Annotated in this window: 87 protein-coding genes, 2 tRNA genes and 1 pseudogene (1 of these 90 running past the window's edge); 58 read left to right on the forward strand and 32 right to left on the reverse strand. The window is 70.7% G+C overall.

The window, feature by feature from the left end; genetic code table 11:
• The 6 genes in view from FCN18_RS10580 to vapC are tightly spaced (at most 33 nt apart) and all read left to right on the forward strand, a layout consistent with a single transcriptional unit that may run on beyond the window.
• On the forward strand, positions 1 to 809 hold the 3' portion of the coding sequence (locus FCN18_RS10580) for a uroporphyrinogen decarboxylase/cobalamine-independent methonine synthase family protein (RefSeq protein WP_137094718.1). The gene continues 247 nt to the left of window position 1, outside the view; 809 of the gene's 1,056 nt are visible here — the last part of the coding sequence; its start codon lies off the left edge, out of view; its stop codon occupies positions 807 to 809.
• Positions 810 to 819: 10 nt separating this feature from the next.
• Entirely contained in the window at positions 820 to 1,524 is a 705-nt protein-coding gene (locus tag FCN18_RS10585) for a hypothetical protein (RefSeq protein WP_113644145.1), read from the forward strand.
• 11 nt (positions 1,525 to 1,535) lie between these two features.
• The gene (ligA, locus tag FCN18_RS10590) at positions 1,536 to 3,692 is read left to right on the forward strand and encodes an NAD-dependent DNA ligase LigA (RefSeq protein ID WP_137094720.1); all 2,157 of its coding nucleotides are present in this window, start codon (positions 1,536 to 1,538) and stop codon (positions 3,690 to 3,692) included.
• Entirely contained in the window at positions 3,685 to 4,185 is a 501-nt protein-coding gene (locus FCN18_RS10595) for a GNAT family N-acetyltransferase (RefSeq protein ID WP_137094722.1), read from the forward strand. Before ligA ends, FCN18_RS10595 begins: the two co-directional genes overlap by 8 nt.
• 33 nt (positions 4,186 to 4,218) lie before the next feature.
• Positions 4,219 to 4,440, forward strand: coding sequence for a type II toxin-antitoxin system VapB family antitoxin (locus FCN18_RS10600; protein WP_113644143.1), 222 nt, complete (start codon positions 4,219 to 4,221; stop codon positions 4,438 to 4,440).
• Positions 4,425 to 4,838 carry a type II toxin-antitoxin system VapC family toxin gene (gene vapC / locus FCN18_RS10605; protein ID WP_113644142.1) on the forward strand — a complete coding sequence of 138 codons (414 nt, stop codon included), beginning with the start codon at positions 4,425 to 4,427 and terminating at the stop codon, positions 4,836 to 4,838. Before FCN18_RS10600 ends, vapC begins: the two co-directional genes overlap by 16 nt.
• 10 nt (positions 4,839 to 4,848) lie before the next feature.
• Here the strand turns inward: vapC and FCN18_RS10610 are convergent, their stop codons facing one another.
• Positions 4,849 to 5,502, reverse strand: a complete 654-nt coding sequence (locus tag FCN18_RS10610) for an ACT domain-containing protein (protein WP_112271774.1) — start codon at positions 5,500 to 5,502, stop codon at positions 4,849 to 4,851.
• Positions 5,503 to 5,812: 310 nt separating this feature from the next.
• On the opposite strand from FCN18_RS10610, the gene gatC reads away from it, so the two are divergent.
• The 4 genes from gatC to FCN18_RS10630 are packed head-to-tail and all read left to right on the forward strand — an operon-like array spanning position 5,813 to position 9,672.
• The gene (gene gatC / locus FCN18_RS10615; protein WP_110342118.1) at positions 5,813 to 6,112 is read left to right on the forward strand and encodes an Asp-tRNA(Asn)/Glu-tRNA(Gln) amidotransferase subunit GatC; all 300 of its coding nucleotides are present in this window, start codon (positions 5,813 to 5,815) and stop codon (positions 6,110 to 6,112) included.
• On the forward strand, positions 6,109 to 7,614 hold the full coding sequence (gene gatA / locus FCN18_RS10620; RefSeq protein ID WP_112271776.1) for an Asp-tRNA(Asn)/Glu-tRNA(Gln) amidotransferase subunit GatA: 1,506 nt from the start codon (positions 6,109 to 6,111) through the stop codon (positions 7,612 to 7,614). The genes gatC and gatA overlap by 4 nt, the downstream gene beginning before the upstream one ends.
• A 34-nt stretch (positions 7,615 to 7,648) precedes the next feature.
• A complete protein-coding gene (gene gatB, locus FCN18_RS10625; protein ID WP_137094724.1) occupies positions 7,649 to 9,154 on the forward strand; it encodes an Asp-tRNA(Asn)/Glu-tRNA(Gln) amidotransferase subunit GatB in 1,506 nt (501 codons plus the stop codon).
• A gap of 8 nt (positions 9,155 to 9,162) precedes the next feature.
• Entirely contained in the window at positions 9,163 to 9,672 is a 510-nt protein-coding gene (locus tag FCN18_RS10630; protein ID WP_113644140.1) for a hypothetical protein, read from the forward strand.
• A 131-nt stretch (positions 9,673 to 9,803) separates the two neighbouring features.
• On the opposite strand, the gene FCN18_RS10635 is transcribed toward FCN18_RS10630, so the two are convergent.
• On the reverse strand, positions 9,804 to 10,991 hold the full coding sequence (locus tag FCN18_RS10635) for a PQQ-dependent sugar dehydrogenase (protein WP_112272095.1): 1,188 nt from the start codon (positions 10,989 to 10,991) through the stop codon (positions 9,804 to 9,806).
• A gap of 76 nt (positions 10,992 to 11,067) precedes the next feature.
• Here FCN18_RS10635 and FCN18_RS10640 point away from each other — a divergent pair, with 76 nt between their 5' ends.
• Positions 11,068 to 11,982: a 2-hydroxyacid dehydrogenase gene (locus tag FCN18_RS10640; protein ID WP_170200532.1), complete on the forward strand. Its 915-nt coding sequence runs from the start codon at positions 11,068 to 11,070 to the stop codon at positions 11,980 to 11,982.
• A 323-nt stretch (positions 11,983 to 12,305) separates the two neighbouring features.
• Here the strand turns inward: FCN18_RS10640 and FCN18_RS10645 are convergent, their stop codons facing one another.
• The 4 genes from FCN18_RS10645 to FCN18_RS10660 are packed head-to-tail and all read right to left on the reverse strand — an operon-like array spanning position 12,306 to position 18,104.
• Positions 12,306 to 12,791 (reverse strand): PspA/IM30 family protein, encoded by a 486-nt coding sequence (locus FCN18_RS10645; RefSeq protein WP_112271784.1) that lies wholly within the window; start codon positions 12,789 to 12,791, stop codon positions 12,306 to 12,308.
• 19 nt (positions 12,792 to 12,810) lie between these two features.
• Positions 12,811 to 13,248 carry a hypothetical protein gene (locus FCN18_RS10650; RefSeq protein WP_228713840.1) on the reverse strand — a complete coding sequence of 146 codons (438 nt, stop codon included), beginning with the start codon at positions 13,246 to 13,248 and terminating at the stop codon, positions 12,811 to 12,813.
• 24 nt (positions 13,249 to 13,272) lie between these two features.
• Positions 13,273 to 17,754: a DUF6531 domain-containing protein gene (locus FCN18_RS10655; protein ID WP_137094727.1), complete on the reverse strand. Its 4,482-nt coding sequence runs from the start codon at positions 17,752 to 17,754 to the stop codon at positions 13,273 to 13,275.
• Positions 17,754 to 18,104, reverse strand: coding sequence for a type VII secretion target (locus FCN18_RS10660; RefSeq protein WP_112271788.1), 351 nt, complete (start codon positions 18,102 to 18,104; stop codon positions 17,754 to 17,756). The genes FCN18_RS10655 and FCN18_RS10660 overlap by 1 nt, the downstream gene beginning before the upstream one ends.
• 156 nt (positions 18,105 to 18,260) lie before the next feature.
• Between FCN18_RS10660 and FCN18_RS10665 the strand changes: the two genes are divergently transcribed.
• Positions 18,261 to 18,917, forward strand: a complete 657-nt coding sequence (locus FCN18_RS10665) for a DoxX family protein (RefSeq protein ID WP_112271790.1) — start codon at positions 18,261 to 18,263, stop codon at positions 18,915 to 18,917.
• Between the two features lie 105 nt (positions 18,918 to 19,022).
• Here FCN18_RS10665 and ilvD read toward each other — a convergent pair whose 3' ends face one another.
• The gene (ilvD, locus tag FCN18_RS10670; RefSeq protein ID WP_112271792.1) at positions 19,023 to 20,867 is read right to left on the reverse strand and encodes a dihydroxy-acid dehydratase; all 1,845 of its coding nucleotides are present in this window, start codon (positions 20,865 to 20,867) and stop codon (positions 19,023 to 19,025) included.
• Between the two features lie 50 nt (positions 20,868 to 20,917).
• The gene (locus FCN18_RS10675) at positions 20,918 to 21,433 is read right to left on the reverse strand and encodes a PH domain-containing protein (RefSeq protein WP_137094729.1); all 516 of its coding nucleotides are present in this window, start codon (positions 21,431 to 21,433) and stop codon (positions 20,918 to 20,920) included.
• Positions 21,434 to 21,726: 293 nt separating this feature from the next.
• On the opposite strand from FCN18_RS10675, the gene FCN18_RS10680 reads away from it, so the two are divergent.
• The 9 genes from FCN18_RS10680 (at position 21,727) to FCN18_RS10720 (ending at position 31,792) form a co-directional block, all read left to right on the forward strand.
• Positions 21,727 to 23,586, forward strand: a complete 1,860-nt coding sequence (locus tag FCN18_RS10680; protein ID WP_112271796.1) for an acetolactate synthase large subunit — start codon at positions 21,727 to 21,729, stop codon at positions 23,584 to 23,586.
• A 99-nt stretch (positions 23,587 to 23,685) separates the two neighbouring features.
• Complete coding sequence (gene ilvN, locus FCN18_RS10685) at positions 23,686 to 24,192, forward strand: acetolactate synthase small subunit (protein WP_110342136.1); 507 nt, start codon at positions 23,686 to 23,688, stop codon at positions 24,190 to 24,192.
• A 79-nt stretch (positions 24,193 to 24,271) separates the two neighbouring features.
• Positions 24,272 to 25,285, forward strand: a complete 1,014-nt coding sequence (ilvC, locus tag FCN18_RS10690; protein WP_112271798.1) for a ketol-acid reductoisomerase — start codon at positions 24,272 to 24,274, stop codon at positions 25,283 to 25,285.
• Positions 25,286 to 25,407: 122 nt separating this feature from the next.
• Entirely contained in the window at positions 25,408 to 25,668 is a 261-nt protein-coding gene (locus tag FCN18_RS10695) for a DUF397 domain-containing protein (RefSeq protein WP_112271800.1), read from the forward strand.
• 241 nt (positions 25,669 to 25,909) lie between these two features.
• Entirely contained in the window at positions 25,910 to 27,505 is a 1,596-nt protein-coding gene (serA, locus tag FCN18_RS10700) for a phosphoglycerate dehydrogenase (protein ID WP_112271801.1), read from the forward strand.
• Positions 27,506 to 27,780: 275 nt separating this feature from the next.
• Positions 27,781 to 28,821, forward strand: coding sequence for a 3-isopropylmalate dehydrogenase (locus FCN18_RS10705; protein ID WP_112271803.1), 1,041 nt, complete (start codon positions 27,781 to 27,783; stop codon positions 28,819 to 28,821).
• Positions 28,822 to 28,880: 59 nt separating this feature from the next.
• Positions 28,881 to 29,081, forward strand: coding sequence for a hypothetical protein (locus FCN18_RS10710; protein ID WP_112271805.1), 201 nt, complete (start codon positions 28,881 to 28,883; stop codon positions 29,079 to 29,081).
• 201 nt (positions 29,082 to 29,282) lie between these two features.
• On the forward strand, positions 29,283 to 30,899 hold the full coding sequence (cimA, locus tag FCN18_RS10715) for a citramalate synthase (protein WP_112271807.1): 1,617 nt from the start codon (positions 29,283 to 29,285) through the stop codon (positions 30,897 to 30,899).
• A 122-nt stretch (positions 30,900 to 31,021) separates the two neighbouring features.
• Positions 31,022 to 31,792, forward strand: coding sequence for a fumarylacetoacetate hydrolase family protein (locus FCN18_RS10720; protein ID WP_112271809.1), 771 nt, complete (start codon positions 31,022 to 31,024; stop codon positions 31,790 to 31,792).
• A 28-nt stretch (positions 31,793 to 31,820) separates the two neighbouring features.
• Here the strand turns inward: FCN18_RS10720 and FCN18_RS10725 are convergent, their stop codons facing one another.
• Positions 31,821 to 33,047, reverse strand: coding sequence for an FAD-dependent oxidoreductase (locus FCN18_RS10725; RefSeq protein ID WP_137094732.1), 1,227 nt, complete (start codon positions 33,045 to 33,047; stop codon positions 31,821 to 31,823).
• A gap of 89 nt (positions 33,048 to 33,136) precedes the next feature.
• On the opposite strand from FCN18_RS10725, the gene gltX reads away from it, so the two are divergent.
• The 6 genes and pseudogenes from gltX to FCN18_RS40105 form a co-directional block, all read left to right on the forward strand.
• Entirely contained in the window at positions 33,137 to 34,618 is a 1,482-nt protein-coding gene (gltX, locus tag FCN18_RS10730; RefSeq protein ID WP_112271813.1) for a glutamate--tRNA ligase, read from the forward strand.
• Positions 34,619 to 34,794: 176 nt separating this feature from the next.
• Positions 34,795 to 35,487 carry an HAD family hydrolase gene (locus FCN18_RS10735; protein ID WP_112271815.1) on the forward strand — a complete coding sequence of 231 codons (693 nt, stop codon included), beginning with the start codon at positions 34,795 to 34,797 and terminating at the stop codon, positions 35,485 to 35,487.
• A 93-nt stretch (positions 35,488 to 35,580) separates the two neighbouring features.
• Positions 35,581 to 35,652: transfer RNA gene (locus FCN18_RS10740), tRNA-Gln, on the forward strand.
• Positions 35,653 to 35,714: 62 nt separating this feature from the next.
• Positions 35,715 to 35,787: transfer RNA gene (locus FCN18_RS10745), tRNA-Glu, on the forward strand.
• 373 nt (positions 35,788 to 36,160) lie between these two features.
• The gene (locus FCN18_RS40100) at positions 36,161 to 36,415 is read left to right on the forward strand and encodes a hypothetical protein (RefSeq protein ID WP_228713842.1); all 255 of its coding nucleotides are present in this window, start codon (positions 36,161 to 36,163) and stop codon (positions 36,413 to 36,415) included.
• A pseudogene (locus FCN18_RS40105) lies at positions 36,406 to 36,630 on the forward strand (zinc metalloprotease); the annotation flags it as partial. The gene FCN18_RS40100 and the pseudogene FCN18_RS40105, both read left to right, overlap by 10 nt.
• 17 nt (positions 36,631 to 36,647) lie before the next feature.
• Here the strand turns inward: FCN18_RS40105 and FCN18_RS10755 are convergent.
• Positions 36,648 to 37,367 carry an IclR family transcriptional regulator gene (locus FCN18_RS10755; protein WP_112271816.1) on the reverse strand — a complete coding sequence of 240 codons (720 nt, stop codon included), beginning with the start codon at positions 37,365 to 37,367 and terminating at the stop codon, positions 36,648 to 36,650.
• Between the two features lie 98 nt (positions 37,368 to 37,465).
• Between FCN18_RS10755 and leuC the strand changes: the two genes are divergently transcribed.
• From leuC to FCN18_RS10770, 3 genes are all read left to right on the forward strand, one after another.
• Complete coding sequence (gene leuC / locus FCN18_RS10760; protein ID WP_112271818.1) at positions 37,466 to 38,881, forward strand: 3-isopropylmalate dehydratase large subunit; 1,416 nt, start codon at positions 37,466 to 37,468, stop codon at positions 38,879 to 38,881.
• 25 nt (positions 38,882 to 38,906) lie between these two features.
• Positions 38,907 to 39,509: a 3-isopropylmalate dehydratase small subunit gene (leuD, locus tag FCN18_RS10765; protein ID WP_112271820.1), complete on the forward strand. Its 603-nt coding sequence runs from the start codon at positions 38,907 to 38,909 to the stop codon at positions 39,507 to 39,509.
• Between the two features lie 228 nt (positions 39,510 to 39,737).
• Complete coding sequence (locus FCN18_RS10770) at positions 39,738 to 40,376, forward strand: HU family DNA-binding protein (protein WP_112271822.1); 639 nt, start codon at positions 39,738 to 39,740, stop codon at positions 40,374 to 40,376.
• 176 nt (positions 40,377 to 40,552) lie between these two features.
• On the opposite strand, the gene FCN18_RS10775 is transcribed toward FCN18_RS10770, so the two are convergent.
• The 3 genes from FCN18_RS10775 to cofC form a co-directional block, all read right to left on the reverse strand.
• Complete coding sequence (locus FCN18_RS10775) at positions 40,553 to 41,473, reverse strand: NUDIX hydrolase (protein WP_267285361.1); 921 nt, start codon at positions 41,471 to 41,473, stop codon at positions 40,553 to 40,555.
• 23 nt (positions 41,474 to 41,496) lie between these two features.
• A complete protein-coding gene (locus FCN18_RS10780; RefSeq protein WP_228713846.1) occupies positions 41,497 to 43,716 on the reverse strand; it encodes an RNA degradosome polyphosphate kinase in 2,220 nt (739 codons plus the stop codon).
• 65 nt (positions 43,717 to 43,781) lie between these two features.
• Positions 43,782 to 44,435 carry a 2-phospho-L-lactate guanylyltransferase gene (gene cofC, locus FCN18_RS10785; RefSeq protein WP_228713847.1) on the reverse strand — a complete coding sequence of 218 codons (654 nt, stop codon included), beginning with the start codon at positions 44,433 to 44,435 and terminating at the stop codon, positions 43,782 to 43,784.
• Between the two features lie 79 nt (positions 44,436 to 44,514).
• On the opposite strand from cofC, the gene FCN18_RS10790 reads away from it, so the two are divergent.
• From FCN18_RS10790 to FCN18_RS10800, 3 genes are all read left to right on the forward strand, one after another.
• Positions 44,515 to 45,213: a lysophospholipid acyltransferase family protein gene (locus tag FCN18_RS10790; RefSeq protein ID WP_112271827.1), complete on the forward strand. Its 699-nt coding sequence runs from the start codon at positions 44,515 to 44,517 to the stop codon at positions 45,211 to 45,213.
• Between the two features lies 1 nt (position 45,214).
• A complete protein-coding gene (locus FCN18_RS10795) occupies positions 45,215 to 46,243 on the forward strand; it encodes an NAD(P)H-dependent glycerol-3-phosphate dehydrogenase (protein WP_369973577.1) in 1,029 nt (342 codons plus the stop codon).
• 210 nt (positions 46,244 to 46,453) lie between these two features.
• Positions 46,454 to 46,939 (forward strand): cysteine dioxygenase, encoded by a 486-nt coding sequence (locus FCN18_RS10800; RefSeq protein ID WP_112271829.1) that lies wholly within the window; start codon positions 46,454 to 46,456, stop codon positions 46,937 to 46,939.
• On the opposite strand, the gene FCN18_RS10805 is transcribed toward FCN18_RS10800, so the two are convergent.
• Positions 46,917 to 47,597, reverse strand: a complete 681-nt coding sequence (locus tag FCN18_RS10805; RefSeq protein WP_113642298.1) for a pyridoxamine 5'-phosphate oxidase family protein — start codon at positions 47,595 to 47,597, stop codon at positions 46,917 to 46,919. The two genes, FCN18_RS10800 and FCN18_RS10805, sit on opposite strands and share 23 nt — an antisense overlap.
• 67 nt (positions 47,598 to 47,664) lie before the next feature.
• Between FCN18_RS10805 and pdxR the strand changes: the two genes are divergently transcribed.
• Both pdxR and FCN18_RS10815 read left to right on the forward strand, forming a co-directional pair.
• Positions 47,665 to 49,047 (forward strand): MocR-like pyridoxine biosynthesis transcription factor PdxR, encoded by a 1,383-nt coding sequence (gene pdxR / locus FCN18_RS10810; RefSeq protein WP_199542789.1) that lies wholly within the window; start codon positions 47,665 to 47,667, stop codon positions 49,045 to 49,047.
• An 11-nt stretch (positions 49,048 to 49,058) separates the two neighbouring features.
• Positions 49,059 to 50,156, forward strand: a complete 1,098-nt coding sequence (locus FCN18_RS10815; protein WP_112271835.1) for a D-alanine--D-alanine ligase family protein — start codon at positions 49,059 to 49,061, stop codon at positions 50,154 to 50,156.
• A 92-nt stretch (positions 50,157 to 50,248) separates the two neighbouring features.
• Here FCN18_RS10815 and FCN18_RS10820 read toward each other — a convergent pair whose 3' ends face one another.
• Entirely contained in the window at positions 50,249 to 50,746 is a 498-nt protein-coding gene (locus tag FCN18_RS10820) for a DUF3515 domain-containing protein (RefSeq protein ID WP_137094811.1), read from the reverse strand.
• A 48-nt stretch (positions 50,747 to 50,794) separates the two neighbouring features.
• Positions 50,795 to 51,028, reverse strand: a complete 234-nt coding sequence (locus tag FCN18_RS10825) for an Lrp/AsnC family transcriptional regulator (protein WP_112271839.1) — start codon at positions 51,026 to 51,028, stop codon at positions 50,795 to 50,797.
• Positions 51,029 to 51,147: 119 nt separating this feature from the next.
• Between FCN18_RS10825 and FCN18_RS10830 the strand changes: the two genes are divergently transcribed.
• The 4 genes from FCN18_RS10830 to FCN18_RS10845 all read left to right on the forward strand — a co-directional run bounded on the left by FCN18_RS10830 (position 51,148) and on the right by FCN18_RS10845 (position 53,916).
• Entirely contained in the window at positions 51,148 to 52,134 is a 987-nt protein-coding gene (locus tag FCN18_RS10830) for a thiamine-phosphate kinase (protein ID WP_228713849.1), read from the forward strand.
• A gap of 18 nt (positions 52,135 to 52,152) precedes the next feature.
• Positions 52,153 to 52,632 (forward strand): GNAT family N-acetyltransferase, encoded by a 480-nt coding sequence (locus FCN18_RS10835; protein ID WP_112272102.1) that lies wholly within the window; start codon positions 52,153 to 52,155, stop codon positions 52,630 to 52,632.
• Between the two features lie 8 nt (positions 52,633 to 52,640).
• Positions 52,641 to 53,162: a gamma carbonic anhydrase family protein gene (locus FCN18_RS10840; RefSeq protein WP_112271843.1), complete on the forward strand. Its 522-nt coding sequence runs from the start codon at positions 52,641 to 52,643 to the stop codon at positions 53,160 to 53,162.
• 76 nt (positions 53,163 to 53,238) lie between these two features.
• Complete coding sequence (locus FCN18_RS10845) at positions 53,239 to 53,916, forward strand: uracil-DNA glycosylase (protein ID WP_112271845.1); 678 nt, start codon at positions 53,239 to 53,241, stop codon at positions 53,914 to 53,916.
• 65 nt (positions 53,917 to 53,981) lie between these two features.
• Here the strand turns inward: FCN18_RS10845 and rpmB are convergent, their stop codons facing one another.
• Positions 53,982 to 54,173 carry a 50S ribosomal protein L28 gene (gene rpmB, locus FCN18_RS10850; RefSeq protein WP_112272104.1) on the reverse strand — a complete coding sequence of 64 codons (192 nt, stop codon included), beginning with the start codon at positions 54,171 to 54,173 and terminating at the stop codon, positions 53,982 to 53,984.
• A 147-nt stretch (positions 54,174 to 54,320) separates the two neighbouring features.
• Between rpmB and FCN18_RS10855 the strand changes: the two genes are divergently transcribed.
• The 6 genes from FCN18_RS10855 to FCN18_RS10880 all read left to right on the forward strand — a co-directional run bounded on the left by FCN18_RS10855 (position 54,321) and on the right by FCN18_RS10880 (position 65,164).
• Positions 54,321 to 55,889 carry a DAK2 domain-containing protein gene (locus FCN18_RS10855; protein WP_112271847.1) on the forward strand — a complete coding sequence of 523 codons (1,569 nt, stop codon included), beginning with the start codon at positions 54,321 to 54,323 and terminating at the stop codon, positions 55,887 to 55,889.
• A 4-nt stretch (positions 55,890 to 55,893) separates the two neighbouring features.
• Positions 55,894 to 58,053: an ATP-dependent DNA helicase RecG gene (recG, locus tag FCN18_RS10860; RefSeq protein WP_137094737.1), complete on the forward strand. Its 2,160-nt coding sequence runs from the start codon at positions 55,894 to 55,896 to the stop codon at positions 58,051 to 58,053.
• 157 nt (positions 58,054 to 58,210) lie between these two features.
• The gene (locus FCN18_RS10865) at positions 58,211 to 59,152 is read left to right on the forward strand and encodes a S8 family peptidase (protein WP_137094740.1); all 942 of its coding nucleotides are present in this window, start codon (positions 58,211 to 58,213) and stop codon (positions 59,150 to 59,152) included.
• An 89-nt stretch (positions 59,153 to 59,241) separates the two neighbouring features.
• On the forward strand, positions 59,242 to 62,616 hold the full coding sequence (locus FCN18_RS10870) for a pyruvate carboxylase (RefSeq protein ID WP_137094742.1): 3,375 nt from the start codon (positions 59,242 to 59,244) through the stop codon (positions 62,614 to 62,616).
• A gap of 331 nt (positions 62,617 to 62,947) precedes the next feature.
• Entirely contained in the window at positions 62,948 to 63,772 is an 825-nt protein-coding gene (locus FCN18_RS10875) for an arginase family protein (RefSeq protein WP_137094744.1), read from the forward strand.
• Between the two features lie 162 nt (positions 63,773 to 63,934).
• On the forward strand, positions 63,935 to 65,164 hold the full coding sequence (locus FCN18_RS10880) for a PucR family transcriptional regulator (protein WP_228713865.1): 1,230 nt from the start codon (positions 63,935 to 63,937) through the stop codon (positions 65,162 to 65,164).
• A gap of 71 nt (positions 65,165 to 65,235) precedes the next feature.
• On the opposite strand, the gene FCN18_RS10885 is transcribed toward FCN18_RS10880, so the two are convergent.
• The 10 genes from FCN18_RS10885 to FCN18_RS10930 all read right to left on the reverse strand — a co-directional run bounded on the left by FCN18_RS10885 (position 65,236) and on the right by FCN18_RS10930 (position 74,503).
• Entirely contained in the window at positions 65,236 to 65,733 is a 498-nt protein-coding gene (locus FCN18_RS10885; RefSeq protein ID WP_137094748.1) for a hypothetical protein, read from the reverse strand.
• A complete protein-coding gene (locus FCN18_RS10890) occupies positions 65,730 to 66,239 on the reverse strand; it encodes a hypothetical protein (protein WP_137094751.1) in 510 nt (169 codons plus the stop codon). Before FCN18_RS10890 ends, FCN18_RS10885 begins: the two co-directional genes overlap by 4 nt.
• On the reverse strand, positions 66,224 to 67,417 hold the full coding sequence (locus FCN18_RS10895; protein ID WP_137094753.1) for an MCE family protein: 1,194 nt from the start codon (positions 67,415 to 67,417) through the stop codon (positions 66,224 to 66,226). The genes FCN18_RS10890 and FCN18_RS10895 overlap by 16 nt, the downstream gene beginning before the upstream one ends.
• Positions 67,417 to 68,466, reverse strand: coding sequence for an MCE family protein (locus FCN18_RS10900; RefSeq protein ID WP_228713866.1), 1,050 nt, complete (start codon positions 68,464 to 68,466; stop codon positions 67,417 to 67,419). The genes FCN18_RS10895 and FCN18_RS10900 overlap by 1 nt, the downstream gene beginning before the upstream one ends.
• Before the next feature lie 2 nt (positions 68,467 to 68,468).
• On the reverse strand, positions 68,469 to 69,461 hold the full coding sequence (locus FCN18_RS10905; RefSeq protein WP_137094756.1) for an MCE family protein: 993 nt from the start codon (positions 69,459 to 69,461) through the stop codon (positions 68,469 to 68,471).
• Positions 69,458 to 70,441 (reverse strand): MCE family protein, encoded by a 984-nt coding sequence (locus tag FCN18_RS10910; protein ID WP_137094758.1) that lies wholly within the window; start codon positions 70,439 to 70,441, stop codon positions 69,458 to 69,460. Before FCN18_RS10910 ends, FCN18_RS10905 begins: the two co-directional genes overlap by 4 nt.
• A complete protein-coding gene (locus FCN18_RS10915; RefSeq protein ID WP_137094760.1) occupies positions 70,438 to 71,448 on the reverse strand; it encodes an MCE family protein in 1,011 nt (336 codons plus the stop codon). The genes FCN18_RS10910 and FCN18_RS10915 overlap by 4 nt, the downstream gene beginning before the upstream one ends.
• Positions 71,449 to 71,605: 157 nt before the next feature.
• Positions 71,606 to 72,883 carry an MCE family protein gene (locus tag FCN18_RS10920; RefSeq protein WP_137094762.1) on the reverse strand — a complete coding sequence of 426 codons (1,278 nt, stop codon included), beginning with the start codon at positions 72,881 to 72,883 and terminating at the stop codon, positions 71,606 to 71,608.
• Positions 72,880 to 73,719, reverse strand: a complete 840-nt coding sequence (locus FCN18_RS10925; protein WP_113642313.1) for an MlaE family ABC transporter permease — start codon at positions 73,717 to 73,719, stop codon at positions 72,880 to 72,882. The genes FCN18_RS10920 and FCN18_RS10925 overlap by 4 nt, the downstream gene beginning before the upstream one ends.
• A gap of 7 nt (positions 73,720 to 73,726) precedes the next feature.
• On the reverse strand, positions 73,727 to 74,503 hold the full coding sequence (locus FCN18_RS10930) for an MlaE family ABC transporter permease (RefSeq protein WP_113642314.1): 777 nt from the start codon (positions 74,501 to 74,503) through the stop codon (positions 73,727 to 73,729).
• A gap of 387 nt (positions 74,504 to 74,890) precedes the next feature.
• On the opposite strand from FCN18_RS10930, the gene FCN18_RS10935 reads away from it, so the two are divergent.
• Entirely contained in the window at positions 74,891 to 75,550 is a 660-nt protein-coding gene (locus tag FCN18_RS10935) for a hypothetical protein (RefSeq protein ID WP_228713851.1), read from the forward strand.
• Between the two features lie 130 nt (positions 75,551 to 75,680).
• Complete coding sequence (locus FCN18_RS39045) at positions 75,681 to 75,830, forward strand: hypothetical protein (protein ID WP_158303088.1); 150 nt, start codon at positions 75,681 to 75,683, stop codon at positions 75,828 to 75,830.
• Positions 75,831 to 76,022: 192 nt separating this feature from the next.
• Here FCN18_RS39045 and FCN18_RS10940 read toward each other — a convergent pair whose 3' ends face one another.
• A complete protein-coding gene (locus FCN18_RS10940; RefSeq protein ID WP_137094764.1) occupies positions 76,023 to 77,375 on the reverse strand; it encodes a DUF6801 domain-containing protein in 1,353 nt (450 codons plus the stop codon).
• Between the two features lie 96 nt (positions 77,376 to 77,471).
• Complete coding sequence (locus FCN18_RS10945; RefSeq protein ID WP_137094766.1) at positions 77,472 to 78,071, reverse strand: DUF6801 domain-containing protein; 600 nt, start codon at positions 78,069 to 78,071, stop codon at positions 77,472 to 77,474.
• A gap of 327 nt (positions 78,072 to 78,398) precedes the next feature.
• Between FCN18_RS10945 and FCN18_RS10950 the strand changes: the two genes are divergently transcribed.
• On the forward strand, positions 78,399 to 79,403 hold the full coding sequence (locus tag FCN18_RS10950; protein WP_137094768.1) for an RCC1 domain-containing protein: 1,005 nt from the start codon (positions 78,399 to 78,401) through the stop codon (positions 79,401 to 79,403).
• Here the strand turns inward: FCN18_RS10950 and FCN18_RS10955 are convergent.
• The 3 genes from FCN18_RS10955 to FCN18_RS10965 all read right to left on the reverse strand — a co-directional run bounded on the left by FCN18_RS10955 (position 79,396) and on the right by FCN18_RS10965 (position 83,349).
• The gene (locus FCN18_RS10955; RefSeq protein WP_137094770.1) at positions 79,396 to 80,118 is read right to left on the reverse strand and encodes a SagB family peptide dehydrogenase; all 723 of its coding nucleotides are present in this window, start codon (positions 80,116 to 80,118) and stop codon (positions 79,396 to 79,398) included. The two genes, FCN18_RS10950 and FCN18_RS10955, sit on opposite strands and share 8 nt — an antisense overlap.
• A 74-nt stretch (positions 80,119 to 80,192) precedes the next feature.
• Positions 80,193 to 81,188, reverse strand: a complete 996-nt coding sequence (locus FCN18_RS10960) for an LLM class flavin-dependent oxidoreductase (protein WP_206077864.1) — start codon at positions 81,186 to 81,188, stop codon at positions 80,193 to 80,195.
• Between the two features lie 37 nt (positions 81,189 to 81,225).
• Positions 81,226 to 83,349: a HelD family protein gene (locus FCN18_RS10965; protein WP_137094772.1), complete on the reverse strand. Its 2,124-nt coding sequence runs from the start codon at positions 83,347 to 83,349 to the stop codon at positions 81,226 to 81,228.
• A 119-nt stretch (positions 83,350 to 83,468) separates the two neighbouring features.
• Between FCN18_RS10965 and rsmD the strand changes: the two genes are divergently transcribed.
• From rsmD to FCN18_RS11015, 10 genes are all read left to right on the forward strand, one after another.
• Entirely contained in the window at positions 83,469 to 84,032 is a 564-nt protein-coding gene (rsmD, locus tag FCN18_RS10970) for a 16S rRNA (guanine(966)-N(2))-methyltransferase RsmD (RefSeq protein ID WP_113642321.1), read from the forward strand.
• A gap of 28 nt (positions 84,033 to 84,060) precedes the next feature.
• A complete protein-coding gene (gene coaD / locus FCN18_RS10975; RefSeq protein WP_112271863.1) occupies positions 84,061 to 84,543 on the forward strand; it encodes a pantetheine-phosphate adenylyltransferase in 483 nt (160 codons plus the stop codon).
• 49 nt (positions 84,544 to 84,592) lie between these two features.
• Entirely contained in the window at positions 84,593 to 85,006 is a 414-nt protein-coding gene (locus FCN18_RS10980; protein ID WP_112271865.1) for a ribonuclease domain-containing protein, read from the forward strand.
• A gap of 111 nt (positions 85,007 to 85,117) precedes the next feature.
• Positions 85,118 to 85,843: a flotillin family protein gene (locus tag FCN18_RS10985; protein ID WP_112271867.1), complete on the forward strand. Its 726-nt coding sequence runs from the start codon at positions 85,118 to 85,120 to the stop codon at positions 85,841 to 85,843.
• An 82-nt stretch (positions 85,844 to 85,925) separates the two neighbouring features.
• Positions 85,926 to 86,528 carry a YceD family protein gene (locus FCN18_RS10990; RefSeq protein ID WP_113642322.1) on the forward strand — a complete coding sequence of 201 codons (603 nt, stop codon included), beginning with the start codon at positions 85,926 to 85,928 and terminating at the stop codon, positions 86,526 to 86,528.
• Positions 86,529 to 86,606: 78 nt separating this feature from the next.
• The gene (gene rpmF / locus FCN18_RS10995; RefSeq protein ID WP_110342243.1) at positions 86,607 to 86,789 is read left to right on the forward strand and encodes a 50S ribosomal protein L32; all 183 of its coding nucleotides are present in this window, start codon (positions 86,607 to 86,609) and stop codon (positions 86,787 to 86,789) included.
• Between the two features lie 11 nt (positions 86,790 to 86,800).
• Positions 86,801 to 87,538, forward strand: coding sequence for a ribonuclease III (rnc, locus tag FCN18_RS11000; RefSeq protein ID WP_112271871.1), 738 nt, complete (start codon positions 86,801 to 86,803; stop codon positions 87,536 to 87,538).
• A gap of 117 nt (positions 87,539 to 87,655) precedes the next feature.
• Positions 87,656 to 88,522, forward strand: a complete 867-nt coding sequence (gene mutM, locus FCN18_RS11005) for a bifunctional DNA-formamidopyrimidine glycosylase/DNA-(apurinic or apyrimidinic site) lyase (RefSeq protein WP_112271873.1) — start codon at positions 87,656 to 87,658, stop codon at positions 88,520 to 88,522.
• A gap of 88 nt (positions 88,523 to 88,610) precedes the next feature.
• The gene (locus tag FCN18_RS11010; RefSeq protein WP_112271874.1) at positions 88,611 to 88,934 is read left to right on the forward strand and encodes a PadR family transcriptional regulator; all 324 of its coding nucleotides are present in this window, start codon (positions 88,611 to 88,613) and stop codon (positions 88,932 to 88,934) included.
• Positions 88,931 to 90,052 carry an HAAS signaling domain-containing protein gene (locus FCN18_RS11015; protein ID WP_137094774.1) on the forward strand — a complete coding sequence of 374 codons (1,122 nt, stop codon included), beginning with the start codon at positions 88,931 to 88,933 and terminating at the stop codon, positions 90,050 to 90,052. Before FCN18_RS11010 ends, FCN18_RS11015 begins: the two co-directional genes overlap by 4 nt.
• Positions 90,053 to 90,205 lie beyond the last annotated feature (153 nt).

Below are 90,205 nucleotides of genomic sequence, written 5' to 3' on the forward strand. Positions count from 1 at the left end.
CGGGTGCTCACCATCGGCGCGCGGTGGATCTCCTCCGGTGGGACGTCGACGCGTTCTCCGACGCCGCCGACCGCGCGGGCGCGCGCCCGACGGTGGTGAAGACACAGGTCGCGGGCCCATGGACCCTCGCGGCGGGCGTGGAGCTGGCACGGGGGCACCGGGTGCTCACCGACCACGGCGCCACGCGCGACTTCGCCGAGTCGCTGCTGGAGGGCCTCGCGGGGCATGTCGCCGAGCTGACCCAGCGCACGGGCGCGGGCGTGGTGGTGCAGCTCGACGAGCCGTCGCTGCCGACGGTGCTGGCCGGCGCACTTCCCACCCCATCGGGTTACGGCACCGTGGACGCGGTGCCCGAGCCGGAGGCGCGCGAGCTGCTCGCGACCGTCGTGTCCGGCGTCGAGAAGGTCACCGGCAACCCCGTGATCGTGCATTGCTGCGCGTCGCGCCCGCCCGTTGCGCTGTTGCGCGCGGCTGGGGCCGGTGCGCTCGCCATCGACGCCACGCTGCTCGACGGTGCTCCCGGTTCGCTGCTCGACGAGCTCGGCGAGGCGTGGGACGCGGGCACCGAACTGCTGCTCGGCCTCGTGTCGGCCGAGGCGCCCGCCGTGCCGCCGGGCCTGCGTGACGTCGCGAGCCCCGCGCTGCGGCTGGTCGACCGGCTCGGGTTCAACCGGTCGATACTCGCCGAGCGAGCCCTGCCGACACCGACGTGCGGGCTGGCCAGTGCCCGGGGCGAGTGGGTGCGCCGCGCGCTGTCGCTCACCCGCGATCTCGGCAAAGCGTTCATCGAGCCGCCCGAGGGCTGGTAGGACTGCACAGGTGAGTTGGTTCCGGCGCAAGCGCCGCGATGAGGACGAACCGCCAGATCCGCGCACCCCGTGGCCCGACGAGCCCGTGCCCGCCGATCCGGCGGCCGCCGCGGAGGGGTTCTGGCGGCGCTGGGACGAGCTGCTGCCCGAGATCAGCGCGGCGCTCGGCGAGGGCGAGCCGCACCGGGTGGAGACGCTGCTGCTCGACGCCGTCGCGCGCGTGCACCCCGCACTGCAGTTCTCGCTGGAGCGAGGGCACCGTTCGATCTACGCACTCGTCGTGAGCGGGCAGGAGGATCCCGCCCTGCGGCCCTACACGGACGCGTGGAAGGCCGCCGCTCCGCCGGACGACGCGCTGTGGGAGTACCACGACTCGGTGCCGCCGGTGCCCGACCCCGAGAAGGTGACCGTGAACCTCGGCGAGCACCGCATCGCGCTCGCCGACGTGCGGGTGGTGGCGCAGGTCGACGAAGCCGAGCACGTGGTGGACGTCGCCGTGCACCACCCGGTGATGGCCGAGTTGGCCGAGGCGGCCCGCCGGGCGATGACCTTCCTGCCGCTCGACGCCGCGCTGGGCGAGCGGCTCGCCGCCGAGCGGTTGCGCAGGGTGGAGACCGCCGTCGCCGAGCCCACGGGCACCATCAGCCTCGTGGAACTGCGCGAGCTCGTCGAGGGCCTGCACGGCTCGCACGACAATGTCGGTGGTACCGCATAGGCTTTGCGGCTGTGAGCAGTGAGGACCTTGCGGATCAGGTAGCGGAGGCGCCCGAGGGCACGCAGGCGGCCGAGGACATCGCCGACGTCCCCGCCGACGCGCGCGAGCGGCACACGGCGCTGGCCGAGGAGGTGCGCGGGCACCAGTTCCGCTACTACGTACTCGACTCGCCGACGATCAGCGACGGTGAGTTCGACCGGCTGCTGCGGGAGCTGGAGGAGCTTGAGCAGCGCTTCCCCGGCCTCGCCACGCCCGACTCGCCGACGCAGCGGGTCGGCGGCATGTTCTCCACCGAGTTCACCGCTCACGACCACCTCGAGCGCATGCTCAGCCTCGACAACGCCTTCGACCTCGATGAGCTGCGCGCGTGGGTCGACCGCGTCGAGCGTGAGGTCGGCGGGCAGACGCGGTACCTGTGCGAGCTGAAGATCGACGGCCTCGCCGTGAACCTGCTGTACGAGAAGGGCAGGCTCACGCGCGCGCTCACGCGCGGCGACGGACGCACCGGCGAGGACGTGACGCTCAACGTCCGCACGCTGCAGGACGTACCCGACCGGTTGACCGCGAGTGACGGCTTCGCCGTGCCCGACCTGGTGGAGGTGCGCGGCGAGGTCTACTACCGCGTCGAGGAGTTCGCCGAGCTGAACGCGCGGCTGGTGGAGGCAGGCAAGCCGCCGTTCGCCAACCCCCGCAACGCCGCGGCGGGCTCGCTGCGGCAGAAGGACCCGAAGGTCACGCGCTCGCGCCCGCTGCGGCTGATCTGTCATGGCCTCGGCAAGCGCAACGGGTTCGACCCAGAGCGGCAGTCGGAGGCGTACGAGGCGCTCGCGGCGTGGGGCCTTCCGGTGTCGGGCTACAGCAAGGTGATCGAGACGGCCGAGGGCCTCGTCGAGCACATCGAGTACTGGGGCGAGCACCGGCACGACGCCGAGTACGAGATCGACGGCGTGGTGATCAAGGTCGACCAGGTGTCGCTGCAGCGCAGGCTCGGCGCCACCTCGCGGGCCCCGCGCTGGGCGATCGCGTTCAAGTACCCGCCGGAGGAGGCCACCACCACCCTGCTCGACGTCCGCGTCAACGTCGGGCGCACCGGCCGCGTCACGCCGTACGCCGTGATGGAGCCGGTGAAGGTCGCGGGCTCCACGGTGGCGATGGCGACCCTGCACAACGCGGAGGAGGTCAAGCGCAAAGGCGTGCTCATCGGCGACCGCGTGGTGATCCGCAAGGCGGGCGACGTGATCCCGGAGGTGCTCGGTCCCGTCGTGGACGTGCGCACTGGTTCCGAGCGCGAGTTCGTGATGCCCGCCCACTGTCCCGAGTGCGGCACGCGGCTGGCGTACCAGAAGGAGGGCGATGTCGACATCCGTTGCCCCAACGCGCGGTCATGCCCAGCGCAGCTGCGTGAGCGCCTGTTCCACCTCGCGGGGCGCGGCGCGTTCGACATCGAGGTGCTCGGCTGGGAGGCGGCGGGTGCGCTGCTGCAGGCCGGGGTGGTGGCCGACGAGGGCGACGTCTTCGAGCTGGACGAGGAGAAGCTGCTCCAGGTCGACCTGTTCGTCACCAAGGCGGGTGAACTTTCCGCCAACGGCGCCCGGCTGCTCGCCAACCTCGACTCGGCCAAGGACCGTCCACTGTGGAAGGTGATCGTCGGCCTGTCGATCCGGCACGTCGGCCCCACCGCCGCGCAGGCGCTCGCGCGGGAGTTCGGCTCCATCCAGCGCATCGACGACGCAAGCGAGGAGGAGCTGGCCGACGTCGACGGCGTCGGTCCCACCATCGCCAAGGCGGTCCGCGAGTGGTTCGCCGTGGACTGGCACCGCGAGATCGTCGAGAAGTGGCGCCGCGCGGGCGTGCGGATGGAGGAGGAGCGCGACACCTCGATCCCGCGCAACCTGGAGGGACTCTCGATCGTCGTCACCGGCTCGCTCGAGACGTTCTCCCGCGACGAGGCCAAGGAGGCGATCATGGCCCGCGGCGGGAAGGCTGCGGGCTCGGTCTCGAAGAAGACCGCGTTCGTGGTGGTCGGCGACGCGCCGGGATCGAAGTACGACAAGGCCGTGCAGCTCAAGGTGCCGGTGCTGAACGAGAACGGCTTCCGCGTGCTGCTCGACCAGGGCCCCGACGCGGCGCGCGAGGTCGCCGAGGCGACGGGCGACGGCGATGAGTGAGATCACGGTCCGGCGCGCGCTGCCCGGCGAGCTGGCCGAGCTCGGGGAGCTCACGGTGGCCGCGTACGAGGCGGACGGGCTGCTCGGCCACGACGCTGGCGAGTCCTACGCCGACGAGCTGCGCGACGCCGCCCACCGGGCCGAGCACGCCGAGCTGCTGGCCGCGGTCGACGCCTCTGGCGCGCTGCTGGGCACGGTCACCGTGGCGACCCACGGCTCCCGCTACGCGGAGATCTCGCGCGAGGGCGAGCTGGAGTTCCGGATGCTCGCGGTGGCCGAGCGGGCACGTGGCCGAGGGGTCGGCGAGGCGCTGACCAGAGCCGTGCTCGACCGGGCCCGCGAGCTGGGCGCGTCGCGGGTGGTGCTGTGCAGCCTGGCGGCGATGAGAACCGCGCACCGGCTGTACGAGCGACTCGGCTTCCGCCGCCTGCCGGACCGCGACTGGACGCCGGTGCCGAGCGTGACCCTGCTGGCCTACGCCCTCGAACTCTGAGTCCCATACACCTTCGGTGTGTACACTTTGTGTATGAGCCGGACGAACATAGACATCGACGACGATCTGGTCGCCGAAGTGATGCGCCGGTATGGCTTGGGCACCAAGCGGGAAGCCGTGGACTTCGCTCTGCGCAAAGTGACGCCGACGATCACCCCTGATGACATCGAGTCGTTGCGGGGCATCGGCTGGGAAGGCGACCTCGAGGAGATGCGCCGCGGCACGGATCCGGAGCACAAGTGGCACTCCACCTGATCGATTCCGGTGTGTGGATCGACTGGATGCGTGCTCGGGAAGGCAAGGCGACGGCACGCTTGGCGGAGCTCAAGGAAGCGCCCGCCTACCTTGCGACGACGCAGCCGGTCGCCATGGAGGTCCTGCAGGGCGTTCATTCGGCGGCTGTCGGCCGGGTCGAGCGGGTCTTCGATGGGCTCGTGCGGCTGGACATCGATCCGCAGCTCGACTTCCATCAGGCGGCTCACTTGTACCGAGCCGTCCGCGAGTCGGGTCACACCGTGCGGTCGTCGATCGACACGCTGATCGCCGCCGTCGCTCTGCGTCGCGGCGCCGTTCTTGTGCATCGCGATCGCGATTACGAGCGGATCGCCGCGGTCGCTCCCAAGCTGCGCACGGAACCGCTGCTCGACCTCTGAGCCTCCCGGCTCAGCTGTCGAGCACCACCGCGACGATGCCGGCGAGGTGAGCGAGGCGGGCGACCTCCGCGGCGCGGAACATCGGCCCGCCGGGGCGGCCCACCAGCAGCGCCCGGTCCGGCTTGCCCAGCGGCGTCGCGGCCAGCTCGGTGCCCAGCTCCTGCCAGGTCGGGGGCACCCACGACTCCTCGCCGTCCAGCACGGTCGCGCGCTCGAGCGGCAGCCACGGCATGTCCTTGATCGCCGTCTCCGGGGCGGCGCTGGACGAGGCCAGCGGCTCCACCCCGTCGTCGCTGTGCTGCACGACCACCGACCAGCCCGCCCGGATGATCTTCGGGACGCCCTCCGCGAGCAGGTCGAGGCCCGTGGCCGGCTGCGCGGCGATCTCCTCGACGAGCTCCAGCTCGCGGTGGGTGTCGAGCACCCCGGCGTAGGGGCGCACGGCGTCGACCTCGACGCCCTCGACGCTCTCGGCCGCGGTGATCAGCGCGTCGGGCAGCCTGCCCGAGGGCAGCTCCACCACCAGGTCGTCGATGGCGACGCCGCTGCCGCGCTCGACCACGTCGACGCTGAGGATGTCGGCTCCGGCGAGGCCCAGCGCGGTGGCCACGGCTCCCAGCGTGCCCGGGCTGTCGGGGAGCTGAACCCTGATCAGGAACGACACCCTGAGCCCCTCTCGGTCCTCGTCCGGCCACAGGTGGCACCGGTGCCGGTCCCGGACAGCTTCCTCACCTCATTCAAGCAGCTCACCGCAGCTTTCAGACCTGTCGTCTCCTCGGGCACTCCCTCCTTGCCGTGGAGCGCGTATGCCGGCCGATGATTGTGACAGAACGCGGACGGCGCGCGCAGCCACCGCCGGCGTGGCCACGTGCACAGTGTGCCCGCTGCCGGGCGAACAACCCGGTCGAGCCCGGTCCGCCGCACGCCATAGACTGCCGGGAGGAACACCCGAATCCCCTTCCGGAGTCACCCGCGTGTCGAATATCTCCCGCGACGAGGTCGCGCACCTCGCCAAGCTGGCCAGGCTGGCCGTCACCGAGAAGGAGCTGGACGTCTTCGCAGGCCAGCTCGACCAGATCCTCGACGCGGTGGCCAAGGTCGGTGAGGTCGCGGCGGACGACATCCCGCCGACCTCGCACGCCGTGCCGCTGACCAACGTGTTCCGCGCCGACGAGATCCGGCCGAGCCTCAGCCAGGAGCAGGCGCTCTCCGGCGCGCCCGCGGCCGAAGAGGGCAGGTTCCGGGTACCGCGCATTCTGGGGGAAGAACAGTGACCGACCTGACCAGGCTCACCGCGAGCGAGCTCGCCGCGAAGATCCACAAGCAGGAGATCACCTCGGTCGAGGCGACCAAGGCGCACCTCGACCGCATCGCCGAGGTGGACGGCGCCGTCAACGCGTTCCTGCACGTCGACACCGAGGGCGCGCTCGCCGCCGCCCGCAAGGTCGACGGTGACCTCGCCGAGGGCCGCGAGCCCGTGTCGCCGATCGCGGGCGTGCCGCTCGCGCTCAAGGACGTGCTGACCACCAAGGGCGTGCCCACCACGTGCGGGTCGAAGACGCTCGAGAACTGGCTGCCGCCCTACGACGCCACGGTGACGCGCAGGCTGCGCGAGGCGGGCGTCGTGATCCTCGGCAAGACGAACATGGACGAGTTCGCGATGGGCTCCTCCACCGAGAACTCGGCGTACGGGCCCACCCGCAACCCGTGGGACCGCGAGCGCATCCCCGGCGGCTCCGGCGGCGGCTCCTCGGCCTCGCTGGCCGCGTTCGAGGCGCCGCTGGCGATCGGCACCGACACCGGCGGCTCGATCCGCCAGCCCGCCGCCGTCACCGGCACGGTCGGTGTGAAGCCCACCTACGGTGGTGTCTCGCGCTACGGGCTCGTGGCGTTCTCGTCCTCGCTCGACCAGGCCGGTCCGTGCGCGCGCTCGGTGCTCGACGCGGCGCTGCTGCACGAGGTGATCGCCGGGCACGACCCGATGGACTCGACGTCGATCGACGCGCCCGTGCCGCCCGTCGTCACCGCCGCGAGGGCGGGGCTCAAGGGCGACCTCACTGGCGTGAAGGTCGGCGTGGTCGCGGAGTTCTCCGGCGAGGGCTACCAGCCGGGTGTGCAGCGTTCCTTCGAGGCCGCGGTCGCGCAGCTCAAGGACCTGGGCGCCGAGGTGGTCGAGGTGTCCTGCCCGAACTTCACCTACGCGCTGCCCGCGTACTACCTCATCGCGCCGAGCGAGTGCTCCTCCAACCTGGCGCGGTTCGACGCCATGCGCTACGGCCTGCGCGTGGCCGACGACGGCACGCACAGTGCCGAGGAGGTCATGTCGCTGACCCGCGAGGCCGGGTTCGGCGCTGAGGTAAAGCGTCGCATCATGCTCGGCACCTACGCGCTCTCGTCGGGCTACTACGACGCCTACTACGGCTCGGCGCAGAAGGTGCGCACGCTGATCACGCGTGACTTCTCCGCCGCGTTCGAGAAGGTCGACGTGCTCGTGTCGCCCACCACGCCCACCACGGCGTTCAAGATCGGCGAGCGCGTGGACGACCCGCTGGCGATGTACCTCGCCGACCTGTGCACCATCCCGGCCAACCTGGCCGGAAACGCCGCGATGAGCGTCCCGAGTGGACTGTCCGACGAGGACGGTCTGCCGGTGGGGCTGCAGATCATGGCGCCCGCGCTCGCCGACGACCGGCTCTACCGCGTCGGCGCGGCCTACGAGGTGGCGCGCGGACCGTTGCTGGACCGCATTCCTGAACTGAAGGGGGTCTCGGCGTGACCGCCGACGTACTCGTTACCGCGGAGGCGACGAAATGACCGCCGTTGTCGACCTGATGGACTACGCCGAGGTCGTCGAACGCTACGACCCGGTGCTGGGGCTCGAGGTGCACGTCGAGCTGTCCACGAAGACCAAGATGTTCTGCGGCTGCCCCAACCTGTTCGGCGGAGAGCCCAACACCCACGTCTGCCCGACGTGCCTCGGTCTGCCCGGCGCGCTGCCGGTGGTCAACGGCAGGGCGGTGGAGTCGGCGATCCGCATCGGGCTGGCGCTGAACTGCGAGATCGCGGAGTGGTGCCGGTTCGCCAGGAAGAACTACTTCTATCCCGACATGCCGAAGAACTTCCAGACCTCGCAGTACGACGAGCCGATCGCCTTCAACGGCCACCTCGATGTCGTGCTCGACGACGGCGAGGTGGTGCGCGTGGACATCGAGCGCGCGCACATGGAGGAGGACACCGGCAAGTCGCTGCACGTCGGCGGCGCCACCGGCCGTATCCATGGCGCTGAGCACTCGCTGCTCGACTACAACCGCGCGGGCGTGCCGCTGATCGAGATCGTCACCAAGCCGATCGTGGGCATGGGGGAGCGAGCCCCGGAGGTGGCCCGCGCGTACGTGGCCGCGCTGCGTGACCTGCTGCGGGCCATGGACGTCTCCGACGTCCGCATGGACCAGGGCTCGCTGCGCTGCGACGCGAACGTGTCGCTCATGCCGAAGGGCACGAGCGAGTTCGGCACCCGCACCGAGACGAAGAACGTGAACTCGCTGCGCAGCGTCGAGCGCGCCGTGCGCTACGAGATGACGAGGCAGGCGGCGGTGCTGGCCTCCGGCGGCACGGTGACCCAGGAGACCCGGCACTTCCAGGAGGCCGACGGCAGCACGTCGGCGGGCCGCACCAAGGAGACCGCCGAGGACTACCGGTACTTCCCCGAGCCCGACCTGGTGCCGATCGCGCCGAGCCGCGAGTGGGTCGAGGAGCTGCGCGCGACGATCCCGGAGCTGCCGTGGGAGCGCCGCAAGCGCATCCAGGCCGAGTGGAACCTCACCGACGAGGAGCTGCGCGACCTCGTCAACACCGGGGCCGCCGACCTCGTCGCCGCGACGGTCGACGCCGGTGCCGAGCCGGGCGAGGCCCGCAGCTGGTGGGTGCAGTACCTGACTCAGCAGGCCAACACCCGCGACGTGGAGCTGGCAGATCTGGCGATCACCCCGGTCCACGTGGCCCGCGTGATCGAGCTGGTGAAGTCCGGCGAGCTGACCAACAAGCTCGCCCGCGAGGTCGTGCAGGGTGTGCTGGCCGGTGAGGGCGAGCCGGACGAGGTGGTGGCCAACCGCGGCCTCAAGGTCGTCTCCGACGACTCGGCCCTGCTCACGGCGGTCGACGAAGCGCTGGCGGCGCAGCCGGACGTCGCGGAGAAGATCCGCGGTGGCAAGGTGCAGGCGGCCGGTGCGATCGTCGGCGCCGTCATGAAGGCAACCAAGGGACAGGCGGACGCCAAGCGCGTGCGCGAGCTGATCCTCGAGCGCGTGGGCGCCTGATCGCGTTGTTGTCCCGCGTCACCTGGCGCGAGTGGCTCGGCCTCGGTGCCGGGCTGCTCGCGCTCGTCACGTTGTTCCTGCCGTGGACCGTGCTCAGCGCGGACAACCCCGAGGTGCAGGCTGCGCTGTCGTCGCTGCCGGGCGGCGACGTGTCTCGCTCGGCGTGGAACTCGACGTTCTTCGCCTGGTTCCCGCCGCTGCTGCTCCTGCTCGCCGGGCTCGCCGTCGCGGCGTTCGGCCGGGTGCCCTCGGCGCGTACCGGCGGGCTGCCGCACCTGTGGCTGGTCGCCTCGGCGGTCGCGCTCGTGTCGTTCGTGCTCGGCTGGGTGCTCATCGACTGGCAGTTCGGCGGCGAGGAACGCGCGCTGCTCGCCGAGAGCGGCGTGTCGGTGGACGCCGGGCTCGGCCGCTGGCTGGCCGCGCTCGCGGTGCTCGCCTCGCTGGTGGCGGCGATCCTGGACCTGCGCGAGGCCCGCGCCGAGTCCCGCCGACCCCGGAAACTCCCCCGAACCCGTTAGCCCCCCGACCGCAGTGAAGGCCACCTTCACTGCGCCCACCCGTCTCCCACCACCACCCAACCGGAGGCGCTGCGCGCCGCTGTGTCTGATTCCACGCAGTGAAGGTGGCCTTCACTGCATGTGGGGTGCGCCTAGTCGCGGCCGGAGCCGGAGGCGGGCTGGCGGACCACCAGCACCACGCGGTCGTCGCTGGACACCGGCGTGCCGCCGTCCTTGTTGATCGTGCCCGCCACCGCGACGTCGGGCGTCACGGGGTCGAGCGCCCCGAGCTTGCCGTAGCTGGTCCCGTTGTTTCCGTCCATCGTGACCTGCGGTTTTCCGCCGACCGAACCGTCCTCGGTGAGCGGCAGGTTCTGCACGTTGGCGCCGGTCGAGGTGGCGACTGCGAGCACGTCGGTCCAGTCGGTGCAGCCCGTGACGCCGGGGCGGTCGGGCCATGTCCACGCGGGCACGCTCAGGTCGCTGCCGGGCTGGATGCGGTACAGCGCGTCCTTGTCGGGGCCCTGGTCGGTGACCCACAGCCGGGAGCCGTCGGTGGTCTTGCACATCCCACCGGGGTTGTGCAGTCCGCTCGCCAGCACGGGGGAGTCCGGCCTCGGGTTGTCCTCGGCGGGCAGGCCGGCCGGGGTGATCCGCAGGACCTTGCCCGCGAGGGAGCTGGAATCGGCCGCCGAGGCGGGGTTGCCCGCGTCGCCCGTGGCGACGAGCAGGGAGCCGTTGCCGTCGGTGAGCAATGCGCCGCGGTTGCCGGTCTGGCCCTTCGGGATGCCGGTGAGCACCGGTTTCGGCGGCTGGCCCTCGGCGAAACGGACCACCCGGTTGTCGGTCGGCGTGGTGATGTAGGCGAACACGAGCCCGTCCTCGCCGTAGGTCGGCGACAGCGCGAGCCCGGTCAGCCCGCCGTCGCCGGCGGCGACCACGTCGAGCTTCGCGAACTCGGACTTCTCCGCATCGGCGCCGACGAGGAACACGCGGCCGCTCTTGCGCTCGGCGGCCAGCGCGCCGATGGTGGAGCCGTCCGTGGGCAGCGCAGCGACCGCCGACACGGTGTCCAGGCACGTCGCGATCACGGCCTTGTCGAAGTCCTTGCAGCCGTCCGGGGGCGGAATGGGGGTCTGTGACGTCGGGGGACCGCTGGGTACGGCAGGGGTGCCCGCCTCGGGCAGCTCGGGCTGAGGGCCCGCCTCAGGGGTCAGCTCGGGCGCGGGCTGCCAGTTCTCGCCCGCCGCGCTGTCGTCGAACTCGGCACAGCCGGACAGCAACAACGCGCCGCCGGCCAGCAGGGCCAGCGGCCACGACCTTCTCCGGGGCCGGATCAGCACAGTCCCCGAGACTAGGCGGCCCACCGTGAACCGCGAGTAAGCGGGTCGGGAGCGATGCGCCACGATGGGTCCTGTGACGATCACGGTGCTGGTACCCGACGACGACGGTATGCGGGCCCTCGCGGAGGTCGACGGTGTGCGGCCGGTCCGCTACGACTCCGGCAAGCCGCTGCCACCCGAGGCGGCCGACGCGGAGGTGCTGATTCCCGGGCCCGGCGCGGCCCAGCGCGCGGAGTCGCTGCTTGCCGGGTTGCCGAGACTGCGGTTGATCCAGCTGCTCAGCGCGGGTGCCGAGACCTGGGTGAACGTGCTGCCCGACGGTGTGCTGCTCGCCACCTGCCGGGGCGCCCACAGCGGGGCGACGGCCGAATGGGCGGTGGCGGCGTTGCTGTCGATGTACCGCGAGCTGGACGCGTTCGCCGAGGCGCGCGGCGAGCGCGCGTGGGCACCGAGGAGCACAGACAGCCTGCAGGGCAAGCGGGTGCTCGTGGTCGGTGCCGGCGACGTGGGTGGCGCGTTGCGCCGCAGGCTGGAGCCGTTCGACGCGCGGGTCACGATGGTCGGCCTTTCCGCGAGGGAGGGCGTGCACGGCGTCGATGAGCTGCCGGAACTGCTGCCCGACGCCGATGTGGTGGTGCTACTGGTGCCGCTGACCTCGCGCACACGGGGCATGGTCGACGCGGCGTTCCTCGCTGCGATGCCCGACGGCGCGATACTGGTGAACGCGGCGCGAGGCCAGGTGGTGGACACCCAGGCGCTGCTGGCGGAGCTCAAGGCGGGCAGGCTGCGGGCCGCGCTCGACGTCACCGACCCGGAACCGCTGCCCGGCGACCATCCGCTGTGGACGGTGCCGGGAGTGTTGATCACGCCGCACGTGGCGGGATCGGTGAGCGGCGCGCGACGGCGGTCCTACGCGGTGGCGGTGGCGGAGATCGAGCGCTACGTGCAGGGTGAGTTGCCCGACAACCTCGTGCACGGCGAGTACTGAGCGTCCGCGTCGATCGGCCGCAGTGAAGGCCACCATGCCTGCGCTCACCCGTCTCCCACCACCACCCGAACGGAGGCGCGCCGCGCCGCTGCGTTCGACCCGGCCGCAGTGAAGGCCACCATGCCTGCGCTCACCCGTCTCCCACCACCACCCAAACGGAGGCGCGCCGCGCCGCTGCGTTCGACCCGGCCGCAGTGAAGGCCACCATGCCTGCGCTCACCCGTCTCCCACCACCACCCAAACGGAGGCGCGCCGCGCCGCTGCGTTCGACCCGGCCGCAGTGAAGGTGGCCTTCACTGCGGCCGGCGGCGAGGCTCGTCGGGTCAGTCGCGCTTCATGATCGAGCCGCCGAAGTAGTCGTCGTCCTCCGGATCGCCACCAGGCCGCGACGGGCGAGGCTCTCGCGGCGGGGTGTCGGTGGCGATCGGCGGGCCGCCCGGCTCGATGATGTCGTCGAGCTCGTGGCCCTCCTGGATCATCGTGTACGCCTGGCGCATGCCCTCGACGCCGCCCTCCAGTGCGCTGCGCACCTGCGGGTCGTCGAGGAAGCGCCCAGCCGCGATGTCGTTCCAGGACAGGTCACCGCGGTCGATGCGCTCCTGCAGCTCGCGCAGCTCCCTCGGCGCGTTCTTGCCGCGGGCGTGCTCCTCGATCTGCTCGATGTCCTGTTGCGACAGTCCTGTCTGGGGGACCTGCCGCTCCAGCTGTTTGGCGTCGGCGATGGTCTGGTCGAGACCCACCTCGGCCTCCTCCAGCTTGGCCATGGCCTCGCGGATCTGGGGCGTCTGCCACCAGTCGGGGTTGGTCATCGCGATGTGCCTCTCGTGGTCAACGCGGGAGCTCCACGTTGATGATCCAGTTCTCGTCCTCTTCCTCGAAGAGCCCCACCACGGGGGAGCCGCTCGCCGCGATGCTCACGACGTCGATCGAGCCCGCGCGCTCCAGCAGCCCGGAAAGGAATCCCGGCCGCGAGGGAGGTCGGACCAGTGCCCACGGCAGCTCGAAGGCCCCCGGTCCCGTGATGCACACGTAGCACGACCCGTCCTCGGCGAGCAGGCCGACGGCCTCGGCGTTGTCGCGCCAGGCCTGCTCCGTTCTGCCCACGCTGTCGTCCGCCTCCGCGTCGACGCGGATCTGTGGCCGGACGGCCAGGTTGGCGACCGATCGCGTGGCCGCCTCGGGCGTCGTGCCGTGCACGTCCGCTGCTTCGCCGAGCACCGTGAAGCCCGCTGCCTCGAGTATCTCGGTGCGTTCGCGTTGGTCCATTCGACTCTCCATCATCGCCGTTGATCAGGATGGCGGAGCCACACCGTAGAAGATGTGGTGACTTCCACCGATCTGGCTGTATCGCTCGATCTGGCTGTTCGGCTGGTCGCTCCAACCGAAGTCCACGGCCTCCCGGGTCGGGTCGATCTTGGGTTGCCCGGCGTGGAAATGCGGTCCGGGTGCGTTCGGGTCGCTGGTGTGCTCGGCGATGACCCGCGATCCGTTCTCGGTTTCGAACTGCATGTACCGGCCGTGGGTGCCGAGGTCCTCGGAGTGCCGGTAGTTCTGCTCGCCGTAGCGGTTGTGGTCGTTGCCGACCTCCCAGACGGCGTCGGGCTCGGTGCCGCGCGGGATGCCCGCCCGGTCGTAGGCGGCGTCCAGGGCCTCCTGGCGAGTGTTGTGGTAGGTGTTGCAGGCCGCGAGCCCCCACGGATCGAGCCAGACCGTGGGGTTTCGGACGTACCCGCTCGGGTTGATCGCGGGCGCCAGCCCCAGCGGGTCGTTGCTGACGTAGCGGCCCGTCTCGGGGTCGTAGTGACGCTGGAAGTTGTAGTTCAGCCCGCTTTCGGGGTCGTGGTACTGGCCGGGGAACCGCAAGGGCGTCTCGGCACTGCCCGCGACGCGGGTGAGCGCGTCTCCCCAGACCGAACCGGCCGAGTGCCATGCCAGCGCTCCGTCGGAGCCGACGAGCTCGGTCGGCGTGCCCGCGATGTCGGTGACGATCGAGTAGAAGCGCTCGTCGATCCATTCCTGGGCCGCGGCGCTCGCGCGCGATCTGGCGATCTGGGTGAGTGGCCGGAAGGAGCCCGGAGCCCAGTCCCAGGCGGTCGCCGAGCCGTCGGAGCCGGTCTGTTCCGCGAGCACGGTGCCGTCCCACGTGAAGTCGATCCGTTCGGCGACCGCGCCGTCGGCGTCGAGTCGCTCCTTGGCGACGCGGCGCCCGAGCGGGTCGTACCGGTAGCGCCAGCGCGTGCCGTCCGGGGTCACCACGCCCACGAGCCGATCCTCGGCGTTCCAGGAGTAACGCCAGGTGCCGGGTTTGCGCGAGAGCCGTTTCTTCTGCTGGCTGACCAGGCGGCCCTGTGCGTCGTAGCGGTAGCTGACGTTGCCTGCCTCCTGAACCAGGGTGCCGGTGTGACGACGGGGACCGGAGGTGTCGGCACCCGGCAACGCGGCGTCCACGATGTTGCCGAGCGCGTCGTAGGCGTAGCGCTCACGCCACCTTGCCGCGGCGACACCGGTGATGCGGCCGACAGGATCGAAGTCGAAGCGGCGCGTGCCCGTGAGCCGGTCGTCGACGGCGGTGACCTGACCGTCGGCGCGGTAGTGGAACTTCCGCTCCTGGATGACCCGTGCGGCTCGGCCCCCGGCGGGCGCCGGCGCCGGGGCGACCGCCGAGATGGTCTGCGCCGCAAGCCGGTAACCGGGCTCCCACGACTGGGCGAGCACCGTCGTGTCGTCGACGATGCGCTCGGTCTCCCGCCCCGCGGGGTCGTAGCCGAACGTGATGGTGCGCCCCGCGGTGCGGAGTTCGACGGGCCGGTGGTTCGCGTCGTAGCGCCACGTTGCCACACTGCCGGTGGGGGTGCGGCGCATGGTCCGCCTGCCCGCCGCGTCGTAGCCGTAGCTGATGGTCCTGCCGTTCACGGTCTCGGCCACCACCCGGCCCGCCGGGTCACGTTCGATGACGACGTCGGCGTCGTCGTTCGCCGCCCGGACCAGGCGTCCGGCCGGGTCGAACTCGAAGCGGGACACCGACCCCTCGGCGTCACGCCGCTGGACGTTGCCGAGCACGTCGTAGGTGAAGCGGGTCACCTCGCCAGCGCCGTTGGTGCGGGAGGTCAGCTGGTTCGCGGCGTCGTACTCGTAGGAGAGCGTCCTGCCGTCGAAGTCGGTCTCCTCGACCAGGTTGCCCGCGCCGTCGTACTCGTAGCGCCAGACGAGTCCGCTGGAGGTCGTGACGCTCGTGGTCCGCAGGTTGGCGTCGTAGCCGAACTCCACCCAGGAACCGTCGGGCAGGGTCTGGCGCTTCGGCAGGTCGAAATGCGTGGTCTGGAACCGCGTCGCCTGCCCGAGCGCGTCGACGTACTCGACGTTGTTGCCCTCGCCGTCGTAGCGCCAGCTCTCGATCGCCCCGCCCGCGTCGGTGCGGGCGAGCACCTTGCCCTCGATGCTCCAGTTGAAGCGGTTGCGGCCGCCCACAGGGTCGATCGTTTCGGCGATCCTCCCGAACTGATCGCGGATGTGCTGGAGCGCGGCGCCCATCGGGTCCGTGACGACGAGGGGGAGCCCGGCGGCGTTCGTCCGGACGGTCCGCGTGCCACCCGCCTCGTCGACGGTCCTGATCAGATGGCCCTGTTCGTTGTACGTGTGCTGCCTCGTCGCTCCGTCCGGTCCTGTGACAGCGACGAGGTTGCCCCGCTCGTCGTACTCGTTGCGCCACGTGGCGCCGTCCGGATCGACGACCGTCGTCGGCTGGCCGAGCTCGTTGTACTCGGCGTGCGCCTGGGAGCCGTCGGCCCTCGTGATCGTGGTCAGGTTGCCGTCGGCGTCGTAGGAGTAGGTGGTCGTGCGGCCGAGCGGGTCCGTGCGGGACAGCAGCCGATCGTGGTCGTCCCATTCGGACGTGGTGGTGTGGCCGAGCGGGTTCGTCCGGGCTGTCACGTTGTTCCGCTCGTTCAGCCGGTACGTGGTCGTGTGCCCGAGTGCGTCGGTGAACCTCGTGGTCCGGCTGCCGCGGTCGTAGGCGAAGGTGCCGTTGAGGAAACCTCCGGAGCCTTGGTTGGCGATGCACCGGCCTTCGGAGTCGTAGAGGTAGCGGTACCACTCGCCGTTGCGGTCCGTCCACTGTGTCAGTCGGCCTTCGCCGTCGTAGGCGAAGCGCAACGGCCTGCCGGACGAGTTCACCACGTCCGTCAGCAGGCCCTGCTCGTCGTAGCCGTATCGCATCAGGGGGACGTCGGCGGTGTTCGGGGCGCGCAACCGCAACTCGGTGGCTCGTCCGGACTCCGTCGTCACCGCGATGTGGTAGCCGCCGCTGTGCCGGATGTCCGTGACGCCGCCGGTGTCGTCACGGACGATCTCGATGCGGTTCCCGTTGCGGTCGACCACGGCGGTGAGCGCCAGCGTGGCCGAGCGTGCCGTGGCGAAGTGCAGGACACGACCCGGACCGCGCGGCGTGACCGTGAAGCCGTTCCCGGTCGCTTCGAGCGGCCACTGTGGACCGGTGTGCGGCAGCACCCGCTCGCCGACGGCGGGTCGCGGGTACGTGAGGATCATGCCGTCCTCGGCGACGAACACCACGCCGTCCCGGTCGAACTCGAGGCGCTGGTCGAGCGTGGACGCCCAGTTCGGGCCGAAAGTCCGGCCGGCCCGGTAGGACGAGATGTGGGTGCGCTTGATGATCAGCGGTAGCACGCCGGGCAGCTGGACGTCGGTCTGACCGAGCACGACCTCACCGCTGGCGATGTCGACCGGGTCGTTCTCGCACACCCGGAAGTCCTCGGGCGTCCTCGTCTGCTCGGGGTCGGACGGGCGCGAATCGCTCTGACCGTCCGCGGGCGGACGGTTGCCGGTACCGCTGTCCGTGCCGTTCGTGGTGCCCGTGGTTCCGCTGGTGTCCGTGCCGGAGGTGGCGCTGGAGTCCGTGCGGGCACTCGCGCGTTCGTCGGCGAGGCCGCGGGCGTTGTCCGCCGCGCTCGAGGCCGACGTGCGCGCGTCGGAGACCGCGCTCGACGCCTGCGTGGCGCCGTCCCGCACGGACGACGCGCCTTCCCGGACGTCGGCGATGCCCTGACCGGCCTCGTTGGCGACGTTCAGCAGGTCGTTCACGCTGTTGGCGCTGCCCAGCTTCGACAGCGCCGTGCCGACACCGATGATGCCCTGGATCACCTGCTGGGCGCCCTCGATGATCTGCTGGATCCCCTGGATGAGGTTCATGATCGCGTTGTAGAGCTGGATCCCGTCGTAGACGAGCTTCACCGCGCGGCCCCAACCCACCACCGGGATGGGCAGCATCGCCGCCGCCTCGATGAGCTTGTTCACCAGCTTCTCGATCAGCGACAGGATCTGGTCGCACGCCCGCTTCGAGCCGTCCGCGACCTTCGACAGCGCGATTCCGATCAGCTTCGCCGCCTGCGCGTCCGCCTCGATGCCCAGCGTCCACGTGGTGCCGATCAGGTCGTAGAAGGCGTCCGCCGCCTCACCGGACCACGAGGGCCGAAGCTCCTCCAGACCGCCGTTGAGGTTGTTGCGCACAGCCTGCAGCGCGTCGCGCACGTTGTTCCACTGTGCCGCGCCCTTCGCGATCTGCTCGAAGTCGCCGGTGATCGGCGTGATGATCGACGAGACCAGGTCCTCGCCGACCACCTTCTCCCACACCCAGTTGACCGCCTGCACCTGGAACCCGGCGTCGGCGATGGCGTCCTCGATGCTGGATCCGCCCTCCAGGCCGGGATCCTGCGCGAGCAGCGCGCCGGGGTCCTCCACGTCCGCGTAGCCGGGCATCACGCACCCCCGACCGTCGGCTGGGAGACCGCGTCGAGGTTGCCGCCGAGCCGGTCCATCTCGGAGCGGTTGTCGGCATCCCGCGCGTCGTACTGGTCGGCCGCGGTCTCCAGGTTCTCCCGCACCTCGGTGAGCTTTTCGTTGGCGAACCGCAGGGTCTCCGCGTACAGGCTCACGACTCCGGTGACGACCGGCGCGAGCAGTGCCAGCAGGCCCGTGTAGCCGCTGGTGTCGCCGCCCTTGTCCCTGGCGTGCTGCTCGATCGCCGTGAAGTGCCGGGCCTGCCGGTCCAGCAGGCCCGCGTACCCCCGCAACTCGCCGGTCTCCACCTGATGCCCGCCACCGGACATGTCACACCCCCAGTCGAATTCTGAAACCGCCGCTTCGACGCAACGTAGCGCCGTGTCGTTCCTCGGGCACGAGGAAGTGGCCACTTGGCGGGTTGTTCCGTGAAATTCGCGAACGCTTCACGCGGAATCGGCGACGATGCTCTACTCTGCCCGCGCATGAGTACTCAGGACGACGAGCTCGACCCCCCGACGACGCGGATCAGCGCCGGCCAGTACGACAACAGCGGGTTCTCCGCTGACGGCGGGTACGGGCAGACCACGAGCCTGGCGCCGGAGATCGACGACACCGACGACGCGAGCGAGGACCGCAACCGCTGGCACGGCGGGCTGGACTTCGGCCTGCTCATCCTGCGCCTGTTGCTCGGCGGCACGATGATCGCCCACGGCCTGCAGAAGTTCGGCCTGTTCGACGGTCCGGGAATCGGGGGGTTCGCGGACGCGCTGTCGAACTTCGGGTACACGAGCCAGACGACGCTGCTGTCGTGGCTCACGGCGATCGCCGAGGTCGGCGGTGGTGCCCTGCTGGTGCTGGGCCTGTTCACGCCGCTCGGCGCCGCGGCGATCCTCGGCGTCACCGCGAACATCATCTATGCCAAGTACGTCGCGGGCGGCCGGTTCTTCACCGATGACGGCAGCGGCTTCGAGTACGAGCTGCTGCTGGCCGGTACGGCGTTCGCGCTGCTCTTCACCGGCTCCGGCAGGGCGGCGATCGACGTGCACACCCCGTGGCGGCGCAAGCCGCTGCCGTACGCGCTGCTCGGCCTCCTGCTCGCCGCTGCCGCGTCCGTCGTGGTGATCCTGCTCTTCCGTTAACCCGTTCAGCCCCGTCCCCGCCGGTCCCGAAAGCGAGCAAGGGAGCTTTACTACCGTTTTCCGGTAGCAAAGCTCCCTTGCTCCCGTCTGGGGCGTTACGGTGCGTTACTTGTTCGGGTCGCGGACGGCGCCGGTGTCGGCCGAGGTGGCCATGCGGGCGTAGGCGCGCAGCGCCGCGGTGACCGGGCGCTGCCGCTCCACGGGCTGCCACGGCCGCTCGCTGGCCTCCATCTTCGCCCTGCGCTCGGCGAGCACCGCCTCGTCCACCAGCAGTTCCAGTTTCCGCTCGTGGACGTCGATCAGGATCCGGTCACCGTCCTGGACGAGCCCGATCACGCCGCCCGCCGCGGCCTCCGGCGAGATGTGCCCCACCGAGATGCCGGAGGATCCGCCCGAGAACCGGCCGTCCGTGATCAGCGCGCACACCTTGCCGAGGCCCGCGCCCTTGAGGAACGCCGTCGGGTGCAGCATCTCCTGCATGCCGGGTCCGCCAGCGGGCCCCTCGTAGCGCACCACGAGCACGTCGCCGGGCAGAACGTGCTTGCCGAGGATGGCCGACACGGCCTCCTCCTGGCTCTCCACCACGCGCGCGGGACCCTCGAAGCGCCACAGCTCCTCGTCGATGCCCGCTGACTTGATCACCGCGCCGTTCTCGGCGAGGTTGCCGCGCAGCACGGCGAGCCCGCCGTCGACCGTGTAGGCGTGGGCGATGTCGCGCACGCAGCCCTGCTCCGCGTCGGTGTCCAACGAGGACCACCGGTTCGACGTCGAGAACGCCTCCGTGGTGCGCACTCCGCCCGGAGCGGCGTGGAACAGCTCGACGGCCTCGGCCGAGGGCGACTCCGACCGGATGTCCCACGTGGACAGCCACTGCTTCAGCGAGGGCGAGTGCACGGCGTGCACGTCGGTGTTCAGCAGCCCAGCGCGGTACAGCTCGCCGAGGATGGCCGGGATTCCGCCTGCCCTGTGCACGTCCTCCATGTGGTAGTCGGAGTTCGGCGCCACCTTGGCCAGGCACGGCACCCGCCTGCCGATCGCGTCGATGTCGGCGATCGTGAAGTCGATCTCGCCCTCCTGCGCGGCGGCGAGGATGTGCAGCACCGTGTTGGTGGAGCCGCCCATCGCCATGTCCAGCGCCATGGCGTTCTCGAACGCCTTGCGGTTCGCGATCGAGCGCGGCAGCACGCTCTCGTCGTCCTCGCCGTACCAGCGCTTCGCGATCTCCACCACGGTGCGGCCCGCGTTGGAGAACAGCTCGCGCCGCGCCGCGTGCGTGGCCAGCGTCGAGCCGTTGCCGGGCAGCGAGAGACCGAGCGCCTCGGTCAGGCAGTTCATGGAGTTCGCCGTGAACATGCCGGAGCACGACCCGCAGGTCGGGCACGCGGACCGTTCGACGGCGGCCAGGCCCTCCTCGTCGACGGACGCGTTGGCCGAGGCCGAGATCGCGGTGATCAGGTCGCTCGACGGGTGCGCGACGCCGTCGAGCACCACCGCCTTGCCGGCCTCCATCGGACCGCCCGACACGAACACGGTGGGGATGTTGAGCCGCATCGCGGCGTTGAGCATCCCCGGCGTGATCTTGTCGCAGTTGGAGATGCACACGAGCGCGTCGGCCTGGTGCGCGTTGACCATGTACTCGACCGAGTCGGCGATGATCTCACGCGAGGGCAGTGAGTAGAGCATGCCGCTGTGGCCCATCGCGATGCCGTCGTCGACCGCGATGGTGTGGAACTCGCGCGCGACGCCGCCGGCCTCCTTCACGGCCTCGGCCACGATGTCGCCGAGGTCCTTCAGGTGCACGTGCCCCGGCACGAACTGGGTGTAGGAGTTGGCGATCGCGACGATCGGCTTGCCGAAGTCGCTGTCGGTCATGCCGGTCGCCCGCCAGAGGGAGCGGGCCCCCGCGGCGTTGCGGCCATGAGTCGTGGTACGGGAACGCAGAGCAGGCATGACGCTCAGGTTACGCCCGGCCGATCACCGTCCCACGTGGTGGCGGCGAACTACTGCTTCTCGGCCGGAGCAGGGGCCTCCTCGACCGTCTCCCCGGCCTTCTCCCTGGCCTCGGTCGCGGGCTCCTCTTTCTCCGGTTTCTCCGGCTGGTCCAGCACTCCGGACGGGTCGGCGATCGTGCCCTCGCTGACGAGGGACAGCACCGGGATGTGGCGGGTCCGCACGCTCGGCAGCGCGACCTTGGTGCCGTCGTTCAGCACCGCCTGCACCTTCGACTTCGGCGTGATGGCGAGGCCCTTGAGGTCGCTCCAGGCCAGCTCGCGCGTCTGGAAGAGAGACCGGACGGCGAGCCCCTGCCGGGTCGCGGTGGTGCGGTAGCCGGCGACCAGCACGATGACGGCGATCGGCAGGATGTACAGCGCCTGCAGGCCCGGGGCCGCGAACGCGGCCGGGGTCACACAGAACAACAGGATCGGGATGGTGAGCAGTGCCGTCGGCGGCACCCGGAAGACCGCGCGCCTGCCCTCGGCCTGCGGTGTCTGCTGCTCACGCGGTTCGTCTGCCACCCCTCGATGGTGCACCCAACGGCCTCGCGCGCGGAAAGCGGGGGAGGCCAACTGTAGGAGTGTCCAGTATTCGGAATCACCATCCCGCAGAGTTGACACTGTTGACACGCAGCGATTAACGTCCTCGGCGTGACACCGCAGATCGGTCTCGTACTTCCCAAGCGCGTCGACGCTTAGGAAGCAATTCTGCGTCGACGCGCGACCCTCGTACGGCCATATGGTCGGCGAGGGTTTTTTAGTGCCCGGAACAATAGAAGAGCCCACCAGCACCGAGAACCCACGAGGCAGAACCGATGACAAGCGCGACCTCGCGATCGGAAACGAACGCCGGGCCAACGGCCCCGGCGTCGTCGAGTCAATCAGGAGCACGGCCGAAGCCGGCGCCGCCCGCAGGGACACCCGTCAGGGTGACCGGGGCGCAGTCGCTGGTCAGGTCACTCGAGGCGGTCGGCGTCGAGGTGGTGTTCGGTATTCCGGGCGGCACCATCCTGCCTGCGTACGACCCACTTCTCGACTCCACGAAGGTGCGGCACGTCCTCGTCCGCCACGAGCAGGGCGCGGGCCACGCGGCCACCGGCTACGCACAGGCGACCGGCAAGGTCGGCGTGTGCATGGCGACGTCGGGACCGGGCGCCACGAACCTCGTCACGCCGCTGGCCGACGCCAACATGGACTCCGTGCCCGTCGTGGCCATCACGGGCCAGCAGACGCGTGCGCTGATCGGCACCGACGCCTTCCAGGAAGCCGACATCTGCGGCATCACGATGCCGATCACCAAGCACAACTTCCTCGTCACCGACCCCGTGGACATCCCGAGGGTCATCGCCGAGGCGTTCCACCTGGCGAGCTCCGGACGTCCCGGCCCGGTCCTGGTGGACATCCCGAAGGACGTGCTCCAGGAGGCCACCTCGTTCTCGTGGCCGCCCGAGCTGCACCTGCCCGGGTACCGGCCCACGCTGCGCCCGCACGGCAAGCAGGTGCGCGAGGCGGCCCGGCTGATCACGCAGGCCCGCAGGCCGGTGCTCTACGTGGGCGGCGGCGTGCTCAAGGCGCAGGCCTCCGAGCAGCTGCGCGAGCTGGCCGAGCTGACCGGTATCCCCGTGGTGACCACGCTGATGGCTAGGGGCGCCTTTCCCGACTCGCACCGGCAGCACCTCGGCATGCCGGGCATGCACGGCTCCGTGGCCGCGGTCGCGGCGATGCAGCGAGCCGACCTGCTGGTGGCGCTGGGTGCCCGGTTCGACGACCGCGTGACCGGTCAGCTGTCCTCCTTCGCGCCCGACGCCGCGGTGGTGCACGCCGACATCGACCCGGCGGAGATCTCGAAGAACCGCAAGGCCGACGTGCCGATCGTGGGTGACTGCGCCGAGATCATCGGCGAGCTGATCGCGGCCGTGAAGGCCGAGACCGAGCGCGACGGCAAGGCCGACCTCACGCCGTGGTGGACGCAGGTGGACGCCTGGCGTGACACGTTCCCCGCGGGCTACGAGTGGCCCGCGGACGGCACGCTCTCGCCGCAGTACGTCATCGAGCGCATCGGCGAGATCGTCGGCCCTGACGCGATCTACGCGGCGGGCGTCGGCCAGCACCAGATGTGGGCGGCGCAGTTCATCAAGTACGAGAACCCGAGGACGTGGATCAACTCGGGCGGGCTCGGCACGATGGGCTTCGCGGTGCCCGCCGCGATGGGCGCGCAGTTCGGCGCACCCGGCAAGCAGGTGTGGGCGATCGACGGTGACGGCTGCTTCCAGATGACCAACCAGGAGCTGGCCACGTGCGCCATCGAGGGCGCGCCGATCAAGGTCGCGGTGATCAACAACGGCAACCTCGGCATGGTCCGCCAGTGGCAGAATCTCTTCTACGCCGAGCGCTACTCGAACACCGACCTCGGCACCCACAAGCACCGCATCCCCGATTTCACCCTCCTCGCCGAGGCGCTGGGCTGCGCGGGCCTGCGCTGCGAGACGAAGGAGGAGGTCGACGACGTGATCCGCAGGGCCATGGAGATCAACGACCGGCCCGTGGTGATCGACTTCGTCGTCGGCAAGGATGCCCAGGTGTGGCCGATGGTCGCGGCGGGCACCGGCAACGACGAGATCATGGCCGCACGCGGCATCCGGCCCCTTTTCGACGACGACGAGGTGTCCCAGTGAGCGCTGACGACCGGAGGGAGGAAGCGCTCCGAGCAGCACAGCGTGGTCGTGCCTCATGGGCGTTTTCGCGGACTGAGGAACGAAGGGAGCAAAACGCTCATGAGTAACCACACGCTCAGCGTTCTGGTCGAGAACGTCCCCGGCGTGCTCGCCCGCGTGTCCGGCCTGTTCTCCCGCAGGGGCTTCAACATCGAGTCCCTCGCCGTGGGCCCCACGGAGAATCCCGAGGTGTCCCGGATGACGATCGTGGTCGCCGTCGAAGAGCTACCGCTCGAACAGGTGACCAAGCAGCTCAACAAGCTCGTCAACGTCATCAAGATCGTGGAGCTCGACCCGGCCAGCTCGGTGCAGCGAGAACTACTGCTCGTGAAGGTCAGGGCCGACGCCACGGTGCGTAGTCAGGTCCTGGAGACCGTGCAGCTGTTCCGCGCCAAGGTCGTCGACGTCTCACCGGAGGCGCTCACCATCGAGGCCACCGGGACCAGCGACAAGATCGGTGCGCTCCTGCGCATGCTGGAGCCGTACGGTGTGCGTGAGCTGGTGCAGTCGGGCATGGTCGCGGTCGGCCGCGGCGCCCGGTCCATCACCGCGACCTCCACTCGTTAAGACCAGCCCTCGCCCGACCACCGCTCCGAACGAGGCGCTCCGCGCCACTGTTTTATCCGGAAAGGAAGTACCACCCCTCATGTCAGTCGAAATCTTCTACGACGACGACGCCGACCTCAGCATCATCCAGGGCCGCAAGGTCGCCGTCATCGGTTACGGCAGCCAGGGTCACGCCCACGCCCTGAGCCTGCGTGACTCGGGCGTCGACGTCCGCATCGGTCTGCCCGAGGGGTCGAAGTCGCGGGCCAAGGCCGAGGAGGAGGGCCTGCGCGTCCTCACGCCCGCCGAGGCTTCGAAGGAAGCCGACGTGATCATGATCCTCGCGCCGGACACCAAGCAGCGCACGATCTACGCCGAGGACATCGAGCCGAACCTGAAGGACGGCGACGCGCTGTTCTTCGGCCACGGCTTCAACATCCGCTACGAGCTGATCAAGCCGCCGGCCAATGTGGACGTCGCGATGGTGGCCCCCAAGGGCCCCGGTCACCTCGTGCGCAGGCAGTTCGTCGACGGCAAGGGCGTGCCCTGCCTGATCGCGGTGGAGCAGGACCCGAGCGGCAACGGGCAGGCGCTCGCGCTCTCCTACGCGGCCGCCATCGGTGGTGCGCGGGCCGGCGTCATCAAGACGACGTTCAAGGAGGAGACCGAGACCGACCTGTTCGGGGAGCAGTCGGTGCTCTGCGGTGGCGCCTCCGCGCTCGTGCAGACCGGCTTCGAGGTGCTCACCGAGGCGGGCTACGCGCCGGAGATCGCCTACTTCGAGGTGCTGCACGAGCTGAAGCTCATCGTCGACCTCATGTACGAGGGCGGTATCGCCCGGATGAGGTATTCCATCTCCGACACCGCGGAGTACGGCGACCTCACCCGCGGCCCCCGGGTGATCACTCCGGAGGTCAAGGAGAACATGAAGGCGATTCTCGCCGAGATCCAGGACGGCACCTTCGCCCGCGAGTGGGTCGCCGAGGACGAGGCGAACCGGCCGAACTTCCGCAAGCTGCAGGAAGCCGGCGAGCAGCACCCGATCGAGGAGACCGGCAAGAAGCTGCGCGACCTCATGTCCTGGGTGGACCGGCCGATCACCGAGACCGCCTGACGCGAGGATTTTTCACGGTCCCCAAGGCCGCTTTTGGTCAACACGGGCGACGCGCAGTGGGCGCGCTCAATGCACCGAAGGTGGCCTTGGGGGCTTTCTCGTCTTGGCTTACCGTGGCGGCCATGAGCAAGGATTCCTCGGCCATCGTCGACGACAAGGCCGATCTTCGGGGGGCGCTGGATCTGAGCGACGCCGAATGGCACCGGGTCCAGCCGGAGGGCGACACGGTCGAGTACACCTTCGTGCCGCACACGGACGGTGTCACTTATGTCGCCTTGCGTCAGTCGTCCGACCCCGGCGGCGTCGTTCTCGTCTTCACACCGTCCGAATGGGACGCGTTCCTCGCCGGTGTGCGCGACGGGGAGTTCGACCGGCCCGCGTGAGGCGCGGTGGGTGAACGCCGTTGACCCTCGACGGCCCGGCACCGGACGGTCGCGCTCGGCAGGCCCCGGCACGGGTCGGGACGGGGCGGAAGCGCCGTGAACGCTCCGTTCGCGCCCGCATCTTGCGTTGTGGACGGATGTCCGCCACGTTAACGCCTGGAGCTAAACTGCGGGCGCCCCGGCACAGCGCCGTGCCCCCGAGCGCGTCTGCGACACCGAACCGAGCTACGAAAGGCGCATCGTGACCAATTCCAGCCAGCCCGTCGTTCTCCTCGCCGAGAAGCTCGCACCGTCCGCGGTGAGCGTATTCGGGGACGAGGTCGAGGTCCGGCACGTGGACGGCACCGACCGCCCCGCGCTGCTGGACGCGGTGAAGAACGCCGACGCGCTGCTCGTCCGATCCGCGACCAAGGTCGACGCCGAGGTGCTGGGCGCCTCCAGCAGGCTCAAGGTCGTCGCGCGCGCCGGGGTCGGGCTGGACAACGTCGACGTGCCCGCCGCCACCGAGCGCGGGGTGCTCGTGGTCAACGCGCCCACCTCCAACATCGTCTCCGCCGCCGAGCACGCCGTGGCGCTGCTGCTCGCGGTCGCCCGCCGCGTGCCCGCCGCGGACCAGAGCCTGCGCGGTGGCGAGTGGAAGCGCAGCTCCTACACCGGCATCGAGCTCAACGGCAAGACCATCGGCGTGGTGGGCTTCGGCAAGATCGGCCAGCTCGTCGCGCAGCGGCTCGCCGCGTTCGACACGCGGCTGATCGCCTACGACCCGTACACCTCGCCCGCCCGCGCCGCGCAGCTCGGCGTCGAGCTCGTCTCGCTCGACGAGCTGCTCGCCCGCGCCGACGCGATCTCCATCCACCTGCCCAAGACGCCGGAGACCAAGGGCCTCATCGACGCCGCCGCGCTCGCGAAGACCAAGAAGGGCGTGCTGATCGTCAACGCCGCCCGCGGCGGGCTCGTCGACGAGGAGGCGCTCGCGAACGCGGTCCGCGACGGTCACGTCGGCGGCGCGGGCATCGACGTGTTCGCCAGCGAGCCCACCACCTCCAGCCCGCTGTTCGACCTCCCCAACGTCGTGGTGACCCCGCACCTCGGCGCCTCCACCGCCGAGGCGCAGGACCGCGCGGGCACCGACGTCGCGCGCTCGACGCTGCTCGCCCTGCGTGGTGACTTCGTGCCGGACGCGGTGAACGTCGCGGGCGGAAAGGTCACCGAGGAGGTCCGCCCTTACCTCGGGCTCGCGCAGAAGCTCGGCACGGTGCTCTCGGCGTTCAGCGCGAAGGCGCCCTCCTCGGTCGCGGTGGTCGCCAGCGGTGAGCTGTCGGGCGAGGACGTCAGCGTGCTGCAGCTCGCGGCGCTGCGCGGGGTGTTCTCGGGTGTGGTCGAGAACCAGGTCACCTTCGTCAACGCGCCTCGCCTCGCCGAGGAGCTCGGCGTGCAGGTGAGCGTGACGACCGAGCCGGAGAGCACCAACTACCGCAGCCAGCTCACCGTGCGTGCCGTGCACGCGGACGGCACCGTGCACACGGTGTCGGGCGCGGTCACCGGCAAGGACGAGGTCGAGAAGCTCATCGAGGTCAACGGCAGGCACTTCGACATCCGTGCCGAGGGCAACATGCTGCTGCTCGAGTACCCGGACCGTCCGGGGATCATGGGCCGCGTCGGCACCCTGCTCGGCGAGGCCGGCATCAACATCGAGGCCGCGCAGATCAGCCAGACCACGGACCGCTCCGACGCGGTGATGCTGCTGCGTGTCGACCGCCCGGTGGACGCCCACCTGCTCGACCCGATCGGCGCGAGCGTCGACGCCCGCATGATCCGCGCGATCACCTTCGCCTGAGGCGCCCTCGCGCTCCACAGTGGACGTCGCGCGGTCAAGTGGAGTGCGGGCATGGCGGCGCCGGCCGACTGCGAGGCCGGTCGGCGCCCCCTACGCGCATGATGATCATCTTGGGTAGCACCGTGCCACCATCGGGTGGCACGATGTGCGGCCACTGCGGCGTAAGGGTGGTAGTGCTTCGGGCTTTTGTCGACTGCGGGTAACCTGCCGACGCTGGAGTTCGATGCGAATGGGGCAATCGGGACGCCGGTCGCCCGACTGACGGAGGTGTGTGGATGCGGCTCGCTGTGATCCCCGGTGACGGGATCGGGCCCGAGGTGGTGACCGAGGCACTCAAGGTGCTGGCCGAGGTCGTCCCGAACGCCGAGACGACCAACTACGACCTCGGCGCCACCCGCTGGCACGCGACCGGCGAACTGCTTCCCGAGTCCGTTCTCGGCGAGCTCCGCCAGCACGACGCGATCCTGCTCGGCGCGGTCGGCGACCCGAGCGTCCCCAGCGGCATCCTCGAGCGCGGCCTGCTGCTGCGCCTGCGCTTCGAGCTCGACCACCACGTGAACCTCCGCCCCGCGCGGCTGTACCCGGGCGTGCGTGGGCCGCTGGCCGACCCCGGCGACATCGACATGGTCGTGGTGCGCGAGGGCACCGAGGGCCCGTACGCGGGCAACGGCGGCCTGCTGCGCAAGGACACCGAGCACGAGATCGCCACCGAGGTCAGCGTCAACACGGCGTTCGGCATCCGGCGGGTGGTGGCCGACGCGTTCAAACGGGCCGAGGAGCGGCCCCGCAAGCACCTGACGCTGGTGCACAAGACCAACGTGCTGGAGCACGCCGGTTCGCTGTGGTCGCGCATCGTCGAGGAGGTCTCGCTGGAGCACCCCGACGTGACGGTGGCCTACTCGCACGTCGACGCGGCGACGATCCACCTGGTCACCGACCCGAGCCGGTTCGACGTGATGGTGACCGACAACCTGTTCGGCGACATCATCACCGACCTCGCCGCCGCCGTCACCGGTGGCATCGGCCTCGCCGCGAGCGGCAACCTCGACATCACCAGGCGCAACCCGAGCATGTTCGAGCCGGTGCACGGCAGCGCCCCGGACATCGCGGGGCAGAACCTGGCCGATCCGACCGCCGCCGTGCTGTCGGTGTCGCTGCTGCTCGACCACCTCGGGGAGAAGGAGGCCGCGCGCCGCATCGAGGCGTCGGTGGCCTTCGACCTCGCCACCCGCGACCAGGCGTCGCCGGGCGCCACGCAGGCGATCGGCGACCGCCTCGCCGCGCTCGTCTCCTCCAACACCCGGCAGGCCGGCTGACCTGCCACACGTGTGTGACGCACCTCCCGGGGGAACCCTCCCCCGGGAGGTGTTTTCACATGTGGACATGGTTGCGCACCTTGCTGGCCCGCAGGGAGCCCGCCGAGTCGACCGCGCCCGAGGCGGACGCGGCCACCGACCCCGCCGTGGCCAAGGCCCGGCCCAAGCGGGACACCGGGACGTTCGTCGGCAGGACCCAGGGCGAGGACGAGGGGTACGCGGGGGAGACCGGAGCCGAGCGCAGGCAGGAGGAAGACTGACGACCGGTACGTGAAACCGGTCGCTCACGGGTTGGACATCGCGCGCCGCTGTGGCATGATGCCCGGCATGAACACGTCTCGCGTGATCATTATCGCCAAGCGCGCCGGATAGGGCTTTCGACGAAAGCAGCCGGCGCGCAGACCTCTCGCATCCGCGAGGGGTCTTTTTGTTTGTCAGGAAACAGCTTCGAGGAGAACCCCGTGACTCGCACGGAACCAGCCGGAACCCCGCTGGGCGACCAGTTCCACCTGTACGACACGACCCTGCGCGACGGCGCGCAGCGGGAGGGCGTCACGTACTCGGTGGCGGACAAGATCGCTGTCGCGGGTCTGCTGGACGAGCTGGGTGTGGGGTTCATCGAGGGTGGCTGGCCCGGCGCGATGCCCAAGGACACCGAGTTCTTCGCGCGCGCCGCCGCCGGGGACCTGGTGCTCAAGCACGCCGTGCTCGTGGCGTTCGGCTCCACGCGCAAGGCGGGCGTGCGCGCCGCCGAGGACTCGCAGGTGCGGGCGCTGCTCGACTCGCAGGCTCCGGTGGTGACCCTCGTCGCCAAGTCCGACGTGCGGCACATCGAGCGCGCGCTGCGCGTGGACGTCGCGGAGGCGTGCGCCATGGTCGAGGACACCGTGTCGTTCCTCGTCGGGGAGGGCAGGCGCGTCTTCCTCGACGCCGAGCACTTCTTCGACGGCTACGCGCACGATCCGGACACTGCGCTGCGGGTGCTCGACGCCGCGGGCAGGGCCGGAGCCGACGTGGTGGTGCTGTGCGACACCAACGGAGGGCAGCTTCCGCTCGGGCTCGCCGAGACCGTGCGCGAGGTCGCCGAGCGGACCGGGCTGCGGCTCGGCATCCACTGTCAGGACGACACCTCGTGCGCCGTCGCCAACAGCATCGCCGCTGTGCAGGCGGGCGCCACCCACGTGCAGTGCACCGCGAACGGTTACGGGGAGCGGGCCGGCAACGCCGACCTGTTCGCCGTGACGGGAAACCTGGTGACCAAGCTCGGCATGGACGTGCTCCCCAGCGGGGGCGCGGCCGAGCTGACCCGCGTCTCCCATGCCCTTGCCGAGATCGCGAACATCGCCCCCGACACCCACCAGGCCTACGTCGGGGCGTCGGCCTTCGCCCACAAGGCGGGGCTGCACGCGAGCGCGATCAAAGTGGATCCGTTGTTGTACAACCACATCGATCCCGCTTCGGTCGGCAACGACATGAGGGTCCTGGTCACCGAGATGGCCGGCAAGGCGAGCCTCGAGCTCAAGGGACGTGAGCTCGGGGTGGACCTTGCCGGTCGGCCCGAGGCGCTCGGCAGCGCCGTCGCGAAGGTCAAGACACTGGAGGCGAGCGGCTGGTCGTTCGAGGCCGCGGACGCCTCACTGGAGCTGTTGCTGCGCAGGGAGGTAGCCGGGGCCGAGGGGACGTCGCCGGACGAGCCGCCGTTCACCCTCGAGTCCTACCGCGTCGTGCTCGACCACCGCGCCGACGGCGAGGTGATCGCCGAGGCGACCGTCAAGGTGCACGTCGACGGCGAGCGGGTGATCGCGACGGCCGAGGGCAACGGGCCGGTCAACGCGCTGGACGCCGCGCTGCGCAAGGCGCTCCTGCCGCACCTGTCCTGGTTGGACAAGGTGGAGCTCGCGGACTACAAGGTCCGGATCCTCTCCAACCACGCGGGCACCGATGCCGTCACCCGCGTGCTCATCGAGTCCTCCGACGGCGAGCGCGAATGGACCACCGTGGGCGTGCACGAGAACATCGTGGAGGCCAGCTGGCTGGCGCTGTGCGACGCGCTGCTGCACAAGAGCCTGCGGATTTGAGCAGGGCCCGCCCGTCTCCCACCACCGCCCAAACGGACACGCTCCGCGTGACGGCCTACGCCCGCCCGTCTCCCACCACCGCCCAAACGGACACGCTCCGCGTGACAGCCTACGATTCAAGAGTGCGTCTAGCTCGAGTTGCTCATCCCGAAGGCGTCGCGTTCGTGTCCGTCGAGGGCGACGACACCGACGCTGTGGTCAAGGAGATCGCCGACCACCCGTTCGGCACGCCCAGCTTCACCGGCAGGCAGTGGCCGCTGGCCGACGTCCGGCTGCTGGCCCCCATCCTGCCGTCGAAGGTCATCGCCGTGGGCCGGAACTACGCCGCGCACGCGCAGGAGTTCGGCAACGAGGTCCCCGGTGAGCCGATGATCTTCCTGAAGCCGTCGACGAGCGTGATCGGCCCGAACGCGGCCATCAAGCTGCCGCCCGCGTCGTCGCGTGTGGACTTCGAGGGAGAGCTGGCCGTGGTGATCGGTCAGCCGGTGCGAAACGTGCCCGCCGCGCGGGCGGCGCAGGCCATCCTCGGCTACACGATCGCCAACGACGTGAGCGCGCGGGACCTGCAGAAGTCCGACGGGCAGTGGGGCAGGGCCAAGGGGTTCGACACGTTCTGCCCCCTCGGGCCGTGGATCGAGACCTCGATCGACCCTGCCGACCTCGCCCTCAAGTCCGAGGTGGACGGCGAGATCAAGCAGGACTCGCGCACGTCGGCGCTGGTGCACAAGATCCCGCAGCTGGTGGAGTTCGTGTCGTCGGTGATGACGCTGCTGCCCGGGGACACGATCCTCACCGGCACACCGGAGGGCGTCGGCCCGATCACCGACGGGCAGCAGGTCTCCATCACCATCGAGGGCATCGGCACGCTGACCAACTCGGTACAGAAGGCCTGACGCCCGAGGCGCGTGGCAGAAAGATCCGTCAGACCCGCCTCGCGAACTCCGGCGCGTGTTCCGGCCGGAAGCCGATCCCGATCAGGTAGGCGGGGACGACCGAAGCCCGCGGCACACGCCGGAGCAACTCGACCATCGGCCTCGGCGGGCCCAGCCGCTTTCCGTCGACGAGCGGCTGGGCGACCGTCCGGTGCAGGAGCCGCTGCAGCGCCTGCACCAGAACCGTCGGGACGAGCCTGCGCGCGCGGACCTTCGCCAGCACCGAGGGCGAGACCGTGCCCTTGCGAAGCGGCCCGGCGAGCAGCGTCGCCGCCGCGACCGCGTCCTGCACCGCGAGGTTGATGCCGACGCCGCCGATCGGTGACATCGCGTGCGCGGCGTCGCCGATGCACAGCAGCCCGTCGACGTGCCAGCGGCGCAGCCGGTTGAGGCGCACGTCCAGGTGCTTGACCTGGTCCATCGACTCCAGCTCCCCGAGCCGGTCGGCCATCTGGGGCACCACCTCGGCCACCTCCGCGCGGAAGCTCTCGATTCCGGCCGCGCGCAGCTGGGCGTCGATCCCCTTCCTGCCGAGGTAGGCGATCTGGAAGAAGGTGTCGCGCGGGATCACGATGGCCATGCGGCCGTTGCGCATCCTCGGCGTCAGGGTGCCGCCGGCCTCGCCCGGTTCGCGGCCGAGCCAGAACCACCACGCGTCGATCGGCACCGGGTACTCCTTGGGCGCCAGCCCGGCGTCCCGGCGCGCGACCGACCAGCGTCCGTCGGCGGCGACGGTGAGGTCGGCGTAGAGGGATCCGGTCTCACCGTCCCGGGTCCGGTAACGCACCCCTCGCACGCGCCCGCCCTCGCGGATCAGCGACGTGACCTCGGTGCGCATCCGCAGCCGGAAGGCCGGTTCCTCCTCCGCGGCCTCGGCCAGCAGGTTGAGCACATCCCACTGCGGCGCGATGGCGATGTAGGGATGAGCGGTCCTGAGCCTGCGCAGGTCGCCGACGGTGACCTCGTCGTGCTCGCCGACGGGGAACGCGATCCTCTCCATCCGGTCGTGCGGCAGCTTCGCGAAGCGTTCCCCAAGCCCCAGCTCGTCGAGCAGGCGCAGGGTCGAGGGGTGCACCGTGTCGCCGCGGAAGTCCCGCAGGAAGTCGGCGTGCTTCTCCAGCACGGTGACCTCGACTCCGGCCCGCGCCAGCAGTAGCCCCAGCACCATCCCGGCGGGTCCGCCGCCTGCCACCACGCACGTCGTCCGTTCGTTCATCGCCCTCGCTCCTTTATTCATCGTTCGTTGAATAAACTCACCATGCAGCGAGAAGCCGCGCACGTCAAGGGCGATACGCTGGATGGGCTATGACTGAGAACATCGCCGTCCGCGCCCGCTTCTGCCCGTCGCCGACCGGGACCCCGCACGTCGGGTTGATCCGCACGGCGCTGTTCAACTGGGCCTTCGCCCGCCATCACGGCGGCAAGCTGGTGTTCCGGATCGAGGACACCGACGCCGCGCGCGACTCCGAGGAGTCCTACGAGGCTCTGCTCGACGCGCTGCGCTGGCTCGGCCTCGACTGGGACGAGGGTCCCGAGGTCGGCGGCGAGCACGGCCCCTACCGGCAGAGTGAGCGCGGCGAGATCTACGCCGATGTCGCCAAGCGGCTGCTCGAGGCGGGGGAGCTGTACGAGGCGTTCTCCACCAACGAGGAGGTGGAGGAGCGGCGCAGGGCGGCGGGACAGGACCCCAAGCTCGGCTACGACAACTTCGACCGCGACCTCACCGGGGAGCAGAAGGCCGCCTTCCGCGCCGAGGGCCGCTCGCCGGTGCTGCGGCTGCGGATGCCCGACGAGGACCTGTCGTGGAACGACCTCGTGCGCGGCGAGATCTCGTTCAAGGCCGGCACCGTGCCCGACCCGGTGCTGGTGCGGGCCAACGGTCAGCCGCTCTACACGCTGACCAACCCGGTCGACGACGCGCTCATGCGCATCACGCACGTCCTGCGTGGAGAGGACCTGCTGCCGTCGACGCCCCGCCAGATCGCCCTGTACCAGGCGCTGACGCGGATCGGGGTCGCCGAGTTCACGCCCGAGTTCGGGCACCTGCCCTACGTGATGGGCGAGGGCAACAAGAAACTGTCCAAACGGGACCCCTCCTCGAACCTCTTCAACTACCGGGACCGCGGGTTCATTCGCGAGGGGCTGCTCAACTACCTCGCCCTGCTCGGCTGGTCGATCGCCGACGACCGCGACGTCTTCAGTGTCGAGGAGCTGGTGGAGGCCTTCGAGATCACGAAGGTCAGCGCCAACCCGGCCCGCTTCGACGTGAAGAAGGCCGAGGCCATCAACGGCACGCACGTCCGGGCGCTCGCGCACGAGGACTTCGTGCAGCGCACGGTGCCCTACCTCGTCTCGGCCGGGGTGCTGCCCGCCGAACCCACCGAGGAGCAGCTCGGGAAGCTGCGGACGATCGCACCGCTGGTGCAGGAACGCGTGGTCGTGCTCTCGGAGGCGACCGGTCTGGTGCGGTTCCTGTTCATCGCGGAGGAGGATTTCGCGCCGGAGGAGGCCGCGGCCACGAAGGCGCTCGGCCCCGACTCGGAGCCGGTGCTGCGGGCCTCCATCGAGGCGCTCGAGGCCCTGCCGTCCTGGGAGACCGCGGCCATCGAGCAGGCGCTCAAGGACGCACTCGTGGAGGGACTCGGGCTCAAGCCACGCAAGGCGTTCGCGCCCGTGCGGGTGGCGGTGACGGGACGCACGGTTTCGCCGCCGCTGTACGAGTCGCTGGAACTGCTCGGCCGGGAGCGTTCACTCGGCCGGTTGCGTCGGGCGCTGCCGGGCAACTGAGCGTAGACCACCTGGACCGAAACAGACCCGGTTTTATCACCTCCTCAGCCGAGTCGATAAAGCGGAAAGTGCCCTAGCCTCGGCGGGTGGCTTTTGCGCTTGGCTCCCCGACAGCACCGCAAACCGTTTCCGCTCGCGACGACGCGCCTCCCTGGGAACCACCCGCGCTCCGGCTCGTGTGCCTTGACATCGATGACACGTTGATCGATTTCACGGCCGCCAGCCGAAGATCGCTCGAGGCGCTCATCGGCAGGACCGACGCGTGGGAGCTGTGGGAGCGGGTCACCGACGAGCACGTCGCGAGGGTCGTGTCGGGCGAGCTGGACTACGCCGAGATGCACGCGAGGCGCACGCAGGCGTTCCTGGCCGAGCTGGGCACGTGCGTCGGGCTCGTCGAGGCGGCCGAGCTGGAGGTCGGCCGCAAGGAGTTGCTGCGCGCGTCGTGGCGGCTGTTCGACGATGTCCTGCCGTGCCTGGAGTGGCTCACCGCCGCAGGCGTGCGCATCGCCGCTGTGACCAACGCCTCGGGAGCCCACCAGCGCGAGAAGCTGGCCGGCCTGGGGCTCGCGCGCTTCTTCGACTACGTGGCCATCGCGGGCGAGGTGGGGGTCGCCAAGCCCGATCCGGTGATGTTCCACTCGGTCTGCTTCAAGCTCGGCTGTGACATGTCCGAGACGGTGCATGTCGGCGACAAGCTGCGCACCGACGCCGTGGGCGCCCGTGACGCGGGTCTCGGTGGGGTCTGGCTCAACCGCGGCGAGGCCGTCACGGACGTGCCCTCTGGCGTGCACGTCATCTCGGGCCTCGCCGAGCTCCCTGAACTGCTGGTCTCCGAGTTCGTGCGGGTAGGCGTGCCCGCGCAGCGCTGACAGCCGGGGCCGGTTGAGGCGCCGTTTCCGGCGTGGTCTAGTATTTCTCTCCAGTGGTGCTGAGCCGGAGCGCGCTCGGGCGAGGCACCTCTTTGGGGTATGGTGTAATTGGCAGCACGACTGATTCTGGTTCAGTTAGTCTAGGTTCGAGTCCTGGTACCCCAGCTGCAGAGGGAAAAACCGGTCTGGTAAGTTTCTCTCCAGCAACAAGGAAGCAACACCTCCTAGCCCCCGTCGTCTAGCGGCCTAGGACGCCGGCCTCTCACGCCGGTAGCGTGGGTTCGAATCCCATCGGGGGTACGTAAAAGGCGAAGGCCCCTGTCTGCGGAAAGCGCAGCCAGGGGCCTTTTCCGTTGTGTCTTGTGGGGGTGCAAGCCCCACACCCCGCCCGGAGGGGCTTCGCCCCCGGTGCTTGCCTGCACGAGGCGGGGCACCTGCTCGCCACCAAGGCTTTCGCGATGAAGGTACGACGTTCTTCGTGGGCTTCGGTCCGTAGAGGTTCTCCTTCCGCCGGGGCGAGACCGAACAGGCCTGACGACGACGCTCGACGAGCAGCCCAGTGCGATCTGGCGGTGCGCCGCGTTGGAACGCACCGGGGTGATGGGCAGCGGCATCGCCGTCAACGTGCGCGTCGGCTTCGTGGCTCTCCGCGCCGGCCGTGAGGGTGTCCACCGTGAGCCCGCGACGCACGTACTGTCGGCGAGGCTCCCGCGCCCGCGTGCGGGCCGGGCGGCCTCGCGCCCGCGCGATCGAGGTCGAGCGCGACGGCCAGGTGCTGCCGCTGACCGTGGACGTCGCGCGCGTCGACCGTCCACAAGCACAGGAAGACGGTCCGGTCGAGATCGTCGGCACCGGGCCAGGCCGGGGCCGTCCCCGGTGCCGCGGGCTTCGCACGCGACATGTTCGCGCAGACGTGGCGCGGGCCTGACCTTGTTCCCCGCCGTGTTCGACACGTCGCCGCTGCTGCCGCTGGGTGGCGGGCACATCGCGGTGGTCTGGTACGAGCGGCCGCGCAACCGGATCCGCGCGTTGCGGGGCCGGGCCGACGGGTCGCCCGTGGACTACACCAGACTGTCCACGGTGACACCGGGGCTCGTGCTCACCAGCACCGCCGACATCGTGAACCCCGTGCGCCTCACCTGACCCGGCAACCCCTGGCGCTACAAGCGTTCCTGAATGGCGTCCGCGGCCGCGAGGAGGTCGGCCGCCCAGCGGGCTCCTGGTTTGCGCCCGATGCGCTCGACCGGTCCCGACACCGACACCGCGGCGATGACCGTGCCGGAGGAGTCCCTTACCGGAGCAGAGACGCTGGCCACGCCGGGCTCCCGCTCGGCGACGCTCTGCGCCCAGCCGCGGCGCCGCACCTCCAGCAGCGTCCGCTCGCCGTAGACGGCCTCGGCCAGGATCGTGCGCTGGGTGTGGGAATCGGCCCACGCGGCCAGCACCTTCGCGCCCGAGCCCGCCGTCATCGGAAGGCGCGCGCCGATCGGCACGGTGTCGCGCAGCCCGCTCGGCGGTTCCGCGGTGGAGACGCAGATGCGCTGCACGCCGTCGCGGCGGTACAGCTGCACGCTCTCGCCCGTGATGTCGCGCAGCTTCGGCAGGATCACGCTCGCCGCGTCCAACAAGGGATCCGTGGTGCCACCGGAGAGCTCCGCGAGCGCGGCACCGGGACGCCAGCGGCCGTCGGGGCCACGGCGCAGCAGCCGGTGCACCTCGAGCCCGACGGCGAGCCGGTGCGCGGTGGCGCGCGGCAACCCCGTGCGGGTGCACAGTTCCGCCAGGCCGCACGGTTCCTCGGCCACGGCGTGCAGAACGGCGACGGCCTTGTCCAGGACGCCGATACCGCTCTGCTGGTTGTCAGGGTTATGCTGTCCCACAAGGCGATACTATAATCCCGGAGTTTGGGAAGTCCAGAATCCGGGACGGAGCCGACTCCTCAAGCTCGCACACACGCTCATTCAATGGAGGAGCCCTGATGGCAGAGAAGCGGGGCCGCACGCTGGCAGAGAAGGTCTGGGACGCGCACACGGTGCGGCGCGGCGAAGGCGCGGAGCCTGACCTGCTCTACATCGACCTGCACCTCGTGCACGAGGTCACGAGCCCGCAAGCGTTCGACGGACTGCGGCTGGCGGGACGCCAGGTACGCAGGCCCGACCTCACGATCGCGACCGAGGACCACAACGTCCCGACGGTGGACATCGAGCTCCCCATCGCCGATCCGGTCTCGCGGACACAGGTCGACACTCTTCGCCGCAACTGCAAGGAGTTCGGCGTGCGGCTCCATCCCATGGGGGACGCGGAGCAGGGCATCGTGCACGTCATCGGCCCGCAGCTCGGCCTCACGCAGCCGGGGATGACCGTGGTGTGCGGCGACAGCCACACCTCCACGCACGGCGCCTTCGGCGCGATGGCGTTCGGCATCGGCACGTCCGAGGTCGAGCACGTGCTCGCCACGCAGACCCTCCCGCTGCGTCCGTTCAAGACGATGGCGGTCAATGTCGAGGGAGACCTGCGCCCCGGCGTCACGGCGAAGGACATCATCCTCGCCGTCATCGCCAAGATCGGCACGGGCGGCGGGCAGGGCTACGTGCTGGAGTACCGAGGCAGCGCGATCGAGTCGCTGTCGATGGAAGCCAGGATGACCATCTGCAACATGTCGATCGAGGCGGGCGCCCGCGCGGGCATGATCGCCCCCGACGAGACGACGTTCGCCTACCTGAAGGGCCGCCCGCACGCCCCGAAGGGCGCCGACTGGGACGCCGCGGTGGCCGACTGGCGGGAGCTGCGCACCGACGACGACGCCGTCTTCGACGCCGAGGTTCACCTGAATGCGAACGAGCTGACACCGTTCGTCACCTGGGGCACCAACCCCGGCCAGGGCCTCCCGCTCGGGGAGTCGGTGCCGGACCCGGCCGCCATCGCGGACGAGACCGAGCGGTTCGCCGCGGAGAAGGCCCTGTCCTATATGGATCTTCAACCGGGCACTCCGCTGAGGGAGATCGCGGTGGACACCGTCTTCCTCGGCTCGTGCACGAACGGCCGGATCGAGGACCTGAGGGCCGCCGCGGGGGTCCTGAGGGGCCGCAAGGTGGCCGACAACGTGCGCATGCTCGTGGTGCCCGGCTCGATGCGGGTGCGCAAGGCGGCCGAGGAGGAGGGGCTCGACGAGGTCTTCACGGCCGCGGGCGCCGAGTGGCGGCAGGCCGGCTGCTCGATGTGCCTCGGCATGAACCCGGACCAGCTGAAGCCGGGGGAGCGGAGCGCCTCGACCTCGAACCGCAACTTCGAGGGACGGCAGGGCAAGGGCGGCCGGACCCATCTGGTGTCCCCGCTCGTGGCAGCCGCGACCGCCGTCAGGGGCACCCTCTCCTCGCCCGAAGACCTCAACTAGACCTCAGTCAGGGAGTCACGAAACCATGGAGCCCTTCACCAAGCACACCGGCGTCGGAGTGCCTTTGCGCAGGTCCAACGTGGACACTGACCAGATCATCCCGGCCGTCTACCTCAAGCGCGTGACCCGCACGGGCTTCGAGGACGGCCTGTTCGCCGCCTGGCGCGGTGACGAGCAGTTCATCCTCAACCAGGAGCCGTTCCGGCAGGGCAGCGTCCTCGTCGCCGGCCCCGACTTCGGCACCGGGTCCTCCCGCGAGCACGCCGTCTGGGCGCTCAAGGACTACGGCTTCCGGGTGGTCATCTCCTCCCGGTTCGCCGACATCTTCCGAGGCAACTCCGGCAAGGGGGGTCTGGTGGCCGCCCAGTGCGAGCAGTCGGACGTCGAGCAACTCTGGAAGCTGCTCGAGAACGAGCCCGGCACGGAGGTCACGGTGGACCTCGAGGCGAAGACAGTACGGGCCAAGGACTTCACCGCGCCCTTCCAGATCGACGACTACACCCGCTGGCGGCTGCTCGAGGGGCTCGATGACATCGCTCTCACCCTCCGACACGCCGACGAGATCGCCGCGTTCGAGGCCCAGCGGCCCTCCTGGAAGCCCCTGACCACCGCTCAAGCGGCTTCCTGAGACACGGATTCCCTGCTCAGAAAGGGAATCCGCGCTCGGCCGGCGGCCGGCGAAACCACGCCAAACGGCTGCGGAAGGGCCCCGAACGGGGCCCGCCGGGGGCGTAACAGCGCACCCGATAAGGAAAAAATCCGCGTGCCGTTTGGAATTTGTGCTGCGTTGGTAATACCGTGTGCGCATGTCGGCCGGTGTGGCCGGGTAACAAGTAGTTCTTCTTGGAGGACTGGAATGGCCAACAAGGCCCAACTGATCGAGGCGCTCTCCGAGCGCCTGGGCGACAAGAAGGTCGCTTCGCAGGCTGTCGACAACCTCGTCGACATCATCATCCGTACGGTCAACAAGGGCGAGAAGGTGAACATCACCGGCTTCGGTGTGTTCGAGAAGCGCGCCAGGGCTGCCCGTACCGCCAGGAACCCGCGCACCGGCGAGACCGTGCGCGTCAAGAAGACCAACGTCCCGGCCTTCCGCGCCGGTACGACCTTCAAGGACGTGGTGAGCGGCGCCAAGAAGCTGCCGAAGGCCACCACGGCCAAGCGTTCGACGGCTTCCACGTCGACGCGGAGCACTGGCACCACGACGAGGGCGGCCGCCAGCAGGCCGACCGCGACGCGTAGCACCACCACGCGCTCCCGCGCCACGACGGCTCGCAGCACCACGGGCCGCACGGCGACCAAGGCCGCCTCGTCGAGGACGGCCGCGAAGAGCACTGCCACCAAGGCGGCTCCGAAGACCACCGCGAAGACCACGGCCAAGGCCACCACCGCGAAGAAGGCCCCCGCCAAGAGCACGGCGAAGGCCAGCACCGCCAAGGCGGCCCCGAAGACCGCGGCCAAGCGGACCACCGCTGCCGCCAAGAAGAAGAAGTAAGTCCGCTACCGGGCTGTGCCGGTTCGTTCCGGCTCACTTCTCGGCAGGGCCCCGCGCCACCCGGCGCGGGGCCCTGCCGCGTTTCGCGGGTCCATTCCAGGGGCACCCGTCCGCAGTGAAGGCCACCTTGCCTGCGTTCAACGCAGTGAAGGTGGCCTTCACTGCGGTAGGAGGGGTTACGAGTTCGCGGGCGCCGGCGCCGGGAGAGGGGTTGGTAGGTAGTGCGCGGCCACGAGTCGCGGGCCCGCGTCGCCCTCCGCGAACGACAGCAGCCACACGGAGCCCTTCTTGCTCGCCACGCCGTCCGCCTTCGTCTCGGGAAGCTCGATGCCGCCGTGCTCGGCGAGCGCGCTCACGATGTCCGGGATGACCCCGCCCTGGCTGCACACGACCGGAGTACCGCCGTCGGCGACGATCGCGAGTAGCCGCGACCACGCCACCACGGGGTCGGCCCAGTAGTTGTCCTCGGACAGCAGCGGCTCGTGGACGATCTCGGTGCCGATGTCCTCGGCAAGGCCCTGCACGGTCTGGACACACCGCAGGCGCGGCGCGGAGAACACGCGGTCGGGGCCGAACGCCCTCAGCAGCACCCGCAGCGCTTCCGCCTGCCGCATTCCCGCGTCCGAGAGCGGCCTCAGATCGTCGTCACCGGTCCACTCCTCCCGCTTGCCCGCCTTCCCGTGCCGCACCAGCAGGAGCGACGTCAGGGCCGCGGGCAGCGCCGTGAACTCCCGCAACACCCGCTTGTCGGTGCCGTAGCTCAGCAGCGATTCGGCGTCGGCGGGCGGCAGCCAGCGCAGTTCGTCGACTTCCTCGTTCGGGGTGAAACGGCCTTCGCCCGCCCTCGCGGCGAAGTAGTCGACCGTTTTCGGACCCTTGGCCACCTCGTATTCGGTGGTATTCAGGAAACGGCCGAGAACAGCGGTGAACCCCGTTTCCTCGGCCAGTTCCCTCACCGCGGCGACGGGGACCGTCTCGCCGGGGTCGACTTTTCCCTTGGGCAGTGACCAGTCGTCATAGCGCGGCCGGTGCACGACGGCGATCTCGATTTCCCGGGAAGCCCCCGGCCGCCACAGCACCGCTCCCGCGGCCCGGATGGCCCGTCCGCCGTTCGTGCCGCTCACCCGGCGGCTCCGTGCCTGCGCAGGAGTTCGACCTGGTGGTCGCGAACCTGCGACGAGTCGGCGGGAGAGGGAACCCATTCGCCGGTTGAACTGAGCACCCAGCAGCGGGTCAGCGGGTCCAGCGCCGAGTTGAGCACGTCGTCGAGCTGTGCGGCCAGCTTGGGATCCTTGACCTGCACCAGCGCTTCGATCCGGCGGTCGAGGTTGCGGTGCATCATGTCGGCGCTGCCGATCCAGTAGGCGTCGGCGCCGCGGAAGTGGAAGATCCGCGAGTGCTCAAGGAAGCGGCCGAGGATGGACCGCACGGCGATGTTGTCGCTCAGGCCGGGCACGCCCGGCTTCAGCGCGCAGATGCCGCGCACGACGATGTCCACCGGCACGCCGGCCTGCGAGGCGCGGTACAGGCCGTCGATGATCTGTTCGTCGACGAGCGAGTTGCACTTGAGGCGCACGCCGGCGGGCCCGCCCGCACGGGCCACGTCGATCTCGTGCTGGATGCAGTCGAGGATGCCGCGCCGGATGCCGTTGGGCGCCGTCAGGATGTTGCGGTAGGTCGCCTGCCGGGAGTATCCGGTGAGGACGTTGAACAGGTCCGTGAGGTCGGCGCCGATCGCCGGGTCGGCGGTCAGCAGCCCCAGGTCCTCGTACAGCCGCGCGGTCTTCGGGTTGTAGTTGCCGGTGCCGATGTGGCAGTAGCGGCGGATCGTGGAGCCCTCCTGCCGAACCACGAGCGCGACCTTGCAGTGCGTCTTGAGCCCGACGAGGCCGTACACGACGTGAACGCCCGAGCGTTCGAGCGTGCGCGCCCACGTGATGTTGGCCTGCTCGTCGAATCGGGCCTTGATCTCCACGAGCGCCACCACCTGCTTGCCCGCCTCGGCGGCGTCGACGAGCGCGTCGACGATCGGGGAGTCACCCGAGGTGCGGTACAGCGTCTGCTTGATCGCCAGCACCTTGTCGTCGGCGGCGGCCTGCTCGATGAACCGCTGCACGCTCGTGGAGAACGAGTCGTAGGGGTGGTGCACGAGCACGTCGCCCTCGCGCAGGGTCGCGAACACGCTCTTCGGGGTCTCCCGCTCGCCGAACGCGGGGTGCGTGGCGGGCACGAACGGACGGTCCTTGAGCTCCTTGCGGTCGATCGCGGAGAGCTGGTGCAGACAGCTGAGGTCGAGCAGCCCCGGCACCTCCACGACGTCGCGCGGGTCGACCTCCAGCTCACGCAGCAGCAGTTCGAGCATGTGCTCGCTCATGTCCTGAGCCACCTCGAGCCGGACGGGCGGGCCGAAGCGGCGCTGCGCCAGCTCGCGTTCCAGCGCCTGCAACAGGTCCTCGTCGCGGTCCTCCTCGACCTCGAAGTCGGCGTTGCGGGTGACGCGGAACACGTGATGCTCGATCACCTCCATGCCGCTGAAGAGCTCCCCGAGATGAGCCGAGATCAGTTCCTCCAGCGGCAGGAACGTCGCGGTGTGGCTGTCCCGCTGGCGTTCGATGCGCACGAGCCGCGGCACGTTGTTGGGCACCTTCACTCGCGCGAACCGTTCCGTGCCGCCCTCGGGGTCGCGGACGGTCACGGCGAGGTTCAGTGACAGGCCGGAGATGTAGGGGAAGGGGTGGGCCGGGTCGACGGCCAGCGGGGTGAGCACCGGGAAGATCTGGTCGGTGAAGTAGTGGGAGAGCCGCTCCCGGTCCTCCACCTCCAAATCGGACCACCGGACGATGCGGATGCCCTTCGCCTCCAGCGCCGGGCGCACGTGCTGCTCGAAGGCCTCGGTGTGCCGCTCGACGAGGTCCTGGTTGCGCTTGGCGATGTAGGACAGCTGCTCGCGGGGCGTGAGGCCGTCGGCGCTGCGCACGGAGAGGCCGGTCTCGTCCCTGCGCTTGAGACCGGCTACCCGGACCATGTAGAACTCATCCAAATTGGACGCGAAGATCGCCAGGAACTTGGCGCGCTCGAGCAGCGGCTGCGACTCGTCCTCCGACAGCGCCAGCACCCTGGCGTTGAAGTCCTGCCACGAGAGTTCCCGGTTGAAGTACCGGTCGTCGGGCAATGCGTCGGCCAGCGCCTGTGCTCCGGTCGCCGCGGGCGGGGCCGAAGGGACGGCTTGCGCCGGCTTCGGCAGGCCGTTCTCGGGGGCGGCGGGCGGTGGCGGAGGCGTGCTGACGCGCCGCCCGTCCGGCGACCCACCGGGCGGGGAAGTGCTCTCGTCGTTGCTCACCCCTGCATTGTTCCCCACGGAGGCGACTGTTGCGCATACCCGAGCGAACGCGGAGGCAACGGCCCTCAGTGCGGAACGCACGCCGTGTCGAGCAGCGCGGTGGTGCTCGGGCCGAGGCCGAGCAGCCGGGCGTGCTCCAGGTCCTCGGGGGTGTCGACATCGCCGCGCAGGGAGGGCGCGGGCAGCGTGAGCGGCACGGCGCCCGACGCGGTGTGGACGCTCGCGGAGCCCTCGCCGAAGCGCGGCGCGAGCGGTTGCCCGGCGCCGGAGAGGAGCAGCGTGGTGCCGGTGCCGTGCCGGTCGGCGGTGAACGCCCTGCGCCCGTCGGCCTCCGCGAGCGCGGCCGCGAGCTCACCGGGCCGCAGCGCGGGCAGGTCTGCCTGCAGCGCGCCGACCGCCGCCAGCGGATCGGCGGCGCGCAGCAGGCGTTCGCCCACCCGCAGCGCGCCGTTGAGCCCGCCACGTTCCTCCCCGTTGCCGTGTTCGTCCACCACCTCGGCACCGAGCTCGCGCAGGGCGGCGAGCGCCTCGGTGTCGGAACCGACGACGAGCACCCGGCGCACGCCGGGGGCCGCGGTCGCGGCCCGCAGCGTGTCGGAGGCCAGCGCGAGCACGAGTGCCGCGTGGCACTCGGCGTCGGCCGGGTAGCCGAGCGCACCCCGCAGCCGCGACTTGCCGGCGCGGGGTGGCTTCAGGGGCACGATGAGGTCTGTGGCCACGCCACCATCTTTACCCATCGGAGCCGCCGTGTGCCTGTGGGAGGATCGCCTCAGCTTCCGCACGCGACGAGGAGGAGTCTTGGCTGATCGGGAGAAGGGTGGCTTCTGGGTCGGGGCCGCCGCGGTGCTGTTCTACCCGCTGACCTGGATGGGCAAGAGCGTCTACCGGGGCACCGAGCGGATCCCGAAAGACGGGCCCGTGCTGCTCGTGATGAACCACGTCTCGCACCTCGACCCGGCCGTGGACGCGGTGTTCGTGCACCGCAACAAGCGCGTGCCCAGGTTCATGGCCAAGGACAGCCTCTTCCGGGTGCCGATCTTCGGCAAGATCCTCGCCGGCTCCGGCGGCATCCCCGTCACCAGGGGCAGCGCCACCGCGGGTGACAGCCTCAGGGCCGCGCACGAGACGCTGGCGAACGGCAAGCTGGTGCTCATCTATCCAGAGGGGACGATCACCAAGGACCCCGATGGCTGGCCGAAGCGGTCCTACACCGGCGTGGCCAGGCTCGCGCTCGAGAACGACGTGCCCGTGATCCCGGTCGCGCGGTGGGGCACCCAGAACATCTGGAACGGTTACACGAAGAAGTTCCGGCCGTTGCCCCGCAAGACGGTGGTCCACTCCGTCGGCGAGCCGGTGGACCTCTCGAAGTACCGCGAGCAGGACCGCACCCCCGCCGTGCTGCGCGAGGTCACCGACCTGCTGATGGGCGAGGTGCTCTCGCTGCTCGCGGACATCCGCGGGGAGCAGCCGCCCGCGAAGCGGGAGGACAGTGCCTGACATGCCGGACATGACGGGCGTCACTGTGCAGTCGGTCACGGTGCTCGGCGCGGGTTCGTGGGGCACGACGTTCGCCAAGGTGCTCGCCGACGCCGGCCGTGACGTCACGATGTGGGCGCGGCGGGCCGAGGTCGCCGCCGAGATCCGCGACCAGCACACCAACAGCGGCTACCTGCCCGGCGTGACGCTGCCCCAGCGGCTCACCGCCACGTCCGACGCCGAGGAGGCGCTGTCCGGTGCCGAGGCCGTGGTGCTCGCCGTGCCGAGCCAGAGCCTGCGCGCGAACCTGACGGGCTGGCGCGGTCTCCTGCCGCGCGACGCGATCCTCGTGAGCCTCGCCAAGGGCGTCGAACTCGGCACCCTGAAACGGATGAGCGAGGTGATCAGCGAGATCGCCGAGGTCCCCGCGAACGAGGTCGTGGTGGTCTCCGGTCCGAACCTGGCGCGCGAGATCGCGCAGCGGCAGCCCGCCGGCGCGGTGCTCGCGTGCGCCGACCACGACCGCGCGGTCGCGATCCAGCAGGCCAGCTTCAACGGTTACTTCCGCCCGTACACCAACACCGACGTGGTTGGCTGCGAGCTCGGCGGCGCCTGCAAGAACGTGATCGCTCTGAGCTGCGGCATGGCGGCCGGGCTCGGTTTCGGCGCCAACACGATGGCGACGCTCATCACCCGTGGTCTCGCGGAGACGGCGCGGCTCGGGGCGAAGCTCGGCGCCGACCCGCTGACGTTCGCGGGTCTTGCCGGGGTGGGCGACCTCGTGGCGACGTGCGCGTCGCCGTTGTCGCGCAACCGCACCTTCGGCGAGCGCATCGGCAGGGGCGAGACGCCGCAGCAGGCGCAGGCCGCGGTGGGTGGCCAGGTGGCGGAGGGCGTGATGTCGTGCCAGTCGATCCGCGAGCTCGCGCGCGGCGTCGGCGTGGACATGCCGATCACCGACGCGATGTACCGCGTGTGCCACGAGGGGATGGATCCCGCTCGCGTCGGTGCCGAGCTGCTCGGCCGCCAGCAGAAACACGAGTGGTCGTAAGGGCGCCCAATCGCTGGAACCCGTTTGACGCCTCGTCGCCGTGCTGGTTTGCTGTGCGGCATGTCGACGTGGAGCGCACTCACGGCAGGGGGCCACACCGGTCTCCGCCATGCCCGCTGCGCGTCGTGTCCTTGCTGTTGTCGCCGGTGACCGACTCACCACGGATCCCCGACCTCAGTCAGCACTGTTCAGCAAGGACCTCATTTCCCCATGTTCGCCGTTCCAGAGAACACGGTCGCTTCCATGCCTGCCGCAAACCCGCAGCTTCGCCACCCCGTCCGCACCGCGCTGGAGTACGCGGCCGACCGAGACCGCTGGCGCAACGTGCTGCGCTACGACCCGGACGAGCGTTTCGCCGCCCTGCTCGAGCGCGCCGCCGACGAGGAGATCTGGCTGCTGAGCTGGCTTCCCGGCCAGCAGACCGGGCTGCACGACCACGGTGAGTCGACGGGCGCGTTCACGGTTGTCAGCGGCACCCTCACCGAGACCGTCACGCGCAGGGCCCCCGACGGGCGCGTGCTGACCGAGGTGCACACGCCGTCGGCCGGCCAGTCGCGCGTGTTCGGCCCCGGCTACGTGCACGAGGTGCGCAACGAGGGCCCCGACCCCGCCGTGAGCGTGCACGTCTACCGCGCGGGCGGGCGCACGCTGCGCCCGCACCACCTCGATCCGCTCACCGGACCGGTTCGCGACTGACTGCGGGCTCGCGCTCGGCCACGTGCGCCGGGATCGGCGTCCCCTCCGGCACGTAGCTCGCCGGTGCCGGGGCACCGAACGTCGTGTGGATCGGCAGCACGCCCGCCCACGCGGTGCCGTGCTCCAGATCCTCCGGTTCGTCGATGGGCTCTCCGGAGCGGATTTTCACCGACGCCTCGGCCAGGTCGAGCGCCAGCACGCTGACCGAGGCCATTTCCTTCGCGTTGGGCTCGCGCGCGTGCTCCCACGAGCCCGGAGCGAGGTGGTCGCTGACAACGCGCAGGCCGTGCAGCTTCTCGGCGGCCCCGGTGACGGGGCGCGCGCGGCCGTGGATCACGGCGCTGCGGTAGTTCATCGAGTGGTTGTTCAGCGAGCGCGCGTAGACGATCCCGTCCAGAATCGTCACCGTCACGCAGACGTCGACACGGTTCGCCGCCGCTCGGAGGTTCCCCGAACCCGTCGAGCCGTGAAAATAGAGCGTGTCGCCGTCTCTGCCGTAGCCGGTGGGCAGGACCACGGGAGAGCCGTGCAGGACGAGTCCGACGTGGCAGACGAGCGCCTCGTCGAGCACGCCGTGGAGGGCGGCGCGATCCCGCGCCGCCCGGTCCTTCTTGCGGGTGAGTGTGCTGCGCGTGGTGGGCGACAGTGGTACGGACATGCGACGAGCCTGTCAGGCCCAGTGGCATTATCAGATAGCCACAAGTGCGGAAAAATGGGAGGCCACTTTGACTCGGGGTGACACCGCGTTGCCGGTCAGACTCGATCGGGACTCCACAGTACCGCTCGCCGTGCAGCTGGCCGACGCGCTGCGCGAGTCGGCGGCGACAGGGCACCTGCGCGGCGGCGACCGCCTGCCCTCCACCCGCGCGCTGGCCGACCGGCTCGGTGTGAGCAGGACCGTCACGTCGGCCGCGTACGAACAGCTGCACGCCGAAGGCTGGATCCTGGGCAGGCACGGCTCCGGCACCTACGTCACCACGTCGCCGCCGGCCGCCCGGCCGGAGCGCAGGGGCTTCGTCACCAACGACGAGGCGCCGAGCGACCTGCTGATGCTCACCCCCGGGGTGCCGTGGGCGGACGGGCTCGACCGGGCCGCGTGGCGAAGAGCCTGGCGGGCAGCGGCCGACACGCCGCCCGCGACCTACCTCTACCGCTCCGGCCTCTCCGACTACCGCGCCGCCGTCGCCGAGCACCTGCTGCGGCACCGGGGACTCGACGCGGGCACCGACTCCGTGCTCGCGACCGGCGGCACCACGTCCGCCGTGGTGGAGCTGGCGAGCGCCGTGCTGCGGCCCGGCGACCTCGTCGCCGTGGAGGAACCGGGATATCAGCGGGCCGTCCAGGCGTTCCGCCGCGCGGGCATGCGCGTGGTGCCTGTGCCGATCGACGCCGAGGGCCTGCGCCCGGACGTCCTGCCAAGCGGGGTCCGCGCCGTCTACTGCTCGCCGGCGCACCAGTACCCCATGGGCTGCCGGATGAGCGCGGCCCGGCGGGTGGAGCTGGTGGAGCGGGCGCGGGCGGAGAACTTCCTCGTCGTCGAGGACGACTACGACGGTGAGCTTCGTTACGACGTGGCGCCGCTGCCGCTGCTCGCGTCGCTCGCCCCCGACGTGGTGGTGCACCTCGGCACCACGAGCAAGATCCTCACGCCCACGCTCGGCGCGGGCTGGATGGTGGCCCCGCCCTCGGTGACCACCACGATTCTCGACTACCGCGAGCTGACCGGTACCCGGCCCTCGCCCGCGGGTCAGCGCGTGGTGGTGGAGCTGGCCCGGCACGGCGACCTCGGCAGGCACCTGCGCAGGCTCCGCCGCGAACTGTCGGAACGAAGGTCCATGCTGGTCGGGGCACTGAAGAAGGCGGGCGTTCCGGTACTCGGCGACGACGCGGGCGCGCACCTGGTGGTGCCGTTGGCCACACCCGAGGACGAGCGCGAGCGGCTCGCGTCCGGCAAGCGGCGCGGGCTGCTGCTCGACGGCCTCGGCAGGCACTTCGCCCGCACCCCCACGGCGTTCGGGGTCGCGGTGGGCTACGCGGGCTGTTCCAGGGAGGCGCTGCGCGAGTCGCTGTGGGTGCTCGTCGACCTGTTACGGCCGAGGCCCCGGTAGGGTGACCGGCCATGAGTAGCCGCAAGACGCGCGTGGCCGTCGTGTTCGGGGGCCGCAGCACCGAGCACACCATCTCCTGTGTGTCGGCAGGCAGCGTGCTGGCGAATCTCGATCCCGACCGGTTCGAGATCGTCCCCATCGGCATCACCAAGGCCGGTGGCTGGGTGCTGGGCACGAACGACCCGGGGGCGCTGGCGATCCGGGGGCACGAGCTGCCGACCGTCGACGACGGCAGGGCGCTCGTGCTGGCGGGCGACCCCACCAGCAAGAGCGTGGTGAGCCTCGAGCCCGGCCAGGAGAGCGAGGTGCTGAGCGGGGTCGACGTCGTGTTCCCCGTGCTGCACGGCGCCTTCGGCGAGGACGGGACCATCCAGGGGCTGCTCGAGCTCGCCGACATCCCGTACGTGGGAGCCGGCGTGTTCGCGAGCGCCGCCGCGATGGACAAGGAGTACGCCAAGAAGCTGCTCGCCGCGGAGGGGCTGCCGGTCGGGCGCTACGCGACCGTCCGCCGTGGACAGTCGACTCTGGACGACGCCGACCGGGAACGGCTGGGACTGCCCGTGTTCGTCAAGCCGGCGAGGGCCGGATCGTCGATCGGCATCAGCAAGGTCACCGACTGGGCCGAGCTGGACGAGGCCATCGCGCTGGCGAGGCGGACCGACCCCAAGGTGCTCGTCGAGGCCGCCGTGGTGGGCCGGGAGGTCGAGTGCGGCGTGCTGGAGTTCCCCGACGGGCGCGTCGAGGCGTCGCTGCCGGCCGAGATCAGGGTGCTCGCCGAGGGCGACGACGCCTGGTACGACTTCGAGACCAAGTACCTCGGTGAGGCCGCCGAGCTGGACATCCCGGCCAAGCTCGACGACTCGGTGACCGAGCGGCTGCGCGCGTGCGCGGTGCGTGCCTTCGATGCGCTGGACTGCCAGGGCCTCGCCCGGGTGGACTTCTTCGTCGGCGAGAACGGCGAGCTGACCATCAACGAGGTCAACACGATGCCAGGCTTCACCTCGACGTCGGCGTACCCGAAGATGTGGGCCGTCACCGGAGTGGACTACCCGACGCTGCTGGCGACCCTGGTCGAGACCGCCCTGTCCCGGGGCACCGGCCTGCGCTGACCCCTTCGCAAGGCTGCCCTTCTGCAGTGAAGGCCACCTTCACTGCGTTCAACGCAGTGAAGGTGGCCTTCACTGCGGTTGGGGCACTGCGGTCAGCCGGTGGCGGGCAGGGAATCGCGGATGGTGTCCGAGACCTGTTGCAGCGGGCCGGTTCCCGAGCCCGCCGGGACGGTGAGCGCCAGGTAGACGGGGCGGTCGACGACATACCACGTCGCTGCCCCCTCGCCGGGCACCTCCAGCCAGCGCACACCGTTGATCTGCCGCAGGTACGACGTGGGGGTCAGCTCTGGCGGGCGTTCGAGCCCGCACCGCAGCACCACGGGGTTGTCGGTGCCCCACGCGACCGTGGCCGGGGGAGCCGGCTGCGCCAGCTCCCGCCGCGCCAGCGTCTCACCGGAGGATTCCAGCTCGCCGGGTGCGGCCTCGATCACCTTCGCGCACTCGGGGCTGCCGGACTTCGGCGCGGGGATCGACACGAGCGGCAGCGGACCGGTCTCGGTGCCCTCGTCGTCGCCGGACGACAGCACCCCCAGCACCGCCACCGCGACGGCGAGCGCGGCCGCCAGCACCGCGGCGGCGACGATGAGCATCCGGGGAGGCGCACCTGTCTCGGTCACGCTCCCCACTACAGCACAGCCCTACAGGTGCACCACGGGACAGGTCAGCGTGCGCGTGATGCCCTCCACGTTCTGCACCTTCGCGACCACGAGCTGCCCCAGCTGGTCGACGTTGTCGGCCTCGGCGCGCACGATGACGTCGTAGGGGCCGGTGACATCCTCCGAGCTGGTGACACCGGGGATGCCGGCGATCTCGGCCGCGACGGAGGCTGCCTTGCCGACCTCGGTCTGGATGAGGATGTATGCGTGGACCACGGCGCGCCCCTTCGTCTGGATGGGTTCGTCAAGCTCAAGATAGGAACGTTGAAGCAACGTACCGCAGGCGGGGCAACGATCGGACATCCGATGAGTCTCGGGTTACACCGGAGGTGTCAGTGGAGGACAGACCCACGCCGGACAGTGCCGCCGAGGGCACTGCCGACACGGTGGCGGCGATCGGCGAGTTCGGCCTGATCCGCGCCGTCACCGCGAACCGCACGCAGCCGTCGACGACGCTGCTCGGCCCCGGCGACGACGCCGCCGTCGTCGCCGCGCCCGACGGCAGGGTGGTGGTGTCGACGGATGTGCTGGTGCACGGCGTGCACTTCCGGCTGGACTGGTCCACTCCGGAGCAGGTCGGGCACAAGGCGATCGCGGTGAACCTCGCCGACATCGCGGCGATGGGCGCGGTGCCCACCTCCGTCGTGGTCGGGATCGCGTGCCCCGCCGACGAGAAGACGGCGACCGTCACGCAGCTGTTCGACGGGATGGCCGCGGAGGCGGGCCGCGCGCGGGTCGGCCTCGTCGGCGGCGACATGGTGCGCTCCGACCAGCTCGTGATCAGCGTCACCGCCCTGGGCGACCTCGGTGGGAGGCCACCGGTGACGCGCTCCGGTGCCCGGCCCGGCGACATCGTGGCGGTGTGCGGGCGGCTCGGCTGGGCCGCCGCCGGACTCGCCGTGCTTGGCCGGGGTTTCCGTTCGCCGGTCGGCGTGGTCAACGCCCAGCGTTTCCCCGAGCCGCCCTATGCCGCGGGACCGGCGGCCGCGCTCGCCGGGGCCACCGCCATGATCGACGTCTCCGACGGCCTCCTCGCCGACCTCGGCCACCTCGCCCAGCAGTCGAACGTCGGCATCGACGTGCACACCGACCGGCTCGACGTCGACCGGAAGCTCACCGACGTGGGCACCGCGCTCGGCGCCGACCCGCTGCACTGGGTGCTCACCGGCGGCGAGGACCACGCGCTCGCCGCGACGTTCCCCTCGTTCACCGACCTGCCGGAGGGCTGGGTCCGCATCGGCACCGTGCTGCTGCCCGACACCGGCATCACCGTGGACGGCAAGCCCTACGAGCACGAAAGCGGTTGGGAGCACTGGCGCTGATCCGGTTTCATGGGCGGGGTGGAGATACGAGTAGTCCCGTTCGACCACCCGGACGCGGTGAAGCTGATCGACCTGGTGCAGCAGGAGTACGTGACGCGCTATGGCGATCCCGACGTGACGCCCGTGGACCCGGCGCAGTTCTCGCCGCCGCACGGGATCTTCCTGGTCGGCTACCGCGACGGCGTGCCCGTCGCGTGCGGTGGCTGGCGCGCGCACGACGGTCCCGTGCCCACGTTCCGGCCCGGTGACGCCGAGCTCAAGCGGATGTTCGTCGTCGATACCGAGCGCGGCAACGGCTTCGCGCGGGCGATGCTCGCGCAGCTGGAACGCACCGCGCTCGCCGCGGGCCGCAGGCGGGCGGTGCTGGAGACCGGCACCGAACAGCCGGAGGCGATCGCGTTGTACCGTTCGTCGGGCTACACCGACATCCCCGGTTTCGGCGTCTACAAGGACGAGCCGGAGAGCGTGTACCTGGCGAAGGAACTGAAGGAGAGCTAGCGCATCCCATGGCGATCTACGCACTCGGCGAGCTGGAGCCAACCATTCACCCCGACGCGTACGTGCACCCCGACGCCACCGTGATCGGGGACGTCCGCATCGGCGCGCACGCCTCGGTGTGGCCGCAGACCGTGTTGCGTGGCGACAACGGCTACATCGAGCTCGGGGAGCGCTCCAACATCCAGGACGGCTGCGTGGTGCACTGCACGCGCAGGGACCCCACGATCCTGGGCGCCGACTCCGCGATCGGGCACTCGGTGCACGTCGAGGGTGCGCGCATCGGCACGGGCTGCCTCATCGCGTCCGGGTCGGTGGTGCTCAACGGCACGGTGCTCGAGGACGGCGCGATGGTCGGAGCCGGGGCGGTGCTCTCCTACAACTCGCGCGTCCCGTCCGGGCACATCGCGCTCGGCGTCCCGGCGAAGACGCGGCCCAACACGTCGTTCGGCCCGGAGAAGATCGCGGGCGTGGTCAACAGCTACGTGGAGCGGGCCAAGCGTTTTCGCGCCGAGCTCAAGCGCTTGGATTGACACAGCGGCGCGGAGCGCCTCCGTAAAACGGGTGGGGCGGGTGACGGGTGGGCTGAGCCCGCTAGGGTTGCGTGCCGTGACCGCACGACCGCTGCACGAGATCATCGACCCGGGCTGGGCGAAGGCGCTCTCCCCGGTCGAGGCCAAGATCACTGCGATGGGGGAGTTCCTGCGCGGCGAGGTCGCCGAGGGCCGCAAGTACCTGCCCTCCGGTGACAACATCCTGCGTGCGTTCAAGCAGCCGTTCGAGGACGTGCGCGTGCTGATCGTGGGCCAGGACCCGTACCCGACGCCGGGGCACCCGATCGGTCTGTGCTTCGCCGTCGCGCCCGACGTCCGGCCGCTGCCGAAGAGCCTCATCAACATCTACCGTGAGTACTGCGAGGACCTCGGTCACCCCACGCCGTCCAACGGCGACCTCACGCCGTGGACCCGGCAGGGCGTGCTGCTGCTCAACAGGGCACTCACGGTGCAGCCCGGCAAACCGAACTCCCACCAGGGCAAGGGCTGGGAGGAGATCACCGAGCAGGCCATCAGGGCGCTCGCGGCGCGCGAGGAGCCCATGGTGGCGATCCTGTGGGGCAGCAACGCGCGCAGGCTCAAGCCCCTGCTCGGTGACGTGCCGTGCATCGAGTCGGTGCACCCGAGCCCGCTGTCCGCACACAACGGCTTCTTCGGCTCCCGCCCGTTCAGCCGCGCCAACGAGCTGCTCGAGAAGCAGGGCGCCGCGCCGATCGACTGGAAGCTGCCCTGAGCCCCCGGACATGACAACGGCCCGGCGACCGAACGGTCACCGGGCCGTGTGGCAAGACTCTGGGGTCAGCCCCGAACGACCTTGCCCGCCTTGAGGCAGGAGGTGCACACGTTCAGGCGCTTCCTCTGGGAAAGCCCGATCTTGGCGTGCACGGTCTGGATGTTCGGGTTCCACCGGCGGTTGGTACGCCGGTGAGAGTGCGAGACCGACTTGCCGAAGCCCGGCCCCTTGCCACAGACGTCGCACACGGCAGCCACGTCGAACACTCCTCGAAGAAATAGGTCAACAAAACCCACCCGGCGAATGCCGGGCAACTCGAACAGGGTAGCCGGTGCTCTCCCGGCGGCCGTAGCCGGGTCGATACGCTCGCGAAGAACCCTTCGAACCAGTGCGGAGGATACGTGGTGCGGGCCTTGGACGCGGATGCTGTGTGCGCGTGGGCCGCGGCCTGCGTACACAGCCTTTCGGCACTGCGTTCCGACATCGACGGCATCAACGTCTACCCGGTCGCCGACTCCGACACCGGGTCCAACCTGCTGCACACGCTCTCGGCCGCGCAGGCCGAGCTGGCCGCCGCCGAGCGGGTCGGCGGTGCGGGGGAGGCGCTCGGCCTGCTCGCTCGCGGCGCCGTCGCCGCCGCGAGGGGCAACTCCGGTGTGATCATCTCCCAGGTGCTGCGCGGGCTCGCCGAGTCGGCGGCCGACGCCACGGAGCTCGACGGTCCCGCGCTCGCCTCGGCGCTCAAGCGCGCCGACGGGCTCGCCACCGAGGCGGTCGCCCGGCCGGTGGCGGGCACGATGCTGAGCGTGCTGCACGCCGTCGCCACGGCGGTCGGTGAGGGAACGCCCGCCGAGGTGGCCACCACGGCGGCGAAGGCGGCGGCCGACGCGCTGGAGGAGACGCCGCACCAGCTCGCCGCACTCGCGGTGGCCGGGGTGGTCGACGCGGGCGGCCGGGGCCTGGTCGCCGTGCTCGACGCGCTCGCCGGGGTGGTCACGGGCGAACGGGAGCCCGAGCACGCGCTCGCCGTGTCGCCGCCGGGACCGCCCGCGCCGCGCGCGTGGGAGGTCATGTACCTGCTCTCCGGGGCCGATGACGCGGCACTGCCGTCGCTGCGCAGGGCGCTGTCCGCGCTCGGCGACAGCGTGACCGTCGCCGGGGACGGCGCCGGCAACCACGCCGTGCACGTCCACTGCGCCGACATCGGCGCCGCCATCGAGGCCGGGCTGGCCCACGGCAGGCCACACCGGGTGCGCGTCGAGCCGCTCATGACGCCGCCGCCGGTGGAGACCGCCGCGGCGAGGGGCGACCGCGCGGTGGTGGCCGTCGTGCACGGCGAGGGGCTCGCCGGGCTCATCGGCGAGGAGGGCGTGCCGGTGCTGGCCGTCGCCGCGGACGCGGAGCCGAGCGCGGAGGAGTTGCTCGGCCTGGTCACCGAGACCGCGGCGAGCCACGTGACCGTGCTGCCCGGCGGGGTCGGCCTCACGGCCGCGGCCGAGCGGATCGCCGGGCACGTGATGCTGCAGGACCGCGACGTCGTGGTGGTGCCGTGCGCGTCGCCGGTGCAAGTGCTCGCGGCGCTCGCCGTGCACGACGCGGGCCGCCGGGCGGGCTCGGACGTGGTGGCGATGGCCGAGGCCGCGGCGGCGACGCGGCGTGGCGACATCGTGGTGGCGAGCCAGGACTCGATCACGTGGGTCGGCCGCGCGCAGGCCGGGGACGTCGTGGGCCTGGTCGACGGCGAGGTGGTGCTCATCGAGCCCGGGCGGGGCGTCGAGCAGGCGGCCACGGCGGTGCTGGAGCGGATGCTGGCCGTGGGCGGCGAGCTCGTCACGGTGCTCACCGGGGTCGGCGCGCCCGACGGGATCGAGGACGCCATCGCCGCTCACCTGCGTGCCGCGCACCCCGAAGTCGAACTGGTGTGCTATTCCGGTGGGCAGACGGATGCGCTGCTGCTGATGGGTGTTGAGTGAATCGATGACTGAGCTGAGCGACGCGCTGACCAGGGTGCTCGGGGCCAAGACCGCCAAGGCACTGGACACCTCGCTGGGCATCGGGACGGTCGCGGAACTGCTGCGGCACTACCCGCGCCGCTACGCCCGCCGCGGCGAGCTCACCGACATCGCCGGGCTGGAGATCGGCGAGCACGCCACGGTGCTCGCCAGGGTCGAGCGCGCCACGAAGAAGCCGATGCGCCAGCGCAGGGGGTCCATCCTCGAGGTCACGATCACCGACGGCCAGCGCAGGCTCTCGTGCGCGTTCTTCGGCAACCAGGCGTGGCGCGAGCGCGAGCTGCGGCCCGGCAAGACCGGGCTGTTCGCGGGCAAGGTCACGGCGTTCCGCAACACGCTCCAGCTGGCGAATCCCGAGTACGAGCTGATCGATCCGGAGAGCGACGAGATCTCCACGCTGGACAGCTTCCTCGCCGAGATCATCCCCGTGTACCCCGCCGCGGCCGGCGTCCAGTCGTGGACGATCGGGCGTGCGGTGCGGCAGGTGCTCGACACCCTCGACCCGGTGGAGGATCCGCTGCCGGAGCAGCTGCGTGAGCGGCACGGCCTCGGCGACCTGCAGGAGGCGCTGCGTCAGATCCACCGGCCGGAGAGCTGGGAGCAGCTCGACGAGGCGCGTGAGCGGCTCAAGTGGGACGAGGCGATGGCGATCCAGCTGATCTTCGCGCAGCGGCGCCATTCCGCCGTCTCGCGGCCCGCGCCCGCGTGCCCGCCGAAGCCGGGCGGGATCGCGGCGGCCTTCGACGAGAAGCTGCCGTTCGAGCTCACGGCGGGCCAGCGGGAGGTCGGCGAGGCCATCGCCGCCGACCTCGCGGGCGAGCATCCCATGAACCGGCTGCTGCAGGGCGAGGTGGGCAGCGGCAAGACGATCGTGGCGCTGCGGGCGATGCTGCAGGCCGTGGACGCGGGCAGACAGGCCGCGATGCTCGCGCCCACCGAGGTGCTGGCAGCGCAGCACGCGCGGTCGCTGCGGGAGATGCTCGGCGAGCTCGGTCAGGCGGGGGAGCTGGGCTCGGCCGACAACGCGACGAGGATCACGCTGCTGACGGGCTCGATGGGGGCGAAGGAGCGCAAGCAGGCGCTGCTGGACACCGCGAGCGGCGCGGCCGGGATCGTGGTGGGCACGCACGCGCTCATCCAGGAGCACGTGACGTTCGCCGACCTCGGCTTCGTCGTCGTGGACGAGCAGCACCGGTTCGGCGTGGAGCAGCGGGACGCGCTGCGCTCGCGCGGCGCCGACTCGACGAGCCCGCACGTGCTGGTGATGACGGCGACACCGATCCCGAGGACGGTGGCGATGACCGTCTACGGAGACCTGGAGACGTCCTCGCTGCGTGAGCTGCCCGCCGGGCGCTCGCCGATCTCGACGAGCGTGGTGCCCGTCGCCGAGAAGCCGGCGTGGCTGGACCGGGCGTGGCAACGGCTCGTGGAGGAGGTCGGCAAGGGGCACCAGGCCTACATCGTGTGCCCGCGCATCGGCGACGAGCCGCCGTCGGACAAGAGCGACAAACGGCCTCCCATCGCCGTGCTGGACCTCGCGCCGCAGCTGGCCGAGGGTCCGCTCAACGGCCTGGGGATCGGCGTGCTGCACGGCCGCCTGCCCAGCGACGAGAAGGACGCCGTGATGCGGGCGTTCTCCACGGGCAAGCTCGACGTGCTCGTGGCGACGACCGTGATCGAGGTCGGCGTGAACGTGCCCAACGCGACCGTCATGATGATCATGGACGCCGACCGGTTCGGCGTGAGCCAGCTGCACCAGCTGCGCGGCCGCGTCGGGCGGGGGAACGTGCCAGGCCTGTGCCTGCTCGTCACCGACGCGCTCGACGGCACCAGCACCCGGGCCCGGCTCGCGGCGGTGGAGTCGACGCTGGACGGCTTCGAGCTCTCCAAGCTGGACCTGGAGCTGCGCAGGGAGGGCGACATCCTCGGCGCCGCGCAGTCCGGCAAGCGCTCGGGTCTGAAACTGTTGTCGCTGCTGGAGGACGAGGACGTGATCGCGCGGACCCGCGCCGTGGCGCAGCAGATCGTGGCCTCGGACCCCGAGCTGGCGGAGTACCCAGGCCTCGCGCGGCTGGTGTCCGAGGTGGTGGACGAGGAGCGAGCGGAGTTCCTGGATAAGTCCTAGCCCCCTCGTCGCGCCCCGAGGCCACCCCGACTGCAGTGAAGGCCACCTTCACTGCGTTCAACGCAGTGAAGGTGGCCTTCACTGCAGTCGCTCCGCGCACCGCACGATGGTGGTACTCCGCCTGCGCGCCCGGTTCGCGCGCGGTAGACGGGTGCCCATGCGTATTCGACTGGCCCGTTCCCTGTTCGCCGCCTGGACCGCCGCACTGCTCACGGCCACCGCCGCCCCGGCGCTCGCCGCCTCCGGCGTGCAGCAGGCCCCGCCCAACTGGGGGCTGGACCGGATCGACCAGCGGGCCGGGGGAGCCCAGCTGGACCAGCGCTACCGGTACCAGGGCGACGGCGCGGGCGTCACCGTGTACGTGATCGACTCCGGCGTCGACGGCACCCATCCCGACTTCGGTGGCCGCGTGGCGGGCGGCAAGGACTTCGTGGACGGCGACGAGCACCCCGTCGACCTCAACGGGCACGGCACCAGCCTCGCCGGGGTCGTCGGCGGGCAGGCACACGGCGTCGCCAAGGGAGTGCGCATCGTGCCGGTGCGGGTGCTCGACCAGAACGGCGGCGGCAACGGCCTCAGTGTGGTCGCCGGTATCGACTGGGTGGTCAACAACGCGCGGCAGCCCGCGGTCGCCGTGATCGGCATCGGCGGCCCCGCGAGCGATGCCGTGGACACGGCCGTGCGCGGGCTGGCGAAGATCATGCCGGTGGCCGTTCCCGCGGGCGGTGCGACGGCCGACGCGGGCCAGAGCTCGCCCGGCCGGATCCCCGAGGTGCTCACCGTCGCCGCGAGCGACATTGCCGACAAACCCGTGCCGACCTCGAACTTCGGCGCCGCGGTGGATCTCTACGCCCCCGGCGCGGACGTGCGGGCCCCTGCGCTCAAGGGCGGTACGGCCGAGCTGACGGGCACGTCGGTGGCCGCGGCGCACGTGGCCGGGGTCGCCGCGCTCTACCGCGCGGCCCGCCCCGAGGCGACGCCGCAGCAGGTGACCGAGGCCGTGGTGGCGAACGCGAGCCCCGGGGTACTCACCGGCGTGCGCGACGGCACCGCGAACCGCCTGCTCTACGCCGGCCCGATCCCGGCAGACGGCCGGTGATGTCCAGTAGCTGGGAGCGAACTCCCGGAGAGCGGGAGCTTCGGGGTAACGTGCCTCGCGACCGATCCGTGTAAAGGAAAGGACCGGGGATGTTCCGCAAAGTGCTCGTCGCCAACCGCGGCGAGATCGCCATCCGTGCGTTCCGTGCCGCCTACGAACTGGGCGCGGGGACGGTGGCCGTGTTCCCGCACGAGGACCGAAACTCGCTGCATCGCCTGAAGGCCGACGAGGCGTACGAGATCGGTGAGCCGGGTCACCCGGTGCGTGCCTACCTCTCGGTGGACGAGATCGTCCGCGCCGCCGTGAAGGCAGGCGCCGACGCCGTCTACCCGGGCTACGGCTTCCTGTCCGAGAACCCGGACCTGGCGCGCGCCTGCGAGGAAGCCGGGATCACGTTCGTCGGCCCCAGCGCGGAGATCCTCGAGCTGACCGGTAACAAGGCCCGCGCCGTCGCCGCCGCCAAGGCGGCCGGTGTGCCCGTGCTGGGCTCGTCGGCACCGTCGTCCGATGTGGACACCCTCGTGGAGGCCGCGGAGGAGCTGGGCTTCCCGGTGTTCGTCAAGGCCGTCGCCGGTGGTGGCGGACGCGGCATGCGCAGGGTCGAGGACCCGAGGCAGCTGCGGGAGTCGATCGAGGCCGCGGCCCGCGAGGCCGAGTCGGCGTTCGGCGACCCGACCGTCTTCCTCGAGAAGGCCGTCGTGGAGCCCCGGCACATCGAGGTGCAGATCCTCAGTGATGGCCAGGGTGGCGTGATCCACCTCTACGAGCGCGACTGCTCGGTGCAGCGGCGGCACCAGAAGGTGATCGAGCTGGCGCCCGCGCCGAACCTCGACCCCGGGCTGCGCGAGCGGATCTGTGCCGACGCCGTGAAGTTCGCCAGGCAGATCGGCTACCGCAACGCGGGAACCGTGGAGTTCCTCGTCGACCGCGACGGCAACCACGTCTTCATCGAGATGAACCCGCGCATCCAGGTGGAGCACACGGTGACCGAGGAGGTCACCGACGTCGACCTGGTGCAGTCGCAGCTGCGCATCGCCTCCGGCGAGACGCTGGCCGACCTCGACCTGGCGCAGGAGAAGGTCTATCTGCGGGGCGCGGCGATGCAGTGCCGCATCACCACCGAGGACCCCGCGAACGGGTTCCGGCCCGACACCGGCATGATCAGCGCCTACCGCTCGCCGGGCGGCTCCGGCATCCGCCTCGACGGCGGTACCGCGTTCTCCGGCACGGAGATCAGCGCGCACTTCGACTCGATGCTCGTGAAGCTCACGTGCCGCGGGCGGACGTTCGCCACCGCCGTCGGCCGCGCCCGCAGGGCGCTGGCCGAGTTCCGCATCCGTGGTGTCGCCACCAACATCCCGTTCCTGCAGGCGGTGCTCGACGACACCGACTTCCAGGAGGGGCGCGTCACCACCGCGTTCATCGAGGAGCGGCCGCACCTGCTCACCGCGCGGCACTCCGCCGACCGCGGCACGCGCCTGCTGACCTACCTCGCCGACGTCACGGTGAACAAGCCCAACGGCGAGCGGCCGAGGCTCATCGACCCGCAGGCGAAGGTGCCCGTGCTGCCCGAGGGTGAGCCGCCCGCCGGGTCGAAGCAGAAGCTCACCGAGCTGGGGCCCGAGGGCTTCGCGCGCTGGCTGCGGGAGTCGCCGACGATCGGCGTGACCGACACGACCTTCCGCGACGCCCACCAGTCGCTGCTGGCCACGCGCGTGCGGACCAAGGACCTGCTGGCGATCGCGCCGGTCGTGGCGCGCACGGTGCCCCAGCTGCTGTCCGTGGAGTGCTGGGGTGGTGCGACGTACGACGTGGCGCTGCGATTCCTGGCCGAGGACCCGTGGGAGCGGCTGGCGGCGTTGCGCGAGGCGATGCCGAACATCTGCCTGCAGATGCTGCTGCGTGGCCGCAACACCGTGGGGTACACGCCGTACCCGACCGAGGTGACCGACGCGTTCGTCGAGGAGGCGACCGCGACCGGCATCGACATCTTCCGCATCTTCGACGCGCTCAACGACGTGGAGCAGATGCGGCCTGCGATCGAGGCGGTGCGGAGCACCGGATCGGCAGTGGCCGAGGTGGCGCTGTGCTACACCTCGGACCTGTCGAACCCGGCGGAGAAGCTGTACACGCTCGACTACTATCTCAAGCTGGCCGAGCAGATCGTCGGCGCCGGCGCGCACGTGCTGGCGATCAAGGACATGGCCGGTCTGCTGCGGGCGCCCGCAGCGGTGAAGCTGGTGACAGCGCTGCGCAGGGAGTTCGACCTGCCGGTGCACATCCACACCCACGACACCGCGGGTGGACAGCTCGGCACGTACCTGGCGGCGATCGGGGCCGGGGCCGACGCCGTGGACGGAGCCGTCGCGTCGATGGCGGGTACGACGTCGCAGCCGTCGCTGTCGGCGATCGTGGCTGCCACCGACTTCTCCGACCGGCCGACCGGGCTGGACCTGCAGGCGATCGGTGACCTCGAGCCGTACTGGGAGATCGTGCGCAAGATCTACGCGCCGTTCGAGGCGGGACTGGCCTCGCCGACCGGGCGCGTGTACCACCACGAGATCCCCGGCGGACAGCTGTCGAACCTGCGCACGCAGGCGCGGGCCCTCGGGCTCGGCGACCGCTTCGAGGACATCGAGAAGATGTACGAGGCGGCCGACAAGATGCTGGGCCACCTGGTGAAGGTCACGCCGTCGTCGAAGGTCGTCGGTGATCTCGCGCTGCACCTCGTGGGCGCGGGGGTGTCGCCCGAGGAGTTCGAGGCGGAGCCGTCGAAGTTCGACATCCCGGACTCGGTGATCGGCTTCCTGCGCGGCGAGCTGGGCGACCCGCCCGGTGGCTGGCCGGAGCCGTTCCGCACGAAGGCCCTGGAGGGCAGGGCGGAGCCGAAGCCGGTGGTGGAGCTGTCCGAAGAGGACCGCTCGGAGCTGGCGGCCAACCGTCGTGCGACGCTGAACCGGTTGCTGTTCCCCGGGCCGACGAAGGAGTTCGAGGCGCACCGCGAGGCGCACGGCGACACCAGCGTGCTGCCGAGCAAGGACTTCTTCTACGGGCTGCGTCCGGGCGAGGAGTACCAGGTCGACCTGGAGCCGGGCGTGCGGCTGCTGATCGAGCTGGAGGCCATCGGCGAGGCCGACGAGCGCGGTATGCGGACCGTCATGGCGACCCTCAACGGTCAGCTCCGGCCGATCCAGGTGCGAGACCGTTCGGTGGCCTCCGACCTGCCGGCCAAGGAGAAGGCCGACAAGAACAATCCGAAGCACGTCGCGGCGCCGTTCGCCGGTGTGGTGACGGCTCAGGTGGCCGAGGGCGACACGATCTCCGCGGGCGACACGGTGGCGACCATCGAGGCCATGAAGATGGAGGCCGCCATCACCGCCCAGGAGGGCGGCACCGTCCAGCGGCTGGCCATAGGCAAGGTGCAGCAGGTTGAAGGCGGCGACCTCCTGATCGTCCTGGAGTAGCCCCTTCCACCCGCGAGTCCCCCGCTCAGGCCCGCGAGTGCCCCGCTCAGGCCCGCGAGTGCCCCGCTCAGGCCCGCGAGTGCCCCGCTCAGGCCCGCGAGTGCCCCGCTCAGGCCCGCGAGTGCCCCGCTCGGGTCTGCGAGTCGTGCGTTCCCGTGCGCGAGTCTTGCGTTCGGGACGCCGAGTCGTGCGTTCCCGAGCGGGGGACTCAGCGTCTGGAGCGGGGGACTCGCGCGCCGGGGCGGGGGACTCGCGCGACGGAGCGGGGGACTCGCGCGCCGGGGCGGGGGACTCGCGGTCTGGAGCGGGGGACTCGCGATAGCTTGGAGCCATGCTGGTTCAGGCGGTGCCGCAGTGGCAGGGGGCCACGTGGGCGGGTGCGGACGTGCGGTTGCCCACTGGCTGCCGCGCGCTCGCGGCACTCGCGAGCGAGGTGCTGGGCGTACCGGCGCGTGAGGTACCCGTTGGCTCCGAGGGCACCTCCACTGTGGACAACATCGGCAACAAGTCCGCGCTGGTCGCCAATCGGCAGGCACAGCTCGCGGCGCTGGAGGAGCCCGAGGGGCCGGTGCTCACCCTCGGCGGCGACTGCGCCGTCGACCTGGTGCCCGTCGGCGTCGCTCGGTACCGCCACGGCCCGGGCCTCGGCATCGTCTGGTTCGACGCGCACGCCGACTCCAACACGCCCGCCTCGTCCCCGTCCGGTGCCTTCCACGGCATGGTCCTGCGCTCGCTGCTCGGCGACGGCGACCCCGATTTCGCCGCGAGCCCCCCACTCGCACCCGGTCACGCCGTGCTCGTCGGCACGCGCGCGTTCGACCCCGCCGAACGGCAGGCCGTCGCCGACGGGCTCCTTCGCCACGTGCCCGTTCCCTCCGAACCGGATGCGATCGCGGGCGCCGTAACCGATTCTGGCGCCACGAAGGTCTACCTTCACATCGACCTCGATGTGCTCGACCCGGCGGAACACGGCCCCCTCATGCACTACCACGAGCCCGGCGGACTGTCCGTCGAGCAGCTCGTCGCCGGAATCGAGAGCCTCGCGCGGTTCGACGTCGTCGGCGCGGCCATCACCGAATGCGCCGCGCCGCGGCGGCGGGACCTCGACGCATTGGTCCCGGTGCTCCAAGCGGTGAGCCGTCTACTGGCGGATTGACAACGCCATTCTTGTCACGACTGCAATAACCCCGCCCGGGAATTTGTCACCGCGCTTCGACGGCGCCGGTCCTTTGCGCCCACAGTGATACATTTCGAGCCCTTTTTTCGATGTGTCATCTGTCACCCCTCGATGACTGTGGGGAAGGAGCTGGTGACGACCGTGTCCGGGCGCGTACTAGACGAACCAGTGGAATCCGTTGCCCTGCCGGGCCGGCTCGCCGACATCATGAGGCCGGAGCTGGAAAGCGTGGCCGAGGAGATCGTCGCGGAGATCCGCGCACTGATCCCCGAGTACCGCCGCCCCATCGACGGACCGTACGGAAAGTCGATCAAAGCGGGGGTGAAGCACGCGATCACGTTGTTCGTCGAGCAGATCGCCGACCCGAGCGTGTCGAAGGAACACGCGCACGAGGTGCATCGAAGACTCGGGCAATACGAGATGCGCGAGGGCCGCAGCCTCGACACGCTGCAGGCCGCGTATCGCGTGGGAGCCCGGATCGCGTGGCGCCGCATTATGCGCGTCGGCCGACGCAGCGGCTTCTCCTCGGCTGTCATGTCCCAGCTGGCCGACTCGATGCTCGCGTTCATGGACGAGCTCGCCTCGGTGGCGCTCGACGGCTACCTCGAGGCCAAGGCCTGCTCCGCCGACGCACTGGAGACGTGGCGGCGCAGGTTGCTGCAGCTGATCCTGGAGCGGCCGCCCGCCCCCGCCGAAGCCATCGAGGAACTGGCCCAGCTCGTTGGGTGGGCGGTGCCGGAGGCGGCGACCCCGCTAGCCGTGCGCTCTCTGTACCGCGCGGGCACGCCCGCCCGCCCCGTGCTCGACCCCGACGTCCTCACCGAGCTGACCGGCCTCGAACCCCACCTGGTCGTGCCGGGTGAGCTGACACGTGAACGCATCGCCGTGCTCCAGGCCGCGCTGCCCGACTGCCGCCTCGCCGTCGGCACGTGCGTTCCGCTCGACGCCGTGGCGGACTCCCTTCGGTGGGCGCGCAAGGCGCTCACGCTCGTCGACGAGGGCGTGCTGCCGGCGCGGCGCGTGACGTGGGCGGACGACTGCCTGCCCACCTTGCTGCTGCACTCCGACGAGCTGCTGGTGCGACAGCTGCGCAGGCGCCTGCTCGCCGCGCTCGACGGGCACACCGCGAAGCAGCGTGAGCGGATGATCGAGACCCTGCGGGCGTGGCTCGACGCGCAGGGCAACGTGCTCGACGTCGCCGAGCGCCTCAACGTCCACCCACAGACCGTGCGTTACCGCATGCGGCAGCTGGAGTCGACGTTCGGCGACCGTATGCACGACCCGGACGCGCGGTTTGAGATGGAGCTGGCGTTGCGGACGGTGCGGTTGGCTCCGGCGCGGCTGTTGCCTGCCCAGCGTTCGCCTCGCTAGTGGGGTTGGGGTTCGTTCAGGACCGGGTGTCCGTTTTCGCGCGGGTGGTTGCCTGCTCGGCGTTCGCCCTGCTAGCGCGGCTCCAGTTCGATCACCACCCAGCGCTCGCCCTCGCGGCGGACGGACACGAGCAACTGGGCGGCGGCGGCACCGGGCGAGGCGCCTTCCCTCGTCGCCGACTGGTCGAGGAACACCAGCACCTCCGCGCTGTCGCCGGTCAGCGAGCGCACCGCGGAGTCGACCACCCGCGTGGTCACCGACAGCCGCTGCCCCGGCGCCTCCCTCCGCACCTGGGCGAAGAGCGCGTCGTAGCTGCCGCGCGCGTTGCCCCGCAACACCTCACTCGCCGCCTGCTCGGTCGCGGCGGTGTTCTCGTGCGTGTAGGTGAAGATCCGGTTCACGGCGTTCGTCACGGCCGCGGTGACCTCCGCCGTCGCCTCGGCGTCCACCACCGCGATGTTGCTCGCCGCCTCTCCGGAGCGCAGGCTGTTCGCCGCCGCGGTGAACCACGCGCCGAGCCCCGCCAGCAGTACCGCGGCCACGGCCAGCGCCAGGTGCCGCCGTCTCACGACACACCTCCCAGCGGCACCTGGTCGAGTGCGCTGAGCTTCCAGCCCCCGTCGGTGCGCCGCAGCTGCGCGCTGAAGCGGTTGCGGGTGGTGGCGGGCTCGGTGCCCTCCCGCGCGCTCGTGATCTCCACCGACACCAGCATCCTCGCCGTCCCGCCGTCGACATCGAGCTCGGCGACGGCCGCGTCGAGCACCTCCCCGGTCGCCACCGTGCGGCCCTGGCGCAACGTCTGCCTGGTCTGCTCCCCGGTCGCGGCGAGCTCGTCGCGCAGCGGTCCGGTCGACACGGCGAGCCAGCGGTCGATGCCCGCGTCCACGTCGTGGTAGTCGAGCGTGGTCACCTGCGCGACGTGCTCGCGCCCCGCGCGCAGCACCTCCTCGCGCACGGCACCGGCCGTCACCGCCTCGTCGCCCGCCGCGGAGAGCCACGTGTACCCGCCCCAGCTCGCGAAGGCCGTCGCGGCGGCGACGGCCGCGACGAGGCCCGCCGTCACTCGGTCAGCCACAGCAGATCCTCCAGCGTCGTCGACACAGAGGGCAGCGGCACCGGCAGGCCGCCTGGCACGGCGAGCTCGGGCACGCCTGCCGACGGCGCGTTCTGCGAGCCGCGCACGGAGCTGGGGTCGCCCCTCGGCAGGGTGCACGCGGCGGCGGTGTTGAACGGTGCCGGGCTCACGTCGTCGGCCGGACGCCGGTTGGTCCCCTCGTATCCCCGCACGCACGGCCGAGGGTCGAAGAACGTCAACGCGAGCGAGAGGTTGCCGCCGTCCGGGGTGATCGCGGTCGACGTCGCCGCCACCGCCTTCGGGGTCACCACGAAGAACTGCTCCATGCCCGCCGAGCGAGCCTCGAACAGGCGTGCCGTCGTGAGCAGGTTCGCCACGAGCACCGACAGGGCGGGATCGGTGTCCGCCAGCAGCCCGCTCAGCTGCGTCGCCGCCTGCGGAGCCGTGCCGATCAGCCGCCGCAGGTCGCCGTCGGCGGCCGCGAGCTCCTTGGCCAGCAGCACGGCGTTGTCCGCGAACGACCGCCACGCCTGCGAGGAGTCCGCCTGCGTGCGCAGCACCGTGGCCCCGTCGTCGATGAGCGCGGACGTCTGCGGCAGATGCTCGGCGGCCGTGCGCGTGAACGAGCTGGACGAGTCGAGCAGCACCTGCAGGCTCGGGCCCGCGCCCTGCATGGCGTCGTAGAACTCGTCCACCACCACTCGCAGCGACTCGGTGGGCACCGACTCGGTGAACGCCGACAGGTTCGCCAGCAGGTCCTCCACCGGCATCGGCAGCGTGGTCGCCTCGCGCGGGATGACGGCGCCGTCGGTCAGGAACGGCCCGCCTTCGGTGCGGGGCTGGAGGTCGACGTACTGCTCGCCGACCGCGGACCGGTTGGCTACCACCGCCTGCGAGTTGACCGGGATCGGCGGGGCGGACGATTCGATGACGAGGTCGGCCTCCATGCCGCCGTCGGTCAGCCGCATCTCGCCGACCCTGCCGACCGCGACGCCCCGGTACGTCACCTCGCCGCCCGTGAAGATGCCGCCGCCCTCGGACAGCTGGAGCCGCACGACGTGGCCGCCGTCGCCGAAGAGCCTGCCCAGTCCCGCGTAGTTCGCCCCGACGAACGCGACCGTGCCGAGCGCGACCAACACGAACGCGATCACCTGCATCCGGATCCTGGTGGTGAGCATCAGGGAGCACCCCCGTCGGTCGGCGGCACCGGCAGCGGCACCTTCGGCTCCGTGTAGCCCTCCCACGGCTCGACGTCGACGAACACGTTGAGGTAGTCGCCCTCGATGCCGTCGAGCACGGCGTCGGTGAACGGGAACGTCGGCAGGATCTCCAGCGCCTTCGGCAGGTCCTGGCCCGCGTCGGCGAGCCGGTCGAGCAGCGGAGCCAGCGCCTCCAGGTCTGCGACCAGGTCGTCGCGGCTGCGGTCGATCACGTCCACCGCGACGCCGGAGAGCTCGTCGAGCGACTGCAGCATCGTCACGAGCGCCGTGCGCTGCTCCGACAGCTCGCGCAGGCCGGGAGTGAGATCGTTGAGCGCGCCGGTGATCTGGTCCTCCCGCCCGGCCAGTGTGGACGCGAGCCGGTTCAGCCCGTCGAGAGCGCGCGTGATCTCGCCTCGGTGGGCGTCCAGGTTGGACACCAGCTGGTCCACCCCCGAGAGGAACGACTTGATCTCCTGCTCGTTGCCGCTCAGCACGTTGGACAGCTCGCGGTTGATCGTCTGCAACTGCCCGATACCGCCGCCGTTGAGCAGCAGCGACAGGGCGCCGAACACCTCCTCGATCTCCGGGTGCCGGTTGGTGCGCGACACCGGGATCAGCGCGCCGTCGGCCAGCCGCGCCCGCCGTTCGCCCGGTTCGGCGCGCGGGGAGGCCAGCTCCACGAACTTCTCGCCGAGCAGGCTCGACTGCCGGATGCTGGCGATCGCGTCGGCGGGCAGGTGCACGTCACCGTTGATCACGAGCACCGCCTGTGCGGTCCAGCCGTCCTCGCCTCCGAGGTCGATCGACTCGACGGTGCCCACGGGCACGTCGTTGACCTTCACCGCCGCGTGCGGCACGAGGTCGAGCACGTCGCGGAACTGCGCCGTGACCCGGTACGGGTGGTCGCCGACGTCGGCGCCGCCGGGCAGCGGCAGGTCGTAAACGCCGTCGAACTCGCCCGGCGCGCAGCCCGCGACGAGCACACCGGCGCAGACCGCCGCCACGAGGGCCCGGATCCTGTTCACCGTCACCCTCCCGTCCTCGGCAGCGGCAGGTACTCGAAGAGGTTCGCGCGGCCCTGCAGCGTCTGGCTGCGCGGATCGAACGTGTTGTACGCGTTCTCCACGGCCAGCGGAACGCCGTCGAGCGCCTCGGCCAGCTCCGCGCGGTGGTTCACCAGCAGCTGGGTGGTCTCGGCCAGCTTGCCGACATTGGACTGGAGGGCGGCTCGGTTGTCCCGGATGAAGCCCTGGATCTCGCCGAGTGCGACCCCGAGCGTGTGCAGCGCGGCGGACAGCTCCTCGCGGTCGGCCGAGAGCGTCTCCCACACCTGCGCGAGCTGGCCGGTGACCTGACGCACCTGGCCGTCGTTGCCTGCCAGCACGTCGGTGAAGCGGGCCAGTTCCTCGATGGTGGCGAACAGGTCGTCCTCCGATCCGGACAGCGTCCGCGAGAGGTCGGCGAAGTCGCGGATCGTCTGGTTGAGCGCGGAGCCGTTGCCGCGCAGGTTGTCGGCGCCGGTGTCGAGCAGGTCCGACAGCGCGCCGTCGGCGTTCGCTCCGTCCGGGCCCAGCGCGCTGACGAGGCTGTCGAGGCTCGCGTACAGCTCGTCCAGCTCCACGGGCGTGGCGGTGCGCTCGGCGGGGATCACGGCGCCGTCGGCGAGCCGGGGACCGCCGCGTGCGAGGGCGGGCAGCTGCACGTACCGGTCGGCGACCACGCTCGGCGCCACCACCACGGCGCCGGTGCCCTCCGCGACCGGGGCATCGGCCGCCAGGGTCAAGGTCACCTCCACCCGTTCGCCGCGCGGGGTCACCTGCTCGACCTGGCCGACTCGCACGCCGAGCACGCGCACGTCCGAGCCGGGGTAGACGCCCACCGCGCGGGAGAAGTACGCCGTGACGCGCTTGTCGCCGTCGTCGGCGAACACCCACCACAGCCCGGCCGCGAACGCAAAGCCCAGCACGAGCAGCACGGTGGTGACGCGGGTGAGCCGCAACCGCAGCCTGGTCGCCGTCACGAGCCACCTCCCGGGATGTCGCAGTACGGGCGTTTCTCGACGACGAGGCCGCACAGGTAGCTGTCGAGCCACCTTCCCGCGCCGATGGTGTTGTTCACGACGCGGAAGTACGGCGCGGCCAGCTCGAGGCTGCGATCGAGGTCTGCGGTGTGGCGCTGGAGGACGTCGGTGACCGTGCCGAGCCGCTGCAGCGCCGGCGTGAGCTGTTCGCGGTTGTCGGCGACGAGGCCGGAGATCTGCTCGGCGAGCCGCTGTGATCCGGTGAGCAGGTCGTGGATCGCGTCGCGGCGGTTGTGCAGCTCGGTCAGCAGCAGGTTGCCGTCCTGGATGAGCCGTTCGAACTCGTCACCCGAGTCGGCGAGGGTGCCCGAGATCGTGCGCGCGTTCGCCAGCAGGCCGGCGAGTTCGTCGTCGCGGGAGGCGATCGTGCGCGACAGCGCGGAGAGCCCGTCGAGCGCGGTGCGCACGTGCCGCGGCGAGCCCTCGAAGGTCTCCGACAGGGTGCGGAAGCTCTCGGCAAGCCGCGTGCTGTCGATCGCGCCCGCGGTGCTGGCGAGGCCCTCGAACGCCGTCGTCACGTCGTAGGGCGTGGTGGTGCGCTCCAGCGGGATCGGCACGTCCGGGTCCTGCACCGTGTCGCCGACCGGGTGCAGCGCGAGGAACTTCTGGCCCAGCAGGGTCTTGATCTTGATCTCGGCGGAGGTCTTGTCGCCCACCCACGTGTCCGAGACGCGGAAGGTGACGAGCACGCGGTCCTCGGCGAGGTCCACCTCGGTCACCTCGCCGACCTTGATGCCGGCCACGCGGACCTCGTTGCTGGGCTGCAGCCCCGCGGCCTCGTTGAACTCCGCCTGATAGGTCGTGCCCCCGCCGACGATCGGCAACGTCTCGTAGTTGATCACCGCGGCGACGACGGCGGCGATCGCGACCGTGCCGGCCACCCCGAGGGTGACCGGGTTGCGCTCGCGGAAGGACGTCATCGCGTGCACCTCTCGGGAGGAGGGTCGGGCGTGTAGCCCTGCGGCGGATCGGTGAGCAGCAGCCCCCGGCAGAGGTAGAAGTTCATCCAGGCGCCGTAGGAGCTGATGCGGCCCAGCTCGGTGAACTTCTCCGGCAGCGTGGTGAGGAAGCGGTCGAGCTCGGCCTCGCCGGTCTCGAGGTTCGCGGCGAGCCCGCCGAGCTCGGCGATGCTCTGCTTGAGCGGGGGTCTGGCCAGCTCGAACAGGCCTGCCGTCGCGTCGGTGAGCGTGCCCATGCCTTCGATGGCCTCGCCGATCGCCCTGCGGTCCCCTGCGAGTCCGCTCACGAGCCGCTGCAGCGTGGAGACCAAAGTGGACAGGGCGTCGCCCTCGGTGTTGATGGTGTCCAGCACCGAGTTGAGGTTGCGGATCACCTGCCCGATCACGCGGTCGCGGTCGGCGAGCGCCGAGGTCAGCGAGCCGGTGTGCGCGAGCAGGCTCTCGATCGTGCCGCCCTCGCCCTGCAACACCTGCACGATCTCGCCGGAGAGCCGGTTGACGTCGGCGGGGGAGAGCGCCTGGAACAGCGGCTGGAAGCCGTTGAACAGCTCGGTGAGGTCGAGTGCGGGCTTGGTGCGCTCCAGCGGGAGCTCGGAGCCGGGGGCGAGCGTGCCCTGCTCGCGCTCGGCTCCGCGCTCCAGTGCGATGTAGCGCTGGCCGACCATGTTGCGGTAGCGGATGGTCGCCGTGACGTCGGCGGGCAGCTCGCGCGTGCGGTCGACCGAGAACGTCACGAGCGCGAGGTGCTGGTCCACCACGGTGAGCTCGTCGACCTGGCCGATGCGCACGCCGGAGATGCGGACGTCGTCGCCGGGGTTGAGCGAGGTGGCGTCGACGAACCGGGCGCGGTAGGTGCTGCGGTCGCCGACGCTGGTGCCCGCGATCGACACGGCGAGCAGCGCCGTCGCGAGCCCGGTGACGAGCACGAAGATCAGGCCCTTGATGACGGGCCCGGCGATCTTCCTCATGGCGCCTCCCCGGTGACCGAGCCGGTACGCGCCGCCGCAGTGAAGGCCACCATGCCTGCGCCCGCCCGTCTCCCACCACCGCCCAAACGGAGGCGCGGCGCGCCGCTGTGTTGATCCAACGCAGTGAAGGTGGCCTTCACTGCGGTTGGTGGGGGCTTCACTTGAGCTCCACCTCCGTTCCCCGGTAGAGCGGGCCGACGAGCACGCTGCTCCACTCCGGCACCTGACCGGGCGGCAGGCCCAGCTCGGGAGCGAGCACGGTGGACAGCAGCTGTCGCTCCTGTGGCGAGTTCGGCAGCCCCAGATCGCCCGGGCTGCCCGGCAGCAGCGGGTGCGCGTCGGTTCCGGGCGCCGCGGCGGCGACGCCCTCCGTGGGCGGGACGCCGCTCGGGTAGCAGCGCGGGCCGCCGGTCTCGTCGTAGCCGGGGGTGTCCACACCGGGCACGTACTTGCCGCGCGACTGCGTGACCTCCGCCTCGAAGTGCAGCCCCGGCTCGTCGGTGCCCTTGCCGAGCACCTTTTCCATCGACGGCTTCAGCTCCGCGAGCGCCTTGAGTGTGCAGGGGAAGCTCGGCGAGTACCGCGCCGCCAGCTCCAGCGGTTCGCGGCTCGTGGCGGCGAGCTGGATGAGGTTGTGCTCATTCTCCCGCAGGAACCGCGTCACGTCGTGGGCGGCCGTGGTCACCTGGGCGTAGAGCAGGTCGAGGTCGGCGCCGCGTTCGGAGACGGTGCCGAGGGTCACGGCGGTGTCGGTGAGCGCGTCGAGCACGTCGGGTGCGATGTCGCCGTAGAGGCCGCTCACCTCGGCGAGGTCGCGGATGTTCTCGTTGAGCCGCGGCAGGTTGGGGTTGAACTCCTCCAGATACTCCGCCGCGGTCACCAGCGTGTCACCGAGCTGCTCGCCCCGGCCCTCCAGCGCCGTCGACACCGCCGTGAGCGTGCTCGCGAGCTTCTGCGGCTGCACGGCCTGCAACACGGGGAGCAGGTTGCCGAAGACGCGTTCCAGCTCGATCGCGTTGGCCGAGCGGTCCTGCGTGATCACGTCGCCCTCGGAGAGCGGGGGCTGAGCCGAGGAGTCCGGAATGGACAGCTGCACGTAGCGCTCCCCGAAGAGTGTCTTGGGGACGAGCAGCGCGGAGACGTCCTTGGGCAGCCTGCCGATGTGCTCGGGGTGGAGCGCGAGGCTGATCTCGGCGCCGTCGGTGACGCTGCGGATGCCGCGCACCTCGCCCACCACGACGCCGCGCGCCTTGACGTCGGAAGTCTCTCGCAGCTGGTTGCCGACGCGGTCGGTCTGCAACGTCACCATCACGGCGGGGGAGAAGTCCTTGTTGTAGATCTTCACCGACAGGGTCACGAACAGCGCCATCACGAGCAGGAAGACGACGCCCGCCGTCCGCACACCGAGCTTGCGCAGTACCGGCCGCGGTCTCATCCGGCCACCCGCACGGTGGTGGTGGCGCCCCAGATCGCCAGGCTGAGGAAGAAGTCGAGCACGCTGATCGCGACGATCGCCGTGCGCACGGCCCGGCCGACTGCCACGCCGACCCCCGCGGGTCCTCCACTCGCGCGGAAGCCGTAGTAGCAGTGGGTGAGCACCACGACGACGCTGAACAGCAGCACCTTGCCGAACGACCACAGCACGTCCTCTGGCGGCAGGAACAGCTCGAAGTAGTGGTCGTAGGTGCCCTCCGACTGGCCGAATGACCACACCGTGATCTGGCGCGACGCGACGTAGGAACTGAGCAGCCCGATGGCGTAGAGCGGGATGATCGCCACGAACCCGGCGATGATCCGTGTGGTCACGAGGTACGGCACGCTCGGCACACCCATCACCTCGAGCGCGTCGATCTCCTCGGATATCCGCATCGCGCCGAGCTGTGCGGTGAACCCGCAGCCGACCGTCGCGGACAAGGCGAGCCCCGCCACGAGCGGCGCGATCTCGCGCGTGTTGAAGTAGGCGGAGATGAATCCGGCGAACGCGGCGGTTCCCACCTGGCTGAGCGCGGTGTAGCCCTGCATGCCAACGACCACGCCGGTGAACATGGTCATGCCGATCATCACGCCGACCGTGCCGCCGATCACGGCGAGCGCCCCGCTGCCGAAACTCACCTCGGCGAGCAGGCGGACGATCTCGCGGACGTAGCGGCGCAGCGCGCGCGGGATCCACGCGATCGCGCGCAGGAAGAACAGGATCGCGTCGCCGAGGGTGTCGAGGAAGCGGAACCGGCGGTCCACCGACTCCAGTACCCGGTTGGGGCTGCTCACCATGAGTGGATCACATTCCCTTCGGCGGCACGAGTTGCAGGTACAGCGCGGTGAGCACCACGTTGGTGAGGAACAGCAGCAGGAAAGTGATCACCACCGACTGGTTCACGGCGTCGCCGACGCCCTTCGGCCCGGCCGCGGGGTTGAGCCCCCGGTAGGCGGCCACCACGCCGGCGATGAAGCCGAAGATCAGCGCCTTCAGCTCGCTGATCCACAGGTCCGGAAGCTGCGCCAGCGCCGAGAAGCTGGCGAGGTAGGCGCCGGGGGTGCCGTCCTGCATGACGACGTTGAAGAAGTAGCCGCCCAGCACGCCGACGACGCTGACCATGCCGTTGAGGAACACCGCCACGGCCATCGCGGCCAGCACCCTCGGCACGATGAGCCGCTGGATGGGGGAGACCCCGAGCACCTCCATGGCGTCGATCTCCTCGCGGATGGTGCGCGAGCCGAGGTCGGCGCACATCGCCGAGCCGCCGGCGCCCGCGATCAGCAGGGCCGTGACGATGGGGCTGGCCTGCTGGATGATCGCGAGCACGCTCGCCGCGCCGGTGAACGACTGCGCGCCGATCTGGTTGGTCAGCGAGCCCACGTGCAGCGCGATCACGCCGCCGAAGGGGATCGCGACCAGCGCCGTCGGCAGGATCGACACGCTCGCGATGAACCAGAACTGCTGCACGAACTCGCGGAACTGGAACGGACGCCGGGGCAGGTAGCGCAGGACGTCCAGGGCCAGCGCGTAGAGCCGGCCTGTCTGCCGGATCGCGGCGGCGCCGGGGAAAGACGTCATCGGCGTGCTCCAGGAATTGCGTTCTCATTCTTCTCGCGTTTATTACCGGTCGGTACGTTAATCAGGGCCCGTGTGCTCGGGCAAGGCAGATCGCGGCATCCGCCGGTCACGTCCTGGTAACCGGGGAAAAATTGTCGCCAACGGATAGATTTTCGCGCTGGGTTTGTGCTCTGATGCGCAAAACTCCCGGCGTGCCGAAAGGGGCATCGTGTGCTGCTCCGAACGGCGCAGCTTGTGGTGACATGACAGGAGAATCCTCACCTTTGCGACACCTGTGACAAGAAACCGAGGCCGGTTTCACGGACCGTTGCCGAGCCTTGGGTGCGCTCGTAACATACTCGCCAGTAGCGTGCTGGACCGCAAACTCACGAAATGGAGTTCTGCCCTATGTCACGTCGTTCTCTGGCAAATTCGGGTGGTGTTCGAAGAAGGGGTTTCACCACCGTTTTCCGGGCGGCCGGGGTCGCCGCCGCCGTGCTGGTGGCCACGGTGCTCGGTGCCACGCCGGCCTCCGCGGCGACGTTCACCGTGAACTACCCCGTGACCGGTGAGTCCGTGGTCGCCAAGACGGGGAGCACGCTGGAACTCGGTCCCGGCACACTGTCCACAACGGTCACCACCCGCACCGGCGGCGCCGACCTGACGGGCACGCTCCAGCTGCCGCCGTCGCAGGCGAGTTTTTCCATGGCCGGGTTCATCCCCGTACGCGCCACCGTGACGATCATCCCGACGACTCCGGTCACGGGCACGCTCGTGCAGGGTGTGGTGAACGCGCACGCCGAGGCGTACATCCAGCTCAGCAACATCTGGGTCGCGGGCGTGTTCTACACGCCGGTGGGCAAGGAATGCCGCACGGAACAGCCGGTGTCGATCGACATGGTGTCGGAGAACAACTTCACCGTTTTCAACGGCGGCACCGTTTCCGGCACCTACACGATTCCGGACTTCGACAACTGCACGATCTTCTCGTGGCTGCTCAGCTCGCTGGTCTCCGGACCGGACAACACGATCAGCCTCGACCTCGGCAGGCCGGTCACGCAGACCTGAGCCATAACGCCGATGTCGCCGCCGTCCCCTGGCACACCGGGGGCGGCGGCGATTCGCTTGCCGGTCAGTCGACGGGGGCGACCCGGATGAGGTTGCCGCCGGGTATCGGCGATCACGAATGTCCTGCCGAATGAGGGTGGGTGCGACCCTGCGCGGGCACGGCCTCGAAGGCGTGCGGCAGCTGCTGCCCTTCGGCGCCACGGTCACCGTTCTCGACCCGCCGGCGGCCCGCGCCCGTCTGAACGAACCGGCACTGGAAACCGCCCACCACGACGACTGATGCCGGATGCCCGACCGCAGTGAGGGCCACCTTCACTGCGTTGAACGCAGGCAGGGTGGCCTTCACTGCGCCCGCCCCGTCTCCCACCGCCACCCAAACGGAGGCGCTGCGCGCCGCTGCGTCTGGTTCCACGCAGGCAGGGCCACCTTCACTGCGTTGAACGCAGGCAGGGCCACCTTCACTGCGGTGGGCTCAGCGGACGGTGGTCAGCGTCATCGTGGCCTGGTTTCCGGGGCCGGAGACCAGGCCGGTCACCAACGGGTCGAGGGACTCCGTGACGCCACAGCCGGTGAACGGCGGGATGGTGAAGCCGCGGTGTCGCTCCTCGGGGGCGTTCGGGTCGGTGCCGACGGTGCCGCCGCTGGTGATGATGTAGCTGCCGACCATGTCGATGACCACGGGCGACTCGGTGCGGCAGTGCGGGCCGACGTCGAGCGGGACGCCGTTCACGAGCACCTCGCTGATTCGCAGGATCACCTCGCTGTGCGCGTCGAGCGTGCTGGCGGGGTTCGGTCCGGAGACCGAGAGAATGCTGCCGCCTGCGTCCTCCGCGGGCAGGAACTCGGCCTTGCCCGTGGTGGGCATGAAGCCGAACGCGTTGAACGGCGTGCTCGCGGGCGGCAGCGCGACGTTGCCGGTGACGGTCGGCGGCGGGATGAACTGCCCGCCGTTGACCATCATTCCCGGTCCGAGGTCGAAGGCGGTGTTGAGTTTCGCGATCGTCGACTCACCGAGGATGAACTGCGGCGCGATCAGCACGGCCGGCGCAGGCTCGTCGACCCCGCCCGCGATGCCGGGCAGCCCGGCGTCGGCGGCCTGCGCCTGCCGTCGCGCTTCCGGGCCGGCCGGACCGCCATGGTCACCGGGATCGGCCGGCCCCTCGCCGTCCGGGGCCTCGGCGGAACCCGGTGGTACGACGAGGATCTCGCCGAGCAGCGGTTCCTGGCCTGGCTCGGGTGAGCACGTCAGCCGCAGCGGTGCGTCCGTGCTCGGGGTGCCGTCCGCGAGCTTCGGGGTCAGCGTGGGCAGCGGCGCCTCGGCGTAGATCGCGAGCGCGACGCCCACCGTGGTCGTCGCGACCGGTGGGACCGGCGCCGACGCCGCCAGGGTCACGGGCCCCGCATCGGGAAGCGGAGCGTCCGGCAGTGTCAGCTCCACCTGCACCGGGGTGGCCGCGGCGCCCTCGGTGACGGTGAGGGTCACCACCGCGGTGCCGCCGATCGCGGCGGGCTCGCCGAGCGGCGCGAGCGCCCGCCACGTCTCCTCCGGCAACGTGAGCGCCGCCTCGAACGGCTCCAGTGACACCGGGTCGCCGACGGCGACGCTCTCCGGCAGCGGCCTGGTGCTGATCGACATCGTCAACGGCCTGCTGCCCACGGGCTCCGGGAATGCGCAGGTGTAGCCGAGGTCCTTCACCAGCCGCTCCGGCTGCCTCGCCGGTGCCGGTCCCGCGCCGGCGAGCCCGCCGTTGAGCCCGGCGGCCAGCAGCAGGAGCGCGGCGGCGACGGCGATCTTGCGGCTGCCTCGGCGAAGGTTGTGGAGCACGTGGTCACCTCGATGTGGAAGACGGGCCGGACGCGGGCAAGACCGGTCCGATCACCGCGCGGTGATCGGACCGGTCCGTGCCGGTGCCGATGGCCGTCAGGAGACGGTCATGTTCGGCGAGAAGGCGGTGTTCTGCGGGCTGGTGGTGTCGAGGAAGCACTCGAACGTCTCCGGGCCCTGCCACTCCGGTGTCGCGTTGTAGTAGTGGAAGTCCAGTGACGCCGCGAAGTAGTCGCCCATGTTGGCGGAGAGGACGCCGGGCGAGCCCGCGGTGATGGTCGGGACCACCGTGCTGCCGACCTGCTCGGCGATCACGGGGAAGTCGGCGGGCGGGTCGGGGATGAACTGTTCGGCGACGGAGAGATCACCGATGTCGACCGTGCCCGGGCTGCCGTTGGTGAGGTCGACGGAGCCGTCGGCCGTGCCGCGGACGCCGTCGATCCCGGCGACGTAGTAGAGCAGTTCGACGACGTTCTGCGGCACCGTCGCGGTGGCGACGATGTCGTAGGGCATGAACTGGCTGTTGGCGGGAACCGAGTCGGGGGCCTTGAACTCGATCTGCACGTCCAGGTAGTCGAACCCGATCACGGGGTACGAGCATTCGTAGCGCAGGGTCTGGCTCGAGTAGGTCACGTCCGCGGCCGCCTGTGCCGAGCCCGCCCCGACGAAGCCGGAGATGGCGGCTACTAATCCCATTGTGGCTACACTGGCCACGAGGTCCCTGATTCTTCGCCCCATTGCTGAAATCTCCTTAGTGGCAGTTCTCTCCTACGGTGCAGTGCATTTCTGGATTGCTGTGGACGCCGACCCGCTGCGGCTACCAGCGAGTAGATTAAATGCATGTTGCAGGGTGAACAAGGCGTAGACCCGGAACTTGTCACCGGAAATAAAACGTCACACCAAACCTTTGTCACGAAATTATGAGAATGACACGTCGAATTAGTTCCGGCTAGTGTTCGGCAACCCTCGCGGTTATCGTCGCACGCGTTCGGAGATTGTGGGCGCGGGTGATGCGGAGGGTTCGTGAGGGGAGTGATCGCCGGACGGCGCGGGCGGAGGATCGCCAAGGCGTTCGCGGGCCTGCTGCTCGCGGGCCTGCTTGGCGTGACCGCGTCGGCCGCGGCGGCGCCGGGCGGCCCGGCGCCGGTTCGCGCCGGGCAGCCCTCGACGGCGCAGGGCGGCGTCGGCACAGCCGCCTCGGGGGCGGTGCAGGTGTGGGTGACGAGCGTGACCAACCCCATCCCGCCCGAGCTGTCCTCCGGCGTCGCCGAGGTCGCGGTCGGCGGCGTGCATTTCCTGGCGCGCAAGGAGGACGGTGGCGTCCACGCCGTCGGCACGCGGTACTACGTGCGGGATCTCTACGGGGAGAAGGTGGTGCCGCGGCAGGCGCAGGGGGCCAGCGCCATCGCGGCGGGCTGGGGACACAGCCTCGCCGTGGTCGGCGGCGGTGTGGTCGCGTGGGGCAACGACTGGTTCGGCCAGACCGACGTCCCGGCGGCGGCCCGCTCCGGCGTGGTCGACGTGTCCTCGCTGGCGTTCCACAGCCTCGCGCTGAAGTCCGACGGCAGCGTGGTGAGCTGGGGCCTGCGCGACGACGTGCCTCCCGAGGCGTCCTCGGGGGTCACCGCGATCGCCGCCGGAGGGGATTTCAACCTCGCGCTGAAGAACGGCGGCGTGGTGGCGTGGGGCGTCAACACCGTCGGGCAGACGGACGTGCCTCCCGAGGCGCGGTCCGGCGTCGTGGCGATCTCCGCGGGCTGGAGCACCGCGCTGGCGCTGAAGTCCGACGGCAGCGTGGTCGCGTGGGGCAGCAACAAGTTCGGCCGCGCGACCCCGCCCGCCGCGACGGCGTCCGGCATCGTCGCCATCTCGGCCGGCTGGCAGCACAACGTCGCGCTGACCGAGACGGGCCGTGTGCTCGGCTGGGGCTACAACCGCGAGACCGTGCTGTCGTTCCCCGCCGCCACATGGGGCTCGGGCGTGCAGGACGTCGTCGCTGGCGACCGCTACACGGTGGCGATCAGGTGAGCTGGGTGGCCGCGTGCCCCGCCGCGAAGAGCATGGTGGGGATCTCGGTCTCGGTGACGCCGAGCAGCGTGCCCAGCGCCGCGTCGTCGAACCCGGCGACGGCGCAGCACGCGAGCCCGAGCGCGGTGCCGACGAGGTAGAGGTTCTGCACCGCGACGCCGGTGTCGACGTGCAGCGTCCGGTAGTGCCGCAGCGGGTACTTGTCGAACGCCACGTCCAGCCGCGCGGTCAGCGCCAGCGACACCGCGGCCCTCGGGATGAACTCCGGCTGCAGGTACACGTGTTCGAGCGCGGGCACCGGGTCGGCGTCGCTCAGCTCAACCAGCTCGTGCGAGACGGCCTCGTAGCGGTAGACGCCGGGGTCGATCTGCTCGGCCCTGCGGACGACGAGGTAGGCGCGCAGGATGTCGAGGCCGCCCGCGCTCGGCGCCATGCCCAGCGGGTAGTCGGCGACGCCGAACGCGGGCACGAACCGCTGCACGCCAACGGAGAAGCGCAGCCACGCGCTCAGCGCGGTCAGCTGGAGGTCACGGTCGGCGTAGGCGTACGACGAGCGGCGCCGGGCCAGCGTCGCCACCAGGTCGGCCTGTGGCGGGTGGACGTCCGGGAGCGGGAACCGGCGACCGTGCGGCAGCGGCCGCGCGGAGTCCGGACTCTGGGAGTTCAGCAGCCGGTGCACCGCCAAGGCACGCTCGGTGGTCTCGCGGCCGCCCATCGACACCTCCGGACCCGGCTCCTGTCACCTGTATGGACCATCGCATGGTAACCCGTCCGAGTGAGCTCCGGTTTCTAGTTCACGAGCTCGGCGACCAGTTCGTAGGAACGGCGGCGGTCGGCGTGGTCGTGAACCATCGTCGTGACCATGATCTCGTCCGCTTCGGTGTCGGCCAGCAGCGACTCGAGTCCCTTTCGGACGGTTTCCGGCGAGCCGACGATGCTGCTCGCCATCCGGTCCTCGATGAACGCGCGGTCCAGGTCCGTGTACGGGTAGTCGGCGGCCTCCTGCGGCGTCGGCAGCGGGATCGGCCGCCCCTTACGCAGGCTCAGCAACGTCAGCCCGTTCGGGCCCGCGATCCAGCGTGCCTGCTCGTCGGTCTCCGCGCAGGTCACGGCGGCGCCGAGCATCACGTACGGCTCGTCCAGCACGGCCGAAGGGCGGAACGAGTCGCGGTAGAGCTTGACGGCGGGCAGCGTGTTCTCGGAGCTGAAGTGGTGGGCGAACGAGAACGGCAGGCCCAGCATCCCGGCCAGCTGCGCGCTGAACCCGCTCGAGCCGAGCAGCCACACCGGGGGCCGGTTGCCCTCGGCGGCCACGGCGTTGACCGGGCGCTCCTCGTCCTTCTCGAAGTAGGCGATGAGCTCGGCGAGCCGCTGCGGGAAGTCCTCCGCGGACAGCCCCGCCGCGCCGCGCAGCGCGTAGGCGGTGCGCTGGTCGGTGCCGGGCGCCCGGCCGATGCCAAGGTCGATCCGGCCGGGGTGCAGGGCTTCGAGGGTCCCGAACTGCTCGGCCACGACCAACGGCGCGTGGTTGGGCAGCATCACACCGCCGGAGCCCACCCTGATCCGCTCGGTCGCGTCGGCGACGTGGCCGATCAGCACGGCCGTCGCCGAGCTCGCGATGCCCGGCATGTTGTGGTGCTCGGCCAGCCAGTAGCGGTGGTAGCCGAGCTGCTCGGTGTGCCGGGCGAGGTCGAGCGTGTTGCGGAACGCGGTGGCCGCGTCGCCCCCGCTCACGACGGGGGCGAGGTCCAGCACGGAGAACGGGATGTCACGCAGGGAGGTCACGCCCAAGGTCAACGCCCCGCGGCTGTGCTGGAATTCCCTACCCGAGCCACTCCTCGTCAGAGGCCAGCACGGTCAGCTGCTGCGTGGCCCGCGTGAGCGCCACGTAGAGCACCCGCCGCCCGGTGAGCGACTCCGTGATCAGCTCGGTGGGTTCCAGCAGCACCACGGCGTCGTACTCGAGGCCCTTGGCGTCGAGGCTGCCGACGACCTTGAGCCGCTCCTCGTCCTGGCCCGCGAGCCAGCCGCCGACCTCGGCGACCCGGTCCATGGCGCAGATCACGCCGACCGTGCCGTCCACGGCGCCCAGCAGTTCCTTCGCCGCCGTCTGCACGGCCGTCTCGGCCCCCGCCGGCTCGATGGCCTTGACCTGCGGCACCAGGCCCGTCGTGCGCACCGCATGCGGCAGTTCGTCCTCGCCGGCGTGCCCGGCGACCACGCGCGCGGCGAGGTCGAAGATCTCCGCCGAGTTCCGGTAGTTCGTGCGCAGCGTGTAGCGCCTGCGCGCGGTCCGCGCGCCGAACGCCTGGTCGCGCGCCTGCGCCGCCTCCGTCGGGTCGGGCCACGAGCTCTGCACCGGGTCGCCGACCACGGTCCAGCTCGCGTACTTGCCGCGCCTGCCGACCATCCGCCACTGCATGGGGGACAGGTCCTGCGACTCGTCCACCACGATGTGGGAGTACTCGTCGTAGTGCTCCGGCCTGCCGCGGGTGGTCTGCTCGCGCGAGTCGCGCTGCTGCTCGGCGTCCAGCTCCAGCCGCTGCCTCCTGCGGCGCTTCGGCGGCGGGCCCATCAGCACGCGCAGCTCGTCGAGCAACGCGATGTCGGCCATCGACCAGCCCTGCGAGCGGTCGGCCATCGACGCCGCGAGCAGCGAGATCTCCTCGCGGCTCAGCACCTGCTTGGCGGCGCGGGTGAGCCTGCGCTCGTCGCCGAGCCAGCGGAGCACCTCGGCCGGGTAGAGCACGGGCCACCACACCACCAGGAACCGGTGGAAGTCGATCCGCTCGCCGAGCGCCGTGATCAGCTCCTGCCGGTCGATCGTGCGGTCGTCGGCCTTCGCGTACTCCTCGGCCTTGTCTGCCAGCGCCTCCAGCAGCGTCTCCGCCGCTCGCACGCGGGCGCGGTTGGGCGGGCCGCCGTGGCCGTGCACCTTGCGGCGCACGCGCTCCAGCTCCTTGGGGCCGAGCTTGAGCACCTCGCCCTGGTAGACGATCCTCATCTCGGTCGGTGCGTCCGGCGGGGTGTCGCGCATGGCCTTGAGCAGCACCTTGCGCATGCGCAGCGAGCCCTTGACCGCCGCGAGCGGCGCGGGGTCGTGGTGGGTCGCCTCGATGCCGTCGAGCACCTGGCCGAGCGCGCGCAGCTCGACGTTCGTCTCGCCCATCGACGGCAGCACACGCGAGATGTAGTTGGTGAACACGCCGGAGGGGCCGACCACCAGCACACCAGCGCCGCCAAGCTGGCGGCGGTAGCGGTAGAGCAGGTACGCGGCGCGGTGCAGGGCCACGGCCGTCTTCCCCGTGCCGGGGCCGCCGGTGATCTCGGTCACCCCGCGCCACGGCGCCCTGATGACCTCGTCCTGCTCCTTCTGGATCGTGGCGACGATGTCGCGCATCTTCTCGCCGCGAGCGCGGCCGAGCGCGGCCATCAGCGCGCCCTCGCCGACCACGTTCATGTCGTCGGGCACCGCGTCGGGGATGAGCACGTCATCGTCCACATCGAGCACTGCCTGCCCGGAGCAGCGGATCACCCTGCGCCGCACCACATCCATCGGCTCCTCGGCCGTCGCCTGGTAGAACGCGGCGGCGGCTGGCGCGCGCCAGTCGGTGACCAGGTTCTCGAACTCGGCGTCGCGGATGCCGAGCCTGCCGACGTAGACGGTTTCGGGCCCGATCTGGTCGAGCCTGCCGAACACGAGGCCCTCGTACTCGGCGTCGAGCGTCTGCAGCGTCTGGTTGGCGTGGTACACCATCATGTCCCGCTCGAACAGCATCGACGCCTGCTCGAACACGGCCTCACGCTGGGCTCCGTGGCCGATCTCGTACCCCTTCGCGCGCATGGCCTCGGCCTGGGTGCGCAGCTCCGCGAGCCGGGCGTAAACCCGGTCCACGTGGGACTGTTCGATGGCGATCTCGGCCCGTCTGACCCGAGGTTCCGACACTCAGCGCTCCTGCAGCAAAATCGCCGGGAAGGGGAAGAACGACAATACGCGTTCCCCGGCGGGGGTTCACCACGTCCCGGCACGAGTCACAGTCCGGACCGGGTTGAGAAGATGGCCGGGTGACCAGGATCGTGGCCGGGCGGGCTGGCGGCAGGAAGCTGCGGGTCCCGCCGCGCGGCACGAGACCGACTTCGGAGCGGGTGCGCGAGGCCCTGTTCAACGCGCTCGACGTCGCGGGCGAGCTCGACGGCGCGCGCGTGCTCGATCTCTACGCCGGGTCCGGAGCGCTCGGTCTCGAGGCGCTCTCGCGGGGCGCCGAGCAGGTGCTGTTCGTGGAGGCCGACCGGCGAGCCGTCGAGGTGCTGCGCGGCAACGTCGCCCTGCTCGGCCTCGGCGGCTCCGTGCGGCACGGCAAGGTGGAGGCCGTGGTCGCCGAGCCGTGCGCGGAGCCGTTCGACGTCGTGGTGGCCGACCCGCCCTACGACCTCGACGGCGAGCGCCTGGCCGCGGTGCTCGGCGACGTGGTGGCGCGGGGCTGGGTCGCCGAGGGCGGCCTGGTGATCGTCGAGCGGGCGCTGCGCGACGGTGAGCCGCGCTGGCCGGAGGGACTGGAGTCCCTGCGCACGAAGCGCTACGGCGACACCGCGTTGTTCTGGGCGGAGTGCGTCACATCTCGCGCGTGAGGCGCCCCCGGTTGGTAGCGTCCGCCCCATGCGGCGAGCGGTTTGTCCCGGTTCCTATGACCCAGCGACCAACGGACATCTCGACATCATCGAGAGATCAGCGCAGCTCTTCGACGAGGTCGTCGTGGCCGTGCTGATCAACAAGAAGAAACAGGGCCTGTTCTCGATCGAGGAACGCCTCGAGATGTTGCGCGAGGTCACCGAGAAACTGCCCAACGTGCGCGTGGACGCCTGGCACGGGCTGCTCGTCGACTACTGCCGCCAGCACGACATCGCGGCCATCGCCAAGGGCCTGCGCTCGGTGAGCGACTTCGACTACGAGTTGCAGATGGCGCAGATGAACCGCGAGCTCTCCGGCGTCGAGACGCTGCTGATGTCCAACAACCCCGCCTTCAGCTTCCTGTCCAGCTCGCTGGTCAAGGAGGTCGCGACGTACGGGGGAGACGTCTCGCAGATGGTGCCCGAGGTCGTGCACGAGCGGCTTCTCGCCAAGCTCCGGGAACGTGAATAGTTCACGGAAAGGCCACATGTTGATCACGTGATCCGGTTACGGTCCGAAAATGACCAACTACCGATCACGCGTCACCGCAGTCCTGCTGGCCCTGATCGTCGCCCTCGGTGCCCTGCTCGGAGGCGCGAGCACGGTCACCGCCCAACCACTGGCCGCCGCACCGGCCGAGTGCGGCGACACCTCGGGCTTCGAACAGGTGCCGCTGGGGGACCTGCCGCCCGAGGCCACCGACACCTACGAGCTGATCGAGGCCGGAGGGCCCTACCCCTATCCGCAGGACGGCACGACCTTCCAGAACCGCGAGGGCCTGCTTCCCGACTGCGAGACCGGCTACTACGCCGAGTACACCGTCGAGACCCCCGGCAGTGACGACCGCGGCGCGAGGCGCATCGTCACCGGCGACGGCGGCGAGTACTTCTACACAGCCGACCACTACGAGAGCTTCGTGCTGATCCAGATCTGATCGCACCGAGGGGCTTGACACGCCCGCGTGCACACGGTCACGGCAATCTCCCTCCCGACCGGGCAGACTGGAGTCCTGCACACGTGGGGTCGATGGTGCGAGGGAGTTGCCGTGTACCGGGTGTTCGAGGCTCTCGACGAGCTCGTCACGATCGTGGAAGAGGCGCGGGGCGTCCCGATGACCTCCAGCTGTGTGGTCCCGCGCGGTGACGCGCTCGAACTGCTCGACGACATCAGGGACGCGCTGCCGAACGAGGTCGACGACGCCCAGGACGTGCTCGACAAGCGCGACGAGATCGTCCAGCGTGCCCGCGAGGAGGCCGAGACCACCGTGCGCACGGCCAACGAGGAGGCCGAGCGCACCGTCTCCGAGGCCACCGCCGAGGCCGAACGGCTCGTCGCCGAGGCCCGCGCGCGGGCCGACCAGCTGCTCGCCGACGCGCGCGACGAGGCCGACCGCACCGTCGCCGCTGGCCAGGCCGAGTACCGCGACCTCACCGAGCGCTCGCGCGCCGAATCCGAGCGGATGGTGCAGGCCGGCCGCGACGCCTACGACCGCGCCGTCGAGGAGGGCAGGCACGAGCAGGCCCGGCTCGTCGCACAGACCGAGGTCGTGCAGGCCGCTCACGGCGAGGCCGCGCGCATCGTGGACGAGGCGCACGCCGAGGCCGACCGGCAGCGCGCCGAATGCGACGCGTACGTCGACGGCAAGCTCGCCGAGTTCTCCGAGCTGCTGTCCTCGACGCTGCGCACGGTCGACTCCGGTCGCAACCACCTGCGCGGCACCCCGCACCTCGGCGGCGGCCGCGGAGTCGTCTACGACTACCAGGCTCACTAGCGGGGACGTGGGCGTACCCTGGATCAGGCGCTCGCCGGATCCGGCGCCCGCGCCGCCCTGCCACTCGACTTCGAAGAATCCGATGCCTGACGAAAGCACCAGCCCAGCGCGCCCCGACGCGCGCAACCCGTGGCTGTTCGACACCCATGAGCTGGGCCGCCGCCCCGGCTCCAGCCGTACGCTCCGGCGCGACGTGCCCGTCGACACACCGCTCGGCGTGCCCGACGTGATCGTCGTGCCCAAGGGCGCGAACATCGCGCTCGACCTCCTGCTGGAGTCGGTGGTGGAGGGCGTGCTCGTGACGGGCACGGCTTCGGCCCCGACCACCGGCCAGTGCTCGCGCTGCCTCGACCCGATCGCCGACGAGGTAGAGGTCGACCTCACCGAGCTGTACGCCTACCCGGACTCGACCACCGACGAGACCACCGAGGAAGACGAGGTCAGCCGGGTCGTCGACGACAAGATCGACCTCGAGCCGCTGGTCCGCGACGCCATCGTCCTCGCACTCCCGCTGGTGCCGTTGTGCAGCGAGGACTGCGCCGGACTGTGCCCGGGATGCGGCGTGAAGTGGGCCGATCTCGAGCCCGGACACGGGCATGAGACGATAGACCCTCGGTGGGCCGCGCTGGTCGAGCGCTTTGGGGACAACCAAGGCGAGAACCCGGCGAACGGCTCGGACCGGTAAAGCCCGGCGAGCAGCAGCTCGACCAATTCGGCAAGCACGCTCGCACCCGCGAGCAGACCCTGATGAGGAGAACCAGTCGTGGCCGTCCCGAAGCGGAAGATGTCGCGTTCCAACACCCGCTCGCGCCGTGCCCAGTGGAAGGCCGCGCCGGTTGAGCTGGTGGCCTGCCCCAACCGCGCGTGCAGGCAGCTCAAGCCCCAGCACGTCGCCTGCCCGGCGTGCGGCCAGTACAGCGGTCGTCAGGTCGTCGAGCCCGCCTGAGGCTGTCGGCTATGGGGGGTAAGTCGCCTACCGGCCCGGCAGCGGATCCCACACCACTTCTCGAGGCGCTCGGTGTCGATTTCGACACCGAGCTGCTGACGCTTGCGCTGACCCACCGCTCGTACGCGTACGAGAACGGCGGGCTGCCGCCCAACGAGCGTCTGGAGTTCCTCGGGGATGCGGTGCTGGGCCTGGTGGTGACCGATCATCTTTACCGGCGGCATCCCGAGCTGCCGGAGGGCCAGCTCGCGAAGCTGCGCGCCAGCGTGGTCAACATGCACGCGTTGGCCGGCGTGGCCCGCGGGCTCGGTGAGGGGGGTCTCGGCGCGCACCTGCTGCTCGGCAAGGGCGAGGAGCTGACCGGCGGCCGGGACAAGGCGAGCATCCTCGCCGACGGACTCGAGGCCGTCATCGGCGCGACCTACCTCGCGCACGGCATCGACGCGGCGCGGGAGCTGGTGCACCGGCTCTTCGACGACCTGCTCGCCGAGGCGCCGCTGCGCGGTGCCGGGCTCGACTGGAAGACCAGCCTGCAGGAGCTGACGGCCTCGGCCGGTCTCGGCGTGCCCGAGTACAAGGTCGAGGACACCGGTCCGGACCACCGCAAGGAGTTCAGCGCGACCGTGTTCGTCGGTGGCCGCAACCTCGGCCAGGGCGACGGCACGACCAAGAAGGAAGCCGAGCAGAAGGCCGCCGAGTCGGCCTGGCGCGCCCTCTCCGAGGAACTCAAGCCGGTCCAGGAAAGCTGACCCACAGCGTCTCGCTACTCACCCGACTGCAGTGAAGGCCACCTTCACTGCGTTCAACGCAGTGAAGGTGGCCTTCACTGCATGAGGGCCGCTGAGCCACCCGACTAAACTGGTCCGGTGCCAGAGCTTCCCGAGGTGGAGACCGTTCGCGCCGGTCTTGAACGGCATGTCGCGGGGCGGGTCATCGCCTCGGCCGAGGTGCTCCATCCCCGCGCGATCCGGCGTCACGTTCCCGGCGTCGAGGACTTCACCGGCCGTCTCGGCGGCGTCAAGATCGAGGCCGCCCGCCGCCGTGGCAAGTACCTGTGGCTCGATCTCGCCGACGGCGAGGCCATGCTCGCCCACCTCGGCATGAGCGGTCAGCTGCTCGTGCAGCCCGAGGGCGCCCCTGACGAGAAGCACCTGCGCGCGCGGTTCCGCTTCGCCGACGGCGGCCCCGAGCTGCGGTTCGTCGACCAGCGCACATTCGGTGGGCTCGCGCTCGCCGAGCTCGTCGAGGTGGACGGCACGCCGGTGCCGAACACCATCGCGCACATCGCGCGGGACCCGATGGACCCGCTCTTCGACGCCGCGCTCGCCGTGCGGCTGCTGCGGGCCAAGCGCACCGAGGTCAAGCGCGCGCTGCTCGATCAGACGCTCGTATCCGGCGTCGGCAACATCTACGCCGACGAGGCCCTGTGGCGTTCCCGCCTGCACTGGGCGCGGCCGACGGAACGGCTCACCGTCAAGCAGGCCGGGGCCGTGCTCGCCGCGGCCGCCGAGGTGATGGCCGAGGCGCTGGTGGCTGGCGGGACGTCGTTCGACGCGCTCTACGTCAACGTCAACGGCCAGTCCGGCTACTTCGACCGCTCGCTCGACGCCTACGGCAGGGTGGGCGAGCCGTGCCGCCGCTGCGGCACCCCGATCCGGCGCGATCCGTTCATGAACCGCTCGTCGTTCTCGTGCCCGCGCTGCCAGCCGAAACCGAGGGCGCGCACTCGCTGATCCACCCGATCCGGCCGAAGGGGCCGGTCGCTGTGCACACTACTGCGCATTGCGTGGTAGCGTCGCTAGCGCACAACTGGAGGACGCGGTGGAGATCAGCCAGCTACTCAAGGGCGTACTCGATCTCGCTGTGCTCGCGGTGCTGAGCGAAGAGGACGGCTACGGCTACGACGTCCTGCGCAGGCTGAGACAGGCGGGCCTCGACGAGGTGGGTGACGCCTCGGTGTACGGCACGCTGCGACGGCTGTACAAGGCGGGACTGCTCGCCTCGTACGTCGTCGCCAGCGAGGAAGGGCCGCACCGCAAGTACTACAGCGTGAACGAGCAGGGCCGCGCACGCCTCGCCGAGTCGGTGAAGACGTGGCAGACCTTCGCGACCACGATGAACAGCCTGTTGGGAGACGCACGATGAGCACACCGAACCCGCCCGCCGTTCGTGCCTACCTGGCCCGGGTGCGGACGGCGCTGGCCGATCTGCCCGCCGCCGAGGTCGACGAGATCGTCGAGGACGTCCGGCCGCACCTGCTGGAGATCGCGGAGGGGCTCGGCGAGCGGGCCACCGTCGAGGCGATGACCGAGCAGCTCGGCTCCCCCGAGAGCTACGCGGCCGAGGTGCGGGCCGCCGGTGACTATCCGCCGCCTGCCGAGGGTGCTGGGAAACCCAAGGGCTCGCGCAGGGCCGCCGCGCGGCTATCGCTCTGGGTTCTGGTACTCGGTGTCGGCGCGCTCGCGCTCGTGGGCTTCGCGGTCGGCAGCGAGTTCGACGCCGACCTGCTCGCCGCGCTGGTCGTGATCGTGCCAGCGCTCGCCGCGGCCGGCTGGTACGTGTGGTCGAAGGGGACGGGCCCGGTGGCCGAGCTGCCGGAGGTCCGGCGGGTGTGGTCGGGCGTCTCGGGCCGCGCGAGCTCGCTGGCCGCTCACCTGCGGACGATGGCGCCCGCGTGGTGGGTGTTGTGCGCGGTGCTGATGGGGCTGTCGGCGCTGCTGCTGGTGATCAGGAACAGCGCTGCCATCCTCGTGCTGCCGGTGTTCGTCGGCGTCGCCGCGCTAGCGTTGTGGGCGGGTCCGAGATCCGGCACGGACCGGAGGCTGCTGTGGGCGAGCGTGCCCGTTTCGGTGTTCGTGCTCGCCATGGGCGCGGGCATGGTGGGCTATCTCGCCAGCTCGCTGGAGGGCTCGACCACCGAGTATCCGTACCAGTACACGTCGAACACGTCCTACGACGGCGAGCCCGGGCTGTTCTACGGCGACGAGCAGCTGGAGAACGTCTACGTCTTCGACGCCGACGGCAAGCCGCTGCGCGACGTGTACCTCTACACCGAGGACGGCCGCCCGCTGACCGTGCCCCGCTACGGGTGCGAGGAGTCGACGCAGTCGAGGATCACGCAGGGCAGGGACAACCGGTTCCCCCGGCCGCAGATCGAGCAGGGCGGCTACGACGACGAGGGCAACTACAACGGCTACAACGCTTACCGGCCCTCGTGCTCCGAGAGCGACGAGATCCCGTTCACGGCGGCGATTCCGAAGTAGCAACACGGCCTGCGCAGGCCGTGCCCCAGGTGGCTCACCCCGACCGCAGTGAAGGCCACCATCACTGCGTTCAACGCAGTGATGGATGCTCCTATAGAGGTCAAGTGGTGAGGTTGGCGAGGTCGGCTTGGATGGCGTGGTAGGCCTCGCGTG

This window comes from Prauserella endophytica, from assembly GCF_005146945.1.
GTDB classification, from domain to species: Bacteria; Actinomycetota; Actinomycetes; order Mycobacteriales; family Pseudonocardiaceae; genus Prauserella_A; species Prauserella_A endophytica.

Bases quoted from the DNA above. Each gene is read 5' to 3' on its own strand.
- FCN18_RS10915 (WP_137094760.1), bottom strand. From the start codon at position 71,448: ATGAGGAAGATCGCCGGGCCCGTCATCAAGGGCCTGATCTTCGTGCTC.
- FCN18_RS10680 (WP_112271796.1), top strand. From the start codon at position 21,727: ATGACAAGCGCGACCTCGCGATCGGAAACGAACGCCGGGCCAACGGCC.
- ilvC (WP_112271798.1), top strand. From the start codon at position 24,272: ATGTCAGTCGAAATCTTCTACGACGACGACGCCGACCTCAGCATCATC.
- FCN18_RS10770 (WP_112271822.1), top strand. From the start codon at position 39,738: ATGGCCAACAAGGCCCAACTGATCGAGGCGCTCTCCGAGCGCCTGGGC.
- FCN18_RS10945 (WP_137094766.1), bottom strand. From the start codon at position 78,071: ATGGGATTAGTAGCCGCCATCTCCGGCTTCGTCGGGGCGGGCTCGGCA.
- leuD (WP_112271820.1), top strand. From the start codon at position 38,907: ATGGAGCCCTTCACCAAGCACACCGGCGTCGGAGTGCCTTTGCGCAGG.
- FCN18_RS10930 (WP_113642314.1), bottom strand. From the start codon at position 74,503: ATGACGTCTTTCCCCGGCGCCGCCGCGATCCGGCAGACAGGCCGGCTC.
- FCN18_RS10725 (WP_137094732.1), bottom strand. From the start codon at position 33,047: ATGAACGAACGGACGACGTGCGTGGTGGCAGGCGGCGGACCCGCCGGG.
- FCN18_RS10655 (WP_137094727.1), bottom strand. From the start codon at position 17,754: ATGCCCGGCTACGCGGACGTGGAGGACCCCGGCGCGCTGCTCGCGCAG.
- FCN18_RS10795 (WP_369973577.1), top strand. From the start codon at position 45,215: ATGCCGGACATGACGGGCGTCACTGTGCAGTCGGTCACGGTGCTCGGC.
- FCN18_RS10910 (WP_137094758.1), bottom strand. From the start codon at position 70,441: ATGACGTCCTTCCGCGAGCGCAACCCGGTCACCCTCGGGGTGGCCGGC.
- FCN18_RS10865 (WP_137094740.1), top strand. From the start codon at position 58,211: ATGCGTATTCGACTGGCCCGTTCCCTGTTCGCCGCCTGGACCGCCGCA.
- FCN18_RS10870 (WP_137094742.1), top strand. From the start codon at position 59,242: ATGTTCCGCAAAGTGCTCGTCGCCAACCGCGGCGAGATCGCCATCCGT.
- FCN18_RS10800 (WP_112271829.1), top strand. From the start codon at position 46,454: ATGTTCGCCGTTCCAGAGAACACGGTCGCTTCCATGCCTGCCGCAAAC.
- FCN18_RS10660 (WP_112271788.1), bottom strand. From the start codon at position 18,104: ATGTCCGGTGGCGGGCATCAGGTGGAGACCGGCGAGTTGCGGGGGTAC.
- ilvD (WP_112271792.1), bottom strand. From the start codon at position 20,867: ATGCCTGCTCTGCGTTCCCGTACCACGACTCATGGCCGCAACGCCGCG.
- FCN18_RS10955 (WP_137094770.1), bottom strand. From the start codon at position 80,118: ATGGGCGGCCGCGAGACCACCGAGCGTGCCTTGGCGGTGCACCGGCTG.
- FCN18_RS10710 (WP_112271805.1), top strand. From the start codon at position 28,881: ATGTGGACATGGTTGCGCACCTTGCTGGCCCGCAGGGAGCCCGCCGAG.
- FCN18_RS10695 (WP_112271800.1), top strand. From the start codon at position 25,408: ATGAGCAAGGATTCCTCGGCCATCGTCGACGACAAGGCCGATCTTCGG.
- gltX (WP_112271813.1), top strand. From the start codon at position 33,137: ATGACTGAGAACATCGCCGTCCGCGCCCGCTTCTGCCCGTCGCCGACC.
- FCN18_RS11015 (WP_137094774.1), top strand. From the start codon at position 88,931: ATGAGCACACCGAACCCGCCCGCCGTTCGTGCCTACCTGGCCCGGGTG.
- FCN18_RS10705 (WP_112271803.1), top strand. From the start codon at position 27,781: ATGCGGCTCGCTGTGATCCCCGGTGACGGGATCGGGCCCGAGGTGGTG.
- FCN18_RS10820 (WP_137094811.1), bottom strand. From the start codon at position 50,746: ATGCTCATCGTCGCCGCCGCGGTGCTGGCGGCCGCGCTCGCCGTCGCG.
- leuC (WP_112271818.1), top strand. From the start codon at position 37,466: ATGGCAGAGAAGCGGGGCCGCACGCTGGCAGAGAAGGTCTGGGACGCG.
- FCN18_RS10815 (WP_112271835.1), top strand. From the start codon at position 49,059: ATGAGTAGCCGCAAGACGCGCGTGGCCGTCGTGTTCGGGGGCCGCAGC.
- FCN18_RS10920 (WP_137094762.1), bottom strand. From the start codon at position 72,883: ATGAGACCGCGGCCGGTACTGCGCAAGCTCGGTGTGCGGACGGCGGGC.
- FCN18_RS10600 (WP_113644143.1), top strand. From the start codon at position 4,219: ATGAGCCGGACGAACATAGACATCGACGACGATCTGGTCGCCGAAGTG.
- FCN18_RS10935 (WP_228713851.1), top strand. From the start codon at position 74,891: ATGTCACGTCGTTCTCTGGCAAATTCGGGTGGTGTTCGAAGAAGGGGT.
- gatB (WP_137094724.1), top strand. From the start codon at position 7,649: ATGACCGCCGTTGTCGACCTGATGGACTACGCCGAGGTCGTCGAACGC.
- ilvN (WP_110342136.1), top strand. From the start codon at position 23,686: ATGAGTAACCACACGCTCAGCGTTCTGGTCGAGAACGTCCCCGGCGTG.
- FCN18_RS10840 (WP_112271843.1), top strand. From the start codon at position 52,641: ATGGCGATCTACGCACTCGGCGAGCTGGAGCCAACCATTCACCCCGAC.
- FCN18_RS10895 (WP_137094753.1), bottom strand. From the start codon at position 67,417: ATGCTCACCACCAGGATCCGGATGCAGGTGATCGCGTTCGTGTTGGTC.
- FCN18_RS10805 (WP_113642298.1), bottom strand. From the start codon at position 47,597: ATGTCCGTACCACTGTCGCCCACCACGCGCAGCACACTCACCCGCAAG.
- FCN18_RS39045 (WP_158303088.1), top strand. From the start codon at position 75,681: ATGAGGGTGGGTGCGACCCTGCGCGGGCACGGCCTCGAAGGCGTGCGG.
- FCN18_RS10595 (WP_137094722.1), top strand. From the start codon at position 3,685: ATGAGTGAGATCACGGTCCGGCGCGCGCTGCCCGGCGAGCTGGCCGAG.
- coaD (WP_112271863.1), top strand. From the start codon at position 84,061: ATGCGGCGAGCGGTTTGTCCCGGTTCCTATGACCCAGCGACCAACGGA.
- FCN18_RS10645 (WP_112271784.1), bottom strand. From the start codon at position 12,791: ATGACCAACCCCGACTGGTGGCAGACGCCCCAGATCCGCGAGGCCATG.
- FCN18_RS10990 (WP_113642322.1), top strand. From the start codon at position 85,926: ATGCCTGACGAAAGCACCAGCCCAGCGCGCCCCGACGCGCGCAACCCG.
- FCN18_RS10665 (WP_112271790.1), top strand. From the start codon at position 18,261: ATGAGTACTCAGGACGACGAGCTCGACCCCCCGACGACGCGGATCAGC.
- FCN18_RS10925 (WP_113642313.1), bottom strand. From the start codon at position 73,719: ATGGTGAGCAGCCCCAACCGGGTACTGGAGTCGGTGGACCGCCGGTTC.
- recG (WP_137094737.1), top strand. From the start codon at position 55,894: ATGACTGAGCTGAGCGACGCGCTGACCAGGGTGCTCGGGGCCAAGACC.
- FCN18_RS10875 (WP_137094744.1), top strand. From the start codon at position 62,948: ATGCTGGTTCAGGCGGTGCCGCAGTGGCAGGGGGCCACGTGGGCGGGT.
- FCN18_RS10650 (WP_228713840.1), bottom strand. From the start codon at position 13,248: ATGGACCAACGCGAACGCACCGAGATACTCGAGGCAGCGGGCTTCACG.
- FCN18_RS10980 (WP_112271865.1), top strand. From the start codon at position 84,593: ATGACCAACTACCGATCACGCGTCACCGCAGTCCTGCTGGCCCTGATC.
- rnc (WP_112271871.1), top strand. From the start codon at position 86,801: ATGGGGGGTAAGTCGCCTACCGGCCCGGCAGCGGATCCCACACCACTT.